The 115,343-nt window shown below is 50.5% G+C and carries 121 protein-coding genes and 5 pseudogenes (2 of these 126 cut by a window edge); 35 read left to right on the forward strand and 91 right to left on the reverse strand.

Features of this window, described 5'->3' with window-relative positions; genetic code table 11:
* Positions 1–110, forward strand: partial view of a copper amine oxidase N-terminal domain-containing protein gene (locus JSQ80_RS01070; RefSeq protein ID WP_206094014.1) — the 3' portion only. The gene continues 388 nt to the left of window position 1, outside the view; only the last 110 of its 498 coding nucleotides appear in the window; its start codon lies beyond the left edge, outside the window; its stop codon occupies positions 108–110.
* Between the two features lie 357 nt (positions 111–467).
* On the opposite strand, the gene JSQ80_RS01075 is transcribed toward JSQ80_RS01070, so the two are convergent.
* Positions 468–1,295, reverse strand: coding sequence for a hypothetical protein (locus JSQ80_RS01075; RefSeq protein WP_206094015.1), 828 nt, complete (start codon positions 1,293–1,295; stop codon positions 468–470).
* 361 nt (positions 1,296–1,656) lie between these two features.
* On the opposite strand from JSQ80_RS01075, the gene JSQ80_RS01080 reads away from it, so the two are divergent.
* A complete protein-coding gene (locus tag JSQ80_RS01080; RefSeq protein ID WP_206094016.1) occupies positions 1,657–2,034 on the forward strand; it encodes a FlxA-like family protein in 378 nt (125 codons plus the stop codon).
* Between the two features lie 68 nt (positions 2,035–2,102).
* On the opposite strand, the gene JSQ80_RS01085 is transcribed toward JSQ80_RS01080, so the two are convergent.
* The 4 genes from JSQ80_RS01085 to JSQ80_RS01100 form a co-directional block, all read right to left on the reverse strand.
* Positions 2,103–2,681, reverse strand: a complete 579-nt coding sequence (locus JSQ80_RS01085) for a GNAT family N-acetyltransferase (protein ID WP_240463444.1) — start codon at positions 2,679–2,681, stop codon at positions 2,103–2,105.
* A gap of 115 nt (positions 2,682–2,796) precedes the next feature.
* The gene (locus JSQ80_RS01090; RefSeq protein ID WP_087433627.1) at positions 2,797–3,240 is read right to left on the reverse strand and encodes a flavodoxin; all 444 of its coding nucleotides are present in this window, start codon (positions 3,238–3,240) and stop codon (positions 2,797–2,799) included.
* A 256-nt stretch (positions 3,241–3,496) separates the two neighbouring features.
* Positions 3,497–4,309: a GNAT family N-acetyltransferase gene (locus JSQ80_RS01095; RefSeq protein ID WP_206094017.1), complete on the reverse strand. Its 813-nt coding sequence runs from the start codon at positions 4,307–4,309 to the stop codon at positions 3,497–3,499.
* A 45-nt stretch (positions 4,310–4,354) separates the two neighbouring features.
* A complete protein-coding gene (locus JSQ80_RS01100) occupies positions 4,355–4,645 on the reverse strand; it encodes an NUDIX hydrolase (protein ID WP_206094018.1) in 291 nt (96 codons plus the stop codon).
* A 262-nt stretch (positions 4,646–4,907) separates the two neighbouring features.
* Between JSQ80_RS01100 and JSQ80_RS01105 the strand changes: the two genes are divergently transcribed.
* The 6 genes from JSQ80_RS01105 (at position 4,908) to JSQ80_RS01130 (ending at position 11,114) form a co-directional block, all read left to right on the forward strand.
* On the forward strand, positions 4,908–6,623 hold the full coding sequence (locus JSQ80_RS01105; RefSeq protein WP_206094019.1) for a peptide ABC transporter substrate-binding protein: 1,716 nt from the start codon (positions 4,908–4,910) through the stop codon (positions 6,621–6,623).
* Positions 6,624–6,738: 115 nt separating this feature from the next.
* A complete protein-coding gene (locus JSQ80_RS01110; RefSeq protein ID WP_206094020.1) occupies positions 6,739–7,677 on the forward strand; it encodes an ABC transporter permease subunit in 939 nt (312 codons plus the stop codon).
* Positions 7,674–8,624 (forward strand): ABC transporter permease, encoded by a 951-nt coding sequence (locus JSQ80_RS01115; protein WP_087433622.1) that lies wholly within the window; start codon positions 7,674–7,676, stop codon positions 8,622–8,624. Before JSQ80_RS01110 ends, JSQ80_RS01115 begins: the two co-directional genes overlap by 4 nt.
* Positions 8,625–8,645: 21 nt before the next feature.
* The gene (locus JSQ80_RS01120) at positions 8,646–9,638 is read left to right on the forward strand and encodes an ABC transporter ATP-binding protein (RefSeq protein WP_206094021.1); all 993 of its coding nucleotides are present in this window, start codon (positions 8,646–8,648) and stop codon (positions 9,636–9,638) included.
* Positions 9,635–10,594 (forward strand): ABC transporter ATP-binding protein, encoded by a 960-nt coding sequence (locus JSQ80_RS01125; RefSeq protein ID WP_206094022.1) that lies wholly within the window; start codon positions 9,635–9,637, stop codon positions 10,592–10,594. Before JSQ80_RS01120 ends, JSQ80_RS01125 begins: the two co-directional genes overlap by 4 nt.
* A 244-nt stretch (positions 10,595–10,838) precedes the next feature.
* Positions 10,839–11,114 carry a hypothetical protein gene (locus JSQ80_RS01130; RefSeq protein ID WP_206094023.1) on the forward strand — a complete coding sequence of 92 codons (276 nt, stop codon included), beginning with the start codon at positions 10,839–10,841 and terminating at the stop codon, positions 11,112–11,114.
* A 204-nt stretch (positions 11,115–11,318) separates the two neighbouring features.
* On the opposite strand, the gene JSQ80_RS01135 is transcribed toward JSQ80_RS01130, so the two are convergent.
* The 33 genes from JSQ80_RS01135 to JSQ80_RS01295 form a co-directional block, all read right to left on the reverse strand.
* Complete coding sequence (locus tag JSQ80_RS01135; protein WP_206094024.1) at positions 11,319–12,389, reverse strand: acyl-CoA dehydrogenase family protein; 1,071 nt, start codon at positions 12,387–12,389, stop codon at positions 11,319–11,321.
* Between the two features lie 110 nt (positions 12,390–12,499).
* Positions 12,500–13,093, reverse strand: a complete 594-nt coding sequence (locus JSQ80_RS01140) for a GNAT family N-acetyltransferase (RefSeq protein WP_418888859.1) — start codon at positions 13,091–13,093, stop codon at positions 12,500–12,502.
* Positions 13,065–13,352, reverse strand: coding sequence for a hypothetical protein (locus JSQ80_RS01145; protein WP_206094025.1), 288 nt, complete (start codon positions 13,350–13,352; stop codon positions 13,065–13,067). The genes JSQ80_RS01140 and JSQ80_RS01145 overlap by 29 nt, the downstream gene beginning before the upstream one ends.
* A gap of 48 nt (positions 13,353–13,400) precedes the next feature.
* On the reverse strand, positions 13,401–14,213 hold the full coding sequence (locus JSQ80_RS01150; RefSeq protein ID WP_206094026.1) for a class I SAM-dependent methyltransferase: 813 nt from the start codon (positions 14,211–14,213) through the stop codon (positions 13,401–13,403).
* 47 nt (positions 14,214–14,260) lie between these two features.
* Positions 14,261–15,115, reverse strand: a complete 855-nt coding sequence (locus JSQ80_RS01155; RefSeq protein ID WP_206094027.1) for a class I SAM-dependent methyltransferase — start codon at positions 15,113–15,115, stop codon at positions 14,261–14,263.
* A gap of 148 nt (positions 15,116–15,263) precedes the next feature.
* Positions 15,264–15,779 (reverse strand): GNAT family N-acetyltransferase, encoded by a 516-nt coding sequence (locus tag JSQ80_RS01160; protein WP_206094028.1) that lies wholly within the window; start codon positions 15,777–15,779, stop codon positions 15,264–15,266.
* Between the two features lie 49 nt (positions 15,780–15,828).
* The gene (locus JSQ80_RS01165; protein WP_206094029.1) at positions 15,829–16,083 is read right to left on the reverse strand and encodes a DUF2164 domain-containing protein; all 255 of its coding nucleotides are present in this window, start codon (positions 16,081–16,083) and stop codon (positions 15,829–15,831) included.
* A 177-nt stretch (positions 16,084–16,260) separates the two neighbouring features.
* On the reverse strand, positions 16,261–16,494 hold the full coding sequence (locus JSQ80_RS01170) for an N-acetyltransferase (protein WP_336245695.1): 234 nt from the start codon (positions 16,492–16,494) through the stop codon (positions 16,261–16,263).
* A 149-nt stretch (positions 16,495–16,643) separates the two neighbouring features.
* Positions 16,644–17,195 carry a hypothetical protein gene (locus JSQ80_RS01175; RefSeq protein WP_206094031.1) on the reverse strand — a complete coding sequence of 184 codons (552 nt, stop codon included), beginning with the start codon at positions 17,193–17,195 and terminating at the stop codon, positions 16,644–16,646.
* A gap of 145 nt (positions 17,196–17,340) precedes the next feature.
* The gene (locus JSQ80_RS01180; protein WP_206094032.1) at positions 17,341–17,892 is read right to left on the reverse strand and encodes a DUF402 domain-containing protein; all 552 of its coding nucleotides are present in this window, start codon (positions 17,890–17,892) and stop codon (positions 17,341–17,343) included.
* A 179-nt stretch (positions 17,893–18,071) separates the two neighbouring features.
* Positions 18,072–18,872 (reverse strand): hypothetical protein, encoded by an 801-nt coding sequence (locus JSQ80_RS01185; protein ID WP_206094033.1) that lies wholly within the window; start codon positions 18,870–18,872, stop codon positions 18,072–18,074.
* Between the two features lie 60 nt (positions 18,873–18,932).
* The gene (locus tag JSQ80_RS01190) at positions 18,933–19,685 is read right to left on the reverse strand and encodes a vWA domain-containing protein (protein WP_087433610.1); all 753 of its coding nucleotides are present in this window, start codon (positions 19,683–19,685) and stop codon (positions 18,933–18,935) included.
* Between the two features lie 37 nt (positions 19,686–19,722).
* Positions 19,723–21,651: a serine/threonine-protein kinase gene (locus JSQ80_RS01195; protein WP_206094034.1), complete on the reverse strand. Its 1,929-nt coding sequence runs from the start codon at positions 21,649–21,651 to the stop codon at positions 19,723–19,725.
* A 160-nt stretch (positions 21,652–21,811) separates the two neighbouring features.
* Positions 21,812–22,087, reverse strand: a complete 276-nt coding sequence (locus JSQ80_RS01200) for a WXG100 family type VII secretion target (protein WP_087433608.1) — start codon at positions 22,085–22,087, stop codon at positions 21,812–21,814.
* 95 nt (positions 22,088–22,182) lie between these two features.
* Positions 22,183–22,506 (reverse strand): DUF4176 domain-containing protein, encoded by a 324-nt coding sequence (locus JSQ80_RS01205; protein ID WP_087433607.1) that lies wholly within the window; start codon positions 22,504–22,506, stop codon positions 22,183–22,185.
* 146 nt (positions 22,507–22,652) lie between these two features.
* Positions 22,653–23,819, reverse strand: a complete 1,167-nt coding sequence (locus tag JSQ80_RS01210; protein WP_087433606.1) for a WXG100 family type VII secretion target — start codon at positions 23,817–23,819, stop codon at positions 22,653–22,655.
* Positions 23,820–23,824: 5 nt separating this feature from the next.
* Complete coding sequence (locus JSQ80_RS01215) at positions 23,825–24,655, reverse strand: hypothetical protein (protein ID WP_087433605.1); 831 nt, start codon at positions 24,653–24,655, stop codon at positions 23,825–23,827.
* 15 nt (positions 24,656–24,670) lie between these two features.
* Positions 24,671–28,672, reverse strand: coding sequence for a type VII secretion protein EssC (gene essC / locus JSQ80_RS01220; RefSeq protein ID WP_206094035.1), 4,002 nt, complete (start codon positions 28,670–28,672; stop codon positions 24,671–24,673).
* A 29-nt stretch (positions 28,673–28,701) separates the two neighbouring features.
* On the reverse strand, positions 28,702–29,031 hold the full coding sequence (locus JSQ80_RS01225) for a hypothetical protein (protein ID WP_206094036.1): 330 nt from the start codon (positions 29,029–29,031) through the stop codon (positions 28,702–28,704).
* 385 nt (positions 29,032–29,416) lie between these two features.
* Complete coding sequence (locus JSQ80_RS01230) at positions 29,417–30,160, reverse strand: CoA-transferase subunit beta (RefSeq protein WP_087433602.1); 744 nt, start codon at positions 30,158–30,160, stop codon at positions 29,417–29,419.
* Positions 30,154–30,990, reverse strand: a complete 837-nt coding sequence (locus JSQ80_RS01235) for a CoA transferase subunit A (protein ID WP_206094037.1) — start codon at positions 30,988–30,990, stop codon at positions 30,154–30,156. The genes JSQ80_RS01230 and JSQ80_RS01235 overlap by 7 nt, the downstream gene beginning before the upstream one ends.
* An 11-nt stretch (positions 30,991–31,001) precedes the next feature.
* The gene (locus JSQ80_RS01240) at positions 31,002–32,333 is read right to left on the reverse strand and encodes a CoA-disulfide reductase (protein ID WP_087433600.1); all 1,332 of its coding nucleotides are present in this window, start codon (positions 32,331–32,333) and stop codon (positions 31,002–31,004) included.
* Position 32,334: 1 nt separating this feature from the next.
* Positions 32,335–33,498 carry an extracellular solute-binding protein gene (locus JSQ80_RS01245; protein WP_206094038.1) on the reverse strand — a complete coding sequence of 388 codons (1,164 nt, stop codon included), beginning with the start codon at positions 33,496–33,498 and terminating at the stop codon, positions 32,335–32,337.
* 16 nt (positions 33,499–33,514) lie between these two features.
* Positions 33,515–33,790 carry a EutN/CcmL family microcompartment protein gene (locus tag JSQ80_RS01250; protein WP_206094039.1) on the reverse strand — a complete coding sequence of 92 codons (276 nt, stop codon included), beginning with the start codon at positions 33,788–33,790 and terminating at the stop codon, positions 33,515–33,517.
* 16 nt (positions 33,791–33,806) lie between these two features.
* Positions 33,807–34,490: a phosphate propanoyltransferase gene (gene pduL / locus JSQ80_RS01255; RefSeq protein ID WP_176392821.1), complete on the reverse strand. Its 684-nt coding sequence runs from the start codon at positions 34,488–34,490 to the stop codon at positions 33,807–33,809.
* Positions 34,487–34,762 (reverse strand): BMC domain-containing protein, encoded by a 276-nt coding sequence (locus JSQ80_RS01260; protein ID WP_087433597.1) that lies wholly within the window; start codon positions 34,760–34,762, stop codon positions 34,487–34,489. Before JSQ80_RS01260 ends, pduL begins: the two co-directional genes overlap by 4 nt.
* Positions 34,763–34,816: 54 nt before the next feature.
* Entirely contained in the window at positions 34,817–35,092 is a 276-nt protein-coding gene (locus tag JSQ80_RS01265) for a BMC domain-containing protein (protein WP_087433596.1), read from the reverse strand.
* Between the two features lie 38 nt (positions 35,093–35,130).
* Positions 35,131–35,406 (reverse strand): BMC domain-containing protein, encoded by a 276-nt coding sequence (locus tag JSQ80_RS01270; RefSeq protein ID WP_087433595.1) that lies wholly within the window; start codon positions 35,404–35,406, stop codon positions 35,131–35,133.
* A gap of 1 nt (position 35,407) precedes the next feature.
* Complete coding sequence (locus tag JSQ80_RS01275) at positions 35,408–35,890, reverse strand: BMC domain-containing protein (protein ID WP_206094040.1); 483 nt, start codon at positions 35,888–35,890, stop codon at positions 35,408–35,410.
* On the reverse strand, positions 35,890–36,180 hold the full coding sequence (locus JSQ80_RS01280; RefSeq protein WP_087433593.1) for a BMC domain-containing protein: 291 nt from the start codon (positions 36,178–36,180) through the stop codon (positions 35,890–35,892). The genes JSQ80_RS01275 and JSQ80_RS01280 overlap by 1 nt, the downstream gene beginning before the upstream one ends.
* Before the next feature lie 35 nt (positions 36,181–36,215).
* Positions 36,216–36,542, reverse strand: coding sequence for a BMC domain-containing protein (locus JSQ80_RS01285; RefSeq protein ID WP_206094041.1), 327 nt, complete (start codon positions 36,540–36,542; stop codon positions 36,216–36,218).
* Between the two features lie 24 nt (positions 36,543–36,566).
* Positions 36,567–38,075 (reverse strand): aldehyde dehydrogenase family protein, encoded by a 1,509-nt coding sequence (locus JSQ80_RS01290; protein ID WP_206094042.1) that lies wholly within the window; start codon positions 38,073–38,075, stop codon positions 36,567–36,569.
* A 6-nt stretch (positions 38,076–38,081) separates the two neighbouring features.
* Positions 38,082–38,855 carry a class II aldolase/adducin family protein gene (locus JSQ80_RS01295; RefSeq protein ID WP_240463839.1) on the reverse strand — a complete coding sequence of 258 codons (774 nt, stop codon included), beginning with the start codon at positions 38,853–38,855 and terminating at the stop codon, positions 38,082–38,084.
* A 331-nt stretch (positions 38,856–39,186) separates the two neighbouring features.
* On the opposite strand from JSQ80_RS01295, the gene JSQ80_RS01300 reads away from it, so the two are divergent.
* Positions 39,187–39,948 carry a DeoR/GlpR family DNA-binding transcription regulator gene (locus tag JSQ80_RS01300; RefSeq protein WP_206094044.1) on the forward strand — a complete coding sequence of 254 codons (762 nt, stop codon included), beginning with the start codon at positions 39,187–39,189 and terminating at the stop codon, positions 39,946–39,948.
* Positions 39,949–40,095: 147 nt separating this feature from the next.
* Here JSQ80_RS01300 and mtnA read toward each other — a convergent pair whose 3' ends face one another.
* From mtnA to JSQ80_RS01325, 5 genes are all read right to left on the reverse strand, one after another.
* Entirely contained in the window at positions 40,096–41,178 is a 1,083-nt protein-coding gene (mtnA, locus tag JSQ80_RS01305; protein WP_206094045.1) for an S-methyl-5-thioribose-1-phosphate isomerase, read from the reverse strand.
* A gap of 15 nt (positions 41,179–41,193) precedes the next feature.
* Entirely contained in the window at positions 41,194–42,423 is a 1,230-nt protein-coding gene (gene mtnK, locus JSQ80_RS01310; protein WP_206094046.1) for an S-methyl-5-thioribose kinase, read from the reverse strand.
* 21 nt (positions 42,424–42,444) lie between these two features.
* On the reverse strand, positions 42,445–43,440 hold the full coding sequence (locus tag JSQ80_RS01315) for an ABC transporter permease (protein ID WP_206094047.1): 996 nt from the start codon (positions 43,438–43,440) through the stop codon (positions 42,445–42,447).
* Between the two features lies 1 nt (position 43,441).
* On the reverse strand, positions 43,442–44,956 hold the full coding sequence (locus JSQ80_RS01320; RefSeq protein ID WP_206094048.1) for a sugar ABC transporter ATP-binding protein: 1,515 nt from the start codon (positions 44,954–44,956) through the stop codon (positions 43,442–43,444).
* A 94-nt stretch (positions 44,957–45,050) separates the two neighbouring features.
* Positions 45,051–46,169, reverse strand: coding sequence for a sugar ABC transporter substrate-binding protein (locus JSQ80_RS01325; RefSeq protein WP_087433584.1), 1,119 nt, complete (start codon positions 46,167–46,169; stop codon positions 45,051–45,053).
* Between the two features lie 361 nt (positions 46,170–46,530).
* Between JSQ80_RS01325 and JSQ80_RS01330 the strand changes: the two genes are divergently transcribed.
* Both JSQ80_RS01330 and JSQ80_RS01335 read left to right on the forward strand, forming a co-directional pair.
* On the forward strand, positions 46,531–47,130 hold the full coding sequence (locus JSQ80_RS01330; RefSeq protein WP_087433583.1) for a TetR/AcrR family transcriptional regulator: 600 nt from the start codon (positions 46,531–46,533) through the stop codon (positions 47,128–47,130).
* A 63-nt stretch (positions 47,131–47,193) separates the two neighbouring features.
* Positions 47,194–48,651: a serine hydrolase gene (locus JSQ80_RS01335; protein ID WP_206094049.1), complete on the forward strand. Its 1,458-nt coding sequence runs from the start codon at positions 47,194–47,196 to the stop codon at positions 48,649–48,651.
* A gap of 334 nt (positions 48,652–48,985) precedes the next feature.
* Here JSQ80_RS01335 and JSQ80_RS01340 read toward each other — a convergent pair whose 3' ends face one another.
* The 5 genes and pseudogenes from JSQ80_RS01340 to JSQ80_RS01355 all read right to left on the reverse strand — a co-directional run bounded on the left by JSQ80_RS01340 (position 48,986) and on the right by JSQ80_RS01355 (position 51,758).
* Positions 48,986–49,345 carry a DnaJ family domain-containing protein gene (locus JSQ80_RS01340; protein ID WP_087433581.1) on the reverse strand — a complete coding sequence of 120 codons (360 nt, stop codon included), beginning with the start codon at positions 49,343–49,345 and terminating at the stop codon, positions 48,986–48,988.
* 160 nt (positions 49,346–49,505) lie between these two features.
* Positions 49,506–49,757 carry a hypothetical protein gene (locus JSQ80_RS28845; RefSeq protein WP_240463446.1) on the reverse strand — a complete coding sequence of 84 codons (252 nt, stop codon included), beginning with the start codon at positions 49,755–49,757 and terminating at the stop codon, positions 49,506–49,508.
* Positions 49,758–49,813: 56 nt separating this feature from the next.
* Positions 49,814–50,050, reverse strand: a pseudogene (locus JSQ80_RS29900) (phosphotransferase); the annotation flags it as partial.
* A gap of 24 nt (positions 50,051–50,074) precedes the next feature.
* A complete protein-coding gene (locus JSQ80_RS01350) occupies positions 50,075–50,692 on the reverse strand; it encodes a class I SAM-dependent methyltransferase (protein ID WP_206094051.1) in 618 nt (205 codons plus the stop codon).
* A gap of 61 nt (positions 50,693–50,753) precedes the next feature.
* Positions 50,754–51,758 (reverse strand): BadF/BadG/BcrA/BcrD ATPase family protein, encoded by a 1,005-nt coding sequence (locus JSQ80_RS01355; RefSeq protein ID WP_206094052.1) that lies wholly within the window; start codon positions 51,756–51,758, stop codon positions 50,754–50,756.
* Between the two features lie 383 nt (positions 51,759–52,141).
* Between JSQ80_RS01355 and JSQ80_RS01360 the strand changes: the two are divergent.
* Positions 52,142–53,130 (forward strand): annotated as a pseudogene (locus tag JSQ80_RS01360) (aldo/keto reductase family protein).
* Between the two features lie 11 nt (positions 53,131–53,141).
* Here JSQ80_RS01360 and JSQ80_RS01365 read toward each other — a convergent pair.
* Complete coding sequence (locus JSQ80_RS01365) at positions 53,142–54,050, reverse strand: LysR substrate-binding domain-containing protein (protein WP_206094053.1); 909 nt, start codon at positions 54,048–54,050, stop codon at positions 53,142–53,144.
* 93 nt (positions 54,051–54,143) lie between these two features.
* The gene (locus JSQ80_RS01370) at positions 54,144–55,100 is read right to left on the reverse strand and encodes a helix-turn-helix transcriptional regulator (RefSeq protein WP_206094054.1); all 957 of its coding nucleotides are present in this window, start codon (positions 55,098–55,100) and stop codon (positions 54,144–54,146) included.
* Positions 55,101–55,246: 146 nt separating this feature from the next.
* On the opposite strand from JSQ80_RS01370, the gene JSQ80_RS01375 reads away from it, so the two are divergent.
* Together JSQ80_RS01375 and JSQ80_RS01380 are read left to right on the forward strand one after the other, a co-directional pair.
* A complete protein-coding gene (locus tag JSQ80_RS01375) occupies positions 55,247–55,612 on the forward strand; it encodes a VOC family protein (protein ID WP_206094055.1) in 366 nt (121 codons plus the stop codon).
* 20 nt (positions 55,613–55,632) lie between these two features.
* Positions 55,633–56,046: a GNAT family N-acetyltransferase gene (locus JSQ80_RS01380; protein ID WP_087433572.1), complete on the forward strand. Its 414-nt coding sequence runs from the start codon at positions 55,633–55,635 to the stop codon at positions 56,044–56,046.
* A 238-nt stretch (positions 56,047–56,284) separates the two neighbouring features.
* On the opposite strand, the gene JSQ80_RS01385 is transcribed toward JSQ80_RS01380, so the two are convergent.
* From JSQ80_RS01385 to JSQ80_RS01425, 9 genes and pseudogenes are all read right to left on the reverse strand, one after another.
* A complete protein-coding gene (locus tag JSQ80_RS01385; RefSeq protein WP_087433571.1) occupies positions 56,285–56,719 on the reverse strand; it encodes a GNAT family N-acetyltransferase in 435 nt (144 codons plus the stop codon).
* A 121-nt stretch (positions 56,720–56,840) separates the two neighbouring features.
* Positions 56,841–57,272, reverse strand: a complete 432-nt coding sequence (gene fosB / locus JSQ80_RS01390; protein ID WP_418888886.1) for a metallothiol transferase FosB — start codon at positions 57,270–57,272, stop codon at positions 56,841–56,843.
* A gap of 83 nt (positions 57,273–57,355) precedes the next feature.
* Positions 57,356–57,718 (reverse strand): hypothetical protein, encoded by a 363-nt coding sequence (locus tag JSQ80_RS01395; RefSeq protein ID WP_206094057.1) that lies wholly within the window; start codon positions 57,716–57,718, stop codon positions 57,356–57,358.
* Positions 57,699–57,977, reverse strand: coding sequence for a hypothetical protein (locus JSQ80_RS01400; RefSeq protein WP_206094058.1), 279 nt, complete (start codon positions 57,975–57,977; stop codon positions 57,699–57,701). The genes JSQ80_RS01395 and JSQ80_RS01400 overlap by 20 nt, the downstream gene beginning before the upstream one ends.
* A 39-nt stretch (positions 57,978–58,016) precedes the next feature.
* Entirely contained in the window at positions 58,017–58,949 is a 933-nt protein-coding gene (locus JSQ80_RS01405; RefSeq protein WP_206097434.1) for an IS3 family transposase, read from the reverse strand.
* Entirely contained in the window at positions 58,946–59,266 is a 321-nt protein-coding gene (locus tag JSQ80_RS01410) for a helix-turn-helix domain-containing protein (protein ID WP_206094059.1), read from the reverse strand. The genes JSQ80_RS01405 and JSQ80_RS01410 overlap by 4 nt, the downstream gene beginning before the upstream one ends.
* 244 nt (positions 59,267–59,510) lie before the next feature.
* Positions 59,511–60,872, reverse strand: a pseudogene (locus JSQ80_RS01415) (IS1182 family transposase); the annotation flags it as partial.
* 339 nt (positions 60,873–61,211) lie between these two features.
* Entirely contained in the window at positions 61,212–61,811 is a 600-nt protein-coding gene (locus tag JSQ80_RS01420) for an HD domain-containing protein (RefSeq protein WP_206094060.1), read from the reverse strand.
* Between the two features lie 208 nt (positions 61,812–62,019).
* The gene (locus tag JSQ80_RS01425) at positions 62,020–62,823 is read right to left on the reverse strand and encodes an inositol monophosphatase family protein (RefSeq protein WP_087433769.1); all 804 of its coding nucleotides are present in this window, start codon (positions 62,821–62,823) and stop codon (positions 62,020–62,022) included.
* Positions 62,824–62,965: 142 nt separating this feature from the next.
* Here JSQ80_RS01425 and JSQ80_RS01430 point away from each other — a divergent pair, with 142 nt between their 5' ends.
* A complete protein-coding gene (locus tag JSQ80_RS01430) occupies positions 62,966–63,682 on the forward strand; it encodes a copper amine oxidase N-terminal domain-containing protein (protein WP_206094061.1) in 717 nt (238 codons plus the stop codon).
* A 104-nt stretch (positions 63,683–63,786) separates the two neighbouring features.
* Here the strand turns inward: JSQ80_RS01430 and JSQ80_RS01435 are convergent, their stop codons facing one another.
* The gene (locus JSQ80_RS01435) at positions 63,787–64,416 is read right to left on the reverse strand and encodes an MSMEG_1061 family FMN-dependent PPOX-type flavoprotein (RefSeq protein WP_087433567.1); all 630 of its coding nucleotides are present in this window, start codon (positions 64,414–64,416) and stop codon (positions 63,787–63,789) included.
* 110 nt (positions 64,417–64,526) lie between these two features.
* Positions 64,527–65,096: a thioredoxin domain-containing protein gene (locus JSQ80_RS01440; protein WP_206094062.1), complete on the reverse strand. Its 570-nt coding sequence runs from the start codon at positions 65,094–65,096 to the stop codon at positions 64,527–64,529.
* A gap of 268 nt (positions 65,097–65,364) precedes the next feature.
* Here JSQ80_RS01440 and JSQ80_RS01445 point away from each other — a divergent pair, with 268 nt between their 5' ends.
* The 4 genes from JSQ80_RS01445 to JSQ80_RS01460 all read left to right on the forward strand — a co-directional run bounded on the left by JSQ80_RS01445 (position 65,365) and on the right by JSQ80_RS01460 (position 69,375).
* Positions 65,365–67,158, forward strand: coding sequence for an ABC transporter ATP-binding protein (locus JSQ80_RS01445; RefSeq protein ID WP_206094063.1), 1,794 nt, complete (start codon positions 65,365–65,367; stop codon positions 67,156–67,158).
* 1 nt (position 67,159) lies between these two features.
* A complete protein-coding gene (locus JSQ80_RS01450) occupies positions 67,160–67,702 on the forward strand; it encodes a MauE/DoxX family redox-associated membrane protein (protein WP_206094064.1) in 543 nt (180 codons plus the stop codon).
* A 36-nt stretch (positions 67,703–67,738) separates the two neighbouring features.
* Positions 67,739–68,296 (forward strand): TlpA family protein disulfide reductase, encoded by a 558-nt coding sequence (locus JSQ80_RS01455; protein WP_206094065.1) that lies wholly within the window; start codon positions 67,739–67,741, stop codon positions 68,294–68,296.
* A gap of 857 nt (positions 68,297–69,153) precedes the next feature.
* The gene (locus JSQ80_RS01460; protein ID WP_206094066.1) at positions 69,154–69,375 is read left to right on the forward strand and encodes a hypothetical protein; all 222 of its coding nucleotides are present in this window, start codon (positions 69,154–69,156) and stop codon (positions 69,373–69,375) included.
* On the opposite strand, the gene JSQ80_RS01465 is transcribed toward JSQ80_RS01460, so the two are convergent.
* The 8 genes from JSQ80_RS01465 to JSQ80_RS01495 all read right to left on the reverse strand — a co-directional run bounded on the left by JSQ80_RS01465 (position 69,372) and on the right by JSQ80_RS01495 (position 73,501).
* Positions 69,372–70,355 (reverse strand): S66 family peptidase, encoded by a 984-nt coding sequence (locus tag JSQ80_RS01465; RefSeq protein ID WP_206094067.1) that lies wholly within the window; start codon positions 70,353–70,355, stop codon positions 69,372–69,374. The genes JSQ80_RS01460 and JSQ80_RS01465 overlap by 4 nt on opposite strands.
* A gap of 3 nt (positions 70,356–70,358) precedes the next feature.
* Complete coding sequence (locus JSQ80_RS01470) at positions 70,359–71,285, reverse strand: ATP-grasp domain-containing protein (protein WP_206094068.1); 927 nt, start codon at positions 71,283–71,285, stop codon at positions 70,359–70,361.
* A 58-nt stretch (positions 71,286–71,343) separates the two neighbouring features.
* Positions 71,344–71,712, reverse strand: a complete 369-nt coding sequence (locus JSQ80_RS01475) for a VOC family protein (protein ID WP_087433559.1) — start codon at positions 71,710–71,712, stop codon at positions 71,344–71,346.
* 60 nt (positions 71,713–71,772) lie between these two features.
* A complete protein-coding gene (locus tag JSQ80_RS01480) occupies positions 71,773–72,105 on the reverse strand; it encodes a GNAT family N-acetyltransferase (RefSeq protein ID WP_240463448.1) in 333 nt (110 codons plus the stop codon).
* Positions 72,102–72,293, reverse strand: coding sequence for a hypothetical protein (locus tag JSQ80_RS28850; RefSeq protein WP_240463450.1), 192 nt, complete (start codon positions 72,291–72,293; stop codon positions 72,102–72,104). The genes JSQ80_RS01480 and JSQ80_RS28850 overlap by 4 nt, the downstream gene beginning before the upstream one ends.
* Before the next feature lie 113 nt (positions 72,294–72,406).
* A complete protein-coding gene (locus tag JSQ80_RS01485) occupies positions 72,407–72,664 on the reverse strand; it encodes a hypothetical protein (protein WP_206094069.1) in 258 nt (85 codons plus the stop codon).
* Between the two features lie 123 nt (positions 72,665–72,787).
* A complete protein-coding gene (locus JSQ80_RS01490) occupies positions 72,788–73,183 on the reverse strand; it encodes a hypothetical protein (protein WP_206094070.1) in 396 nt (131 codons plus the stop codon).
* Between the two features lie 48 nt (positions 73,184–73,231).
* A complete protein-coding gene (locus JSQ80_RS01495; RefSeq protein WP_206094071.1) occupies positions 73,232–73,501 on the reverse strand; it encodes a GNAT family N-acetyltransferase in 270 nt (89 codons plus the stop codon).
* Positions 73,502–73,718: 217 nt separating this feature from the next.
* On the opposite strand from JSQ80_RS01495, the gene JSQ80_RS01500 reads away from it, so the two are divergent.
* Positions 73,719–74,693, forward strand: a complete 975-nt coding sequence (locus JSQ80_RS01500) for an ABC transporter ATP-binding protein (protein ID WP_206094072.1) — start codon at positions 73,719–73,721, stop codon at positions 74,691–74,693.
* Positions 74,690–76,207, forward strand: coding sequence for an ABC transporter permease/substrate-binding protein (locus JSQ80_RS01505; RefSeq protein ID WP_206094073.1), 1,518 nt, complete (start codon positions 74,690–74,692; stop codon positions 76,205–76,207). Before JSQ80_RS01500 ends, JSQ80_RS01505 begins: the two co-directional genes overlap by 4 nt.
* 63 nt (positions 76,208–76,270) lie before the next feature.
* Here JSQ80_RS01505 and JSQ80_RS01510 read toward each other — a convergent pair whose 3' ends face one another.
* From JSQ80_RS01510 to JSQ80_RS01545, 8 genes are all read right to left on the reverse strand, one after another.
* Positions 76,271–76,750, reverse strand: a complete 480-nt coding sequence (locus JSQ80_RS01510; protein ID WP_206094074.1) for a GNAT family N-acetyltransferase — start codon at positions 76,748–76,750, stop codon at positions 76,271–76,273.
* 16 nt (positions 76,751–76,766) lie between these two features.
* Positions 76,767–77,699, reverse strand: coding sequence for an alpha/beta hydrolase (locus JSQ80_RS01515; protein WP_087433553.1), 933 nt, complete (start codon positions 77,697–77,699; stop codon positions 76,767–76,769).
* 569 nt (positions 77,700–78,268) lie between these two features.
* Positions 78,269–78,682, reverse strand: a complete 414-nt coding sequence (locus tag JSQ80_RS01520; RefSeq protein WP_206094075.1) for a DUF2500 domain-containing protein — start codon at positions 78,680–78,682, stop codon at positions 78,269–78,271.
* Positions 78,683–78,884: 202 nt separating this feature from the next.
* A complete protein-coding gene (locus JSQ80_RS01525) occupies positions 78,885–79,673 on the reverse strand; it encodes an APH(3') family aminoglycoside O-phosphotransferase (RefSeq protein ID WP_206094076.1) in 789 nt (262 codons plus the stop codon).
* A 1-nt stretch (position 79,674) separates the two neighbouring features.
* Positions 79,675–80,199 carry a GNAT family N-acetyltransferase gene (locus tag JSQ80_RS01530; RefSeq protein ID WP_206094077.1) on the reverse strand — a complete coding sequence of 175 codons (525 nt, stop codon included), beginning with the start codon at positions 80,197–80,199 and terminating at the stop codon, positions 79,675–79,677.
* Positions 80,200–80,315: 116 nt separating this feature from the next.
* Positions 80,316–80,783, reverse strand: coding sequence for a DinB family protein (locus JSQ80_RS01535; RefSeq protein WP_206094078.1), 468 nt, complete (start codon positions 80,781–80,783; stop codon positions 80,316–80,318).
* 39 nt (positions 80,784–80,822) lie between these two features.
* Positions 80,823–82,142, reverse strand: a complete 1,320-nt coding sequence (locus JSQ80_RS01540; RefSeq protein ID WP_206094079.1) for a purine/pyrimidine permease — start codon at positions 82,140–82,142, stop codon at positions 80,823–80,825.
* A 110-nt stretch (positions 82,143–82,252) separates the two neighbouring features.
* A complete protein-coding gene (locus tag JSQ80_RS01545; protein WP_206094080.1) occupies positions 82,253–83,548 on the reverse strand; it encodes a sigma 54-interacting transcriptional regulator in 1,296 nt (431 codons plus the stop codon).
* Between the two features lie 300 nt (positions 83,549–83,848).
* Between JSQ80_RS01545 and JSQ80_RS01550 the strand changes: the two genes are divergently transcribed.
* The 4 genes from JSQ80_RS01550 (at position 83,849) to JSQ80_RS01565 (ending at position 90,509) form a co-directional block, all read left to right on the forward strand.
* The gene (locus tag JSQ80_RS01550) at positions 83,849–84,769 is read left to right on the forward strand and encodes a proline dehydrogenase family protein (RefSeq protein WP_206094081.1); all 921 of its coding nucleotides are present in this window, start codon (positions 83,849–83,851) and stop codon (positions 84,767–84,769) included.
* 30 nt (positions 84,770–84,799) lie between these two features.
* Positions 84,800–86,347: an L-glutamate gamma-semialdehyde dehydrogenase gene (pruA, locus tag JSQ80_RS01555; RefSeq protein WP_206094082.1), complete on the forward strand. Its 1,548-nt coding sequence runs from the start codon at positions 84,800–84,802 to the stop codon at positions 86,345–86,347.
* 663 nt (positions 86,348–87,010) lie between these two features.
* Positions 87,011–89,350, forward strand: coding sequence for a glycosyl hydrolase (locus JSQ80_RS01560; RefSeq protein ID WP_206094083.1), 2,340 nt, complete (start codon positions 87,011–87,013; stop codon positions 89,348–89,350).
* Between the two features lie 175 nt (positions 89,351–89,525).
* Entirely contained in the window at positions 89,526–90,509 is a 984-nt protein-coding gene (locus JSQ80_RS01565) for a phosphotransferase (protein ID WP_206094084.1), read from the forward strand.
* Positions 90,510–90,672: 163 nt separating this feature from the next.
* On the opposite strand, the gene JSQ80_RS01570 is transcribed toward JSQ80_RS01565, so the two are convergent.
* From JSQ80_RS01570 to JSQ80_RS01580, 3 genes are read right to left on the reverse strand one after another with little or no spacing between them, the layout of a single operon-like run.
* Positions 90,673–92,049 carry an extracellular solute-binding protein gene (locus tag JSQ80_RS01570; RefSeq protein WP_206097436.1) on the reverse strand — a complete coding sequence of 459 codons (1,377 nt, stop codon included), beginning with the start codon at positions 92,047–92,049 and terminating at the stop codon, positions 90,673–90,675.
* A 42-nt stretch (positions 92,050–92,091) separates the two neighbouring features.
* Positions 92,092–92,997 carry a carbohydrate ABC transporter permease gene (locus tag JSQ80_RS01575; protein WP_240463452.1) on the reverse strand — a complete coding sequence of 302 codons (906 nt, stop codon included), beginning with the start codon at positions 92,995–92,997 and terminating at the stop codon, positions 92,092–92,094.
* 12 nt (positions 92,998–93,009) lie between these two features.
* Complete coding sequence (locus JSQ80_RS01580; RefSeq protein WP_240463844.1) at positions 93,010–93,843, reverse strand: carbohydrate ABC transporter permease; 834 nt, start codon at positions 93,841–93,843, stop codon at positions 93,010–93,012.
* Positions 93,844–94,074: 231 nt separating this feature from the next.
* Here JSQ80_RS01580 and JSQ80_RS01585 point away from each other — a divergent pair, with 231 nt between their 5' ends.
* Entirely contained in the window at positions 94,075–94,935 is an 861-nt protein-coding gene (locus tag JSQ80_RS01585; RefSeq protein ID WP_206094086.1) for an AraC family transcriptional regulator, read from the forward strand.
* Positions 94,936–95,000: 65 nt separating this feature from the next.
* On the opposite strand, the gene JSQ80_RS01590 is transcribed toward JSQ80_RS01585, so the two are convergent.
* On the reverse strand, positions 95,001–95,699 hold the full coding sequence (locus JSQ80_RS01590; RefSeq protein WP_206094087.1) for a hypothetical protein: 699 nt from the start codon (positions 95,697–95,699) through the stop codon (positions 95,001–95,003).
* 343 nt (positions 95,700–96,042) lie between these two features.
* Between JSQ80_RS01590 and JSQ80_RS01595 the strand changes: the two genes are divergently transcribed.
* Entirely contained in the window at positions 96,043–97,509 is a 1,467-nt protein-coding gene (locus tag JSQ80_RS01595) for an ABC transporter substrate-binding protein (RefSeq protein ID WP_206094088.1), read from the forward strand.
* Between the two features lie 83 nt (positions 97,510–97,592).
* Here JSQ80_RS01595 and JSQ80_RS01600 read toward each other — a convergent pair whose 3' ends face one another.
* Positions 97,593–97,865, reverse strand: coding sequence for a hypothetical protein (locus tag JSQ80_RS01600; RefSeq protein ID WP_206094089.1), 273 nt, complete (start codon positions 97,863–97,865; stop codon positions 97,593–97,595).
* A 170-nt stretch (positions 97,866–98,035) separates the two neighbouring features.
* Between JSQ80_RS01600 and JSQ80_RS01605 the strand changes: the two genes are divergently transcribed.
* Both JSQ80_RS01605 and JSQ80_RS01610 read left to right on the forward strand, forming a co-directional pair.
* Complete coding sequence (locus JSQ80_RS01605) at positions 98,036–99,508, forward strand: ABC transporter substrate-binding protein (protein ID WP_206094090.1); 1,473 nt, start codon at positions 98,036–98,038, stop codon at positions 99,506–99,508.
* Between the two features lie 196 nt (positions 99,509–99,704).
* The gene (locus tag JSQ80_RS01610; protein ID WP_206094091.1) at positions 99,705–100,742 is read left to right on the forward strand and encodes an AI-2E family transporter; all 1,038 of its coding nucleotides are present in this window, start codon (positions 99,705–99,707) and stop codon (positions 100,740–100,742) included.
* 120 nt (positions 100,743–100,862) lie between these two features.
* Here JSQ80_RS01610 and JSQ80_RS01615 read toward each other — a convergent pair whose 3' ends face one another.
* From JSQ80_RS01615 to JSQ80_RS01630, 4 genes are all read right to left on the reverse strand, one after another.
* Positions 100,863–101,363: an NUDIX domain-containing protein gene (locus JSQ80_RS01615; protein WP_206094092.1), complete on the reverse strand. Its 501-nt coding sequence runs from the start codon at positions 101,361–101,363 to the stop codon at positions 100,863–100,865.
* A gap of 595 nt (positions 101,364–101,958) precedes the next feature.
* Positions 101,959–103,926, reverse strand: a complete 1,968-nt coding sequence (gene abc-f / locus JSQ80_RS01620) for a ribosomal protection-like ABC-F family protein (RefSeq protein WP_206094093.1) — start codon at positions 103,924–103,926, stop codon at positions 101,959–101,961.
* Between the two features lie 122 nt (positions 103,927–104,048).
* On the reverse strand, positions 104,049–104,207 hold the full coding sequence (locus tag JSQ80_RS01625) for an RAxF-45 family protein (protein WP_176392808.1): 159 nt from the start codon (positions 104,205–104,207) through the stop codon (positions 104,049–104,051).
* Between the two features lie 33 nt (positions 104,208–104,240).
* The gene (locus JSQ80_RS01630; protein ID WP_206094094.1) at positions 104,241–104,798 is read right to left on the reverse strand and encodes a hypothetical protein; all 558 of its coding nucleotides are present in this window, start codon (positions 104,796–104,798) and stop codon (positions 104,241–104,243) included.
* A 357-nt stretch (positions 104,799–105,155) separates the two neighbouring features.
* On the opposite strand from JSQ80_RS01630, the pseudogene ant(6) reads away from it, so the two are divergent.
* From ant(6) to JSQ80_RS01655, 3 genes and pseudogenes are all read left to right on the forward strand, one after another.
* Positions 105,156–105,866: pseudogene (gene ant(6), locus JSQ80_RS01635) on the forward strand (aminoglycoside 6-adenylyltransferase); the annotation flags it as partial.
* A 65-nt stretch (positions 105,867–105,931) separates the two neighbouring features.
* A pseudogene (locus JSQ80_RS29905) lies at positions 105,932–107,477 on the forward strand (IS3 family transposase).
* A 3-nt stretch (positions 107,478–107,480) separates the two neighbouring features.
* Positions 107,481–107,666 carry an aminoglycoside 6-adenylyltransferase gene (locus JSQ80_RS01655; protein ID WP_336245829.1) on the forward strand — a complete coding sequence of 62 codons (186 nt, stop codon included), beginning with the start codon at positions 107,481–107,483 and terminating at the stop codon, positions 107,664–107,666.
* Between the two features lie 233 nt (positions 107,667–107,899).
* Here the strand turns inward: JSQ80_RS01655 and JSQ80_RS01660 are convergent, their stop codons facing one another.
* Complete coding sequence (locus JSQ80_RS01660; protein WP_206094100.1) at positions 107,900–108,862, reverse strand: copper amine oxidase N-terminal domain-containing protein; 963 nt, start codon at positions 108,860–108,862, stop codon at positions 107,900–107,902.
* Between the two features lie 278 nt (positions 108,863–109,140).
* Here JSQ80_RS01660 and JSQ80_RS01665 point away from each other — a divergent pair, with 278 nt between their 5' ends.
* Positions 109,141–110,373, forward strand: a complete 1,233-nt coding sequence (locus JSQ80_RS01665) for a PucR family transcriptional regulator (RefSeq protein WP_206094101.1) — start codon at positions 109,141–109,143, stop codon at positions 110,371–110,373.
* A gap of 129 nt (positions 110,374–110,502) precedes the next feature.
* Positions 110,503–111,636, forward strand: coding sequence for an alanine dehydrogenase (gene ald, locus JSQ80_RS01670; protein WP_087433528.1), 1,134 nt, complete (start codon positions 110,503–110,505; stop codon positions 111,634–111,636).
* A gap of 53 nt (positions 111,637–111,689) precedes the next feature.
* On the opposite strand, the gene JSQ80_RS01675 is transcribed toward ald, so the two are convergent.
* On the reverse strand, positions 111,690–111,872 hold the full coding sequence (locus JSQ80_RS01675) for a hypothetical protein (protein WP_206094102.1): 183 nt from the start codon (positions 111,870–111,872) through the stop codon (positions 111,690–111,692).
* A gap of 44 nt (positions 111,873–111,916) precedes the next feature.
* Complete coding sequence (locus JSQ80_RS01680) at positions 111,917–112,969, reverse strand: YeiH family protein (protein WP_206097438.1); 1,053 nt, start codon at positions 112,967–112,969, stop codon at positions 111,917–111,919.
* A gap of 417 nt (positions 112,970–113,386) precedes the next feature.
* On the opposite strand from JSQ80_RS01680, the gene JSQ80_RS01685 reads away from it, so the two are divergent.
* On the forward strand, positions 113,387–114,274 hold the full coding sequence (locus JSQ80_RS01685) for a LysR substrate-binding domain-containing protein (protein ID WP_206094103.1): 888 nt from the start codon (positions 113,387–113,389) through the stop codon (positions 114,272–114,274).
* A gap of 86 nt (positions 114,275–114,360) precedes the next feature.
* On the opposite strand, the gene JSQ80_RS01690 is transcribed toward JSQ80_RS01685, so the two are convergent.
* Together JSQ80_RS01690 and pdxR are read right to left on the reverse strand one after the other, a co-directional pair.
* Entirely contained in the window at positions 114,361–115,170 is an 810-nt protein-coding gene (locus JSQ80_RS01690; protein WP_206094104.1) for an HAD family hydrolase, read from the reverse strand.
* 80 nt (positions 115,171–115,250) lie between these two features.
* On the reverse strand, positions 115,251–115,343 hold the final stretch of the coding sequence (gene pdxR, locus JSQ80_RS01695; RefSeq protein ID WP_206094105.1) for a MocR-like pyridoxine biosynthesis transcription factor PdxR. Its footprint extends 1,332 nt past the window's final position; 93 of the gene's 1,425 nt are visible here — the last part of the coding sequence; its start codon lies beyond the right edge, outside the window; the stop codon is at positions 115,251–115,253.

Genomic DNA, 115,343 nt, shown 5'->3' on the forward strand with positions numbered 1-115,343 from the left:
CATACATTCCTCTTCAATTGTTGCGGGAAGTGTTCCAAGTCGACTACGATTGGGACGAAAAGACGAAGACGGTAACGTTACTCTATGAACCTGACAATGCGAATCTATAGTCCAATAACCGAGCAATGCTGGTCCTTCAACCAAGTACTGCTCTTTTTTTTGATGTTATAGCTTGTTTTAATTTTGCAACGCACTATGAATTTGATTCATAAAAAATAACCCACTAGATTAAAAGTGGGCTAGGGTATTAACTCACATTTAAGATTTAAGCAAAATAATAGAAAATAGTGAATAGATTAGGATGGAAAATGTGAGAGAACAAATGATTTTATAAACGGTTATGTTTTGATTATTCTTTAGTTTTTCCAAGAGAGATATAAAGGTTAGACAGAAAATAAAGGAAACTACAAAAGACATGCTGTGCAGAGTACCTAACATATTATCGTCTCCATATCATCTAGTGGGAACTACTCATCTTGTTGTTTCCAATACCAAAGTGCACCTTTGTCTGGACTTTCGTCATATGCATCACTTGGACTAATAGTTATTTCTGGTTTTGAGCCTTTGGAAAAAGAAAGACTTCCGCTAACGTTTTTCTCCTTATGAAAATACTTCGCGGAAGCCGAAGATGTTTCGCTCTTTCCTGAACCATCATGAGATTTGGTGACAATTACATAGCTCCCACCGGAGTGTTTGTTAGCAAAATAATTATTTTTTCCGTTACTAACTATGTTTTGGAGTTGAAATTCCCAACCTATTCCTGCGCCAGGTGTATACTTGTCATAAGTATATCTAGTGATATCATATCGAGTACCAGTGCCTTTATCTGTTGCAGTGTAACTATAGAATGCAGATTCAGGATCAGCATTAAAGTCACTACTCCAAGCAATTCCCGTTTTATCCTTAAGAACAAACCGAGGCGCATAATCCCACATCCAATTGTGCACGATAGAAAACCTAGCAGTTCCTGGCACTGTCGTTCCTATCCTACTTACTATTAGATACTGAGTAAAATTACTTAATGCCATCAACTCGTTCTCAGATAAATTGATCTTGTTGCTATCATCTGACAGATAAGCAGTTGCCTTTTCCAATGTTAGAAAAGTGGCACGATCTCTATATAGTGCTTCCTTGAAACTACCTTGGAGAACATTAATTACCTCCTGGGGGTATCCCGATTCTAGCAAGTATGAGTCGATTTTTGAATCATCGAATTTGTAGGTATCGGCCCCAGCAGCAATTGGTAATGAAAGCAACAAAATAAGTATTAACGAAACAGTGATAAATTTCCTCAAAACAAATACCTCCTTGTATAAAATTGGTTATGTTTCCAATCACAATCTATCACAAGATTTGATTTATTTCAACATATTTTACAAATAATGCCCTAAAATTCTAAGGGAAGGTGAAAAAAAGGACTTGACAGCGTATTATTATTGACTGGAGATGCGATCTGTCTCTAATTCACTTTATATAGCATTCGTTTATGTCAAACAAAATAAGCTAAGCTGTTTCCAGCAAATATTCAAAAATTGCTTCATTTAACCGATAATGTTTTACATAGGAGTTGTTCCTAAGTCACATTCGACTTATCGTTAAGGGTCAGAATTCCCCGCATTCATAATTAATTATCTGTATAGAAAGGAAGGATTGGATGTGAATATATCAACAGTATCTTCCTTAGGCGCCATAGGCTCAACCAGCGGTCAAGGTCAAGCCAGCAGCATCGATGCGCAAATTGAAAAGCTAAACAAAAGAAAAGCGGTCATTGCGCAAAAAATAGTTGCCGTGGCAACAGGAGATGACGAGCAAAAATTGAAAGAAGAGAAAATTAAAGCGCTCAATTTGGAAATCAACGCGATTGATCTGCAAATCAGCCAGCTAATCCAAAAGAAAATGGAGCTGGAGAAAAACAAAAACGATCCCTCGAAAGCCAAGGGCGCTACAGATGAGATTGGCCCCTCAGCAAGCGACCTGATCCATCCTGACGATAAGCAGCAAGGAAATCATATTTTCATCGATATAAAGCTCTAGTGTCCCTAGAAGCCCAGCGATAATGAAAGCAGCGAGGCCGGTAACGAATACCGGCCTCGCTGCTGTTGTCACATCTCATTTACCAGCGGCTCATTAATGATAGAATACTGCTTAACGTCCTCATATCGTCCTTTATTGAACAAATGTTTGCGTAAAACCCCTTCAAATTGCAGGCCGCATTTCTCGAGCACTTTCGTGGAACCCGCATTGTCTAGATGACAGCGGGCCTCAATACGCACCAGCTTCATGGTATGGAACCCGTATCGTATCACTTCATTGACAACTTCGGTCATGTAGCCTTGATTCCAGTAATCTCTGGCCAAGACATATCCGATCTCCGCCCGCGCATGACTCGGCTTCCAATTCACAAAGCCGCATGTGCCAATCAGTCTGTCACTTTCCAGATCAACAATCCCCCAGGGGGCAATCTCTCCTCTGTCATACCGTTTAATGACGAATTCCAAGAAATGATGCGTGTCCGCCATCGTTCGATGCATCGGCCAAGTCGTAAAACGCGACACCTCATCGTCTGCGCAATACAGGAACATATCCTCTGCATCATGCAGCGACATTTTGCGAAGCAGCGTCCTTGCTGTCTTCAATATAGGCAATTGAAAGAAGAACGGTTCCGAATTCCTCACTTGCATCCACACCCTCTTTATCGGTTACAACCATCCCATTTCCTTAAAATATTTTGCCACACATAGGGCAGGTGTGTCCATTCTATCTCTCAACGCATGCATGCCGCAAAAGCAGCATTCGCTAGGCCCGGATCTTCTCCACGAATCGGGCTCCGAATTCGCTGCATAGCTTAATGTCATCCGAATTGGGGGATAATTCCACCTTCAGTCCCTCCAATACGACTTCACATCCGCGCTCCTCCAGCTTTTTGATTAAAATATCCACTGCCGCGCCGTACTCAGGATAACAGGAATCACAGGAACCGAATACGGCCGCTTTTTTCCCCGTCAAGTCGATGTTATCCATTTCTTCATAGAAATCGAGAAATTCATCCGGGAGCTCTCCGTCGCCCCATGTATATGCTCCAAGCAATATTCCATCGTGCTCGGTCAGATCGGTTCCATACGCATCCATGACTTCCTTCATCTGAAGCTCCTCGCCCGCTGCCCGCACATTGGCTGCAATCGTTTCCGCCATCTCCTCGGTATTGCCGGTCATGCTTGCATAGATCATTATCGTGCTCATCTATGTATCCCCGCCTTTCGGATAATTGCTGTGTCTCTTCATTAACGAAAATGATACTGATAATCATTATCACTAATGTTGACATGCCCATTATACATGTGCGCGATATCCATTTACAAGCAAAACTTTGCTGAGAAAATATAGGAATTGTTTTTCATAAAAAAAGACGAGTTAGCTTGTAAACAGCCTTCTCGTCAACTATTATTGAGCATCCCGCAGCCAGGAGACAATGTAACAAGTGCGGGGACCCCCATCCTTATACAGGCAACGTCCATGTTGCGCGCACATAACCCAATTTCATTCCGGCGCGTTCCATATTGCGATGACTTTGCGACAGATAGCTTGCTTGGCTGACAACCACTCGGCACCCGCTCAAGGCCGCCTCATGAATTCGCCTCCGCAGCAAAGCCGCATGCATCCCGATATTGCGATATGAAGGCAGTGTCGCTGCAAACGTAAGCGAAGCGATCCCGTTCTGACGGTACATGACGCCTGCCGCAGCAGCCTTGTCCTCCTGATATGCGATAAAAAACGACCACCCCGGCCGTTTCAGCAGCACCTCATTATTTCGTGCCACATAAGGAATGCCGTCATCTCCGAGCCCCGTTCCCCGGCAATGTATCGCCGCATAAGTCAGCATCTCTTCTTCGGGACAAGGAAGAACGCGGATCTCTTCCGCCGGCTCCGGATCGCATGCGGTTTGCCGTTCCGGGGCGCCATACAGTGTCGCATGGAACCCGGATTGATAACAGCCGCTCTCGCTTAATTTCTTGAATAGTAATGGATGCGCATGCTTGGGAACGATCTCGAATTGGCATGTCCGATTCCGCGCACGAAAGAATGTAATCATGTCATCCACGTATTGAATATCCTCCACGCGGAGCCCTTTCACCGTATTGAATTGCGGCCACGGCATCGTCTCGCTATAGTACAGCCTCGCATTCCCGAATCGAGCCAGATGGATTCCTTCCGGATTGCCCTCGATATGCCGAATCGCCTTCATCCGATCCGTCATATAATCGATTTCAGACTCCTCCAATGCGTCGGCTACCGCGTCGGTCAAATACACGGCTACCCCTCCAATGGAATATTACACACTATACATTCATAAGTATTAATTCGTATCACCTAAATAGCAAGGAGCCTGCACCCGCTGCCGCAAAATGGGGACCAGCTTATGAGGGTAGACGCGAATCTGTTCCAGTTCCTGAAGCCGAATCCATTCGACGCCGACCTGATTCTCATCGGGGCCGCTTCCCTCGAATGAAGCCTGAATTTGCTCAAGCTCGCATTGAAAATAAAATTCCACCTGATGAATAGACATGTCCCATTCGGCAAATTGATGGTTTTTGCCTTTGTTATCTCGAATAATAACAGCTTTTGCTGAATTGCGTATCGGTTTCATTGCTGTGATGCTCCTTCATAATGGAGTGCTATAATGGATAGAAGTGGTTATTCCCACCTTACTATGAACGTGGAGCAGACGCAACACGTTTGACCGTTTGTAAATTTTTTATAAAGTTTGAAAAAAGGTAAAGACGGATCTTGATTGTTATGGTAGTATATGGTACAAACCAAATGTCAATTTTCTCCTCAGGCCCCTACAGCTTAGTTCAGTAGTTGGCGGTTGGTGACCGATTATTCCAAGAGAGGGGAACAGTACAAGCATGAAACGTAAATCCATGATGCTCGTCTTGACATTGCTTCTTGTATTCACCACGTTTGTAAGCGCTTGCTCAAGCAACACAGGCAATTCTTCATCTCCGAATCCTGATACGACGAAGGATTCACCTTCCACTACGGATAGTGGCGATAAGAAGAACGAACCGTCCAAGGGATCGGACAAAGAACAAGTACTCCGCTTCAATCTTCACTCCGATCCGCCTTCGCTCGATCCGGGCCTGTCACAGGACACCGTATCCTCCTCTATATTGAACGCCATGTACGAAGGTTTGGTTCGTGTAGACGAGAATGCGAAGCCAGTCCCTGGAGTTGCCGAGAAGTGGGAGGAATCGCCCGATCATAAGAAATTCACCTTCAACCTGCGCAAAGATGCCAAATGGTCCAACGGCGACCCGGTTACTGCTCACGATTTCGTATTTGCTTGGGAAAGAGTGCTGAATCCGAAGACCGAACCGGCTCCTCCTTATGCCTACCAGCTCTACTACTTCAAAAATGCGGAAGCCTATAATAAAGAGAAAATCAACGACTTTTCTCAAGTTGGCGTCAAAGCGCTTGATGAGCACACCCTTGAAATCGAGCTTGAAGCTCCAACTTCCTACTTCTTGAGTTTACTTTCCTTTACAACCTACTATCCCGTGCATAAGTCTGCAAAGGACAATCCGAAATGGGCCGCGGAAGCGAACACGATGATCTCCAACGGTCCTTTCAAAATAAGTGAGTGGAAGCACCAAAACTTGCTTGAACTGGCCAAAAACGAACATTATTATGCCGCCGATACCATTAAATTCACCAAAATAAAAGCGACAATGGTTCAGGACTCCGCGTCTGAATTGAATATGTATGAAGCCGGAGACATTGATTTTGCCGGGCATCCGACGGGTGAGCTGCCGACGGATCAGATTCCGGTTCTGAAAGAAACGAAGCCGGATGAGCTGAATATTAAAGGAATTGCATCCAGCTACTATTACTTGTTCAACAACAAACAGGCGCCATTCAACAACGCGAATATCCGTAAAGCGCTCTCGATGGCAGTCGATCGCAAGCTCATCACCGATAAAGTTGCGCTCGGCGGCGAACAGCCTGCATTCGGCATCGTTCCGCCCGGCATTACCGGCAACGCCGATCAGTACCGCAACGAAGTGAAGGATGAATACTTCAAGGAGGACGTGAATGAAGCGAAAGCGCTGCTGGCCAAAGGGCTGTCCGAGCTTGGCTTGAAGGAAATGCCTGAATTCACGCTCGGCTACAATACGAACGATAAACATAAGAAGATCGCCCAGGCCGTTGCCGACATGTGGAGCAAAAACCTTAACGTAAAAGTGAAAATCGAGAACCAAGAGTGGGGCGTCTACTTGAAGAGCCGGACCAGCTTGAATTATCAGGTCGCCCGCGCCGGATGGACTACCGACTATAACGATCCGATGTCGTTCATTGATCTATATATGACAGGCAGCGGCAACAACGATATTGGCTATAGCAATCCAGAGTTCGATGATCTCGTCAAAAAGGCCAAGACATCCGTGGATCAAAAAGAGCGGATGGATCTGATGGCGAAAGCGGAGAAAATTCTCATCCAAGACGATCAGGCGATTCTACCGCTGTTCTACTATACAAGCGTCCACATGTTAAAGCCGGGGGTCAAGAATGTATTCGTTGATTATAGAGGCATGCTCGACTTCACCCGTGGTTATTTAGAGTAACTAGGCCGTAACATCACTTCATCCAGAGAGTAGCCGATCGGGATACATATGGCGCACAGCATATGTGTCCCGATTTTTTCATTGGACCTATGGAAAGAAGGAGGATTGATGAAATGTGATTCGGTATACATTGGTTAAGCTGTTCTACCTTGTCGTGTCGCTGTGGATTCTAGCTTCGGTAACATTTCTATTAATGAAAGCCATTCCGGGCGATCCATTCATGTCGGAAAGAGCGGTCCCGCCAGAAATCAAAGCCCGCCTCATGGCTCAGTACGGGTTGGACAAGCCGTTGCACGAACAATATTTCATTTACTTGAACAAGCTGGTGCATGGGGATCTGGGCATCTCCATGAAAATGCAAGATCGCGAAGTCGTGCAGATGATCCGGGATTCCTTTCCGTACTCGCTGCGGCTCGGCATCGTGGCCATCATCGTCTCCGTTGTCGTCGGCGTGTCATTGGGGATGCTGGCCGCGCTGCGCCACCGCAAGCTTCTGGATACTTTTTCCATGGTGCTTGCCGTCATTGGCGTGTCTGTTCCGAGCTTTGTGCTCGCCTCCTTTTTTCAATACCTGTTCGGAGTCAAACTCAAATGGTTCGCGGTTGTCGGGCTGAACGCTCCGTTAGACTACGTCTTGCCGACGATAGCGCTGTCCGCCCTGCCGATTGCCTTCATCGCCCGCTTGACGCGTTCCAATATGCTTGAAGTGCTGCATTCCGACTACATTAAGACAGCCAGGTCCAAAGGACTTACCGCTGGAGTCATCGTCCGCAGACACGTCCTGCGCAACGGCATATTGCCGGTCGTCACCTATATTGGGCCATTAACCGCCAACGTGGTGACGGGTTCATTTATTATCGAACAAATCTTCGGCATCGGTGGATTGGGCAAAGTATTCGTCATCAGCATCAGCAACCGGGACTATTCCCTCATTATGGGGATTACGATTTTCTACGGATTAATATTGATGAGTGCTCGTTTCCTCACCGACCTGGCGTACGGGTTCATTGATCCCCGAATCAAGCTTGGCAATGGAAAGGAGAAAGCGGCATGATTAGCTTTAATAAACGGAATCCCTTGCAGAATCTCCCGGTAACGGCTGACCATTTCAAAAAGGCATCGATTGACGAACATGCGGCGGAGGCGATCGAACGCGAGAGCATATCCGCATGGCGCGACGCTTGGCTTCGTTTGCGCAGCAACTGGATTGCAATGACAGGACTCGTCTGCTTGATTCTGCTTATAATAATGGCAATTATCGGACCCTTAATCACGCCTTACGATTATTACACGAATAACTTGGAGCTTACGAACCTGCCTCCGTCTGCCGAACATTGGTTCGGCACGGACGATCTCGGCCGCGACATGTTCGCCCGCACATGGATGGGCGCCCGCATTTCCCTCATCGTCGGCTTCTCGGCTGCAGCCATCAACCTCCTTATCGGAGTCATATACGGCGGTATTATGGGATATGCAGGCGGTCGCCTCGATACTGTCATGAATAAAGTATCGGAGATCATTTACTCCGTTCCTGACTTGCTAGTTGCGATTTTGCTTGTCGTCGTATTCGAACCGAGTATAACGACAATTATTTTGGCGCTCTGCGTCACGGGTTGGATCAATATGGCATGGATCGTGCGCGGACAGATGATGCAGCTGAAAAATCAAGAGTTCGTGCTCGCTTCCCGTTCTCTCGGCGCTGCAGGGTCGAGAATTCTATTCCGCCACCTCATCCCGAACTCGCTTGGACCGATCATCGTGACATTGACGTTGGCCATCCCCAGCGCCATCTTCAGCGAAGCCGTGTTGAGCTTCCTCGGTCTGGGCGTCCAGCTGCCAGCCGCTTCGTGGGGAACGATGATTAATGATTCGTTGAAGGCAATGGTCATCTATCCTTGGCGCATCGCCTTCCCGGCGCTGTTCATCAGCTTGACAATGCTATCATTCAATATGTTCGGCGACGGTCTGCGCGATGCGCTTGACCCGAAGATGAAGAAATAGACGGCGAGGAGGAAGACAGGAATGCAACCGATATTGGAAGTAAACGACCTGCACGTCTCATTCCACGTTCGCGCAGGTGAGGTTCAGGCACTTCGAGGAGTCCAGTTCCATGTCAATGCAGGAGAAGCGGTAGCTATCGTAGGAGAGTCGGGCTGCGGCAAGAGCGTCACCGCCCAGTCGATTATGCGTCTGCTTCCGAGCCCGCCCAGCCGGGTAAAGCATGGCGAAATTCGTTTTAAAGGCAAAGACCTGCTCAAAATAAAAGAGCGCGAAATGCAATCCATTCGCGGTAAAGATATCGGCATGATCTTCCAAGATCCGATGACGTCGCTGAATCCGACGATGACCATCGGCCGGCAAATCACCGAAGTGTTAATCAAGCATCAGAAATTAAGCTCTGCTCAGGCAAAAAAACGGGCAGTCGAGATGCTCTCTTTGGTGGGCATCCCGAATCCCGCTTCAAGGTTCGCTCAATATCCGCATGAATTTTCCGGCGGAATGAGACAACGGGCCATGATTGCCATCGCGCTCGCCTGCAGGCCTTCGCTCCTCATTGCGGATGAGCCGACGACAGCGCTCGATGTGACGATCCAAGCGCAAATATTGCGTGTCATGAAAAATTTGCAACAAGAATTCGGCACCTCAATCATACTGATTACGCATGACCTTGGTATCGTTGCCGACCTATGCGACCGCGTTATCGTCATGTACGCGGGCAAAATAGTCGAGACCGGAACGAAATGGGAAATCTTCAAAAACCCGCAGCATCCTTATACGAAAGGGCTGCTTCGTTCGCTCCCGCGGCTCGATCAGAAGAAGAGCGAACCGCTCATCCCGATTTACGGAACGCCGCCCGATCTGTTGAAGCCGCCTGCAGGCTGCGGATTTTGCGCTCGTTGCGATGAAGCGATGCGCATTTGCATCACGCACGAACCCGATGCCACAAGCGTAAGCGCCACGCACCGGGCGAACTGCTGGCTTCTTCATCCGATGGCGAAGGAGGTGGCGCAATGAGCGGCGAAACGCTATTGGAAGTCAATTCGTTGCGCAAGTTTTTCAATCTTGGACACGGCAACATCTTAAAAGCGGTAAATGACGTCAGCTTTACGATTCGGCGCGGCGAAACGTTAGGCATGGTAGGTGAATCCGGTTGCGGCAAGTCAACCGCAGGCCGCACGATTTTGCGCCTGTATGAGCCGACGCAAGGACAAGTCAAGTATAACGGCACCAACATATATGGAATCAAGCGCGGGCGAATGAAGGCGTTGCGGCGCGAGATGCAAATGATCTTTCAAGACCCGTATGCCTCGTTGAATCCGCGCATGACGATAACCGATATTATCGGCGAGGCGCTGGATATTCATGGTCTTGCCGGCAGCCGTTCGGCCCGCAAGAAGCGGGTCGAGGATCTGCTCGATCTGGTCGGGCTCAACCCGGATCATGCCACGCGCTACCCGCACGAGTTCTCGGGCGGACAGCGCCAACGTATCGGAATTGCGCGCGCGCTTGCCGTCGACCCGAAATTCATCATTTGTGATGAGCCGATTTCAGCGCTTGACGTGTCCATCCAAGCGCAGATCGTCAACCTGCTCCAAGACTTGCAGAAGCGGTTCGGGCTTACCTACTTGTTCATCGCCCACGACCTGTCCATGGTGAAGCATATTAGTGATCGGGTGGCCGTCATGTATTTAGGGAAAATGGTTGAGCTGTCTGACAGCGAGAGCATTTATGCGGAGCCGCTTCACCCGTATACCCGCGCGCTCATGTCTGCCATTCCGGTGCCAGACCCGGAAATTGAAGCGCAGAAAGAACGAATCGTGCTTACCGGCGAGCTGCCCAGCCCAATTCACCCGCCAAGCGGCTGCTACTTCCGTACGCGCTGTCCGCTTGCTTCGGAACAATGCGCGCAATCAGAACCGCCGTTCCGCGAAGCGAAGCCGGGCCACTTCGTGGCTTGTCATCTCGTCTAGTTGCAAAGCCAAAGGCAGAGACACCTGCGCCCCTATGAGGGGCTGCAAAGTACTCTGCCTTCCGTATGCCTGATACATTTTTCACCTTATCGACCAGCTATTGCCCATTGTTTCACATTGAAATGCCCTTTTGCATTCCATCAGTTGCCGCTTTTGATAGATATTCGACAATTTCAATCTGTCGGACAAGCTGCCAAGTACTTCTCTCCATCCTCCCTTTTGTTCAGAAGAGGCATCCCTCTGTATGGATGAAGCTAACTTTGCTGCGCCTGTCTCAAGTAACATTGCTTCTCAGGCAATGCAGCAACCATCACCGTTAGATGGCACGGCCGAGTTCCTGAGACATACAGAAACATGCAGCCTGTTCGAAACCGTTCCTTCCCACTGGGTGCAGACAGGAGTGGAACCGGCGAAGTGTAAAAGCGCATTTGTTTTTGCGAAAGACCGCCCTTTTAGGTGCTTGAACTGCAAATATGCAGTACAAAACAAGAAAATTTCCATTATTTATGTGATTATATGAAAATGAACTGCACGTTTGCAGTCAGCGTGACGAAAAAAGCAAAAAGGGACTTCTAAAATGTATACTTGCAGTTGGAGCTGCACTCTCCCGCTATTTTATCAACCGTCCGAACAACTATTAGGATTTCAGGTAAATGATGTTCAATAATCATCAACCTTCTAATGGTTGTCCAAAGACCGCCATTCTACCATGCCCTTGCATGCGCTATTCAAATGCAACGAGCAGCGAATGATGACATACCGTATGCAGGTCCCTAAAAATTTGATTTAATGCCGTATCCTCCATCACCGCATGAATGCCCATATAAGGGAAGATGGAATCCGCGCATGATAGAGCTGCGCTGCCGGTCTGCTTGCACTGGCGCGATACCCGCATGCTCTCTTCTTCTGAGAGGGGTTGGCCGTTCACATGCCGTGCCCACGATTCCTCAATGACATCGTAGAATTGCTTCACCGAATGGGCAAGCAGCGCATCCATCTTATCGATTTTCCCTCGAACCGCTGCATAGCGATTTACAGTCGAGCTCTCCCATGCTTCCTTATTCCGTTCCAGAATGAGCCTTGCTTCATCCAAAAAGTGTCGGCTAACCCCGATGCTTACAGCCGCAAACGAAGCTTCGGCAAACGGCAGAAACGGATACGTATACACAGGATCGGCATAGACGTCTGCCGGTTGGCTAATATCGAAGGTCATCTCCTCGGGAACGAATAGCTCGTTCACGGCGATGGAATGGCTTTCCGTCGCCTTCAAGCCAAAGGCTTTCCAATCTTTTATAATCTCGATTTGATCCGGCCAAAAAATAAAGGAGCGAATTTGCGGTGTCGCGCTGCTGTCCCCCGTATCTACGATACAATTGGCCGTAAAGACCGTCGCATGCGTGGAGCCGCTGCAAAATTTCCATCGTCCGCTTACTGTATACCCGCCTTCCACTTGCTTCGCTGTTCCAGAAGGATGTCCCGAGCCAGCAACGACCGCTTGCGGACTGGCGAATACTGCCCGCGCTACCGAAGGCGCTACGAACGGCGCAAAAAATCCGCCGCCCGATCCGATTGTAATCAGCCAACCGAAGCTGCCATTAATCCAAGATGCATGTTCAAACCACTTCAGCGCCTCCGGCAAAGGCGTCATAAGTCCGTCAAGCTGCCGTGGAACAAACAGCTTGAATAAGCCCCGCTCGTAAATCCAATTCAAAAACTGCTGCGGCAGCTTGCCCTTCGTCTCCATCTCGAGGGCTTGACTGCGTATCTCCTCAATCTCTTCTGCAGTAAAAGTCATCTTCATCCATCTCCAATCTCTGCCACATGCGAAAAAGGATTGGTCTCTCCGCAATAACATAGAAAGAACGCAATCCAAATCTCCAAAACTACTATTTATTATAATATAAGTTATAGCTGAAGGCGCAATCGAATCATATCCCGGCACGGAATACCGTTTTCCTCAATCGGCTCCTCGTAATGAATCGTGAAGAAATCGGAATCTACGCCGCAAATGCGAAACCCGCACTTCTGATATAGGGCCAACTGGTCCAGACTGGAATTGCCCGTGCCCACTTCAAGCACGTCATATCCGAGCTCCTTCGCCGCATGTACCGCATGCATGACGAGCCGTTTGCCATAGCCACGGCCTTGCCACGCTTCGGCCACCGCCACGTTCACCAGCTCAAGCGTGTGCGGCCGCGTCGGCAGCAGCAGCATGGCTCCCATCGTTGTTCCTTCCTTTTCGATAATGAAGCCATGGCTTCGATCCAGATAGCTGTATACCGCTGCTTCTTCGGGATCTGCAAGCAGCAGAAGCTCCATCGGAATGTCGCGGTTGTTTTCGATTGCTGTAATTTGTACTGACATCATTTCATTTCTCCTCTCGAACGAAGCAGAGCGCCACGGCTCCCTCGTTCGGTTCATTTGAAGCGGTGTTGAACAACGGTCTGCTTGAACGCTTGCTTCATGGGATTCAAGCTGTCCGGATGCCTTCTTCGACATATGTGCCGTGCTCCAAATAATGCTTGTAAATATGAAAAAATACGCGCATGCCGGCAAAGAAGTTCTCATCGTGCGGACATTTTTGAATTAAATAAACGGCATCTTCTATCGCGGGGCTTTCCCCTCGTGCCAACATGGCATGGTGCTGCTCAAAGTCCACTTCGAACAAACCGCCCATGTCGCCGAGCGTCTGGCCGTAGGCATACAACGCGCTTGAACCGTCCATTTCTTGCAGTCTGTAGCATAATGCAGTTGCCATTTGAATCACCTGCTCGTTAGATTATCATGTCATCGTCATCATTTCGAGTCATGTCGCATGAAGCGGCGCTTCTTTGCTGGCAACAATATAGAAGCGGTGGCATGTCGCATCGAAAAATCCTTGACGAGTCACACGTTTATGCAATTGTCCCAACGGTTCCCTATAAGCCGTTACCGAAAAATCCGGGATTTGCCAAGGGATGGCCTTCAAATAAAATACGATCGCTCCCACATCAAAAAATCGGGTAAACGTCCGTTCTTCATCCTGCTTCAGCACCGCGAAGCCGGCTTCTTCAAGCTGACCGGCGGCAGCCGCACAATTCCAATCGGCGTATTCGAACGGGGGAACGCACATGGCCTCGTTCATTTCCTTATCGTTGTCCCCTCCGACTTGCTGCGTCAGAAAGATGCCGCCCGGCTTCAAGATCCGCCACAGTTCAAGCGCGGAAAAGGATTCGTGCCGGTTCACCACCAGATCGAACTGGGCATCGGCAAAGGGCAGCCGTTCATCGTCGTCATACGGCAACACCTGTACCCCAAGCGGCTCCAAACGTCTTTTCGCAACGGCTACATTAGGCGGATAGCCTTCGGTTGCGCACGTATGTACGGGCAGCGGCTGCATGGAGGCGAGGAATTCTCCGCCTCCCGTTCCCATGTCGAGCATCGCCTGGCTTCTGCGCATCAGCCTCTCGGCCATGCCGGCATAGTTCCACCGGACCGGACACTCTTGCATCCTTCCTTTTTGCGTCAAGCAGGAAAAATCCCAGCCGGAGAATGTCTGTTCCTCATTTTCAAGAATATGTTCAAAGGAAGGCTCGTTGAGCCACTGCACAACATCACGGCTTGCGGCTGCATATCCCATACTTATGCCTCCTTCTATTCATCGGAAATGAAATACAAATACGATATTTACCGTTTGACCCCTGCCGCAATCATATGCGGGCTCATCCCCATTATGCTGTTCTCTGCTTCAACCTGCCGGCTTAATTGGATTAACCGGTTGCGGCTGGATTCCTCAGACCACTTCTCCTCGAAGGTCGGAATAATCCAGACTGGGCCCTCCACTGCCAGCGTTCGCAAATGCTCCAGCCCCGCTGCTTCCATTTCTTCTTGCAATTCGTTCGGCAAATGAAAGTAGGATCGCCCAATCCCCCCCGGATACATGTCTGGACATACCTGCTGGCCTTCGCTTATTTCACGTTCGATCATGAACATGAACTCATCCTCGTTAATAAGCTGAGTATCTTCGCCATTATCTTTGCCGTACACAGACAAACCGTAGAGCATCGAACCATACCGTGACATGGCTGCTGCAATCAGGATGCCTCCGTCCTTGAGCAGGCGCTGCGCCTCCGCAAGCGCCGCGATGCGGTCCTCCCGTTCGGTCAAATGATACAGCGGCCCCATTAGAAGCACGACATCGGCAGACTTGTCCGCTCTCGCAATCTGGCGCGTATCGGTGGCTTCAATGCTGTAGATGGGATGAGCAAGCTGCTCATTAAGCTCGGCTGCCTTTGCTGTCGAGCTGGAAGCCGGCTTGAACATATGCACCTCGTGTCCTTGCTCAGCAAGCCAACCGGAATAGGCCCCGGCTTCACCCCCGATATTATAGATGACGAGTCCGCTTCCAGTGATGTAACGGGAAATAATTTCTTTGGAACGTTCAAACTCAAGCTTTGCAATACCGCGTGAGAACCTCTTCTTTTCCGGGTCTTGATTGTTGTATGACATAATGTGGTCCATCTCTTTTACACGGTTATCCATTAATGATCACCACCACGCAAGGAAGCTTCTCCATAATAACCCGTTCCTTCCGCGTATCCTTTCTTCACCGGATGATGTCCATTCCCTGGTGACGCTTACATGTGTGATAGGGCTTGAACGATGCTGCAAGTCCGGTTCGAGCCGCTTTTTATATTGTTTTCAAATCATTCCATTGCAAAACGATTTCCGTATGGCGCTCTCCGCCGATTGCAATCTCCGTATTACCGATGGCTTCCGCACCAATGCGGCGGTAGAAATGGAGTGCTCCGTTTCCTTCCAACACCCATACAAGCATGCTCGTGAACCCGCTCTCAAGCATGCGCCTGGCAAACGCCTGCACCAATTTTCTTCCAAAACCTTGCCCCTGCGCCTGCTCCAATAAATATAGGGCATACAGCTCCGCTCGGCCGGGATATTCCGCGCTGCGGCTTGGTCCGCCCATGGCAAACCCGACCACCTGCCCGTTCGGGTCTTCCAGGATCAAAAGACATTTGTCCGCAGTCAGTTGTTCCATGGTTTGCGTCCACATTTGCTTCCGTGATTCAATGGACAGGCCGCTTAAAAATTCATCGGACACAAGACCATGATAGGTCGTACGCCAGCTTTCCACATGCACACGGGCAATATTTGCGGCATCTTTCGCTTCGGCATCGCGAATCATCATCGCAGCCTCTCCTTCCGTTCCGTCCACACCGCACAGAGTGGATCTATCGTTATCCCCTGTCATGCAGCGGCCTATGCAGCGCATACAGGTCATCTTCCAAGTTCATCATCCGCTCGGTTATCAGCTTTCTTGCGTCTTCCAGCGCTTGGTTATACATGTATGGCCCTAACAGCGCCATCATATCATCGACAGTCTCTTCGGCCGCAATGTCGCCCATCGCTTCGCCGCGTTCATGTTCAAAATAACGCTTCATCTGCTCCGTCAGTTGTTTTTTTTGTTCTCTAGGCAGTTTAATCGGAATCAAGACAAGATTCCTCCTTCTCGGGGTGATGATTCCACTATAGTCTATCATATAGATGCGTATTTCTGTGAGAAAATAACCGTGCGTGCCAAACATAGCTATCAGGCTTTAATCTTTTTAGAGAGAGAACTGTGCATCGTACAGCTTGGACTCGGCCTGCTCTTTTCCAATCGTGTTTGCTCATTGCCCTACGGTCGTTAATTTCATATTTTCTTTCAAAATGAGACGATTAACAATCGCATCCATATCCGGTTCCGGTACCGATGCAACGTCCAATACCGATTCAAATAGATGACGGTCGGCAGCATAACCTAGTTTTTCGGCAAAACGAAGCGCATGCGGGTCGTTATCTCTGACTTCCACATTCAGCTTTGTTGCTCCAGCTTCTTCCGCCCAAGCTAGCAAGACGTTCATAGTCCTGCGGCAAATTCAGTCTGCGCAACGAAGTTAAGCATGCTGTTCCTCTTTTCTAAGTTAAGATGTTCACTTTGCCAGTTGCTTGGCCCGCCAACCGGCACATGAACCTTTCCCAAGTGTTCTGTGTCATGACCTTCCGTCTTGCGCTATTCCCCATTCCCGTTCTTCCTTCGTATCGCGGTCAGATAAATGATTCCAACAGCAACAGCCCCTATGAACAGGAGAGCGGAGTACGGGGAGTTGACATTCCTTCCCGTGCCGAGCAATCGAATATCTTCCGCTGCAGCTTCGAGCGGCGCGGTACGAGTGCATAGATGCGCTATGTATTTCCCATCGGAGTGATAATCATAGACCAGATACTGTTTTCCGGTTTCAAATTCGTATCCGCAGCTTGCGGAGGACAGCGCGGTGACGACCTTTGCATTGGATGCAACATTGCCTTTCCATACGCGTTTCACTTGAAAAGAAACTTTCACAGGATCCGCGGTAGAAAAAATCATTGTGGTCAAGCTTTGACTCACATCGGTAACCTTGCCAGCGAACACGGCCGCAGCCTCTCGCTTGGCATCCTCCACACTTGGGATCGCCGCGCATGAGCATGCGGAGACAGGAGCCGCCGACAGACACGAAATCCCGAACATGACGACGGTCATCATTATAATATAGGCGAACGGCAAGCTAGTCGGGGCACGCTTCAACGAATATCCCTCCCGGATTATTGCCTATGATAACCTGTACGTAGAATAGCAGGAAAATGTTTCATATCGTTCAATTGCCACAGATGAATATAGAAATGAAGCCGCATCAGCGACAAAAAACAGATGGAGAAAGCGGGGGCATTAGTTACCCTTCCTGGGGAGAACGAAGACGGGGCTTCATCATGCGGAAATAATCCATCCCGTTAAGGATGACTGGATGTTCCTTCACATGGGAAATGAAACGGCTGGCCTCGGATACGGACAGCTCATATTGCGATTTCGTAATTCGTCCCCATTCGAGAGCCTCTTCCAATTCATCCTCATCCAGCAAGAACACATGTCCGGACGGCAGCAGCACCACATCCAAATACAAGTCATCATAATACGGAATCCCGCGTTCATCCACATCGACCTGTTCGCATATATCGATATACCATTGCACGATTTCTTCCCGATCATTGATCATGGTCGTGACCGAATAATGGGCGTTCAGGGGAAAATGCTGCATCCAATAATATCCTGCGTTCACGAGATGTATCTTCGTTCCTTCCATTTCCTTCACAAGCGGCGCCCGCACGGAGTTGAATTTAATAAGAGAGACATAGCCGGTGAAATGGGTGTCCTCAATATAGGTCAATGCAAAGTCTTTAGACAATATACGTTTCCAGTCAGCGCGATCTGCATATTTTCTTTTCATACGGCCAGCCCTTCCTTACGCTCTATTCAGTCATTGCTGCGAGAATGTTGCAATCTCTGAAAATTGTTTCAAACCAATTAATTCCTTTCTATTATAGCGCTTTTTTCGGTAAAAATCCGCAAAAAAAGAACATCCTCACAGATGTTCCGAGCAATGGGGAGCCAAGCCCAGCCGAGCTGCTACCATTGTATCTCAATAAAGGAAGCATCGTCGGCTAGCACGCCTTCTTGCGGCTGATCCAGCATCCGCTGCAGTTGCTTGTCGGACAGCCGTTCGCCATAGGCATCCAGCTCACGAAGCCCGTCCGTATACGACAAGAGCCTGTAGCGATGGGAAGCCGAATGTTGGCAATTCATCTGAAACACATGAGGGCGGCCGCCGATGGGACCGTATAGAGTCGACCATCTCTCGCTGGTTCGGCACTTATCCGCGAACGGCTGACGATATTCCGATTCGTTGTGCCACAAGCGCAGACGACAGTCGCCCTGCCATGCCAGCCACAGCCGTCCTTTGCGGAACCGTCTGCTCCGGTCGATGCCGTCGATGCGACCGCACACGAACATCGCTTCGCTTCCCCTGCGTTTCTTATCCTCCAGCACCTCGCGCAGGAGCCGCGGCGCCCCTGCCGGAACGGCCAGTTGTTCAACCTCTTTCGTCGCTGGTCCCGTAAGCGCCCATACATATTCATGAAACAGCGGTTCTTTCAATACATCTTGATTGACAAGCCAATCCAGCAGCCGTTCGCCCAGAAAGCGCGCAGCGAAGTCCCCTTGATAACTCATGCTGACACCGTCACACAGGACAAAGCTGAGTGTGTCGCCCCGCACGTGCAAGGCAATGTAATCCTGGCTGTTGTCCTGCAGCCGCGCCGTCTCCTCCGCACGCGCGAAGGCATGCCGGCAGCGGAACGTCCTCTCGATTATCGTCACCGGCTGCTCCGCTTGCTGGGAGCAAACGTAGCGGTATTCCGTCTGCTTCACACAATGTCCCCCTGCCTTCCCCTGATGTTCGTAACGTAAATAAAGCGCGGCTCGCCTTCCTTATCGAACAGGCGTAGCGGCAGACATCTGGAACCCGATGGATACCAGCTCCGGGCAGCTTCCAGGGAGCATCATGCATGCCCCTGGCGCTAAATGATAGTCTGCTTCCACAAGCATCTCGCGATAGCTCTCCGGCAGGATGGATGACATGCTCCGCAATTTGATTGCATGCTCATCCTTGAGCGCAGTATGTGCCAATATTCCTTTCCAGCGGCGGGGTTCGGCAATGGGCGCCTCAAGTGTATGGTCTGAAATAAATATATTTTCCACCAGCACATTGCCGTCAGGAACGCTCATCTGCATAATCCGCTTCGCTACGGGCTCAGGATCGTCACCGGTTGCCACGCCATCGGTCATATGGCAGACGAGCGGCGCAGGGCAATCCTGCATATGCGGCAGCTCCGCCTCCAATATTTTCTCGGCTTGCTGGAACGCCTTGGCGGAATCCGAGAATCGGACCGGAGTCAAGTCCGGCAATGAGCCGAGACTTGCGATCTCGTCAATGCCCTTGATTCCGTTCAGCAGATCGTATACCTCGTCGCTGTACGCCAATATGGCAATGCGATAACGCGGCGTCAGGCGATTCCCCTTCGTAGAACGAAATACCATCTGACGAATGGCCAAGGAGAGCGCGTCGTACACGATATCGATACGGCGCCTGTTCTCCATCAACATATTCATGGAGGCGCTGATGTCAATTAAATAGATAATAAGCGCAGGCGTTCTCTGCGATGCTTGAATCGTGTAGTTCATCCGTCCGTTTCACCTCTGCTACTCATATCGTCAGCCGTCAAATGTCCGGCAACGCATGCTTCGTATTGCTTAAAAATTTATAAATATGATCTGCCCGCTGGCCTACCTTCCCGACTTTCTTGAAATAATCCGGATCCTTCTCATACCGTTTGACGAACTCAAGTGCATTCGTTTTTGCATTTTTCATATTTTCCTGTGCGATTGAATTGTACGTCTTGTTGTATGAAGCGATGAGCAAAACGACATCCTGGCTGCGAATCTTTCTCAGCTCGGCCGCTTCCTTCTGCTTCCTCTGGCGCTCCAGTTCCTGCTGACGGCGCAGCCGCTCATCCCGTTCCTTTTTCCACTGCAAATATTGCTCGTACTTTGCTTGCGCATCATACTTTTGCTGCAATTTCTTATGCTCGGCTTCCTTTTTCTTCTGCTCCTCTTGCTTCTGCTTTTCTGCCGCAAGACGCTGCTGCTCGGCTTCCTTCCGCTTGAGCTCCTCTTGCTTCTTCTCTTCTTCCTGCTTCAACCGTTCTTCTTCCGCCTTCTTCCTGGCAGCTTCCTCTTCACGCTGCTGCGCTTGCAGGCGCTCGGCTTCCTCCTGCTCCGCCGCAGGCTGCGAATCAGCCTGCAGCATGCTGACGATGAACGGGCTCGCCCCGAGCAGCAGCACGGCGAGGGCGCACGCAAGCAGAATGACGGCGCGCTTGCGGAGCTTCGGCTTGTTCGTATGCTCCGGATCTGCGGCAGCGGCCAGCTTCTGCTCCAATCCGCTGATTGCCGCGGCAAGCTCGACTTCAAGCGGACTGCCATGCGGAACAAAATGATGCGCGGAACGGTATACTTCTAACGCGCCTTGCAGTTGGTCCTTCCGTTCCAATTCCCGCGCTTGATTGAACAAGCGGTGGACCACGTTCGGGTCGGAGGCAGACGCCGCAGCGGCTGACGCGCCGCTGTCCTGTGCCGGGGATTGCTCCCCTGCCTCCGCTTGCATTGCTGCCTCCGCCCCGCCTGCATTTGCAGCTCCGACCGCAATCGGTTCCTCATCCTCCACCCCGGACAAGACGATGAGCCACTCTCCAAAAGTCGGGCAACTGCTCAAGTCGTGACTTTCCCAAGCGCGAACGAATAGTTCGGCCACTTTGGAACCCCAGCTTTCGTTGAGCGATCGCTTCATTACACCGTACCGTTCACATACCGTTTGCATTTCATGCTGATCAAAGTAGCTTTCGCCCCAAGCGCGCTGCACCAACTTCGGGTCGGACCAGCCGAGCATCTCCGCAAGGATAACCGCGCCTGCGAACCGATCCGCATAGGCGCTCCACAATCCGCTATGTATCGTGCGATGCGCCGCATATCCCGGAGAACCCGCAAGCAGAACGTCCGGGCGGTCCATTTTCGGACTGTACAGCTGTTCTACATCGACCAGTTCGATAGGTGAAGACTCTGACGTCCGTTTAACTTCCGAAAAAAACGGAAGCAGTAAATTCGGCGCGGACAAATCGCAATGTGCCAGACCCTTTTGCTCCATGCCCGAACAAATCCGAGCGAGGGATCTGGCAAGATGCAGACTGTCTTTGCGGGTTAGCACGCGTTGATCCGCAACGATATCCAGCCAAGTGGGACCGTGTACCCAAGGCATCAGCACCGCGTAAAGCAAATCCGTATGCGCTTGAATGATTCCTCCGTTTTTTTCGGGGGTCAATACGATGCGTTTACACACCTTAAGCCCTTGCAACCCGCTGTAGGCCTCCAATTGCTCCGACTGATACACCATTGCAGGAATCCGATACTTCGGAAAAAATACCTTAAGCGCCTTGGCATCAAGCACATCGCCGTGCTTCGGAAAGAGCTGATACACCATTCCTTGCCTTCCCGCCTGCGCATAAGCCAGACCAGGAGCGGCTGGATGCTCGCCGACTCGATATTCGGTTTCGTTAATGATGTATGTCTCTCCTGGATTCGGCTGAAACGCCATTTATTACATCCTCCCGTCTACAAGATGAGCCCTGTCGCTTAGCCGGCTGACGCGGTATTCAAACAAGACATTCCTTGGCGGTAAGAAAACCGGGAGTCATTCAACGCCCGGTTTCTCTTGTCTATTCAGCTCTCGGCTATACGTCGCCATGAGTCTATATTTAGCGCTGCTCATCCACCGTACGGAATTTCTGGGCAATGGCTTTCAGTTCCTCGCTGATCGTGTTCAACGTTTGTACGAATGATTGCATTTGCTTGCTCGCTTCTTGGAACTCTTGGAAAAAGCGCTGCTTCGTCATCCCTTCCCATTGACCCTCCATGCTTTGAATCGATTGTGTCAGACTGGATACAATCTGTTGGCTTTGATCTCCGCTTTGTCTGAATTGATTCGCTACCTGATCGATTTGTTCCGGCGTAATTAAAATGCGGCCTGCCATAATTAAGTCCTCCTTTTCCATATTTAATAATATGAAATATTTACTAGGAACTATTTTACATGATTGCTATTCCTATTTCGTAAGAGGCTGCGGTCCTAATTCTCTTCCACCTTCCCTGCCTGCAACGAAACATCTCTTAAAATGTTTTGAAACTCTTCTTCTTCATAGTTGGAAAATCCAACATGAGCGATTACGTCAATATCTTCGTGATTGAACAGAAACGAGAAATTCTCGTCAATATAGCCTTCCGGATACACGACGCCTAAATAATCAAACAGACGATTCGTGTTGATCTGCAACTGCTTGCGACCGTATATCATAAGCTTCTTGCTGCCGTCACGCAGCAAGACGATAGAGCCTAGAGGAAGCAATGACTTTTCATTATGTAATTGTTCATGTAGTTCTGCATGTTTCTCCATATCGCACCTTCCCTTTCCGCGTTCTGCCGCACCTCGTCACCAAGGTCGCATAGTCGTGCAAATTTATAAAAATAAGGTATGAATAGTGAGTCTTCAGACCCATCGGGTTAGCAAGAAAAATAATCGACCGCTGTATAATAGAGTTATCACCCCGGAAGCAGCTTGCCCATGCCGCCGAATGTTTCAGATACTTTTTTTGCAATCTTCTTCACTGTTTTCGTCGTGCCGCTCTTCACCGCTTTCACACTATCTTGAACGGTGTCAGAGACTGCTTTTGCTCTGTCGGACACTTTATCTGTCACCGTATCGATTACGGTATCCACCGCATCGACAGCATGCGTCTTCAATGATTTCCCGTTAATCGTCACCTCGGATACTAGCGAAATGACCGCCCCTGTAGCCAAGCCGACGCCAGCGCCTATAATCGTCCCGGCTCCCGGCACGACAGATCCGACCCAAGCACCCACTGCCGCACTTGCAGCCATCGTGCCTACTCCTACAGAGCCATTGACCACGGCGCTGGCTGCGGCACGGCTCGCTCCGCCCGTCTCATAATCGGTCATGACGGCCGTTCCGGTATCATATGCAAGGCCGGCATATCCCAGCTTGGCGGCCATTCCCTTGAGCGAGAATGCCTCTTTCGCCGCAATTTTCGGATCGACGAATTTCCATACACTCGCATGGTTGGCAGCGTTGCCGGCCGCATATCGCGTCCCGCGAATGCCTTCGGATAGAGCGAACTTGGAACGCGCGCCGGTAATGGTCGCGTAACCGTCGCCGCGCAGATTCACGTTGAAGTTGCTCCGGTACATATTCAACATCCGGTACCCGTCTTTTCCGTAGCCATACAGTTCTGCCGTCGTGGGCTTCCAATTCAAGCCGATGTCTGCGCCTCCGCGGCCGCCCATGGCCCGCACGGCAGAATTAGGGTTGGAGATGGCACCGATGCCTGCGCCGGCACCGGGCAGGATAAGGGAGGTTCCGGCCAATCCCATTCCTGCATATAAAGCGGTCGCGGATCCGATTCCATAGGCGCTGCCCAATATCGAATTGGTCTGCTGATCCGCTGTCTGAAATTGATCTGCTTTCGTCTGCACGTGTCTGCTCAGTTCAAACAGCATCGCATGGATCTGAGACGATAACCGGGCGGCTTGCTGCCATTGCTGCATGATGGCCTCTCTAACGGAAGTCTCCCACGCCAATGATTGTAATGCATGACTCAGTATGGATTGAATTTGATTTAGCTGCTCCGCTGCAATCAGCAACTGACGGCTTAAAGCGCGAAGAGCATCCGGTTGAACAATAATGCGCACGGTTGTCACCTTCCTTCATCTTTCGATAGCTGCCTGTCCCACTCCAAGAACATGTTCTGGAATTGTTCTTTCGTCGTAGGGGTCGCCGTCAACCAGTCCTCATCTCCTTTGGAGCTTTTGCGGATGAGCCAATTCGAAGATCCGCCTACGATAAAAGCTACCCCCTGAACTTCCCAATTCTTGTTATTCCATACCAAAAATAAAAATTCGCCCTCCGAGGATCGCTGCTTCAAAGAATGAGCCAGCGCACGTGCGCCCTCTTCTTCCCCGTCAAAGGTCATGAGCTGGCTTGTCATCTGTTCGACCGTTAAATTCGGCGCTTGCTCATACAATTTATGGAAGTGTCTTTTGGAAAGCATCACCGAAGTAATATGGCTTTCAGGCTGTTCGACCCACTGCATCCGCTCCATCAAGCTGCGGCACGCCTCTTCCACCGACTTAATCTCGTATAGAGTATACGTTGCCGGGTGTTCCTGCAGATGAACGCGTTCTATGACCACCTCATCGGTAAAATGAAAGTAACCTTCAAATGTCTCGCATTCATTCGCAAATTTTACCCAGCAGGAACGTTCCGCAAGCCCGGTCACGGCAATGCTTGAGAATACATGCGGCGGCATCGCGTACTCCACGCCATCCTGCTCTTCGATCAAGTACCCTTTTTGCAGCAATGCCGCCTTGGCTTTATCCCATTCGTCAGCTATCTCTTCTGATAAGTACCCGCGAAACGGATCTTCTACACCAAGCAATCGGTCCGAACCGATAATTCCCGTTAAAAAATATAACTCTTTGGAATCTAGCGTAATTCCTTCTCTATGCGCTTCGTCTGTTGTTATCAATCCATGCCCCCCCCATCAGACCCGTACATTCCATCGCGCGCAAATTCGTTCTGGCCATGTTGCTGGAGTCCACAACTCGTCATATGGAAAAGCGGCTTTTATTTTTGTGAATTTGCGTCGCATAAAGTATCCTTGACCCGGAGGCAGCATCTTCGTGCCTCCCGTACCTGCCGATTGCGATTCCGAGATCGGAATGCGCAGGAAAGACAAATCATTCGCATCTATCGTACCAAATAAAAATCCGGATTGCGCCGCCTTCACATCGTTGAACCAGTCGACACCGAAGGTCGGGAAGTCGGAGGGGACGCCGGCCAAGATGACATGCGCATTTTTATCGCGCCCCTGCCGAACGATGTCAGACAACTGGTCCTTGACTGCAAAATCCGTAATTTGCTTGCATAAATAATCAGCATCATCCATGACGAACAGCAGCGCAGGCTCTTGTCCGTCTTGAACTCGATTCTGCACCTGCTCGTGCACCTTTTGAATCAACAATGGGATCTCTTCTTCTCGAGTCGCACAACCTCTCATATGCGGCAAATCTTGAAGCGCGCGCAGCCCCTCGCTCCTATACCGCGTATCCACCGCATAAATGTGCACCTGTTCAGGTGAAGCGTGATAGGCGAGCGAGAGCATCCAACTTGCGAGAAAAGACGTCTTGCCGCTTTCCATCGGACTGGCCACTACAAAGTGCGGTCCTTCCTTCAGATCGATGCAAAAAGGCTCCAGATCGTCAGAACGTATTCCTACCGGGACGTTGAACGGTTCATCTTCCACAATAGCCCTTGGATTATCGGCTGCATGAACCAGATCAGACAGCTTCACGAGTTCTGGAAGCGGGCGAATCGGCGGCGCCTCTTTGCCATGCCACACCGCTCTCAAAGCCTTCATCTGATTGCGAAGCGCCATGATGCGCTCCGTCTCATCCAATCCGCCGGAAGGCAGCGCCGTCTGGAACTCAAGCGGCGGGATCGCCCCTTTGACAAGCCCCCTGCCGGGAGGCAGCTGCGACGGCGCCTTCATTGGCCGGCCGACGGCAAAATAATAATCGCTCGGATCGGCAAGCTCGAAGGACACGGCATTCGGAATGTTGCTGCGGACCTTCTCGAAAATGTCGGTAACCCGGTTGGCCGTAATGACGAACGTTATCGCCAGACTTCCGCCTTCGCGCAGCAGGTATTCCAATATATCATTTTCTTCCGGATACGTCGTGCGGAAGGTCAAGTATCCGTCAATAACGACGACGATATTCGGAATGGATTCCCTTGTCACTTTCCGGTAAGACGCAATCGTCTTGACGCCCGCTTCCGATATGAATTCCTTCCGTTCCTTCACTTGATTGACAAGGTAGCGGAACAGCCGCTTAATGCGATCATCCTCTTCCAACAACATCACCGAGCCGACATGGGGCAGCATGGCAATATCCTTCATCATTCTTCCCATGTCGACCACATAACCATGCCACTCATCGGGAGACAACTGCGATGCCAGCGACATCAACAGCGTCTGCGCGAAGGTGGTCTTGCCGGTGCCGGGCATACCGTATACAGCGATATGTCCTTGCTCTAAATTGATGGCTAACGCTTCTTGCTTCTGATTCATCACATCGTCTACCAAGCCGACGGCCGGACGCAGCTCCGCGTCCGGCATCCAGTCGGATTGATCATCCTTCTGCTTGGCAAGCACATCCGCCAGCTCAAGATGCTCCGGCAGCGGCGGCAGCCATGGTCCCTGCAAGCGCCGAATGCCGGCTCGCTGCGCCGCTGCGGCCACATGCTCGATAAATACTTGCAGCTGCTTAGGCGGCTCCTTCTCCATGAAGGCCGTCGCCATTGCATCTCCGGGAAGCAGCGGCTCTTGCTTTCCGTTTAGCCGTACTTCGTTCACCTGAATGCGAAGCGACTGCTCATCGTCTCGTTTGACCAAGTAGGGAGCCCCGCTCCAAGCAAACTGCATTTCTTCAAACACCTCATCGCTGCCGACTTGGAAATAACCTCTGCCTGGATGGGTAATCCAAGCGGCATTCGGTATTTTCAGCATGTCGCGGCTGTCGCCTTCGCTCTGCACGCGCAAGCAAATGCGGAAGCGGGTGTTGCTCCATATCTTCTCGTCAACGACACCGCCTGGCTTCTGGGTCGCCAAAATCAAGTGCACGCCCAACGTCCGCCCGATAGTCGCGATGCTTATCAATTCATCCATGAACTCGGGCTGATCCTTCTTCAATTGCGCGAACTCGTCAATAATGATAACGAGATGGGGCAGCGGATTAACCGTCTGGCAGTCCGTCTTGTAATACTCGTCGATATGCTGCAGATTGCCTGCATCGTTCAGGATGCGCTGCCTCCGGATAAGCTCGGCCCGCAGCGATACTTTGGCGCGCTCGATCAAGCTGCCTTCCAGGTTCGTTATCGTTCCCACGACATGCGGAAGATCGACGAACGTGTTCGACATGCCGCCGCCTTTATAGTCAATCAGCATGAACGCCAGCTCGTGCGGATGGAATTCGGCAGCAAGCGATGCTACAAGCGATTGGAGCACCTCGCTCTTCCCCGAACCGGTCGTGCCGGCAATCAATCCGTGCGGTCCATGTCCATTGCGTTCTATTTTATCATGCAAATTGAGCATAATCTTCTTCCCGCCGGCCCGGACGCCGACCGGAACCGGAAGCGTGTCGGGAAACCGGTTGAGGCGCCAGCGGCCTACAGCATCCAATTGATCGATCTCCTTGATGCCGATCATGTCGAACAGCGTCAGCACAGTCGGAATGTCCGATGCGGACGAGCGTTTCAACCGGATAGGCGCCATCAAGCGCGTAAACGCGTCGGCCTTGTCGCGGCTCAGATGATCGATCGCAAAGGATTGATGCTGAATCCCTTCTTCTTCCGTCTTATGGGTGGAGGCGCCTCGATCAGGCCCCACTTCTACGATAAGCTGACACTGCATCGGCAGACGCTCCTTGCAGTCCGACAGCACGATCGTGCAGCAGTCGACGCGGCCCGCTTCTTCCAATAACAACGGATATAAAGGCTCCTCTTCAATCAGCTGGGAGTCCGAGAGCAGCACGACGTAGCAAGGTATCTCCATCTTCTTCTGGCCGGATGTCTGGAAGCTCTTGCGCCGGTTGAGCAGACTGAACAGTAGATCGGCTAGTTGATGCGCCGTACTGCGGCGGTCAGCCATATACCGCTGCGTCCGCTCGTCATCCCACGTATGCGGCAGCCAGCGCATCCAGTTCCATTCTTCCTCTTCCCGCTCGTCATAAAATGCGGCAAGCTTCACTTCGTCCGGCGAATGCCGGGTCGTCAACTGAGCTACGATGACGCGAATCGCATTCAGAACGGATTCTCTGTCACCGACAACACCGATTACCTTGGACTGATATAACGGCAAGGCAATCGGCGCATTGGCTACCGTGTTGAATTCAGATTCAACCTCATGCGCAGCTTCAATAAGCGGATCCCGTTCGTAGCCGTCAATCCGCGGCACTTCGATTGCAATATGAAACGGCACATCTCCCGTGCCGATACGGACATGCATGAAATCATCGTCCAGCGGCCCGCGTTCCCACAGGCTGCTGTTGCGGTTTTTCACGATTTGATAACAGACATCCGGGTCTCCATGGACACCATGCATCGCTGTCAACTGCTCGTGCTGCTTCTCAGTCAATTCGGAACGATGCTTATCCAACTGCGCGCGGTACATCTGGCTCCGTTCGAACTTCTTGCGTTCATACCCCTTCTTATTGCTTAAATACGTAAAGAAGGGGAGAGTGTACGATGTTAACATCATGACAATCGTAATCATCTGGAACATCAAATAGTTGCTGTTGCCCAATTTGCCGGACATCGACATATATATGTAAAATCCGATGCTGACGAGCGTCATGACGATAGGGATAATCATTGTGATTATCGCAAACGTCGGGCGCGTCGGCTCGGCAGGAGGTCTTAATATTTCGAGCTTCTCTTTAGGCAGCGTCGGTTTAATTCTAGGTGACCTCTGGTACATCACGTTCACTAAGAACAACTCCTCGTCTCGATCGCTAATTATTCGCCTGCCAGCTCCTTCTCATCTTGGAACAGCAACCTCCGCCCATAGGCGGGCACAGATTGGGCCGTGGTCGAGAAAGCGCGCTGCACGCGGACAAATGCGCCTTCACGGACTCCCGCTTCCATAAGACGCTGTTGTTCTTGGACGACGAACCATAACCCTTCCGGTTGCTTCGCTTCCAATATGTATTGCACATGATTTTTAGGAGCTTCCCCATATAGCTTCAAGCCGAGGATTGCCTTCAATTGAAGTCCCGTGCTTTCGTCCGGCACCTCGATGTCAAACCAATCATGTCCCTGCCTTCCGGCGGCGACCGTCAGCATCATCGTCCCTTTCCATCCTTTCCATGTCTGACTTATGATGATGATCGCAGAGCGCGTGCGTTATTTTCTAGGAATACTTTAGCACTGATTGATTGCTTATATCAATACGAGACAGGCTTCCTGTCTTCTTACGATTGTAACAGAATTAATACGGCTGCACTCCTATATTGTATATATTGGAATTGCTTCTTTTCAATATGTCTTGAGGCGCGTTTGTGCCGCAAGTCACAAATTCCTCACAAACAGCAAAATACCACACCTTTGGATTTCCCGCTTCAGGATACCCAGAGGTGTGGTTGGACGAGTCGAAAGGATGCGTCTCTATACTAGCTCTTCTCTTGAATTGCAATGTTTGAAAAGGTTACTGAGAGTTTTTTGGAACAGTCTGTTAAAATTCGCTTGAACGGTAATCGAACGGATCGATCTGCTTCAATACGCTTAATTCCCGCGCAGTCGGCATCGGGGTAAAGCGAATGTCGTCGTACTTCACTTCAAAGCCGGTGTTCTGCACGACCTCCTCCAACGAGGAAGTCGGATGAATGCTTTCCAGCATCAACGTTCCGTCTTTCATCGCGAACACGCACAGAGGGGTGACGATTCTCCACACATTGCCCCGCGTCGTCACGAAATCAACCTTCTCCACAAAAGTGCGCCGGTCGTGCTTCGTCCGCCAAATAATCGCTTTCTTCGCGGTCGGTATGAGCACGGCGCTTCCGGCTCCGCCGGGCAATCTGACCTTCGGCTTATGGTAGTCTCCAATGACGGAGGCGTTCACATTGCCCCGCGCATCGAACTGCACGCCGCCCAGAAAGGCAACATCCAGCCCCCCGCGCATCGACAGGTCGAACACCTGCTCTAGAGGAAAATAAGCTTCCGCGCTGGCGAGCAAATCCGCTCCCGCAGAAGAATACGACGCTTTCTTAATCGAGGAAGGGTTGACGCCTCCCGGAATATTGAGATGGACGAGATTGGGCGCATGCAAATGCCGGGCCAGCATCATCGCCACCATCGGCATCTGGGAAGAAACGCCGTGAAACACTGTCTCTCCGTCTTGGAGCATGCGGGCAATCGCACATATCATCATGTCGCTCACTCTTGGTTGATTCGCCGCTAGATTCGCCGTGTTCACCATTTGCCACCTGCCCTTGTCCCGCTTCGGTCCTTGCTCTCGTAAGCTTGCACATACTGTTCAATTTCATCTGCCGTCTTCATGTTCACGAACCGTTCCAGCATCTTGAAATCCGCCTCGTAGCTCTTCTCGCAGGAGCACGGTGCGGCCCCCCGCGGAACCAAAACGACAGACTGCACGAGAAAATGGGGGAGGTCCACGTGGTCGGGACGCATTCTCATTTTGCTCTTGGGCACGATTTTCTCGGTCGTCACAATGACTTGCTTGGCTGCGCGGCTCATCAGCACGTCCTCGAATTTCGGGCCGGCAATGACGGCATTGCCATCCTCGTCGCATTCCTGCACATGCAGCACCGCCACGTCTGGAACAATGGAGCGTACTACCGTAACCGGCTCGCCGCCGAACGGATTCGCGATGACTTGGAAATATTCGTTAGCCTCGATTAAATCTCCCGCCTTCAGTCCTGCCACAGGCATAAAAGGCGCGCCTGAAGCCGCGCCCCGCAGCGCGCAGATAACCGTGTAGCAAGCATGCTCGTGGCCTTGCACCTCGCCTCGTTCCACCGCTTTGCGGTAATGCATGGCCAGGCCGAATTCGGTCTCATAGCTGACAAATCCCGCATCTACCGACTGCACGCAGCCTGCCGCGCACAGCAGATCGATGTCGTGCGCGCCCGCTGTCTTCACAAGCCTTAAGCCGCGTTTTTTCTGTCTGACCAATTCGCGCACCATCGCCATCGGCGCACGGTGAAGCACATTGCCGCCGAGAGCCACGGTGTCGCCGTCGCGCACAAGGGCGGAAGCTTCTTGCAGACTCATTAATTTCCGACTCATTCTGTCACCACCTATTTGATAGCGTTACACGCGATATGAACGGCATCCCATACTCCGGCGAACGGCGGCGCATAGCACAGATCGACCATTCCCATCTCAGCCGCCTTCATGCGGTTATGAATCGCGACGGCCAAAATATCGATGCGGAGCACGACCCCTTTCTCGCCGATGCCTTGCGCTCCGAGCAATACGCCCGTTTTTTTCTCATAGATGAGCTTCAAATGTATGGGCGTCGGGTCAGGATAATATTTCGGATGATCGGCTGCGCTTACCCATACCGTGCCATAGTCTGCTGCAAGCCGCTTCGCATCCTCTTCCGACATTCCGGTTCGCCCGAGCTCAAGGCCAAGCACTTTGATCGCGGCGCTGCCCAGCGTGCCGATGAACTTCTCGTGCTTGCCGAGCAGGTTCACTCCGGTTATGCGTCCGCATTTGTTCGCTGTCGTGCCGAGCGGGATATAAGTGTTCTCTTCCATAACGCGGCTGTATACTTCCGCGCAATCTCCCGCTGCATAAATATCCTCCACGCTCGTTCTCATCTCGCGATCGATGATGATGGCGCCGTTGCGGGCCAATCGTATATCGGTGCCTTTGACAAATCCGGTCGCAGGCTTGACGCCCACAGACAGAATGACCAAATCCGCTTTATACGTCCCTCTATCCGTTCGTATTCCCGAGACCCGATCGGACCCGGTAATTTCCTCTACTTTTTCCCCGGTATTCAAGCTGACGCCTTTTGCCAGCAATTCCCGGGATGCGATATCGGTCAGCTCTGGATCGAACGTTTTGAGTATGCGGTCGCCCAGCTCGACGACCCGAACCCGTTTGCCGAGCTCGACCATCGCCTCGGCCACTTCGATGCCGATATATCCGCCGCCAACGATGACCACATCATGAATGTCCGGCGAAGCCACCTTTTCCTTCAGCACGATGCCGTCTTCCAGTGTCTTCAGCATATGCACGCCCGGCAGCTCCTTGCCTGGCAGTGGCGGCACGACAGGGACCGTACCGGTCGCGATCATCAATTTGTCGTAATGGTCCAAAAACACTTTGTTCTTGTCTAAATCCTTCACCATAATCCGCTTGGACTCGGGGACGATCTTCATCACCTCATGCCGCAGGCGCGTATGAATCCCCGCTTGCTCGAACTGCTCGCGGGTGCGCGCAATCATTTTTCGGTAATCATCATTGGCGCCCGACACGTAATAAGGGAGACCGCAAGCGCCATAAGATAAAAAACGGCCTTTTTCATACACGATGACTTCAGCATCCGGATCGGTGCGTTTGATTTTGGATGCGGCCGACATGCCTGCGGCAACACCGCCGATAATGATGATTTTCATATCAGCCTCCTCCTTCCTGCACAGCGTTAATTCTCGCCTCGGCCCGCTGCAGAGCCGCTTCTGCGCTCCGCAGCCCTTGAAACGCTTCAAAGATCTCTTGATACAGCACGCCCATCACTTCGCCTGCCTGCACGAGCGAGGGCAGAGGCCGCGCGTGCTGCTCCAGCATACGGAGGTGAGCGCCATACCACGAATGCTCGTCCCCGTCACGTTCGTACGTGGATTGCCGCACCGGCGATCCGGCATGCGCTCCGATGATTCGATCCGCTTCCTTGGCGGAAAGATACCGCAGCAGCGCATTCGCTTCAGCCTGCTTGGCGGATCGGGCGCTAATTCCGAAGCTCCAGGTAACGTTCCACGCGGTCTGCAGCGCGGCTACTCCGACATCATCCAGCTCGAGGCACTCTTCGTTCAGCACCAGGCCGAGCTGACCGCCCCACGTAACGGCCGCCGCAACCCGGCGCTGCTGAAAAGCAAGCCGCACTTCATCATTCCCGGATCGGTACGCGTCATCCGGGGCGAAATTTTTCAAGCCGATATATTTGTTTAACGCCGCTGCGCCGCGCTCGTTATTGAAAGCGGGACGATGCGTAATCGGATCGAATATTTCGGTTCCTTCGCGGTAAAAGTACGGGAGCGCATCAAGAAATATTTCGCTCGGATGCGCTTTAAGCGCAATCCCCCGCATGCCGTGCCAGCCATCACACTGCCGGGCCATGCGAATGACGTCTTCCGTGGAGACGGCCGTTCCCGGCAGGGAGCCAGTACGCTCCAAGACGGCCGATTTGCGGTACAGCACCATATGTCCGTCACAGAAGGAAGGGTAGAGGTATGTCGTTCCATCGCAATCCATTTCCTGCCGCACGGCGGGTAAGATGTCTCCGCCGTCCCATTCTTCGTCCGCCGGATAGAATACAGGAGCAAGAAAACCGCTCGCCGCATAATTCTTCAGCCATAGATGGCCTGCGATCATGACGATGTCATACTCCTCGTCTCCGCGAAATACGGCGAACAACCGATCGCAATACGATTCCCACGGAATGATGTCGAATTGTACGCGAACCGCGTTCCGCTCTTCATACCGGGACAGGAAGCGGTGTCTGGAATCGACGTAAGCATAGACGGCCGGATCTCCTACGGCCAACACTTTCAAAGATTCGCTCATCTTTCCCCTCCGTTCTTCATTGCGATTGCCGCGCGGCGGAAAATACAGGCTCGTTGTCGATGATGCCGACGACAAGCGCATCAATCGGCGCAGGCTTCGCAAGCGCTTGCTGGATATTGGCGCCCTCGGCTACGAGCACCAATTGATCCGTGCCCGCCCCGATCGTATCGGCAGCGACGATATACGTTTTCTGATCGGTGTAACACAGTTCAATGATAAGAAGCTTGTATCCTTGAAGCCCATCATATTTGCGCGTGGATATCATGTTCCCAACCACTTTGCCAATCTTCATCCCACAAGCCCCGCTTTCACCGCAAAATTTCGAGCGTATCCCCCTGTTTGATGCCGAAAGCGTTGGAATCATCCGTATCGATGTGCATTTCCAGCGCATAGTCAGCGCGCACTTTAATCGATACGCAGTCCATAATTCCGCCTTTCGCGCCGGTTACCTTCACTTGTACCTTCTGGCCATGCTGAACACCGTATGCCCTGGCATCGGCAGGCGTCATATGAATATGGCGTTCGGCTATGATGCAGCCTTGTTCCAAGGTGATGGAGCCGTGCGGACCGGCAAGCTGCAGGCCGGGCGAGCCTGCGATACGCCCCGATTCCCTGACGGGCGGATGAACGCCCAGTCTGCGCGCCTCGCTGGCCGCGATTTCGATTTGCGTATTATTCCGGAACGGACCCAGAATGCGCACGTTCTCAATCACGCCTTTTGGACCGATGAGCGCAACCTTCTCGTTCGCTGCAAATTGCCCCGGCTGGGATATCTCCTTAAATTTGGTTAACGTCTTGCCTCTGCCGAACAGCAGCTCCATATGCTCTGCCGAGACGTGCACATGCCTCGCGGACACGCCGACCGGCACGAACCTCAGAGGCTCCCGGGCGGGAGCCAAGTCGTACCGTTCCAATTCTTCCATGATTAACTGGGTAATGTAGTCCGTTAGTTCCTTATTGACCTGTTCCGTCATTTTCATCACCGCTGTCATTTCATTAATGGCAGAATCTTGACAATATCTCCATGCGGCCGCGGGATGACGTGTACGGCCACCAATTCTCCCACTCTTTGCACCGCTTCCGCTCCTACCTCTATCGCCGCTTTGACGGCGCCGACTTCCCCTTTGACCATGACGGTTACCAGCCCGGAGCCGATTTTCTCCGTCCCGACGATTTCCACGTTGGCCGCCTTCAGCATCGCGTCCGCCGCTTCAATCGCTGCCGTCAATCCCCTTGTTTCAATCATGCCCAGTGATTCATTCATACGCGGCTTCCTCCTCTATGAGATAGGTCAGGATGAACCCGAACGGTTCATTCCTTATTTCAAGCAAGGCAGTATTTTGGCAACATCGCTGTGCGGTCTTGGAATGACATGCGCCGCCACCAGCTCCCCTAACCGCTGTACGGCATCCGCGCCCACTTCCGTTGCGGCCTTGACCGCGCCCACATCGCCGCGGACAATAATCGTTACGAGCCCAGAACCGATTTTTTCCGTGCCCACGATTTCCACATTGGCTGCCTTCAGCATCGCATCCGCCGCTTCAATCGCTGCCGTCAACCCTCTCGTCTCAATGATTCCCAGTGATTCGTTCATCTGAAAAGCCCCCTTCGGAAATTAAGTTGCCGTTTGTCTTACTTCACTGCAGAAAGAAGCTTGGCCACATCGCTGTGCGGGCGCGGGATGACATGAACAGCCACCAATTCACCTACGCGCTGCGCCGCCTCGGCTCCGACTTCAGCCGCCGCCTTGACCGCGCCCACATCGCCTTGCACCATGACGGATACGAGTCCGGAGCCGATTTTCTCCGTCCCGACGATTTCCACGTTCGCCGCTTTCAGCATCGCATCCGCCGCTTCAATCGCCGCCGTCAACCCTCTCGTTTCAACAATAGCCAAAGATTGGTTCATTTTAGCTTTCCTCCTTCATGTTCTTCTTCTCCGCCGCAGACGGCCGGGAAGCTTTTGGTTTCGTCTTCGTTTTTGCATCCGTTTTTGCATCTGCTTCTGCAATCGCGCTCGCATCAACCTTCTTTTCCGCCGGAGCCAAGTCTGCCGCCGGTGGCAATGTCTCCGCCGCCGCTTCGGCTTGGCCGTCCATATCCAGCTTCGATGAAGGCAGGATGAACTTCATGATTTCAGCGTGGGGCTTCAATATGACAGCCGCATTGGCAAGCGGATTGGCCGCTTTCCCGGCGCATACCGCCGCGGCCGCTTCCACCGCCGCTTTCACATTGGCTATATCGCCCCCTATTACGACCGTCACTAGCCTCCCGCCCAAATAGTTCTCGCTTGCCAACCACTCCACTTGGGCCGCTTTGCTCATCGCATCGGTCATTTCCAGCGCGGTAGCAAAATAACGGGCTTCGATCACGCCGATCGCATCGTAAGACATTATGATGTTCCCTCCGTTCCATCACGCGGCAACAGCTGCCCGATCCCGTCGTCAGGATTGTTTATGAGGTGGACGGCAGCAAGCTCCCCCGTATTTTGAGCTTCCAGCGCTCCTATCTCCAGTGCGGCTTGAACGGAATCCAGCTTGCCTTGAATGAGCACCGTCACGATGCCCGATCCTGACTTCTCAAAGCCTAATACGGTCACATAAGCGCATTTCACCATCATATCCGCAGCGCGGATAGCCGCTGTGATGCCAATTGTTTCTATCATGCCAAGGGATTCTTTCATGCCGTCCCCCCATTTTTGAACACGCATTTGATCATCTATTTCACGGATACCTTGCCCAGCGCCATTAAAGAGGCAATACCCGCGCTGCCAGACGTTATGCATTTCGTAATTACTTGGTCATCGCGCAAATACCTCAATGCCTCTTCCCGCGCCACGGCGAGCGCCGTCTGTACGTGACTGACGGTTCCGCTGAATTTCACTTGAATCATAACCGGGATGGAAGCCTCCATGTCCTCGGGCGGATTGTTCGCATCGATTCCGTGAATATGCACGTCAGCGGCCTTGCAAGCCTTGTCCATGACCGCCAAGGCTACGCTGTACCCTTGAACCTCCACAAATCCCAATGCTTTGCCGTCTGTCATCGTCATCTACCTTTCTTGCCGAAGTCAACGTTCCGCAAGAACGCACCGCTTCTTTCTTGTGAACGTCCGGGCCGATGTCAGGCCTTCGCCCGTCGGACCCGCGATCGTCATCGTCGTGCAGCCTTCTCCGCCAGCGCCTACACCAGCCAATGAGGAAGCGTTCTTCACGAAGATCGTCGTGCCGATCGCACGCTCGAAGGCAGCGAAGTTGGCTACGTTGGTGGAATGCATCAGCGCCGTATGCCGGTTGCCATGCTCCGCTTGTACGGCCAAGCGAATCGCTTCATCGAGATTGCTCACCCGGACGATTGGCAATATCGGCATCATCTGCTCCAGCTGCACGAACGGATGATCGAAGTCGACTTCGCAAATCAGAAGCTTGACTTCTTTTTCAGGCTTAACGCCGATGTTCTCCAAAAATAAAGCCGCATCCTTGCCGATCCACTCCTTCACGGTGTGGTATTCGCGCTTCGCATCCAGTGAACAGCCTCCTGCCGTCTCGTTCACGTTCGCTTCGAGCGCGAAGCTCATCACCTGTTCGAGCTCGCGGTCGTCCAACCGGTATGCGCCATGATTCAACATATGGAACAGAAGATCGTCGGCAACCTTGTCAACGACGAACACTTCCTTCTCCGCAATGCATAAAATGTTGTTCTCGAAGGACGCCCCCGCAATAATCTCTTGCGCCGCCCGCTCCATGTTAGCGGTTTCATCAACGATAACGGGAGGATTGCCCGCCCCTGCGCCAATTGCCTTCTTGCCGGAACGAAGCAGCGCTCTCACCAACCCGGGACCTCCCGTGCCGACGAGCAGCTGTACCTTCGGCGATTGCGTAATCACATCCAACGTATCTTTGGTCGGTTCCTTCACCATCGTCACCAGATGCTCAGGTCCGCCAGCCTCCTGAACCGCGCGGTTTATCATTTTTACCGCATGGGCGCAGCAACCTTTGGAAGACGGGTGGACATTGAATACGACCGCATTGCCCGCGGCAAGCATCCCGATTGCGTTGTTGATCACCGTCTCCACTGGATTCGTCACTGGAGTTACGGCCCCGATGACGCCAAACGGCCCTTCCTTCACCAACGTGAGCCCATCGCCTCCGGAAAAGGCTTTTGTTTCCAAATCCTCCGTGCCCGGCGTTTTTAAAGCGGTTAGCTCCAGCTTTGCGATTTTATCCTCATAGCGACCAAGCTTCGTTTCTTGCAATATCATGCTCGCCAATGTTTCCTTGTGTTCGAGCGTCGCGGTGCGAATGGCCGCGATAAATCGCTCCCGATCCTGTATGCCGAATCGCTGGGCGTATTCTCTTTGTGCCTGATAAGCAGCATCTATCGCCGCTTCCGCCTCATCGAATACCCCGGAATCGCCGCTGCTCCGCACAGGCGAAGCAGCCGCAGGCGCTGATTCAGGCTTGGCCTGGCCGGCTGCCGCATGATGCCCAGCTTGCGCACCGGGCAGGTTTTGCTCGATATTTTTCAGCACGCCCTGAATAATGTTCTGAATGTCCGCTTCCGTCAACTTGATGGTCAACTTCGTTCACCCCTTCAATTGCAGCTTCTGCAACACTTGTTCCGTCACTTTGGCGACAATTTGATTGACGAGATCCGCTTTCTCCGTTTCGCTCGGAAATTGTGCTTCCTTGCGGCTCCTCACATCGGTTTGAACCGGTTTGCAGCTTGGCGTTCCTCCGCTATGAATTCCCATCCTCTTGCGAATTTCGATTAAGTCGGATACTTGATTGCAATTCAATTCATTCGCTTGCTCAATGATTTTGCCGGAATACATCAGCATGAGCGCGTAATGTTCCAACGATTCGAGGCGGTAATAAGCTTCCACGATGTCCTTGCCCCAAGTCAGCGCGCCGTGATTCGCCAACAACACCGCGTTGTAGTCCTTGCAGAACGGAGCAATCGAGTCCGGCACCTCCTGCGTTCCTGGCGTCGCATAGGCAGCGACCGGAACTTTTCCCAATATAACGACTGCCTCTGGCGAAACGGCCTGATCCAAATCGATGCCCGCAATCGCAAATGATGTCGCCACTGGCGGATGCGCATGAGTGACCGCCCGAACGTCAGGATTTTCCGCATATACCCGCAGATGCATCTTAATCTCGGAAGATGGCTTCCGGTTCCCTGCCAGCACCTTGCCGTTCAAGTCCATTTTGACGAGCATGTCTGGCGTCATGAATCCTTTGCTTACCCCTGTCGGCGTGGCCCATATCGTGTTGGGACCGGTCTTTATGGTAATGTTCCCGTCGTTGGCGGCCACGAAATTTTTGAGGTACATTCTCCTGCCCATTTCACATATCATCTTTTTCGCTTCAAAATCGGAATAGTAGGTTGTCTTTGTAAGCACGATGTCACCTCCTGCATGATGCCCTTTATGTGTGTCTTTATGACCCCTATTTTCCTACTTTGTTCGTTGTTTGTCAATGATTTGTTTTGACTTTTATTGTTTTATGTTTGATTTGTGGATTATTATCTTAAAAACTATCTCTGTTTTGTTATTTTACGATTAAATGTTATACTATTGGTTCATAAACAATACCCAAACCAAAAAAACCATATCCATTTTTGGCAGCGAAGTGTGATATACTAATTGAAATCAATAAAATGTATGTTTTTAGGAGCGAATTCATGCAATGTTACCAATAGCGAGAAAAGCCAAAATCAAAGAAATTATTTTGGAAGAGAAAAGCGTGACCGTTGCCGCGCTTACTTCCTTGTTCAACGTGACGGAGGAAACCATCCGCCGTGACCTGAAGCAGCTGGAGGATGAAGGTGTGCTTACGCGAACTTATGGCGGAGCCTATGTTCCTGACGGGGTGCAAAATGACGTGAACGTTAATTTGCGGGAGCACATCCATGTGGACGGCAAGAAGCGCATCGCCGCGAAATGCGCGGAATTCATCGGCAACGGCGATTCTATTTTCTTGGATGCATCCACGACGTCGTTGTATATTGCTCAGCAATTGGAGGATAAGCGGATTACTGTCGTCACCAATTCAATCAAGATAGTCAATGCTCTCATGGACAACAAAAATGTCCACTTGGTCATTATCGGCGGAGGCATTTCCTCCAGCTCCATGTCTGCGCTCGGGCGGAATGCCGAGTTGAACATGAACAGCTATTTTTTCGATCTGGCCTTTATCTCATGCCGTTCCGTCAGCATGCAGCATGGCATTACCGATTCGAACGAGCAGCAGGCGGAGGTGCGCCGGCTGGCCGTTGAGCGCGCCAACAAAGTCCATCTCGTAGCGGATTTTACGAAATTCGACCGCACTTCCTTTGCCAGCATTTGCGACCTCGAAAATATTCATACGATCGTTACCGACAAAAAGCTGGGGGAAGCGTGGCATGAATTTGTGAACACGCACAGCATCGCCTTGCATGAGTGCATCTGATGCTTGGGCGGCAATTAAGGAGCACGCCGTTTCAATCGTTCTTTTCGTTGCGCAAAATCCAATGGATGCGGTGGAGGGGATGACAAGTTTGGTCCTGCAACAGTCAAAGAAGCCCGGCTCATGACAGTGAGCCGGGCTTTGTTTTATTTATTCCTTTTTGTCCGCGAACATTGCCGGAAGACTATCCGCAAACGGCGGATAAGCGATGCCGTTCTGCGTAATAATCGCCGTAATATGCTCGTGATCCGTCACATCGAAGCACGGATTATATACCTTGACGCCCTTCGGCGCCATCGGCTGTTCATACCACTTGCTCGTAATTTCTTCATCCGGTCTTAATTCGATATGGATATCGCCGCCTGTCGCGCACTGCAAATCAACCGTAGACAACGGCGCGCAGACGTAGAACGGAATGCCATAATGCTTCGCCAGTATCGCCACCGCCGACGTGCCGATCTTATTGGCGGTGTCCCCGTTCGCCGCTACCCGGTCACAGCCGACCAGCACGGCTTGAATCTTGCCTTCCTTCATGACGATGGAAGACATATTGTCGCAGATGAGCGTCACATCGATGCCCGCTTCCTGCAGCTCCCACGCCGTCAAGCGCGCTCCTTGCAGCAGAGGTCTCGTCTCATCGGCATACACTTTGAAACGGTAGCCTTGCTCTTCGCCCAAATAGATGGGCGCGAGTGCGGTCCCGTATTTTGCCGTGGCGATCGCTCCTGCGTTGCAGTGGGTCAGAATGCCCCAGCCCGGCTGCAGCAGCGACAAGGCGTATTTGCCAATTTGCTCGCATACCTGCTCATCCTCGGCCCGGATCGCATCCGATTCTTGCCGCAGCGCTTCTTTAATCTCGCTCACGCTTTTGTCTTGCTCTTGCTTGAAGCGCTCTTCCATCCGATCCAGCGCCCAGAATAAATTCACGGCTGTCGGACGGGACGATGCCAAATATTCTTTCACCCGTTGAAAGTCCTTGGCCAGCTCTTCATAAGTCTCTGCGGCCGAAGCCTTAATCCCCAAATACATGCCGTATCCGGCCGCGATCCCGATAGCCGGAGCGCCGCGCACTTTCAAATGATAGATTGCGTCCCAAATATCCTTCAATTCCTTTACTTGCAGAAAGACCTTTTCATTGGGCAGCAGGGTCTGGTCCAAGATAACCAGCGTATCGTTCGCATCATCCAATGTTACCGATTGAATCATCGTGGCAGTCATGTTGTTGTCTCCCATCGTCTCATAACCTCCTTATCTGCTGTATGCCTCGTCAGCTGTTGCAACAATCACGCGAACAAAGTCTGCTCCGCTCTTCATGTCGGTGCGCTCCATAATGAACCGTTTGCCCATGACGATGGACATCTTCTCCGCCCGCGCTCTCGCAGCAGGGTCGGCAATGGACGTGATGTCCTTCACGTGTGCGAGACCGAGCGTTCTGCGGCACAGCTCCAGCCCTGCAACGCCTGCCGTGTCACGCAAAATCAGATCGAGATAATATCGGTCGAAGCCTTTGTAAGAAGCGCACTTGTCTGTCGCGGAAGCTGCCCACGTTACTAAAAACTTCTCTTTGAATAAATCAATGATATCTTGAATCGTCGACAGGAGCCAGTCTTTTTGCCGCTCCTTCTCCGTCCCTTCCTCCATCACACTGTCCGCATTGACATAAGCAAAAATAAGGTTGGCAATGACGTTGCCTACATCATAGCCGGCAGGCCCGTAGAAAGCGAATTCAGGATCGATGACTTTCGTCGAATCCGGCTTCACAAAGATGGAACCCGTATGCAAATCGCCGTGAATGAGCGACTGGGCATTGCTCATGAATTCGAACTTAAGCTTCGCCGTTTCCAGGAGCAGCGCTTCATCCTCCCATAAGTATTCCTTTGCAAACGGAAGCAGCGGCGCATACACATCATTGCGCGGACAATCGTAGAACGGCTCTGTATATACTAAATCTTCGGTAATTTCACACAAATCCGGGTTGATGAAATCCTTGACCTGCCGCTTCTTCTCTTTATGGTTCATGACAACGTCCGTCGTCAGGAGCAGTGTATTGACCATAAAGGTCGAGATGTGCTCGGCAAACAGCGGGAACTGCTTGTGCTTCAGCAAAGCGGTGCGCAAGATTTCATGGTCGGACAAGTCCTCCATGACGCAGCAGTTCATGATGGCATCATATTTGTATATTTGCGGCACAAGCCCTGGAGCCAGATCATATTCGATTTTCAAAATCTCGCTTTCGATTCGGTTGCGGTCTGGCGATACTTTGAACTCATCCGAAATGCGGGCAACCGGACCGGCCTGCTTAATGATAAGGGACTGCCGCGTATTTTCATCGACGACCCGAAATACGTAATTCAGGTTGCCGTCTCCGATTTCCTCGCAGGACAGCACGGCCCCGTGGGCAAAGAAATCGAGCTGGCTTATCGCATAGTTAATGACGTCGCTTTCTTTCATCGTGAAATAATTGTTGAAATCGTTCATCCCTATCTCCTCCTACAACCGTTATTTCTGCTTGTAATAGGTTAAAGCCAACGCAAATGCAAGCACCGTGCCTTTCACAATATCCATCGCATAATAAGGGACCGACATCATGACGAGACCGTTCTGCAAAATACCGATAAGAACCGCGCCGACGAATGTTCCGAACGCATTCGGCCTGCCTGCGCCGGCTACGGAAAAGCCGATGTATGCCGCCGCTACCGCATCCATTAAATACGGCGCGCCCGCATTGACTTCAGCCGTCATGACACGGGACGCCAGTATGATGCCGCCGACCGCCGCAAATCCGGCCGACAATACATAGGCAAGCACGCGATATTTGTTGACGGGAATCCCCGACAGCTTGGCAGCCTCCATATTTCCTCCGATAACATACATGTAACGGCCGTGCTTCGTGTAATTCAAGAAAATATGAACGACGACGACAACGACAAGCATAATAATGATAATCCACGGCACTTGGCCAATTTTCGAAAAGAACGCGCTGATCTGCCCCGAAGCGAAGGTGCCGTCCGGCATGACCATGTTCTGTGATACCGTCGCCCCTCGCGTGTAAGTGAGCGCCACCCCTTGAATGATGAACATCGTCGCCAAAGTCATGAGCATATCCGGAATTTTCATTTTGACAATCATGAATGAGTTCAGCACGCCGGCAAGCAGACACACCGCAACGGCAACGATAATGCCAACGAACGGATGCTGTGAATGCCAGACAAACATGGAGATAACGACTGCGTTAGCCAATGAAGCTACGGAGCCGACCGACAAGTCGAAGCCGCCCACCGACAATGAAATCGTAATCCCGATGGAAATGATGGTGACAATCGATATTGAACGTAAAATGTTAATGATGTTAGAAGGCATAAGAAAGCTGCTGGACATCGTGCCGAATAAGGCAATTAGAATTAAAATCGTTACGATCGTTCCGTATTTATATAAAAAATCAAAGAAATCGAAAGACTTGGCCGCCTTCGCTTGCCGCTGTTGACCTGTGCTCATGCTACTTTCCTCCCGTCGAGTAGAACAATAATTCTTCTTCGTTGGTAGCGCTCGTCTGAAGCTCCTTCACGATTTCGCCGTCATACAGCACGTATACGCGATCCGTTATGCCGACGATTTCCGACAGCTCGCAGGAGGCGTAAATGACGCTTTTCCCCTGCTGCGCCAATTGTGAAATGAGTTTAAATATGTCTTTTTTCGCTCCGACGTCTACACCTTTGGTCGGTTCATCGAAAATGTAAACTTCCGCTTCGGTAGTCAGCCATTTTCCGATTGCCACTTTTTGTTGATTTCCGCCTGACAAGTTTTTTACTTTTGCCTGCTCGTTCGGCGTCTTGATGCCGAGATCTTGAATCAACTGCTGAGCCTCTCTTTTTTCTTTGCCGAACTGCAGAAATGTCCGGTAAGCGCAAAACTTCGACAGGCTGGCAACCGTCAAATTGTTGACAACCGATTCCAGCACAAGTATGCCTTCTTTGCGCCGTTCCTCCGGCACAAGGGCCATACCTTGCTTCACGGCCTCGTTACAGTTTCGAATGGAAAGCTTCCGCTTCTGAAGCACGCGCTCGCCTGACACGACGCGCGATGCGCCAAAGAGCGCTTTGCACAGCTCGGTCTTGCCGGCCCCTACAAGTCCGGCGAGGCCGATGATTTCGCCTTTCCGCACATAAAAATCAATATTTTTAAGCTTGTCGCTATCCGACAAGCCCTTCACTTCAAAGTTCGTGTCTCCGATTTCAATAGTCGCCTTCGGAAATTGATCATCTAATTTTTTGCCAAGCATGTGCTCCACAATGTCGTTTTGATTGGTATCCGCAATCCGTTTTTTAATGACGAATTCTCCGTCCCGCATAACCGTGATGTCATCGCATATTTCAAATAACTCGGGCAGACGGTGCGAAATGAAAATGACGCCGACATTGTTTGCCTTCAAATCTTTCACGATGCGGAATAGCTCTTCCGTTTCTGCATGGCTGAGCGGCGCGGTTGGCTCATCCAGAATGAGAAAGCGGCACTCTTTCGTTATCGCTCGCGCGATCAAAATCATTTGCTTCTCGGCCAGCGTCAGCTCGCTGACCAGCTTTTTCGTCGATACGTTTACATTCATTCGTTCGAGTGTCGCTTTGGCATTGCTGTGTATGCGTTTCCAGTTCATCCATTGCTTTTTTCCCATATCATTGACCGTATCATCCAGCATAATGTTCTCGCCGACCGTCAAATAAGGAATCAGCGCCGTATCCACTTCCTGGTATACGATTTGGATTCCCAAGTCTTTGGCATCTTTCGGCGAACGGATGTGCACCGCTTTGCCGCCAATCCATATATCTCCCGTGTAATGGTTATAAGCTCCAGACAACACCTTCATCAACGTCGACTTGCCCGCCCCGTTCGCACCGATGAGAGCATGGGAAGTTCCGGTCTCCGTTGTAAAATCTACGTTGTTTAGCGCTTTCACACCCGGGAACTCGATAGAAATCTGCTTCATGTCCAGGCGTATCGCTTGCTGCTCAATCATCTCTCCACCTCCTATACGGATTCGGGAGGGCAAGCATTGTCAATCAAGTGTCCAAAAGCCCGGGAACACTTGAACGCTTCCCTCCGTCACCTTTCTATTTGGATGAATACGCTTCCTTAAGCGCTTGCATCCAGCTTTCGTCGAAGTCTTTGCTTACTCCCCAGCCAGGGATGAGCGTGTTGAGGCTTTCCATGTTCACTTTGTCCCCTGCGGAATTCAATTGCACCTGCGTAATCATCGTCGGCTTCAAGTCGAATTTTTGCGGCGTCTCCTCGCCTGCGATTTTCTTTGCGACTAGACGCATGTTAACGGCGCCAATGACCTTCGGATCCACGGCAGCGGTCGCCACCCACGGACTTTGCTCTTCCTGCATCAGCTGCAAATCGGCGTTTGACACGTCAATGCCGTATATTTTGATTTCGTCCCGGCCAGCTTCCTTCACGGCTCGTGCCGCTCCGATGGCAAATGCGTCCCATGTCGCGAAGATCGCGTCTATTTCACCTTTCCCATGCTTGGTCAGCATCGCGGATACTGCGTTCTGCGTCTGCACAGATGTGTCGGAAGCCGCCACGCCGAAGCGTTCGACTTCCTTGATGCCCGTGTTCGTTTTCAAAAAGTCTTGGTATACTCCATTGCGGCTTACCATTGGCGGGAACCCATCCACCCATAAATACACAATGTTACCGCTTCCATTTAACTGCTGATTCATGCTCTCCAACGCTAATTGGGCCAGCTGCGCATCGTCTTGCGACGTCAACGTCACGCCACTTATCGAGGCCAAATCCGGATTAGAGTCAAACGTGACGACAGGAATCCCCTTATCTGTCAGCTTCTTGACATCATCCAGCGTTGCAGCGTCATCCCCGTGGGAAATAATGACTCCGTCATAGTTTTTCTCCAATGCTTGGGCGATCGCATCATGGAATTTGGCTGTGTCGCCGTTGGCAGAGAACGTATCCACCGTAAATCCCATCGCTTCCCCCTCTTGTTTTGCGCCGGCCAAATATTGCGCCGTATGATCGTCACCCCCGATTTTGCGAATGACCATTACTTTCACATCTTTGCTGGCGATAGGCTGAGGAAGATTTTCAATTTTGCTTTTGTCCACGTTCGGTTTGCTTTGCGAAGATTCTCCCCCGGTTGAACAACCGGCAGCGATAAGCATTACGGCCATCAATGTTACGACAAACCTGGTAAAAACTTTGAATTTCATCTCCTGCACCCCTTATAACGTAGTGGATAAATCCGCAGGTCCTATGTAAGAAGTCATAAAACCTGTTGTTGAATAAATACTACCACCTTCATACCTAGATCGCAATGAAAATTTATTGTTTTATATTGTTTTATGTTGATTAATACATTATTTTTTTGTTTATTATTTGTTGCTTGTAAAAATCGCGATAACAATCATGTTTAACTTATTTTGAAAACAACATTTTGGATGAGAACTTCCTTTGAATATGGAAAAGTTTTAACGCAAAACGATTTGCGTTAATTAGAAAAAGATGCTATCTTCTAATTAGACCGAACGTTCTGTTTGTTCGAATAGATGAAAAAGGAGTCAGCTTATCGAGATGAAAGGGAGTCAGCGAAGAACATCGGAGACCAAGAAACGGATAGCGGCGGTTTCAAAGGAATTATTTTCGCAGAAAGGCTATTTGGCAACATCCATCGAAGATATTATCGCCGCATCCGGAAGCAGCAAGGGCAACTTATATCATCATTTTAAAAGCAAAGAAGGCTTGTTTCTGTATTTAATTGAAGAGCAGGTGGATGAATGGATTGAGAATTGGGCCAACAAAGAACATCGATACGCAACAGCAGCGGAAAAATTGCGTGGTTTGGCCGATCATAGTGTAGATGATTTTCAAAATCCGCTTATTCAAGCGGCGGAAGAATTTAGCGGCAGCCAAACAGCAGATCCCGTTATTATAGAACAGATCGTAGCCGCCACGAACAAACAGCGCGATGTGTTCCAAAACGTCATCCAGGAAGGAATCGCCAACGGGGAATTCGAGGAATGTGACGGAAGACAAATCACTTATATTTTATTCGCACTCGTTGCCGGTCTGGGCGCGGCACGCTACGAGTTGGCGCTCAATGAGCTTCGCGCGTTGCATCATACGGCGATTTCCGTTTTTTTACACGGTATCGCAAAAAAAGAAAAACAATAAATTTTTTTCACACATAAACAGACCGGTCGTTCGGTTTGTAAACTATGAAATGGAGTGATTAACATGGAGAAATCGGTTTACTTAGAACGAATGTCTGGAATCACGGCCCGCATTGAAGAAGCGATGCGGGAATTCGAAGTCCCCGGACTTGCCGTCGCCGTTGTACACAAGCAGGATGTATTGTTTCGTTCCGGATTCGGCTTGAGGGATGTTGCCCGGCAGTTGCCGGTTAACACGGAAACGGTATTTGGGATCGGCTCTTCAACCAAATCGTTTACCGCAATGGTGTTGGCGCTGCTTGTGCAAGAAGGAGGGCTTGAGTGGGATGCGCCGGTGAAGCAGTATTGGCCGGATTTCCGCATGCACGACGCGGTTGCGACAGAGCTTCTTACATTCCGGGACATTGCTTGCCACCGTTCGGGGATGCCTAACCACCAATTTTTGTTTTATAAGCCCGTGTTGACAGACAGGGAATTGCTCGACCAGCTTCGCTATTTGGAACCTAGTCTGCCGTTTCGTCAAGAATGGCAATATTCCAACGTCATGTTTTTTATTGCGGGCTGTTTGATCGGGTCCATAACAGGAACGCCTTGGGAACAATGGGTGGAGAGCAAAATTTTTGCGCCGCTTGGCATGAAAAACAGCAATTTTTCTGTTACGCATACAACGGCAGGAGACAACTTTTCATTGCCTTATGATATTACGAAGGCGGGTGTTGCGGAAATTCCGTTTACGGAAGACCGGGCAGGAGCTGCGGGAGACATCAATGCATGCGTGTCGGATTTGGCAGCTTGGGTTTCTATGCAGCTTAATCAAGGAGAGTCGCAAGGCCATCGACTTTTGTCAGAGGAACTGATGCAGGAAATGCAGCGTCCGCAGACTGTTATAGGACCGGGTCATCTTCTTCATTTTCCGGAGATGCCCTATTCCGCCTATGGGCTTGGATGGATAATTGACATTTACCGCGGGCATAAGCTTGTCCACCATGGCGGAAAAAACAATGGCTTTACCGCTCATGTATCGTTTATGCCCGCAGATGAGATCGGGATCGTTATACTGGCTAACCGGGATAGTTCCTATTTGCCGGATTGCCTCGCGTATACGCTTTATGATCAATTACTGGCCAAGGAGCCTATTGATTGGATGGGAAGATTTAAGCAGGAGGAAGCGAAATTGAGAAAAATGATAGACGACATGAACGATCCTTCAGAACCTGCAGAGCCCAAGCCCAGTTATGATCCGCGTTTCCCATTCGACGATTACACAGGTCATTACTATCATCCTGCCTATGGCGGCATAACCATTCACCGATTGGAGCAGGAACTGTCGATGGAATATCGTACAATTATGTCGGGATTGATCCCGCTTGATCAGACTAAGTTCCGCACCGAAGATGGAGCCATGGATGTGACATTCGCGCGGAATGAGGAGGGAGGCATTCAGAGCCTTCAACTGCCCTTGGAACCGACCGTCAGCGAGATTGTATTCGTCAAACAACAGAATGAAAGAGACGATGCCTGATTGCAAAATTAGCGCCTTTTGGGCACACAATATGCGTTGATAATCTTGTTGAGCTCCGGATTCCGTTTCCAGACACGTTTTGGACTATCTATTATTATCCTGTTAACGCAAGCGCCACCGGCTTATCTGTATCTCATCAAGCTTGGGAACGCTAGAGGATGTGTTTTGGGAAAATGAGGGGCTCAGTGTCATTTAAGACTACAGGCCCCTCTATTATCAAGTTGGGTGTCAATTCCTTTTTTTCTGCCAGTTGAGTCCCCTAACTTCGAGCAGGCGCACTATTTCAACTACCAGTGACCAAAAAACTACCGCCAAAAAAGCGGTAGTCGTTCAACTATTCCCATTTCGCCAATTGCTCCTTGATATGTGCTTTGCTAACAAATCCTTTTTGCAGCAGAGAGTTAGGCACCAATTGATTGTATTTCCGGATAATACGGTTGATTTGCTCGAACTGTTCTTCTCCGATCTCTTGCTTGCCTTGATCCATCTGCTGAACAAGCGCCCGGATTTGATTCCGGATCGTATGCTGCAGCTCCAGCCAAGCCGGCAAATAGTTCGCTTCTTTCAGCACCCCGCTCAACGCATCGCCGCTTGATACATCGAGGGGCTTGCCCTTACCGGGAAGATCCTTCAGGCCGCCTTGCTTTTCATAGTTGGCAAAAGCCTCATCCATCCAATCTCTGGAGTTCATCATCACCAGCCATCACTCCTTTTTGCTTTCTTCCGTTACAGTTAAGAAAATCAAGAAATTGCCCTTTTATATTATGTTATTACGTTCATGCTTCTTGCGTCCTATCAGAGAAGCCGGACCACCGGCACCTCATGTATAATCCGTTCCCGAATCAGATTAAAAATTACGGTTTCCCGTTCTGTCCGCTGATGAGGGGGCTTGTGTATATGATGATACAGATACGAGTACAGTTGACGGTACCATAAGAAGAAAGGGATGTGCTCGCCTCATCGGACCAGTCAGGCAATTCCTTGTCCTGCAAAGACTGATAATCCTTCCCCGCAGCGTGAATCCGGCCCATCGTCGCGCCCCAACGATGGAAAAAGCTATCGTTCCAGACCGATTCGTCCTTGGGATCGATCGCTTTTCCCTCCAACTTCTCCGTAAGTATTCCTCATTAAGCCGAGCTGTCCAGTCCCCATTCCTCGCGGCAATGGGGGAGGCAACCGGCACGCCGTGTTCACGCAAGTGCCTCATCCAATGCAACTCGGATAGAACACGGCGCGGATCGTCACGTTCGAAGCGGAAGAACTTGACGACATACGCCCCGTCCGCCGTCTCATAGACGTGATTGTAGTAGCCTCCGAGCAACTTCAATCCCCTTACACTAAAACGATAATTTTGCTCCAACAAAGGAAGAAATTGCTTGACCATGTCGCCCTCCTCCATTCACGCCAATGCAAATGGTGTGCTTCAGTCCATCTTCTTCCGCAGAAGAAACGAATGATGCTCAAATTCCTTTTCTATGACGATCCGCTCACCCTCGATCACTTCGAAATGTTCTAGCAGCAGTTTCTGATAGGCTTCAAACCGATGAAACGAAAAGAAACGCTTCTCTATAAAGTTGTCGCGTTCGTTGATGCCCTCGAATTCGTAACCGCCATACACACCTAAGTAGAACAGGCCGTTCGGCGCAAGCACACGCTTGAGCTCCATAAGCACCGCATTCAGGTCGGCCTTGGGCACATGGAGCAGACAGTTCAACGAATACAGGCTGCCAAAGCTGTTATCCGGAAAATCCAATTGATATAAGTCCATGACAAGGGCCCGGATTCCGCGCTTGCTGCAATATGACACATGTTCTTCCGACAGGTCAATGGCCGTCACATCGAGGCCGTGGTCCATGAAATACAAGCTATCCTGTCCGGTACCCGCTCCAATGTCCAAAAGAGTGCGGGTATGATTCACCTCCAACTGTTCGAGAAATCGGGCCCGGCTCTGAATCTTCCAATCCTGCTTCGAAGAAGCATTGCGATCATGGGCGTGTTCGTTATAGATCTTCTTCAGTTCTTGTTTAATGTGCATGGTCATGCTGCTGCAGCTCCTTCATGCAATTCATGTCGATTCGATCGTTATGTAATGTATACCTTGCTTACTCCATCGCGAGACGTGCCAAAACCTGTTCATCGGCAGGCGCTCCGCATTCCCGCAGCGCCAGCAACACAGCGCCCGCTGGCGGAGAGAGCCGGGGCTCGATAATGCGGTAACGTTTGGCCCCGCCCCCATTTCTTTGCAATAACTCTGTCAGCAAATGGCTCACGAACGGGTCGCGAATGACGCTGCCCATAAAGGCGACCTGCACATTGTCGGCTTCGAATCCAGCTCCGATAAGACGGACTCCCAGATCAAGAGCTTGCACAAGCTGCATGCATACGCCAGCGGCCAATGGACTGCCTTCGGCCGCCGCACGCGTCACCATCGGAGCCATCTGCCCGAACAAGCGCATCTGTTCATGCACGCTCTTCGCGAATCCACCGGCTCCCAGCTCGTGCAGCTGCCCAACGCTGCTTACTCCCCAGAAAGCAAGCACCTCTTCTAACAGGCTCCCGTCACCTCGCTCCGCACAGCCTGCAATGATGCGATGCACGCACTCATACGACAAATGGCGCGCCGCCCCGGCATAGTGGTTATAATCCTGATTGCGCAGCAGCCGGCCGTATTCATTGATCCCGAATACGACGGATCCGGTTCCGGATATCGCGATTATTCCCGGCTCTCCTATGAACGCTCCCGCATGGGCGACAGTGGAATCGTTGACATGCCGCTTCGGGCAGGATATTCCCGGAACATCCGTGAATTCGGCAGCCCACGTCAAATCCTGTTCCGACTCCAGGCCAGACAATCCCGCACATAAGCCGACAACCTCATCCGGCCGCGCTCCCGCTGCTTCCAGCACCTTCTCCATAACTTCTCTCACATTCTCTCGCGCGCGTTCGTCTTTGTTCGGGTTGCTGCAGCCAGTCTCCGCATAGCCAATGATGCTGCCATTTAGCCGCGCCGCCATTGCGCGTGTCTTTGTACCGCCGCCTTCAATGCCAATGACGATGTTCTTCTCCTTATTGCCCACATCGATTATGATGCCGTCTTCACGTTTCACCCTGCCGCCCCCATTGTCGATGATGCACTGCATCAGATGTACGTTTCCTATTACACGGATGCCTATATTTGAGTTACAACGTCGATCCTCACTTTTTCACAAAAACTTTGAATGCGCTTTCTGCTTTTTCGCCACTCTATCTCGCAATCTTATTTTACTTAGTATAATTGACCAGTTGAGCTGCTTCAACTCCCCCTTTGCTCCATTCTCCCCTTCCTTCAGAAAAACATCATCCCAATCGCTAATTTTGCTACATCGCCATTATACCGCTCGCTGTGGTCAGAATTAATACATATTTCAAATTAATAATGAGTGTATTATATATTTCTAATATTAAAAAACACTTGTTATAATCAGACTTATCTTGAAAGGAGGAATTAAGAATGAAATATCGGAAACTTGGCAAAAGCGGCTTGTTGGTAAGCGAAATGGCATTGGGAAACTGGATAACACACGGTGCACAAGTGGACGACACCACAGCGCAAGCTTGCGTAAATGCTGCACTAGACTCCGGGATTACTACTTTCGATACAGCTGATGTGTATTCGGAGACGAGAGCGGAATCTATTTTAGGCGAGTCTTTAAAGGGGATACGTCGTGAAAGTATTGAGTTGTGCACGAAGGTCTTTCATCCAACGGGTACCGGACATAACGATAAAGGGCTATCCCGCAAACATATCATGGAAGCCTGCCATGCTTCGCTTCGAAGATTGCAAACGGATTATATCGATGTCTATTATGCACACAGGTTTGATTCGACCGTATCGCTTGAAGAAACATTTTTGGCATTTTCCGATTTGGTGCGGCAGGGAAAAGTTCTGTATGTAGGGGTAAGCGAGTGGACAGCAGAACAGATAAAGCTTGGAGCGGCTTTGGCAAGGGAACTGAGAGTTCCCTTCGTGGCAAGCCAACCCCAATATTCCATGCTGTGGCGTGTTATTGAAGCCGAAGTTATTCCCGCTTGTGAGCGTGAAGGAATTGGGCAGGTTGTCTGGTCACCACTGGCGCAGGGCATTCTTTCCGGTAAATATGCACCAGACAAGCCGATACCGAAGGGCTCCCGCGCTTCTACGACAGCTGGTTCACCATTTTTCGAACGTTGGCCGGACAGTGGTTGCGTAAAGAAGTCCTTCAGGCAGTAGAGAGAATCCGTCCGATCGCACAGGAATCCGGTTTGACGCTGCCACAGCTTGCGATAGCGTGGGTTCTGCAAAACCCGCAAGTGTCCTCAGCAATTATTGGCGCCTCGAAGCCCGAGCAGGTAAAGGAAAACGTAAAAGCTGCAGGTGTCTGTCTGGATAGTGAGGTCATGAGGCAAATAAATAGCATTTTAAATGGCGTTGTTGAGTTTGATCCAAGTAAAACCGGTTAAGATGATAAGGTTTACACAAGTTTGCTTGTCTGAGTCTGACGATTGGCTGTTTCCTCCACCACTTCTAGAAAATTAGTCAGAACAGTTTCGCTTATATCTGTTTTCCAAGCTGCATAGAGAGGGACTGACGGTGTATCTTGGTTAAAAGATCGGAATACGACATCACTGCGTTGGAACACAGAAACCGAAGAGGGCACAATTGAAATGCCTATACCGGCAGCTACCAGATTAACAATGGTATACATTTGAACAGCTTCCTGCACGATGTGGGGCTGAAATCCATGCTGCCTGCAAAAGTCTATAATGAGGTCGTGAAAAGAAGCCCCCATATGATGCGGAAACAAGATAAAAGGTTCGTCCGCCAAGGAATGTAGAGACAGGGTTGGATGTATGGCTAGCGGATGCATTTCGGGTAATACGGCAACGAGTGATTCCTTGGTGTAGAGTCGAGAGGTGATATGTTTTGACGGATCTACCGAACGAAGGAAGCCAACATGAATTTTTCCATCGTGTAAAGCTTTCAGTTGTTGGGCGGATGTCATTTCAGATAGAGTAAGCTGCACATCGGGAAAACGCTCCCGAAATCCCTTTAATACGTTGACCATCATTCCGCCAACTGCCGAATCTACAAATGCGATCGATAAATGTCCAATTTTCCCTTGACTTGCAAGTTGTGTCACCTTAATAGATCGCTCCAATTGAGAAACAATGTTTCTGGACTCCTCCAAAAATATCGTTCCTGCTGACGTAAGTTGAACCTGTCTCTTGGTTCGCTCCAAAAGCTTCACGCCGAGTTCTTCCTCAAGACTTTGGATTTGTTGGCTCAAGGGAGGTTGGGTTATATTCAGTTTTTTCGCAGCACGGTTGAAATGTAGTTCTTCCGCCACTGCGATAAAGTAACGCAGTTTTTTCAAGTCCATAAACGATCTTCCTTCCTGTTTTTGTAGTGGTCTCGTCGATTCATTCGACCCGTTTTACAACCATATCCTTCTCTTGTTCGTCCCACGGTTATTCTATAATTGATAGCGACTTTGAAGCCGCTCCAGCTTATCAACGATTAGATCGGCCATCTCCGAAGGCTCCTCCACGAAAGCGTCCGTACCCAATCCAAACATCAACTCTGCGTAATATGCGATCTCCCGCTTTTCTATTTTGCTGTCAATAAAGCCTGATCCGTCTTCACGCAATGTAATGGCTTTATCCAGCCAAGGATCGGCCTGACACTTCCTTACTCCCAATCGGGTTAATTCAACGCGCAGCGGCACGGTATGCTGAGGCGCGGGCGGCAGGAACCATTCCTCGAGCGTCATCGAATTGCCGATTTTCTCCTTCATCGCTGGCTCCAGCTGCTCCCGCAGCATAATCGAGCGAATATAGTCCGCGCGGAATAGCCGATAAGCCTGTTTATTGAAGCAATAGGCGGGACAGTACCAATATCCGTTGTGCGAATATAAGCCAATCGGCAAAATGTCTCTATCTCCCTCCCCCTTCACCGAATCATAGCGAATCGTGGTAACCTTCCGTTCCACGGCAGCCTCCAATATAAGCTGTAAAAAAGGAACGTCCTGCTCTCTCATCGGAACCCAGAACAGAATGCGATGCTTCAATTCATCAATCTTCTGCTTCGTGTTCGGAGGCAGTACGTTATAGAACTTGGTTAACGCTGAGGTCGCCTCTTTCCCGAACGGAACGGACGTATAGTTCTGCAGCGATTGATAAGCAAAAAACATCGCTATCGCCTCATTCTCCGTAAATGTAAGCGGAGGCAGAAGCTTCTCCTTCAGCAGCCGATATCCGCCTTTGGGACCGAATTCCGTATATAACGGCACACCCAATTCCTCCAGATCGCTCAGGTCCCTTTGGATCGTGCGCAGCGAAACGCCGCATTCTTCAGCTAGTTCACGCGCCGTGAAATGCTGCTTTTGGTTGATTAGCATCATTAATTCAATCAGTCTTTTTGATTTCTGCATCCTTTGTCCCTCTTTTATTTCCCGTGCAATAATCCGTCAGGTTTTTGTAATCTATTATACAGCTTATCCACTATCTACGACAAATATTGACGTATATAGATGATACAGTATATATAGACTTGAAAATCACTTTAGGAGGAATTAATATGCTTAAAAGACTGGAATGTGTAGCACTGTATACCCAAAACATGGAGGCATCCGTAGAATTCTATACAACGCTTGGGTTGACGGAGAATTGGCGCATCGAACGAAACATCGGAGACGGCAAAACATGGACCCTAGTCGGGTTGAAATTCCCGGAGGAGAAGAGCTCTGAGCTCGTGCTGCAGAACAATCCGGATCTCAATGTAACCGATATTGAATTGTACGTAGAGGACGTGCGTGACGTATACAAAGCGTTAGCCGACAGAGCCGATATCCAGTGGATACGGGAGCCCTTTGCGACTGAATCGGGCCATGTCGCGGTCATGGAGGCGCCTGACAATAACGTGTTTGTGCTTGTCGGCAAATAGATGAGCAGGAAGGAGACATCATGGAAATACGATTGGCACACCCAGCCGAAGCTCCCGCAATCGTAGCGTTTTTCGAGGCCTACATCACTCGGGGACACAACGGGATTCCGAACGAGGAGTTTTTTTGTCCGGACGGAGCGCGTGCTGCTGCGAAGCGGAATCAAATACTGGTAGCTGTTGAGCATCATCGAATTGCCGGCGCGCTGCGCTTCTATCCCAAAAAAGAGAGCGAACGCATCTCTCTCTATCAATTCGCCGTAGCAGAGAATTACCGCGGACAACGCCTGCTGAACCGCATGCTGCACACGGCTTTCCCGATTCCAGTAGATGTGACTTGTCCGCTTGATTCCAGCTTCAATGGTTATTATGACAAGAGCGGCTGGACCCTGGCGGGCCAGACAGCAAGGTTTAATCGCTGGGTGCTGAATCCATGACAACGCTTCTGCCCCTGATTGGCGTCAAGTGATGTCGCTAGCTGCAGTATGAACCCGGCTGTTCTTTCACAACGTTACGACAACAAACTCCGAACAATCCGGCAGCCGGAATGTTCGGAGTTTGGCCGTTACTGGTGTCGTAAAATAGAATCATCTTCTTTTACGGCTTCCTGCCCATCATGAAGCAACCGTGACATCATCCGGTCGGATCGGCCTGATCTTCATCCCGCAACCTCCGTTACAAATCTTTCACAAACCCGTACCCAACTTCCCTGCTGAAACCCAGACGCTCATAGAACCGGTGCGCGCCCTCGCGTTTTACATTAGACATCAGCATCATGACATGGCAGTCCCGCTCACGGGCGAACTCTTCCAACCGATTCATCAGCTTCATCCCGATGCCTTGGCCATGTGCCTCCGCCGCGACAATTACATTTTCAACTACCATAAAAGGCTGGCAATCCCCCGTCAAATCTTCGCAGATGATACCCATGACCGAACCGAGCAGCTTGCCATTCTCGTCCGCCGTGCCCAAAAATAAATAATCCGGATCATCGTTCAACCGAGCCAGCCGCGCCGCCATCTTCTCCACATTAGTGGGGCGATCATCCAGCTCCGCGTAAAGCCCGGCCAATTGCGTCACATCTTCCACATTCAGCTTGCGTATTAACATATCTCCTGTTACCCCCTATCTAACATTGTCTTTAACCTGTTCCATAACCGAACTCCTTAGACATCTTCATATATGTTCCAGTTCGCACTTTTTGCATAGCAAAAAACGAAAGCGCACAAAGTCAGTCAAGTCTCTCTGCCTCGTCGAAAAATTGAATATGCGGCTTAGATGAACGGTAATATTGCAGACGATCCTCCAGGCTTCCCGTATGAAATTCGAAGCAATGCCGATCCGGATCCAAAAAATAAATAGACTGTTTATCTTCTTGCGCCCGTTCCCTTCCCTCCATCACGGTCACCCCATAATCCAGGAGCTTCTGCATGACGGCGTCATAGTCCCCTTCATCTATGCTGAACGCGATGTGGGTATAAGTCACGTCCCGATTAGAGCGATCGACATCCTCTTGATTAAGCGCAACCCATAGTCCCTGACAATCGAAATATGCCAGCTTCCTGCCGACTGCAAGAAGCCGCCCTTCCAGAATGTCGCGGTAAAAGGCGATGGAGGCATCCAAGTCAGAGACGGAGAAGCACAAATGGTTTAATCCTTTTATGTATGCCACGACACTCCTCCTCTCGTCGAAATAAAGTTCATAGCCAAGCGTGAACAACTTGACGAAACACCGCACCGTTTATATCACGCTTTCTGGCACACGATAACCATCGTTCCGCACTCACGCAGGAGCGGCGACTCGGTCCAGCCTTCGTAACGATGCAGCAGCCGAAAGGCGTTCGCCTCTAACGTCCGCTGCAGTTCCTGCGGATAGGTATACCGCAATTCAATAGACGTCCGGCGTTCGTCCACAGTCTGTTCACCTTCCCGAAACCGCCGGATCGTCGTATAGTACTGTACCTGAGCGGCTTGATCATACTCCATGCTCGTATATACGTCGCACCGCCGCCGCGCCGAAATATCGAGGGTTCTCCAGTATTCCTCTATCGACGGTTGCAACAGCTCCTCGGCAGCCGGAAATCGCGTATCAAATGAACACGCCGTCATGCTCCAGCACATTGTGAATCGACCGCAGCAGGCGGTCCTGGTCCTCATTCGTCAGAAAATGCTGGAACGAATTGCCGACCATGAATGCGAACCGGTCCAATTGCAGCTGCGTCAAATCCTGCCGCGCCCAAATCCAACATTCATTGTCCCAACGTGAAGTCAGGCGGTTGATGTAAAAGCGGGTAACTATTGGATGAAAGAGGGCAACTCCAACTGCAATAACGGCTAGGCCCCTTAAATCCGGAGTCTGATCCCCCAAAAAGCCTTCTCTCGTAGGATTGCTCGGAATGCCGAGCAATTACATAGCTTTATGAAACATGGATTGATCCTCCAGCGTCATTACCCATTCGGAGAATTTCGCTGGAGGCATCCGTTTTAAGCTCCCATGCATTTTACGGTTATTATAGAAATCCATGTAGCGATCAAGCGCTTCATAGGCCTCCTCAAAGGTCATGAAGTCAACTTTGCTGAATAGGTCGCGTTCCAGCAGACTATGAAATGACTCTATGTACGCATTCATATTGGGAGTTCGTGGCGGGATGCGCTCATGAACCATCCCGAGGCTATCACACGTATCACCAAAAAGCGCACTGACAAACTGTGGCCCGTTATCCGTACGAATCGTAGGGAGCGCTTCATCTGCCTTTATTCGTTTTTCCAATGCACGACATAATGTTTGTACGGCATGCTTGGCCTCGCATTTCGGCCCTCTGTATTGTTCGACGATAACACGATCAAATACGTCAATAATGCTGAGAACGAAAAAGAAACGCCCGCGTCCTGTGACATAACCGTATTTAATGTCCATCTGCCACAATTGGTTTGATCCTGTCACCACTCGATTCTTCGGCAATCTACGTGGATGCTTGGATTTCCTCTCACGCTGTTTTTGGAGAATACCTAGTTCTTTACAAAGTCGATACGATTTCTTTTTGTCTAGTACGAGCTCACGTTCGTTACGGAGACATTGGGCAAGGAGTCTGTAACCGTACACATGCTCTTCTCCTTCAACGAGCTCTAGTAGCCATTCTTTGATCTGTCCGTCACTTACTTTCTCCCCCGTTTTCGTACGAGAAAATCCGGGCTGAGGACGACCTCTCTGTCCGCTTGCGGCGCGTTCTTCGGAGTTGGCCGATCGCTTTCTCCGGTCGTAATACGTTGATTCTGAAAGCCCTATGATTCGCAGAACCCTTGCTGCTGCTTCTCCCCGCTTAATAAACTGGTCTGCTATTTCATATTTTTCGGATAAGCGGGGTTCTTTTTTTTTAGCAACTCTCGCAGAATCTCAATCTCCAGCTCTTTTTCGCCGATAATCTTAACGGCTTTTTCATAATTCACTTCAACTTCCTGGAGTCGTTGAAGTTCCTGTAAATGCTCATCCGTCGTTGGAATTTCATCCGGTCCAATGTCGTCACGATGCTCTCTAATCCACCCCCGAATCGTTTCAGGGTGTATGTTGTACATGCGGGATAATACCCCAACTTTAATGCCAGCTAACGCCTCACGAACTATTTTTAATCGTGTTTCCTCATTCAATCTTTTCCCCATTCCAGATCATCCCCTTTACAAATAGTTTAATTTATTTGAGGGGGAAGACTCCAGTTTAATTAAGGGGCTTTGAAGATAATGCAGTTAAAATTACTTTTTTCGCATCTTTCGTGACGCACGACTGCAATTGTCAGACTGTTGAAAAATCGGTTTAAGCGGCAGAATTTAGAGCTAAAGGTTTCGATAAGTTCCTTAATTTGGTTAAAAGAACAGGTGGAGTCTTTTGCTTCTGCCCACCTCCGACCTTTTGGGCCAGGTACCTGGCAATCTTTTTTACATTCTGGGCTATTGCGGTCATGAAAGCTTGTTCCTGCGTTTTAGCTCTCCCGCGGAACTTGCAGCGACGATATCCATGAAGCTCTTTTGCATCTGCAAAGCTTCGTTCTATCGTTTGAGGACGCAACTTATAGGCCGCCTCTCCGGAATGGGTTTTCCGGTACTGAGCGACCTTCTCTTTACTCTCTTCCCATATATGTCGTTCGATCTTACGTTGGTGGTTGGCCGATTTCGTACACTGATTGAGCAAGGGGCAGTTTGCACACTCCTCGGCATTTGACGTGTATTCCCGATACCCTTGTCGATTGGTAGTCGTATACATTAGCATTTTTCCTGCGGGACACAGGTAGCCATTTTCTTCTGCATGGTAGATAAACTGTTTCTTCGGAAAAATGTCAGGGGGCGTTGGAGCATTGCGTTCCGCGATAGCCGCAGCGATCTCTAGCTTTAGCGTCTGATCGCATATGTAAGGCGTCATGTACCCCGAATCCAGCGCCACGGCTTCCAGCGTTGATTGAAATGCAAAGGTTTGGATTTGTCGTTTGAGGCGTTCCACGTAGACGGCAGCGTCATTAACATGGCCAGGTGTCACATGGACATCGGTGATAATGTTATATTTATGGTCGACGGTGCGATGGTCGAGATAACAGAATGCCTCCGGTTTACCGCTTCGTTTCATCAGTCCGCACTCGGGATCGGTTTGACTTACTTTACGTGGTTTTTCCTCCCCGGAAGGCTTCCGGGGAGGAAGGGGCTTTTTTCCGTGGCTCTCTCGATCCTCGTTGATGGCCTTCTCTAATTCTTTTAGATAGTCATGAGGGGTCTCTTCGAGAACCTGCATCGTGTAGCGATTATTGTTAGCGTTGGCTCGAATATGAGTCGAATCGGTCACCAAGAGACGACCATCCACCATCTTATGGTTGATCGCTAGATGTACCATTTCATCAAAAATCTCTTGAAAGAGATTCGTATCTTTAAACCGATTATTCCGGTTCCAACTGATCGTCGAGTGATCGGGGACGCGATCGGAGAAACGCAGGCCAAGGAACCAGCGATAAGCAGCATTCGGAATGATTTCTTGCTCCAATTGACGTTCAGAGCGTATGCCGTACAAATATCCGATGAGCATCATTTTAAATAATACAACGGGGTCTAAGGCCGGTCGTCCCTTGGTTTCGCTATAGTAAGGCCGAACTTTCTCCCTGATAAAAGAGAAATCCACATGTTTGTCGATAAGGCGTAGCAGGTGATCTTGAGGTACCAATAAATCCATGCAAATAAGTTCCATTTCATTATGAGCTTTGTTTTCGGACTGCTTGCTATTCAACAAGATCACCACACGCCTCTCATCAGATTAATTACTGATATTGTATCATACTAATGCGTTAATGCACCGGAAAACACGGCTTTTTTCAACAGTCTGAATTGTGCAGTTCATTTTCTCACAATCGCTTAAAATGCAATATTCCCTCGCTTTGAGCTGCACATTTGCAGTTCAAACGCCGAAAAAGGCAGTATTACGCAAAAACAAATGCACAAATACAGTTCGCCGTCCCCTCTCTGCCTTACCCCAGTCAAAAAATGCAATTTTCGAATGAGTGGTAGAGAGTAGATAAGAAATTGGCAGACGTATCGCGATCGGCTGGAAAGCGATCTTGCTTTCGTTCATCTACTTAGCAAGATAGCCCTTCTCCACGGCGCTGCGCACGAGCGTTTCCGCCAGCTTGCCGAGCTCTGCAGAACCTTCCCGGATGCCGCGGATGCGGGCCAGCACCTTATCGCTCGTAATGCCGTTCTCCTGCCACGACTTCCCTTCCGTCACATAATTGTGAAGCAAAGGCTGCAGCCGATCCAAGGCCGATGCGAACTGGGCCTCCGGCGTCTGCCGCTGCTCGTATTCCAGCCAGAGCTGATTCATCTCATGCTGCTGGTCTTCCGGCAGCAGTCCGAAGATGCGCTTGGCCGCTTGCGATTCCCGTTCGAACTTATCCTCGTTCCCTTTCGCGTCATAGGCGAACGTATCCCCTGCGTCGATCTCGACGATGTCGTGAATGATGAGCATTTTAAGAACGCGCAGCAGATTCAAATTCCGTTCATTCGCATACTCTTGAAGCAGGATGGCCATGACTGTCAAATGCCAAGTGTGCTCGGCATCATTCTCATACCGGCTGCGATCAAGCAGATATGACTTGCGGAAAATAGATTTCAGCTTATCTATCTCTTTAATGAATTCGATTTGCTTCAATAGTCTTTCGTTCATGTGTGTCATGTTACGCATAATCTCCTTCGCATTACCCTTCTCACTTCAAGAGCGATGCACTAATTCTTCATTCATCAGCCTTGCAGCGATATCTCTTCATAACCGATTCCACTTTTTACTATTGTCTCACAAAGCGTCCGACTTTCCTAGTTCCTGATTATTCGTTTGCAAATGAGTTGTCCTGTTCCGCTGTGTTGCAATGTTGATTGTGCCGTGCCTACAGACCTTGCTGAACGAGCAGCAGCCACTCATCTTTATAGTCGGGGTGGCATGCAATCAAATACGGCTCATCACACATGCCTTGAAACGGCCTGCCTTGAAAATCCATCACATGCCCGCCTGCTTCTTGCACCATAAGCACACCCGAATATAAATCCTCACCTTCTGAATTGTAGAGCACGATTGCCTCTGCATCACCCTTAGCGAGCATGCACCAAACTAGAGTCGGGGCCCATACTCTTAGCATACGCTTGCATTTCAAGTCCAAATGCTGACGCAATCGAACGGCCCGCTCATCATGCTGAACGGGATGCCCCTGAATCCAGCCCAAGGTCGACCGCTGCGGTTGCAGCTGTGGCTTCTTCTTCATCTGCATCTGGATCCCGTTGCAATAGAATCCTTCGTCTTTAATAGAGACGTATAAGCGGTCAGTCATAGGTTCATAGATAACGCCTAGAAGAGGTTGTTTCATATAGAGCAAAGTAACCGACACCGCAAATACCGGCAGACCGATTACATAATTGTTCGTGCCGTCAAGCGGATCCACGAGCCACAGCCAGTCGCTGTCCTTCCCTAACTGCCCGGCTTCCTCGCTACGGATGCGGTGTTCAGGGAACGCATGTCCGATGGCCTCCACAATGACCTGTTCGGCAAGATGATCGACTTCGGTTACCACATCTCCGAAGGCTCCCTTTTCTTCACATTGATGATAGGAATCGAACCGCTGCTTTATTATATCGCCTGCGGCTTTCACGGCGGAGACTGCCACATCTTTGGCCGTGCGCAGAATCGTTTTTTCCATACTGCACCTCGCATTGATCGCAACATTCAATTGCATTTTTTGAAAATCCCCCTTAAATCAGTGAGAGATGCCCTATACTTGCAGGAATATTTTAACTATAATACATAGGAACCAACGTGTATAGACCAAGGAGGAACCGAAAATGAAGCAATGGTTGAAAACATGGCTCGTCTCCGGCGTGGCTGTCGTCATGGGCACATCGGCATTCGCTCCCGCTGTTGATGCACACCCGGGAAGAACCGACAAAAATGGGGGACATTACTGCCGCACCAATTGCGAGAAGTGGGGGCTCGAATACGGAGAATACCACTACCACAACGGCAAGTCTAGCAGTGCAAAGGGGAGCAGTTCGTCAAAAGGCGCGAACAAAGCATCCTCAGGCTCAAATACGAAGTCAAAATCGAGCAAGAGCAAATCAGCGAACAAAGCGAAGTCACAGGCCAAGTCTGGCGCCAAGTCCAAGGCTGCAACTAAAAAGCCCGCTCCACAGCAGCTGAGTATTACAATATTGCTCAACAATGAATCGGTTCAGCTTCCATCGAAGCCAGTACGCCATGAGGGGCAAGTGCTGCTTCCGCTCATAGATACGCTGAACGTTTTCGATATCCCTTTCTCGATAAGCGATAAAAGTGTTCATATTAAGTTGGACGACCGAACGGTTATCATACCCATCCGACATAACGAATCGAACATACAAGTGGATGGACAAACCGTGAATCTGTCCACCCCAATGATCGTTTCTGGAGGGAGATTGATGGTGCCGCTGCAGCTCTTCCGCGATGCGCTGCCGTGCACGTTAGAGTGGGACGAGACATTGAAGCAATTGAGTGTAACGTTAAGCGGCGTAGAATCGTCATAACTGGATGTTTGAGGTAATGCATGGAGAAGCGCCCCGCATGGATAATACCATGACGGGGCGTTTTTTTTGAGCTGTGGTGCCGATTGTGGACGCAGCCGGCTCGGCTAGTACAGTCGCTTCGTATAGCTTTCCTGCAGGCTGCGAGCGATGTCTTCCGCATTGCCCTTGGCGTGGGCGGCCAGCATCTGCGCTGCGGACGGCAGCTCTTCCTCCGCTGGCCAAGAAGCCGGCTGCCACAATGCGGAGCGCTTGAACGCCTTGGCGCAGTGGATGAAGCATTCTTCCACTGTGATGCCGATACCGAGAACGGGAATTTTTCCGTTCGCCTCCATCGGCTCGAGCAGCGCGCGATCCTTGACGATGCAGGCCTTCCCGTTCACGCGCAGCGTTTCCTCCAGCCCGGGAATGATGAAGATGGCTCCGGCATGGCCGTTTGCCAGTATGTTGCGCAGCGAATCGATACGGCGGTTTCCCGGACGCTCCGGGATAATGAAGCTGCGATCATCGAGCACACGCACGAAGCCGGGAGCATCTCCCCGTGGCGATACATCGCAATGTCCCGTCCCGTCGGATGTCGCGAGGAACAACAGCGGCGATAGTGACAGGAAGCGAATGCAATTGTCATCAAGCCTGGCGATGACCTTGCGCTTGACCAATTCGCTTGGATTTCCAAGCAGCGTGCGGATTTCTTCCTCCGATGAGATAATGTTCCCAAACTTTGAATCGTGTTCCATAAGCCGAATCCCCTCCGATTGATCTCTCTTGCGCTTATACCATACTATTCCTGCGCCCCAATGTTAAGGTGTTTAGCTCAAACCATCTTCCTATACCGGACACGATGGCTCTAGGGATGAATAAGCGGCACGGAAGACTGCATCGTATCGGCTTCGTTCAAGATGAATCGGATCGCACCCTCTGAATCAGGGGAGGCATAAACAATCTGTTGTCTGAAATTCACATATATAAAGTATGGGTATTCATGAATTTCATATTGCTTGAACAACGTTTCATCAGCTTGAAGCAACCGGATTCCTTGAGCATTGTTATACAAATCCCTGTAATAACTGATTCCAGATTCTTTGATTATGACTGCGCAGTTTATGAAAGACGCCTTTTCTTGGCTGATAAACATGAATTTCTCTAATGAAGGCATGCAGTAGGGGCAATGTGAATCGATAAAAATGAGCAACACTCCATTATTTTCAATTGAGCTTCTTAGATCAAACATTAGATTTTCGGCATCCGGCAAAGTAAACGAGGGGGCTTGTTGATTCAGTAGTTTATAGCTACGGTATCTATCCATATCCCCTTCCATTTTTCGTGTTCGATCAAGCAAAGAGGACATGAAATGATAAAGCGCGATGGAAGATACTATTACTAATACAATCAAAACCAGTTGGAAATAGGTAGCCATGTTCAATCCCCCACTGTACATATATTTGTCATCCTCTACAGAAATGGATCCGTAGATTGATTATTGCCTTATATGGATCTTGCTCCTTTACCAACTTATGTATATACTTGAATCAAGTTCGGTAAATTAATGTAATTAATACAATATAATGAATCATTGGTATAGTTCCTCCTGTTCCGAACTTGAAAGCTTTAGTTCTACGCTATATTATGTCTATCTTTTCCTTAAAAGGCAAATTATTTATAAGGGAACTGAAAGGTGGAACGTAATGTATTCCGTGAGAAATATCTTAACCGGGGCGATTTTTGTTACCAAATATATTTGGAAATTCAACAAACCATATTTTTACTACTCTATTGCCATTCATGTTATTTTGGGTGTTTTACCTTTGCTTAGCGTCTGGACGATGCAAGAATTAGTGAATGAAATCATTTTGATTACCCAATCTCAAAAGGGTTTTTCCCATGCTTTAACGATTCTGAGTCTTCAAATGCTTGTCATTATTTCAGCCTATATTCTTCAATTGTTGTCGCAAATGAATGATCAAAAACTTGAAAATGTGCTAGGACTTGCACTAAAAAAACAGATATTTTCCAAAATCATCAATCTGCCATACTCAACCTTTGAGGATCCGTCATTTTATGATCAGAATCAACGCATCATCAATAGCCATTTACAACTTGTATCAATGGTGAAGACCATATTAACTTTAGTGACTTCGGTAATTACAGTCGTTTCTTTGGTCGGTTACATTGCCAATGTCCATTGGGGATTACTTGTGATTGTGTTTCTGTTCTCCATTCCGATACTGTTGATTAATATTCATTTTGGCAATAAAAGATATATCCTCGCAAGATTTTTGACTCCATACCAGAGAAGAGAAATGTATATTTCCGATCTTTTAAGCCAGCGGGATTCGCTAAAGGAAATTCGCCTTTTTGGATTGGGTCCGCATCTGATTGAACAATGGTCTGCCTTTTATAGATTGAGCGCACAAGAAAAATATAACTTATTGAAAAGGCAGGGCAAGTGGGAACTGAAAGGAAGCTTTTTACTAACGATTACTTACATCGTCTCAGGTATTTTCATTATCATTTTGATATCAAAAAACAGAATAGAAGTCGGTGCGTTTGTAGCAGCATTGCAATCGATTCAAAGCATCCAATCAGGATTGAACGAAATTACCAGTTCGATTTCCAATGTGTACGAAATCAGTTTATACATCGATGATCTGAGAAACTTCCAACAAAAAGAAGAAATTATAAAATCTCCGTCACAAATCAAATGCGGAGAAATAAACCAAATCAAAGTGCAGAATTTAACATTTACATATCCCAACCAAAAGCATCCATCGCTAAAAAATGTAAATTTATGTATTGAAAGAGGCAAAAATATCGTTATTGTGGGAGAGAACGGTTCCGGTAAAACTTCATTAATCAAGTGTATTTTAGGGTTATATGAAACCGGTGGCGACATGATTTGCATAAATCAAAATCCCATTAACAGTATTGACATTGAATCCTATCAGCAGCGCATCTCTGCTTTGTTCCAGGATTTCATAGCATATGAGTTCAGCGCGCAGGACAATATCGGATTCGGAAATATCGAAAATTCAAACCTGTCCGAAATTATGAATGCCGCCGAAAAAACGAAAATTCACGATTATATATTGAAATTGCCTCAGCAATACAAATCTATGCTAGGACGATTTTTTGATGGAGGGAATGAGTTGTCTGGGGGACAATGGCAAAGGATCGCCTTATCAAGGGCATTATTCAAGAACAGTGACGTAATCATTCTTGATGAGCCGACTTCAGCATTGGACCCTAGATCTGAACTTGACATCATTAATCATTTATTTCAAATGAATGATGACAAAGCAGTGTTAATCATTACTCATCGTCTTGGCGTCGCCTCTCAGGCCGATCATATCTTGGTCATGAAGGATGGCCGAATCGTGGAGGAAGGATCGCATGAGCAACTCCTTCGTCATGAAGGAGAGTACCGCCGTTTATATTACGCTCAAGCCAGATTCTATCAGGAAAGTGAGGTTGTCATCTAGCATGCTGGGACTGATCATAATTGTTGAAAATTTGATTGCGTTATTATTTTTCACAACATCCTTGCATAAAATATTCAATTCTTCTAAACAGCTGCGCACAATGAATGCTTATCACATTGTTCCAGACCAATTCTTATATCCGTCTTTTATTTGTTTTGTGCTGGCTGAAATCACAATAAGCCTGACCATTCCTGTAACGGGTATAACGATCTATCATGCCATCAGTATATCTGGTCTTTTAAGCATCTATACATTTGCAATCGGTTACAACTTGCTTCGCGGACATAAAGACATATCTTGCGGCTGTGGAGGAGTATTGGAAAATGAGCGTTTGCGATGGGGACTAGTACTGCGGAACCTCTTCATGATAATGGTTGTTATCGCGGTATGGAAAGTTCAATTCTTATCCAAAGAAGAAGTAAGTTTGGTGAACCAAATAGAATTGGCTTTTGCCTCGATAATCATTTTTTTATTGATGTATCTATTCAAACAATTGCACGACATCAAGAAAAAGCTATTTTCTGTAATGGAGAGGTTGAATTGAGCAAAACGACAAAGACGATAGGAGATTGATAAACACATGACAGATTTAATCCTTATCACTACTTTGATTTTAGTTTTAGCGCAGTTGTGGCTCGTCTTTATGCTGGCACGGCTAATCGGCCAATTTCTCGCAAAAATAAGGAGCATTGGCGGAATTACGTTGACTGGACTTCAAATTGGAGAACAGGTGCCGTTATTTCGCGAATGGAACTCAAAAAGAGAAAAGGTTATCCTCAAAGAATTACTCAGCCAAAACAAAGTATTGCTTTTATTTATAAGCACAACGTGTCAAACCTGCAAAAGTATTTTACCTGAGTTGAAAAAGGTAGTAGCGAACTTGGACCTGAAAATAGTAGTCATCAATACGGACAAACATTCAAATGATGACAACATTCTGGAGGTTCTGCCATCCGGCATCGAATATATTCGCTCCCCGGAAGTTATGGAAGCCTACGATGTTTCGCGTGTTCCCTATGCATTTATGGTCAATCAAGAAGGAATTCTCGAGTACCATAGTCCATTGTCGAGTTTTAACGCGCTTTGGGGTTTGCTGGCCAATGAAAATAGATCCAATAATAACAAAATCATAAGTTGAGGATGACCCAAGCCTCCTCTCCCCGGTTGATTCAAGTAATAAGTGCTTATGAAGCGCAGAGAAGCATGCTTCTAAAAAAACAGCAGCGATATTGCACGCAGTAAGGCGCAAATATCGCTGCCGCGCTTTTCTTATAACTCTATTAAATCCATGCCATTGTTAGCAACCGCATCTGACCTTCATTGGCGTCGTACATTGTTCTCCAGTATCCCGGTCAACATAATATTCCCATGATGAAACCTTTTGCATTACGCAGAGAGCGTCAGATCTGCACGAGACAACTCTCCGGGTTAAAATGCAGCGGGCGGCGGCAGGTTGAAATCCAGTTAATTTGCTCAAAAAATTTTTCACTTTCATCACCTCCATTTATAAATTATACTTACAATGTAATTATATAATATTAATGGAATAAAATCCATATATAGGTGTTTTATCTTATTGCAAGAATTCGTAATTGCGGAGTAATATATATCTATAGCAAAAAAGGAACGTCTGTTCGCTTTTATATCCAATTGGCCGGCAACAGAACTGAGCGGCTGCGGATGAATTGCAGAAGATTATAAGGCCAAGGAGTTAGATGTTGATATCGGTGATCACGTTATTGGAATAAGGGAGCTCAACGGTTGGATTTGGTGTGAAAAGATGAGCGGCAGTGAGCCAGAGGCAGGTTGGTTGGATACCGAGGGAGAATCTGAAGACCCATTTTTGTGAATAACGGGGACGCCGGGCAATCGAAGTGCAAAAGTGCAGCTATTTCAGCGGCTTTTCCTGGATTTTGGACCCCGGACTGCAAAAATACAGTTATTTCGGCTCATCTTCGCTCAAATCACGAAAAATCAGGTCAATGAGATGTATTTTTGCTGTTAGAATGCCAAATCTCGGCGGGAATCGCGATTTTAGATGCGCTTTTGCAGTTGCCGCATCCGTTTGTCCCTAACCTTGGCCCGGCTGGCGCTGAAAAAGACCGTGCCGCAAGCTTCTTTACGAGCCTGCAACACGGCCTTCTATTAATGCGCATTCCATTACCGGTTCTTCATCCAGCCGCCCGCAATTACATTTTCCAATCTGACCGCTCCTAGAACGGCTCCTCACGGAACTGCAGCAGCGGAACCTCACGATTCGCATCCAGCTTGGCGTATCCACCGATCGGGAACGTGAATTGCGGCGACGTATGACCAAAATCTACGTTGGCAATGACCGGGATACCCTGCAGCTCTTGCTTGGCGGCGATAATTTTCTTCAACAAATCAAGCGTCATACGCGATGATTTCTGGAAACGGCCGATGACCAAGCCGCGCGCCTCCTCAGCGCCAGGCTGGTGGAGCAAGGACTGCAAGTCTCTATCGAATGTTTCCGGACTGGACAGCTCGTCATCCTCCAGAAATAATACGGCCCCGCGCAGCTCTGGCATGTACTCCGTGCCTTGCAACAAGTTCAACGTGCATAAATTGCCGCCGATTATCGTTCCTTCACAAGCGCCTGCCTGAATGATCGTCCATCCTTCGTTCGAGATGAATTCCCGCCGTTCCTGGTCTAGATACCAAGCATCGTCGCTCCATTGTTCCGATGGGATGATCGTCATAATCTCATTCGTCGTCATGATTTTGAGAAAATGTTCCGCTGTGTATTCGATGCCCAGTTCCATGCCAAAGGTCGAGAAATGAGCGCCGGAGTAGGTGACAAGCCCAGCCTTGGCATACATGGCGTTGCTTAACGCGGTGATGTCCGAATATCCACAGAACAATTTCGGATTGCGCCCTATCAGCTCATAATCCAAATAACGAAGCAACTGATTGCTGTTATACCCGCCAATTACCGTCAAGATCGCTTTGACGTTCGGGTTGCGGAATGCTTCATGCAAATCCTCCACTCTGGATTCAATCGCTGAAGAGCAGAAATCATCCGTCTCTTCCGCATGAGCGGCATACGTCACAGTAAACCCCATCTGCTCCAAGCGGCTCTTCGCCAGCTCTCGCTGCGGCACGGAAATGATAGACAAGCTTCTGGAAGGAGCGATAACCCGAATTTCGTCTCCACGTTTCAACTTGCGTATACTCATTGTTCAATCCATCTCCTTTCCAAGCATTGTATCATTAGGATGGGCGAACGATCGATAAAATCCTTCGATATCCGCCAGATCAGGCAAGCCCGATACTTGTCCGTCGCCTAGCTCCACGATGATCCAATCCCCTGACTCCAGCTTCGCGATATCCATTGTGAAAAACCGGCTCTTCACCCGCCGCGCAATATCCATGAAATGCTCCATATTCGGCCGTTCCTCGTCATACTCCGCTTCATCCCAATAATGAAGCATCATGAGAGGCTGCTGATCGAGAAAAAACACCCGATATTCTTTCGACAGCGGCATATCGCTCCTCGGGTGACGGTTCAAAAATTCAAGCCGCACAAATTCCCGGAGCACGATGCCTTCATTCAGGTCATCTCCCTGCCTGGCCACGAAATTGCTGATAACTTGCCGAGCATGCTCCTTGTCAGCCGCATCGGGGATATAACAGGCGTCCTCCCATTCGTGCTTGCGCGACTTGACATAGTCCTTGACAATGACAGGACGTTCGCCGAACACCTGCAGCCCTTCAAGCACGCTGTCGAAGTTATCCCGCACCTGCTCCTCCGAAAACCAGATGCTTGCTGGAGTGTTTTCCCTGATGATGTCATAGGAACAAGGAAAGTGGTGGCAATGCCTGTATTGCTCCGGCGTGTTAATCAAGGTAATGCCTTTACTCTTCAGTGCATCGTACAACATTGCATAATAATGAGGCTTGATCATCCATCCCCGGTAAATGGCGGCTTCCGCCTCAGAAGCGGATTGCACTTTTCGAATGGCCTGTTCTGGTTCATCGGCGAACAAATGCTCCAATGAAATGAGCCCGGCAGATAAGCCGAGCTTGCGCGCCGCCTCGTATTCTGTTTTGTAGTCTGCATCCACTCGATTGCTATCCAGCGGATCGCTGCAATATATAATTCTCATGTCTTATCCCTTCTACAATGCTTTCCGTGATGTGAGCCATCCCCATGCTTCTATCGAATTACGCTTTTTCGATAAATTCCAACCGATTGCCGAACGGATCGAACAAATAGAAGCGATCATATCCTTCCAGAGGCTCATCTTCTACAACGCCTATAGTATTCGCAAGCACATGCGCCCGCAGCGCCTTCAACCCCTTCACTTCAAAGGCAGGATGTGCCTTCTTGGCAGACGCGAACGGCACCTGCACACCGATATGGAGCTGCTGGCTGCCGCAGGCGAACCAGACGCCGCCCCGTTTTTTCAAATTACCAGGCTTCTCGATCTCCGTCATGCGCAGCACGTGCCCGTAGAAATGCCGAGCTTCCTCTTCGCAATTCGCAGGCGCCGCCAATTGAACATGATGGATGCCTGAATAGGAAAAAGACATACTCCCCCTCCTTCGTTACTTATCGTGCAGTTCGCCGGCTTAACTCCCCTCTTCTCGAAGTCATTCTTTATTCAATTCCTTCACTAAATAAAGAACCAAATCATCATCCACCCGCACCATTTCGCCCGGCTCGACCCGAATGTTGTCATAATAGACGCCGTTGCCATCCAATGCATATCCCCGCTTGCCGTACATGATCTGCGCTTTCCCGTAATCCTGGAACAATCCGACGCCAACGCCGATGCGACCCGCACGGGAAGCGGCAATCGTTTCGAATTCATCGAAGAGCCTGCTTGCTATGCCCCTCCTCTGAAATTCAGGGAACACGTTCAAATCGTTGATTTCAGGAATTCCCCGCTCCTGAAAAGGCGGATAATCGGACTGGGTCTTCAAGTGCGCACACCCCCCACCTGCCCGTCAACATAGCCTATGAAGGTGAAGCGTGTTCCGTTCTGATTTTCGCGGAAGCACTTCTCGAAATATCCTTCCGGATGGGTTATGCCTCTGCCCGCAAACGCAGCGTGAAGCTGCTGAATCTGCATTTTCTCTTGGAAAGGAACAACCGCAATGACACCGTTCATGCCTTCTCCCCCTATATGTTGAAGCTTTCAAGGCTTCCGGCTGCCATAAGTTGATGTGCCAGGTCATCGTAAGCAGCTTCAAGCCATGGATGAACAACCTTTAACCGTTCTCGCTACCGCCATAAATAATGAATATATGCGAAAGCCGCTTCATCCAATGATACCTCAAGCCGGCTGATCATTTCCTCCCGGTACGGCGGAACTCCAGGTTGATCCCAAGCCAGCTTATCCGCAATGAACAAGACTTTATCCATTAAGGAGGCGCCCGGCTTCAACGTCGTATGACATTCGACGGCACTTAACACGTTCTGGTCACGAATGCCGAATAGCTCCTCCGCCATGACCCGCGACAGCTTCTGATGAATGGTCATCGGGAACGCCTCTTCCTCCGGCAGCACTTCAATGCCAAGGCTGCTGTAAATTCCATGTTCTTTGCCAATGCTTCCAATATGAATTGCATCTTTGCAGACCTCCGATGATTTTGCTAATCATTATCATTTGCGTGCAACATATCCGACGACCTCCCCGCTGCCCGGATGAATCACGACCGTAATCGGCCCAAGCAGCTTGCCGCGCGTGGTGCGAAAGCTAACCGTAATCCAATGCTCGACCTTGTCTTTTATTTTTTCAAAAATATGTGCCTGTGCTTTGCCTGCCGGAAAAATCTCGAGATGTTCATTTTTGCGGAACGAGACGTCCGCCTCTTTCCAATGATTGATAGCATTGACTTGTTCCGCTTCATCCAAGCTGTGCCACGCCACGGAGCGATACGTGTCCTTCATGGATTCGGAGAGCTGCAGCGAAGCGGATGGGTCTGATGTGTTATAAATGATCGTCCCGGTAAACATAAACAACGCGAGCAACACAAAACCTAGTTGAACCATTTTCATAGGATCCCTCAGTTAACGCTGGTTCATCGTTACTATGATGACTACAGCTTATTGTTGGCTCCCGGTCCATTCTCTTCTTAGCAGCGAATAGCAATCGTGATCATAGAATTGGCCCCGGTATAAATGCTTGTCACGGATAACGCCTTCCCTTACAAAATAAAATTTTTGCAGCAATCCTGCTGAGCACTCACCTGTATCCTTATTCAGAATCACCCAGCGATTATGCCCCTTGCTGTCTGGATCGGCGTACCACTCAATCAATTCGTGCGCATGATCGATATGCGTGTGCCGTTCCTCTAAATAAACCGAGTCTTCCATATCTTTCAATTCTCTTTGAACCACTATAATTCCTAGCTCACATTCGATAAAATGTTTTTTTCAACTTTTTGCGGCAGCGAGACATGAATTCGATTTTTTCGTAGCGTGTATTTTTCCACCTTCAAGCCACTATATTTAATTTGATGCACACCTTTGCCCGCCTTACCTGTCACAAGTGAACGAACTGCCGCCGGCGGCACCATAAGGAGAGTGAACCATGATTGAATTCAACCATGTATCCAAGACGTATCCGGACGGCACCAAGGCCGTAGACGACTTGAATTTGCATATTGAGCAAGGAGAATTTTTCGTGCTAATCGGTCCGAGCGGCTGCGGCAAAACGACCACGATGAAATTGATTAACGGGCTTATCGACACGACGGACGGCGATATTCTCATCCATCGCAGGAACATCCGCGATTACAACCCGTACGAATTGCGCTGGAATATTGGCTATGTGCTGCAGCAGATCGCGCTGTTCCCTCATATGACGATTGAGGAAAATATTGCCGTCGTGCCCGAGCTGCGAAAATGGAGTAAAAACGATATCCGCACACGCGTCGACGAACTGCTGGATATGGTTGGCCTCGATCCCGACACCTACCGCAACCGTAAACCGCATGAATTGTCGGGCGGACAGCAACAACGCGTGGGAGTCGTTCGCGCGCTCGCAGCCAATCCGGACATTATCCTCATGGATGAACCGTTCAGCGCGCTCGACCCGATGAGCCGCGACCAGCTGCAGCGGGATATCGCCGCTCTGCAGAAGCGCATTCGTAAGACGATTGTCTTCGTGACGCACGATATGCAGGAGGCGCTTGCGCTGGGAGACCGCATCTGCCTCATGCGGGATGGCAAGGTGCTGCAGTGCGGCACGCCGCAGGAGGTGCTGCAGCATCCGGCTGACGACTTCGTCAGAGACTTCATAAGCGCCCGCGCCGCTAGGCCGATCTCAACAATAACAGACGGCATATGGCTGTTGGAGCAACTATTGCAGCCAACGGAATTACAATGCTTATCGAATGAAGCGGCTCCGCTCTCCTTCCAAGCCTCGCTGTCCGAGATGCTGTCGCGGCTCGCTCAAGAAGATGTCATTCCCATTGAGCAGGACGGAGAGCTGGTCGGAACCGTCAATCGGCAAGCGGTGGTCCAATTTCTGGCTGAGCGAATGGAAGCGAGGGGAATCGGATGAATCAATTATGGAACACTTACATCGAACGCCAGGATCAGCTCTTGAACGCCTTGATCGAGCATATCCAGATCTCCTTTATCGCTTTGCTTTTTGCCATTCTCGTCGCGATTCCGTTGGCCATCTTTTTGACAAGGCATCCGAAATGGGCGGAACCGATTATTGGCACGTCCGCCGTGCTGCAGACGATACCTTCACTCGCGCTGCTTGGATTGCTCATTCCGCTCGTCGGCATCGGCAAGGTTCCGGCTATCATCGCGCTTGTGCTGTATGCGCTGCTTCCCATACTGCGCAACACCTATACAGGCATTAAAGAAATCGATCCGGCGCTAATCGAAGCCGCCCGCGCCATGGGCATGAACCTTCGCAAGCGTCTGCTCCGCGTAGAGTTTCCGCTCGCTCTGCCCGTCATGATGGCGGGAATACGGACCACCATGGTATTAATCGTGGGTACAGCTACCTTGGCCGCGTTAATCGGAGCAGGCGGACTAGGGAAGCTGATACTGCTTGGCATCGATCGCAACGACAACATGCTTATCGTGCTTGGCGCAATCCCCACCGCACTCTTGGCGCTGCTGTTCGATGTCATGCTGCGGGTCGCAGAGCGGGTGTCACAGAAAGGATCGCTGAAATCCGCCGGCATTGCCATGCTGGCCGCCATCATGTTCATTGGGATTCCGATGACATGGGGAACTGGCCAGAAAGACTTGGTCATCGCCGGCAAACTCGGCTCTGAGCCGGAAATTCTGATCCAAATGTATAAGCAGCTAATCGAACAGGACACCAACCTGAAGGTGGAAGTGAAGCCTGGCTTCGGCAAGACATCCTTCGTATTCCATGCGCTGGAAGCCGGTGAAATCGACATGTATCCGGAGTTCACCGGTACAGCGATCACGACATTCCTGAAACAGGAAGCAATCAGCACGGAGCGCGGCAAGGTATACGAGCAGGCAAAGCAGGGCATGGCGGATCAGTTCGGCATGGTTCTGCTGCAGCCGATGGACTATAACAATACGTATGCGCTGGCAGTGCCAAGCGCTATTGCCGAACAGTATCAGTTGAATGCCATCTCTGATTTGAAGCAGACGGCCCCGCTCTTGAAGGCGGGATTCACGCTTGAATTTTCCGATCGGGAAGATGGTTATAAAGGGATTCAACAGCTGTATGGCATCCAGTTTCCGAATCTGGTGACGATGGAACCGATGCTGCGATACAGCGCCGTCGAGACCGGAGACATTACGCTCATCGATGCCTATTCTACCGATAGCGAGCTGCGGCAGTACGGGCTCAAGGTGCTGGAAGACGACAAATCATTGTTCCCTCCCTACCAAGGCGCTCCCCTCATGCGTAGAGAGACGCTTGCGAAATATCCCGAGCTGGAGAATACGTTGAATAAGCTCTCTGGAAAAATTACGGACGAGGACATGCGGACAATGAATTATAAAGTGAATGTGGAAAGCATTCCTGCCGAAAAGGTCGCGCGCGACTTCCTGCAGCAGGCGGGGATATTGAGTTAATCCAGATGTAAGGGCAGAGCTGGCCGTTCCAGCCCTGCCTTTTCTTCATACTGAAAGTTCGCGTCAAAGCGTTAATCGGAACACGATTTCTCGCGCTTCCTCCCGCACAATGCCAGTATCAAGAAATCCGCGTTTCCGGTAGAAGCGCTGCGCAACCTTATTGTCCTCGTGAACGGTCAAATGAATGACGCCGCATTCGGGAAATTGCGCTCTCAGTTCATCTATGCATGCCGCAAATACTTTCGTTCCATATCCCTGTCTTTGATACAGCTTGTCTATGAAAAAGCCGCAGATCCAATAATTATCGCAGCTGCCCGGCGTATACGAATAATAAAAAAATCCGACCATGACGCCGTTGATATATACCGCATACGGATCGATCTGTTCGTCATCCGGACGGATGTAGGCGGAAGCCAACGATTCCGCTACCGTTGGCACCCACTCCCTTTGGGAAGGGTGAACCTCCAAATCGAGCGCCGTCTCCCAATTCCCCTTATGTACCGGTTCTATGGTTAGCTGCAGCACCTGCTCTTGTTGCTTCATCTTGTTGACTCCTTTATCAACTGGTTACTTCTTTTTCAAACACCTGTTGCAAAAATTGATGCACCTTGTCCCGATAACGTTCCTTATCCGTCGGGTAGGCATTGGCATGAATCGCGCCATCGATAATTAATAGCTCGCTTATCCCTTTGCGCTTCCGGTTATGGATATCGATGCTCATCTGCGTCGGCACGAACGTATCCTTGTCCCCGTGTATAAGGAGCAGCGGGATCTCCTTATCCTTCACCTCATCAATTGGCTTTACCTGTCTCATGGAGAACTTTACTTTCTTTTTCAGGCTTCTGTCCAGCAGGCGCATAAACGGGAATAACGGAACACGGTTCAACTGCTTCAATTGATATTTCATCAATGCTTCCATATCGGAATAAGGGCAGTCCGCTATAATGAACTTCACATGTTGGTTAATGCCGGCATACATTAGCACCGTGCCGCCGCCCATCGATTGCCCATGCAAACCGATGAAGGCGTCTGTGCCCGCCCGTTGTCTTGCAAATTCCACCCACGCATCCAAATCGCCGCGTTCATGGAAGCCATAGCTCGCATACGATCCTTCGCTGCGGCCATGGCCTCGCTGATCGATAAGCAGAACATTGAAACCTTCATCTGCGAACAGGCTGATGAACTGTGCCGCAATAATATGATTTGCGGTATACCCGTGTACAAGAATAATGACTTTATTGCCGTCCGGATAGCGCTCGATATAATAACCTCTTAACCTGTGTCCATCCTTGGACATGATGCTGACATCTTCCTTTTTCATGCTCTCGAATTCCGCTCTTGTCAGCAGCCCGAATCCTTCCACCGCCGCAAAAGCGCTGTCCAAGGAGCTTCTTTCCCACAACGTCACCTGCCTGAACGCATAGCGGCTAATAACCGCAATCCCCATCAACAAGAGAACAATAACGACAACCGCAACTGCAATTAGCCACACGCTACATCACCCTTTGTGTCAGTCAATCTCATTAGTGCGCAATGCTGCATTCACAGCAAATACTAGTTTAAAGCATATCGCCTTCAGGATGAAATGGCTATATCTTTATTCACTTTCATTCTTTCGGGTTAATCCACAACGTCCATCGTTCCTGCTCGCGCCAACCCCCAAATGCTTCAAATAAAATAGGATGCCCGCTCTGTCCACGCTCGAAAATAGCAGCCGACCGATTCGAATGGTCCGCAGATCCTCTGATATGCGGCAAACGGCCGCATGCATTCCACTTCGAACTCCGACTCGATGCCCACTGTATCCACCCTCGTCTCATATCCCTCAATTGCGACGATATCCAGACCGGTCTCTTCCCTTCACTTCGCGGCGGAGCGCTTCTGTCAACGATTCGCAGGGCTCAACTCTGCCGCCAGGGAGCTCGATGGTGGTCGGTTGATCCGCTTTGAGCGGTTCTGGACGACAATTTCCACACCGTGCCGATTGTTGCGTTCAATGATTGCCCTTGAATTGACGCACCACACCTTCTTGGTTCCTCCTCTTCATCCGTGACATCGACATTATGGCTCAGCTCTATTCTGACTTCTTAAAATATCATTTCTCTCGAAGCTTACAAACCGTGTGCCTTGAAAAGTCAATCTGCCGCGATCGCCTTCCGCCATCATGCCGAAATCCCGCTCCTTGATCTGAAACTCCATCCGGTCCCCGCTCTCCACTTCAAAGGTCGTGTAGTAGGTCGTAACGGTATGATGATGAAAATCACCATCATGGGCGTGATGATCCCTAATCTTTGTCCGCTTGCCCACGACGATCGCTTCCACCGTCAAGAGCGGCTGTTTATTGTTATAACTCCATTGGGAGATGCCTTTAATCAAGCTGAAAAGAATGATTCCAAATACGATGATGAAACCCAGCGGGATAATCGTGGTTATAAAGCTTTCCATAGGACTGGGGGCAAAAGGCGAGAAGTTCATGTTGACCTCCTTAGGAAGAATGAGCTCGTACGCTCATGCTGGAGATGGGTTCATACAAATTGGGCGTGCACGTTCATTATATACGATGCAAAGGAAAAGATTAACAACATTTTCAACACAACACAACCCCATTCCTAACGGAACAGGGCTGTGCGGACTGATATTTCTGCGCTCAGTGTTACTCTTTTCTTTTCAACCCGGTTCAAAACATTTCATCCAGTAAAATATAGTAATTCACCTTATCCTCATCTACCGATCCGATTCCGTATCCTTCCAGAAACGGCTGCCTGTACTTATGCGTTCCGAAGTTATGCATCATGCTGCGTATCCCAATGCCGATATCTTGATAACGATCCGCCAATCCGCAGCGGCCCAGATCAATGAAACCGCCAATCTTGCCATGTCGCACCAAAATATTCGGCAAACAGTAGTCACCATGCGTGAACACGATATCCTCCGCCTGCGGACGTTCTCGCACGAGCTGTTGATACAATTGTGCCGCCGACTTGCCCAGATTGTCCTCATTAAAATCCGCTTCATCGACGAGTCCCGCCAGAAGACGTTTCTCAGCCTCCACCAGCTTGCGCTCCAACCGATTATCTATCGGGCAATCCCGCGTATCGACCTGATGGAAGAGCGCCAATCCAGCTCCTAGCAAGCGCGCCGTTTTTTCTGGTCGGGACAGAAGAGCCGGAGAGCAGCACATGTCTCCTTCAACCGCAGACATGAGCAAGAAGTCATAGCCGTTCGTTTCCTCGTAATAGAGCAGATCCGGCACCGGCAGCTTGCCGCGCAGCCATTCCAGCGCCCGCTTCTCCCCGGCGAGCGTTGTCTCCCAACCGCTGGGGGACACTTTCAAATAGGCCGCTTCACCAGCGGTCGTCTGCACTTGAAACACGTGCGCGCCCGACATGCCTATCGTGTCTTGCACCCAATCATTCTCTCTTATATGCTCCAGCAACGCATCGGGAAACGCGATTTTTTTCATCATATTAAGGCCTCTCCACTTTCTGCAATTTACGAATCCAGTACTTGCAAATTCCATCCTTCAGTTCGGTCAACTGGCCGCCGTTCGCCTCTGCTACCTTTCTCGAACGCGCATTATCCTCGTCAACGGTAATTAAAACTTCAAGGAGCCCCTTCTCTCCGGCTTTGCCCAGAAGCTCTCTAAGCAGCAAGGTGCCATATCCTTTGCCGCGTTCAGAAGGCCGGATAACATATCCGATATGGCCTCCCCTTTCCCGCAATGCATCGTTCAAGTATTTGCGCAGCTTGCCGTAACCGACGGGCCTGCCGTTCACAAATAGCCAATATATTGTTTGCGGCACATATTGGGGCGGAAGATTAATCCCGTGGGACATACGCCAATATTTTTTCAAATACGCCTTGAAACGCTCGGCAGGCACACCATAGCCGCTATTGGCAAATCCGCTCTCCCCCGGGCCAATCTCCTGCAGCATGTCGTAGATGTCCGTGCCGTCTTGAATCGTCAGTTCCTTCAATTCCACTACAGTCATGACATCATCTCATTTCACTAAGAATGGTTAGCAGCAGAAAATCCCATCGGTTCAAAGGGACGCAGAGCAATCCGGTCATGTCATTGCAAGACACAAGCGGGTTCTGCCTGCCGCGCTTACTCGAACAATACAACCTTAGGCGTCTTCACGTGCTCGCACAGCAACGTATAAAGCTGCCCCCGATGATGGACGACATGGCACAGCACTTCGAGCAGCCATTCATATCGAGTATAGGTTACGCCCCAATAGGACGTCTTCGTTTCCAACAATTGTTCCAGCGTAAAGCCGGAAAATGCTTGAATCAACGCTGCGTGATGAGCGGTCAGCGCCTGCTTCATTTCCTCCAATGTATTAGGGGTATGAAGGCGGTAGAACTCATCCATTTGCACCTGCGTCGCTTCGTTCATTATAAGCCAATCGGCTTTGCAAATTAGAGCCAAATGAGAAAGCATCTCTTGAATGGAACGTTTATCCGGGATCGGCTGCTTCGCAAGATCCTCCTCCGGCAACTGGTCCATCATGTGATGGACCGAGCGAATGGCAATATCCAGTTGATGAAACACGGTATCTACAAGTTGTCGCAACTAACATACTCCTCCTAAAAGTCATAAGAAAATGAAACATTAAACCGTTTTCGATGCTTTATCCGTACTTTTTCCCTTTCTCTTATCGAGAAAAAGACTGCCTTGCTCCATGACGATGCACAGCACCATGCCCAATATTATGCCGTTGTTCGCGAGCGTCTTGAGCAGGCCGGGCAGCTCGCCTGCCGCCGAGGCAGGTATGAACATACACCCGATGCCGATCATGAGCGATACGCCGAGAATGAACCGGTTCCGGTCATTCATCGGGACCGCCCGGAATTCCTGCAAGCCGATCCCTATCATCGAGGCGAACGGGATGAAAATCGTCGCATACCCGACAGGCATCGGTATCGAGGAGAAGAAGGCCGTCAGCGCGGGAAAAAAGCTGATTGCTATCATAAAAACACTCGCGATGATAAACGGAAGCCGTTGATAGATTCGCGTAGCCATCACGAATCCGGCCGTACCTGAAATCGGCACGCAGCCCATGGCGGAAAAGATTCCGCAAAGCGTTGTATTGGCGCCCATAATAAGCATGGTGCGATTATAAGCGATCGGCTGCGGCTGCTTCCCGGCGTCCTTCATGACACCTTCCATGACCCGGATGCTCGTCATCATATTCGTGATGAGCAGCAAGCTGATAAAGACTGCCGTCACCCCGATTCCGACGTCGAATTCGGGCATGCCCCAAGCGAATGGCTGCGGAGCGGCGAACCATGTCCCCGAAGATGCGGGCGGCTCGGTCACTCCAAGCGCGAGAAACAGCAGCCAGCCGGTACACAGGCTGATGAGAACCGAGTAGTTGCGGAGAAACGGCCGTGAGCTGCGCGGCAAGAGCATCGATATGACAAGAGTAATAAGCGCGGGCACCGCCACCCGGAGATTAATGCTCTCGGACGACAAATAGCCGATTCCAAGCATCCCTTTCATGAATGAACCGCTCAGTTGCGCGACGAGCAGCAGCAAATAGGTTCCGACGACGAGCGGAGTGAACAGCTTCGTAATGGCCTCCGTGCAGCGGAGCAAGGCAATGACGGCAAAAATGACGCCCGCGAGAAACATCCCCATCTCCAGCTGCATCAATCCGGCATCGAGTCCCAAGGTACCGGAAGCGACTAGTCCCGCATACACGGAAAATACGCCCCACCATAAGCCTGCCGGATTCTCCATAATCGGGAGCCTGTGGCCGAACAAGGTCTGCAGCATGCCAGACACTCCTATCAACAAAAAGGTGCGCTGCATGAAGCTTGAAATCTCCTCTGGGGCAAAGCCGAATGCATGCCCTACCGCCAGCGGAGCCACCAAGCTTCCCGCCAAAATAAAAATGACCCACTGAAACGACGAAAAAAATAATTTCATGATGTTCTATCACCCGTGTCCTACATAGAATTGTGCGAAGCCATGAGTGCGTGTTCAAAAGGACACTTTTGCGATCAAAAGAAGACTTATTGAACAACCTCTATAAGCCTCTATGAATCTAGCCCATACTGCTTCATCTTATAGTATAACGCGCCGCGGGAAATGCCGAGCTGGCGGGCGGCCTTCGCCTTGTTGCCCTTCGTTCGCTGCAGCGTCTCGCAGATTAGCGCACGCTCCATCTCTTCGGAATGGGCGCTTAGCGGCAGCTCGGGCTGCGTCAAATCCGTCAACGTCATGAGACGCGCATAATCGGGAAGCTCCCGCGCCGTAATCTCGCCCTTATCCTGCGCTGCAATGACGGCATATGCCAGCGCATTGCTGAGCTGGGGCAGGTTGCCGGGCCAATCGAATGCCGTCAAGGCGGCCAGCGCATCAGAGCCCAGAACGGGAACTGGGATTCCCGCCTTCTCAGACGCCGCAGCCAAAAACAGGCGGCACAGCTCGGGAATATCCTGCTTCCGTTCCCGCAGCGGGAAGAGATGCTGAATCTGGAACGAATAATACAGCTCCTGAGCGAGCCCCGCATGCTGCTCCCCTGCAGCCTCCTCCGCTACGGAAGCTACGAACCGGCATTGGAGCGGAACCGGCGCCGAGCCGCCTGAGCGATAGTAGCGACCCTCATGCATCGCAGTCGCCAGCTTCTCCTGCAGCCGCTTCGGCAGCACGTGAATATCCTTCAAATAAATGCTTCCCTGCTGAGCCAAGTCCAGCTTCCCGGCTCGCTCCCCATCCCCGTTGTAGCCGAACAATTCCGCTTCAAGCAGGCCGTTCGGAACGGCGCTGCAGCTGACCGACACGAAATTCCCCTCGCACTCGTTGTGCCGATGAAGCCATTCGGCGAGCGATTTCTTGCCTACGCCCGGCTCTCCCATAAGGAGCAGCGGGGTCGCCATCCGGCCTGCCGCCGTAAGATGCTTCCAATCTTCCGGCTTGAACGAGAATACCTCGGGAGACAGATCCTGCTCCCCCGGGTTGCTGTACATCTCGGCGCTCAGCTTCACGTATTGCGTCACGTCGCGCTCAATCGATATGGCGCCGATGAGCGTATGATCCGCACTCAGCACCGGCGCCGCATTGATCATGACGTGCATGCCCGGACGCGGCTCATGGTACACTTGGCGGACCGGCCGGCCGCCTTCCATGACTTGAAAGAGCATGATGGATTCCCTCTGGAAAAAGTCGCCAATTTTTTTGCCAATAATCTCTTTGCTGTCAATTCCGTATGTTTTCTCTGCTGCTGAATTCCAATAGATAACGTTCCCCTCTTTATCAATAATAGAGACCGCATCGTTCGTCGTCTGCAGCAAACATTCGAGAAATGCTTGCATCTCTTGTAGTAGAATCATTCGAACCACCGATTTTTCTAGAGGTTGTTCTAATAGCGCCCTCTCGCTCACTACGTTTCCCCTATGGGGAAAAAGGTCGCTTTTTGAACATACACTTCTAATATTTTCTTAAATTATGGCAAACCGTTCCTGAAAATGCAACGAAAAAGACAGTTTTGCCGATTGGATGGCGGCGCCTTATTTCCATATCATTCTAAAAAATGTGTTTACAATTCCAAATCAATATGATTATAATTAATCACAAATAGAATATGTGTATATTTTTTGAACACTTTTATTCCCGGGAGGAGCATTTCGGACATGGAAAGTCTGATGAGAAATGCATTTCTATTTCTTTCGAAGAATAGGACGGCCAATCGCACCGCCAAGAAATACGGGCTGCGCTTCGGCGCGAAGCGGTTCGTTGCCGGAGAGCAAATTTCGGAAGCGATTACAGCCGTGCGCGAACTGAACGATAGAGGCATTGTCGTGACCCTCGATCATTTGGGTGAATTCATTTCCACGACCGACGAAGCGGTAGAATCCATGAAATACTGTATTCGAACTCTAGACGAGATTGCCTCGAGTGGAGTCAAGGCGAATCTCTCGCTTAAGCTGACGCAGCTCGGCCTGGATATTTCGCGTGATCTGTGCCTGAGCAACATGCGCTCCATTCTGGAGGCCGCATCGCGCTACGATAACTTCGTGCGCATCGATATGGAGGATTATGCGCACAATGAAGCCTCCATCGATCTGTTCTGCCAGCTGCGCGAAGAGTTCGGCAGCACGATTGGGCTGGTCATTCAAGCGTATTTGTACAAGAGCGAGGAAGACATCGCCATGCTGCATCGGTACCGGCCGAATTTGAGGCTGGTGAAGGGGGCGTACAAAGAGCCGCCCGAAGTCGCCTTCCCGAAGAAGGAAGACGTCGACACCAATTACATCCGCATCATCGAACAGCATCTCACGAACGGAGATTATGCAGCCATTGCCACCCACGACGACAACATCATCAACTCCGTCAAAACCTTTGTAAAAAAGAACAACATTCCTCTCTCTCAATTTGAATTCCAAATGCTTTACGGCATTCGCACCCAGGCGCAGCAGCAACTGGCAGATGAAGGCTACACGATGCGCGTGTATGTCCCATATGGCGATGACTGGTATGGATATTTCATGCGCAGACTGGCAGAACGTCCGGCCAATGTCGGATTTGTCTTGAAGTCCATGTTCAAATCATAAATCATCCAATCAATTGAAGGAGGCGCAATTATGACTATGGTAGAATACCGCAATGAGCCGTTTATTGATTTCTCGCAGGAGGCAAACCGGAAAGCGATGCAAGAAGCATTGGCGCGGGTCGGAGGACAACTCGGCCGCACTTATCCGCTTACGATTAACGGTGAGAAAATAACGACGGATAAGCTCGGCACTTCAATTAACCCCGGCAATACCGATCAGGTCGTAGGGTTGATGGCTCAGGCCGATTCGACGCTGGCCGCGCAAGCGATTGCCGCGGCAGACACCGCCTTCCAAGAGTGGCAATACGTACACCCTGATGAACGCGCCGGCTACCTGTTCAAAGCATCCGCCACCATGCGCCGCCGTAAATTCGATTACGCGGCATGGCTCGTATACGAAGCGGGCAAGAACTGGGCCGAAGCGGATGCCGACGTAGCAGAAGCGATCGATTTCCTTGAATTTTATGCCCGTGAAATGATTCGTCTGGGCGGTCCGCAGCCGTTGACGCCGCTGCCAGGGGAAGATAACCGGCTCACTTATATTCCGCTCGGTGTCGGCGTCGTTATCCCGCCATGGAACTTCCCGCTGGCCATCATGGCCGGCATGACATGCGCAGCCATCGTCTCGGGCAATACAGTCGTGCTGAAGCCGGCCTCCACCGCTCCGGTCATCGCGGCGAAATTCGTCGAGCTGATGGAGGAAGTCGGACTGCCTGCGGGCGTGCTCAACTTCGTGCCAGGATCCGGCAGTGCAATCGGCGACTTCATCGTCGACCACCCGCGGACACGGTTCGTATCCTTCACCGGTTCACGCGATGTCGGACTGCGCATCAATGAGCGCATCGCAAAGCCAGCGGAGGGGCAAATCTGGATGAAACGCCTCATTGCGGAAATGGGCGGCAAGGACGGAATCGTCGTCGACCAGTCAGCGAACCTGGAGGAAGCCGCAACCGCAATCGTCCAGTCCGCCTTCGGCTTCCAAGGACAGAAGTGCAGCGCCGGATCGCGCGCAATCGTGCATCAAGCAGTATACGACGAGGTGCTGGAGCTCATCATCACGAAGACGAAGCAGCTTGCCGTAGGTCCAGCCGATGAAAACTTCGCCATCGGTCCGGTAATCGATGCGAATGCGTATGGCAAGATACGCGAATATCTCGAAGTCGGCAAAGCGGAAGGCCGTCTGGTCACCGGCGGAGATATAGCGGAAGGCAATGGCTATTATATTCAGCCGACCGTCTTCGCCGATGTCGAACCGACTTCGCGCGTCATGCTGGAAGAAATCTTCGGTCCGGTGCTTGCCGTATGCAAGGCTGACGATTTCAAGCAGGCTATCGATATATTCAACAATACGGAATACGGCTTGACCGGGGCAGTGTTCAGCCACAACCGCGAGCATCTGGAGTACGCCAGACAGCGCATGCATTGCGGCAACCTATATTTCAACCGTAAATGTACGGGCGCATTGGTTGGCGTCCATCCGTTCGGCGGCTTTAATATGTCGGGCACGGACTCGAAGGCGGGCGGACGCGATTATTTGCTTCTGTTCACGCAAGCGAAGCTCGTATCGGAGAAGTGGTAACGGACTCTTTCTATTTCATAAGCACGATACTCTCACCTGCATGGCAGCTTCTATGCCATGCAGGTTTTTATTGTCCGGCTATTGTCGAATAGCTTCGGGTGCCGCAGATGTTTGCCCGCTCTTCCCTCCCGGGCAGGTCTGAATAAGGTTGAAGAAAGCATATACTATATAAGCCGAATGGATAAGAATGTATTATGTCCATTTCCATGTTGAACACATTTTCCAGCCGGCCTTATGGATAGGCGCAACCTATTCGCGACTGTGCCTTTCGACTGGGACAAGGCAGAGGAGCCGAAACTGTATTTGTACAGTTGTTTTTGCTAAATATCGCCCTTTTCGGCGGTTGAACTGCAAATGTGCAGTTCAAAAGCAGATAATTACCATCATTTGTGCGATTACATGAAAATAAACTGCACTTTTGCATTCCAATGTGGCGAAAGAAGTGAAAAGGAAATTCTCAGATGTAGAATTGCAGTTGGAGACGCCCCTTCCCGCTATTACATCACCCATTCGACCATCCCAAAACACCATCCAGCAGCCGAAATCGTTGATACTGACCGCAGGAGAGAGTTACCGGAGACGCCGAACGAGTGCCCAACTAAACTCATGGAAGCTTTCGCTGTCGGATAATTGCATGTTACCGCCAAACAAAGGAGGGAACTTATGAAGAGAAAAGGCTTCGCTCTTATCCTTGCCGCCTGTCTTGTTTTGTTGACGTCTGTGCCCGCATCCGCGTTCCTGGGAGAACAGCGGCTCGGCGCCGGCTCCTATTCCACACTGCCGCCTGACGGAGCCAAGAATGCGCAGACCGACATATACCGGACCGAGCGGATGACCGGTCCCATGCCGACGAACCGCTGGTGGAGCAGCTTGGCGTGGAAGGCATACTCGGAAGCCCAATATCCCCATCCGCTTGCAGTGAAGAACGAAGCGAACGGACTCAGCATTTATGCTCCCGGCCCGCGCATACAGGCAAATGCCTCCTGCGTGTGCGGCACGATGAGCGACACACCCGACTTCAGCGTTGGCCATACAGGCGCCTCTCCATTCACCGCAGCCTCCGCAGACGGTTACAGCGATTGGTTCATCAATGCGCGCTATGAAGCCGGAAGCGGTTCAATGAATGCCTCATATGGACTTGGCTCTCCCTATGTATACTTCACGTTCCATGGCGGAAACCCCCGGATCTCCTTTCCCGCCTCCCCGGCTATTTGGTCTGGAGATGAACGTGATCCCGTGCTCGGCATTACGGCTCACGGCGCGCACTACGGGCTGTTCGGGCCTTCCGGCAGCACATGGGACGGCATCGGAACCAGCACGCTGACGAATCATCTAAACGGGAAATCCTATTTTGCCATCGCCGCGCTGCCGGACAATCGCCCGGAGACGCTGCAGCAGTTCCGCCGCTATGCCTATGCCCATGTCACGGATACGAAGGTGTCATGGTCATATCATGCGGACCAGAGCGAAGTCGAAACGATCTATACATGGACGACGTCTGTTAAGGAAGGGACCGAACAGGGGACTATCTTCGCTATGTACCCGCATCAATGGAAGCACACCGATGCCGCCCTGCTGCCTTACGAATACGACAGCGTCCGCGGCGTCATGAAGACCGGGGCCGGGAACAGTCTGCGCACCGTAATGAAGTTCACGGGCGTGCTCCCTTCGCTTCCATTCAAGCTTAGTGCAGACGAGCGCGCTGTACTCCAAGGATATGTGAATGAGGCGCAAGCCGAAGCCTATTCGGGCCCGGCTGGCACGCATCAGGCGGGCAAACGGTTGGGCAAGCTGGCGACCCTCGCGCAGATTGCCGAACAAGCCGGCGATGCCGCAGCCGCCCGGCAGTTCCGCTCCGGCATGAAGGAAATGCTGCAGGATTGGCTGAAGGCAAGCGACGACACGGGGCGGCTTAAGCGTTCCAAGCTATTCTATTACAATGATCGATGGGGCGCCCTCATCGGATATCCAGCGGAGAACGGCTCCGGCACGGAGCTGAACGATCATCATGCGCAATACGGCTACTTCATTCGGGCTGCGGCCGAAATCGCGCGCATCGATTCAGATTGGGCCAGCGACGGCCAATGGGGCAAGATGGTCAAGCTTCTCATTCAGGATATCGCCAATGCGGACCGCAGCGACACGCGCTTTCCATTCCTGCGCGGCTTCGATCCGTATGCTGGACACTCGTGGCAATCGGGCCACGACCAGTTCGCCGACGGCAATTACAGCGGGTCTCCTTCAGAAGCGATGAACGCATGGTCGGGGCTTATTTTGTGGGGAGAAGCGGCAGGCGATACGCTGATACGCGAATTGGGCATTTATATGTACACGACCGAGATGAACGCGATTAATGAGTATTGGTTCGATGCCTACGAGACAAAGCAGCGGCAAGATTTCTCGCGTGCCAGCGCCAGTATGGTGTGGGGCGGCAAGACAGCTGGCAGCGGGTGGTCGAACCGTCTGGAGCAATCGTACGGCACGAGCTGGCTGCCTATCACCGCGGCTTCTCTCTATCTGGCGCACCATCCGGATTACGCCGACAGGAACTATGCGGCGCTTCTAGCGGAGAACGGAAGCACAAGCTTCAATCTATGGGCAGACCTCGTCTATATGTACCGTGCAGCCTCCGATCCGGAGGAAGCCGCATCGTTATTTGATGCCCATGCGGAAACCATGACACCGGAGGCAGGCAACTCCAAGGCGAACGCCTATTATTGGATTCACAGCTTGAAAGCTCTGGGGCACGCCGTTCCGGCGGTGACCGCCGACTCTCCGCTCTACGCCGTATTTAATAAAGACGGATCAAGGGCGTATGCCGTCTACAATATGACAAATCGGCCCAAAACCGTCACATTTTCTGACGGAACCAAGGTAAAGGCCGAGCCTCTGGGCTTCGGCATCGCCTTCGTCGGACATGGAGATAGAGGCAACGAAAAAGTCCGCCCAGACCCGGATGACGGCAAGTTTCACATTCTCCCCGTTCCCCCTCATATGGAATAAGACAGTATCACGCTGCATAAGACAGCTTCTGGACGCAAGGCACGCACGTGTTCACACACAAGCACCCCCATGCACGACTGCATCGGGGGTGCTTCTTTTTTTGCAGGGAAGTATATTCCATATGTCGAAAATAAGAAAGCTAAACCGATAGCATCCAAATAAAGGAGGAGAAGCCATGGAGCAACGAGAGCAAATCGATCCTCTGTTCATCGAATTAGCAGACATCTCTAAACCGTTATTCGGCTTTCAAATCGAGTCTTGGCAGCCAATCGCCCGCGGCTGGCTCAATAGAAAATGGAAAATCGCAACGGAGCAAGGGGAGTTCGTGTTAAAGAAATACCATTCGAACCGATTCAAAAATGTCGAGGTGCTTACCCGCGCATTGCAGCAGCAGCAAAGACTGCATGAAGCAGACATTCCATGTCCCAAATTGATGGCCGTCAAAGGACGGCTTCTTCACGCTTCCTCTGCGAACGAACCTTTCATCATCATGGATTACTGCGCCGGAGAAATCGTTAAACCAGGTCGTGTCAACCGGCAGCAAATGGTTGATCTCGGCACTGTCACTGGTAAAATCCATCGGGTCTTGAACGATGGGACGCTAGGCAAAGAAAGCGAACCGCAATTTGTTCCGCCTGAACGGGAAGAAAGAATTTCGCATTGGCGGAATATGCTTGCCGGGGCTCAGCACAGTAATAACGGGCCACTGGCAGCCATCATCGAGTTACAAATGAAAGTGACAGAAACGTTGGACCTTGACGCTTTTTCCGAGTGTAAAACGGGCTGGGCCCATCGTGATCTATGGGTGGATAACATGTTGTTTCACAAAGATCGTTTGTCGGCGGTTCTTGATTTTGACCGGCTCCACTTTGAATATCCTGAGCTCGATGTGGCGCGGGCCATACTGTCATGCGCATTGCATCATGGAGATTTTCACCAAGAGCTTGCCTCGGCATTTCTTGAAGGTTATCGGACGGAAACCGATTTTCCTCCCGGAACGTTAGTCCGCGCATTGCGCCTGCTTTGGTATTTGGAGAGTAAATGGTGGATCAGCGCCAATATGGAGGAGCACAACGCCGTTCAGACCCGATTTGCGGAGGAAATGATATGGTTAGCCCATAACAACGAGCGGCTTCCGTTCATTCTTGGGGATATGTAGCTGCGTAATGTTTCCGTACAGCCTAACGCCTCCACCACACCTGGAACAGAAAAAGGCGCACGATCCCGTCGTCAGAGATCGTGCACCGCAGCACACCTCATTGAACTAGAAGTTCATCGCATAAACAGGTAACGTTTCCAAGTCAACAGGTCAGGATTTGGCCTTATTGCTCCACCGACCATTTCACCGCTTCGCTCTGCAGATCGGACAATGTTTTGCCGATATCGGTCGGGTTGCCGTTCGCCGCTTGGCTGATAAACCCATTGATGACCGGCACCATGCGCGTATTGTAGAACGGATTCGCCTCGTCGAGCAAATTTTTGCGCGCGATATCCGCCAGCTCCATCGCCTTGGCCGTATAGATATCCTTTTCATCCACGAAATCGGCCTTCTTCAGCGTTGGCGTAGCCAAGGAATTTTCGTAAAAATACTTTTGCGTCTCGTAGCTCGTCAAAAACTTCATCACTTCCCATGCCGCCTTCTCATCCTTCACCTCCTTCGCCATGACAATCGGGTCGACGGCAACCCAGCCTTCCCCATTCGGCCCCATATTCAATACCGGCACGAAGCGTTCGACCAGGCCGGAGCTGCCGGAGCTGCGGAATTCGTTGAATGCCGCCCCGCCGCTCGAATCTATGGCAATCGCGATGTTATTCTCCTCCATGCCGAAGTTCTCCGCCCCTTGCCCGTTGATGAAAGCTTTCGGGGCCAGCGGCGCGGCTTCCTTGAACCATTCGAGCACCTTCTTCATCTCTGGCGTATCCAGATTCCATTTCAAATGTTTCAAATCATCGAGGCTGCCTTCGACGCCGTTGACGTCATAAGCGTATGACAATGACACGAAGGTGGATTGATTCAAGCTGTTGCCGCTGAACCAGAGGCCGTAATTTTGCTTCCCCGTCTTCGGATTTTTGCCCGTCATCTTCTTGGCTTTCTCCAATATTTCTTCTGGAGCCGGATTCGCGGACAACGGCTCGACGCCCCATTCTTCGAACATCTGCTTGTCATAGACGATCATCCGTTTACCAAGAATGATTGGAATGCCGAATTGCTTCGTTCCATCCAAGGAACGCACGCTGAAGGAGTTTTTGAAGACGCCTTCCAAATAAATGCGCGGATCGAACGATTTGTCGTTCGCAATAAGGTCGTCAATATCCCGAATCAACCCCTGCTGGTAAAATTGATTCGCATAAGCTCCACCCGTATATATCAGATCGGCGTCCTTCGAGAGCAGCATCGCTTTCTGCTTCGCCATCGCATTCTCCCATGGAATCTGCGTCACCTTCAGCTCGATGTTCGGATACATCTTCTTGAATGTGTCCTGGACATATGGATTGAAGCCGATCGTCTTTCGTCCGGTCAACGTATCGACTCCATTTTCCATCGCCCAGCCCGCAACCGCAATACGAACCGTGCCCGTGATGTCCGATACCTTCTCGATTTTCCGCTCCCCGCCGCCCCCGGAAGAGGCCCCGCTTGAACATGCGCCGGCGAGCACTGCCAATGACATGAAAAGACAAAGCCATACCGATTTTTTCATCATGTTCCCCTCCGTTCATCACTGTAAGACCGATGTCACCCATTATTGCTTGATGCCCGACAAAGCGATGCTTTCTACGATATACCGCTGCAGGAACAAATAAAGCACAAGCACCGGAAGCAAGCTTACCGTCGTCGCGGCCATGATAATAGCCGGCATCCGGTTCAGACCTTGGTTGTATGTGAACATCGCCAGCCCGAGCTGAATCGTGTACTTTCCCGCATCGCTCAAGACGAGCAAGGGCCATAACAGATCATTCCATACTCCGAGAAACTGCAAAATGATGATCGTTGCCACGATCGGCGTGCATAGCGGGAAATAAACCCGCCAGAACACCGTTCCTTCCCTTGCTCCATCGATAATGGCCGCTTCGCGCAGCGTATTGGGCAGCTGATCGATGAACTGCTTCGCGAGAAACGTTCCGAATGCATAGTTCAACGCCGGCAAATAGAACGCCCAATAGGAATCGAGCAGGCGCAGCTTGTCGAACAATAAATATTGCGGAATCATCGTCATTTCGAACGGTACCATCATCGTGCTGAGCGCCACGACCAATACAATGCCGGCACCTCTGAACCGGATCTTGGACAACGCATAACCGGACAAAAACGCGGACAATAAGCTGACGATGATTACGCCGGCGGCGACGATGATGGAATTGAAAATGTATTTCAGCATATCGATATTAAGAAACGCGACTTCGTACGTGCGCATGGAAAATTGTCTCGGGAACAGCCGCGGCGGGAATGGAATATTCAGCCGGGCGCCCCAATCGAAGCTGGTGATGAGCATCCATAAAAAAGGAACGATCATGACGAGCGATCCCAATGAAAGGACGGTTACAAGGAGAATACGGCCCATGCGCTGGTTCCGCCGCTTGGAAGGAAGATTCGAGGACCGCCCCGGCCGGACAGGCTCATTCATGTTCCAGGAATTATATTCTGCCATCCGTTGCCTCCTCTAATCGATGTCATGACGGCGGTTCGTCCGCAGAATAAGCACCGTCAAGATCAGGATTACGATAAACAGCAGGTACGATGCGGCTGTCGCCAGTCCCATCTGATGTCCGACGAAAGCCGTTCGATAAATGTACAGCACCGATGTAAGCAGCGTGCCATCGGGATTGCCGGCCGTCCCGCCGATGAGCCATACATCGGTGAAACGCTTCATGCCGCCAATCGTGCCCATGACTGCCATGAACAAAAATACCGGGCGCAGATATGGAATGGTAATATAACGCCACTTGCGAATCCCGTTAGCCCCGTCCACCTCCGCCGCCTCATACAAATCCCGCGGCACGCTCTGCAAGGCGGCCAGAAAAATGATCGTATTGTAGCCAAGCGCTCCCCACATGCTCATAAGCACGATGCTCACACGTGAAAATGTCGGATCGGTGAACCAGCCGACCGGTCCGAGCCCGATTTGTCCGAGCAGAAAGTTAAGCAAACCTTCTTCTCCCGGGTAGAACAGGAAGGAGAACAGAATGCTGGTCGCTACGGCGGAGACAACATTCGGGAGAAAGTAGACGCTTTTGAAAAAGTTCTTCCCGAACGTCCAAGGCAAGCTGTTAATCAGACTCGCCAACACGAAGGAGACGACGATGCCCGATGCGACGGACAAAACCCCCATGAACATCGTGTTGTACAGGGACCGCCAAAACACAAAATCGGACAAAACGATGCTGTAATTGTGCAGACCGACCCAATGGCCCGTAATTCCGTTCGTCTGCTGGAAGCTCATGAACAAAGCCGCGGCAATCGGGTAGATCGAGAAGCTGATGATTCCAAGCAGCATCGGTGCGGCGAACAGGTAGCCGATGCGATCGTTGCGTGTCCATCTCCTCTTCCGGACCTGCTTGCGTCCGGAGATAGCGTTCACATTGGCTGACAAATCATCACCACCTTAAGTTCAATTCAACGGCTGGGTGTCGCCTCTCTTGTTACGCGGAGAGGTAAGGTCCTTCACCATCCATGTAAGCGGATACAAAAATTATAGATTGTTCTCGGGCGAGGTGAAATGACCATTATGTTCAATTTCATGGATTATATAATCCGGGAGGCTTATTCACGTGTTCCCGCTTGCGCCGATGGCTCCTCCCGCCGAATTCGCTCTTTGTGCCTGCAGGAATACGGACAGATCCGGCATGGGGATGGAAAGTATGAAAAATTAGCGAGCGGTACTTGGATATTTTTGACGATAGAGCGTGGAACGGGCATGTTTCGGTGCGGGTGTGGCACGGATCGGCCGGTGCGTCCGGGCTCATGCTTTCTAATCCCTCCGGGCGAACTATTCGACCTCAATCCTTCCAAGGGGACAGGGTGGGAGCTTGCGTATGTGCTATTCACAGGGGAAAGAGGGATGGAGATTTGCGGTTATTTCGGTGATACGTCAGATCTCGTCTGGCATGCGGAACCGGGAGGAGCTTGGCGGCGTCAGCTTGAACAAATTGCAAGCATGCTGGAATACGCATCCCCCGCCCTCGCCGATCGGGCAGCGCTGTTGTTCGAATGCATGCTGTTCGACATGGCGCTTGGCGGCGGCAACGGATCAGGCCTTCCCCTTCCTTCATCCGACAAAGCGGCCGTCCTAAATGCGATGAGCCAAGCCATCTATATGCCGATTGACGACCGGACGCTTGCCGATAACTTGAATATGTCCGTTCCGTCGCTGCGGCGCAAGGTGCGGCAGTATACCGGATGCGCTCTCCATGATTACTGGCACCGCCTGAAAATGGAAGAAGCCAAGCTGCTTCTGACGAACAGCCCGGCTCCGGTGAAACAAATCGCAGCACGATTGTGCTACGAGGATACGTATTATTTTTCAAGACTGTTCAAAAAAATCGTCGGGCTGTCCCCGCTGCACTACCGCGAGAAGGACAAGCCGTAATGGACGGGATTTACGGTCTTTTTCGCATTGAATTCGGCATGTCCCTAAGCAATGGTCTCCTCTGCTTACAGCATCCTGTTTCTTTTGATCAAATACGTTAGCGCGATTACGGCTGCCAGCAATACCGCCAGGATCCAAGTCACTTTGTACAACGTATCCGGGTCGCCCTTCGATTCGAGCGGCATGATATGGTCATCTTTCAATTCAGGCCGAATTAATTGCTGTACTCCGTCCCGGCTATGCCGCAGCGCGGCTTCATCCATCTCCGGCGCGATGCGAACGGTTGCTCCATTGTCATATTTCCCGGTAATGACGCCGCTTTCGAAATAGAAGGCTAACGGAGCCCCGCCGCTATTTATGTAATATTCAAGGGCCTTATAATCTGAGTTGGCCTCCGATCCATATATTTTGACTTGATCATTTTTGATTCGCAATGGAAACAGGCCCCACTTCGTATCGTACAAGTTCTGCGGCTCATTCGCTTCATCCAGTGACAGCAGCACTGTATCATGTATGGCCAACCGCTTCCATTGTTCTTTACAACACGCTTGATTGACAGTAATGATATGATTCGTCCGGATACCCGCTACGATATACATGACATGAACCTGCATGGAGGCGTCTTCCACTGAGCTGATTCGGCCAATAACGAGCGTATCCTGATCCTGATGGGTCAAGCGGTGCAGAAGGTCGGCTCCTTGTGCCGGCGGCATGAAAGCTATGCTTAGCATGAGAAAGATGCAGAGCGAGACGATCTTTTTCACGGGATACCTCCTCCTGTAAGATGAAAGTGCGAATTCCAGTTATATCGATAACTGCGCCCAACCGACATGTTTTTCCGTATTATACCATATAAAAAATAGAAAATGCTGTCAATAAGAAGAGCTAAAGATAGGACCGTTGTCCCCCCCCTTTTATCCACGATCCCGTCATCCTTACAATCGTGCTTTTAATGAGAATAACCAAAACGGAAAAGAAAAAAACCGTAAAACCAAAAGAGCCGCTCATTCATCTAATCAATGTAAGATTCTCCCTCTGCAAATCGTAACAAGGAGGGGAACATGAACGAATGATTAGAAAGAGACAGATTGGAGAGGTTGAAAAAGAATGAAGAAACGAAACAAACTGCTGCTGTGGACTCTATCTTTCATGCTGCTCGTTCCGCTGGTGGCCGGGTGCAGCGGAGAATCCAAGCAGAACGAACAGGAGCGCGTGCTCCGCATTGGAGTATTGTATGGCGGCGGAGACGAGCAGTACATACGCCAGCAATATACCGATATCTTCGAATATGCGAATGGCGGCATCTCTATCGACATCGTTCCCGCCATCGATACGAGCGGATATCGCTATTTAGATCGGTCAGAGAGAGACAAAGACTCCGATCCGATAGAGGAAATGCGGAAGCTTATGACCGGAGCCAATCCGGTAGATGTCGTCATTCTCGACACGGACGCATTTCAAGAAATCGTCCGCGACGGGCATTTGAAACCATTGGATCCGCTCATCCAAAAGGACAGCTTCGATACCTCGGATATCATTCCTGCCGTCCTGGACACGATTAAGACGATGGGGGACGGAAACATCTACGGACTGGCGCCAACCTTTTCATCAAATGCATTATTTTACAACAAAACGTTGTTCAAAGAAGCCGGTGTCGAGCCGCCGCATGACAACATGACTTGGAATGAAGTATTCGAGCTGGCGCGCCTGGTCGCAAGTGGCGAAGGGAAAGACCGCACATTTGGCTTCGGCTTCAACAGATATCCGGGCGACAACGCATTCTGGAGCGTATCGGACTACGTAAAGCCGCTGCAGCTGCGGCTATATGACGACAAGGCCGAACAGATGACGATCAATACGCCGCAGTGGGAAAATGTATACGGCACGCTCGCAAATCTGTCTCAAGACCGAGTGCTGCCGGGCCAAGATGACAATATCGAAAGCAGCGGCGACTACAGCCCGCTGAACCACGATCTGTTCTTGTCCGGGAGAGTGGCCATGACGCTTGCTTACTACAGTTATACTTCGGAGCTGCTAGATGTGAGCAAGCATGCCGGCAACATCAAAAATCTCAACATGCCGGAATGGGACGTGGTCACAGCTCCGCATCATCCGGAAGCGCCAGGAATTAGCAGCGGCATGAACCTTCACACCATAACTGCCATCAATGCGAAGGCGCAGAACCCGGAGGATGCCTGGAAGTTCGTTCAGTTCATCAATAGCGAAGATTGGGCCAAAATCAGATCCCGCGCTTCCAATGAGATGGTATCCCGCAAATCGTATATCAAACCGAAGGAAGGGCTGAATTTCAACATCGAGTCATTCTATGCAATGAAGCCGGCTCCCAATAATACAGCCGAAATGAACCTGCGTCGCCAGGCCAAAAATTTGTATACCGTTGAAAACGCCGGTTATGAGCTGTTCGAGAAAGTGGTCAAGGGAAAAATGACGACAGCCGAAATGCTGAAGGAGTGGGAAACGAAAGGAAATGCTTTGCTGTTAGCCATCAAGAAAAATCCGAACGGCCCTTTAGACAAGGACGATGACATCATGAAAGGGGTATACGGGCAATAAATGACCGCATTCCACATAAAAAAGACATCGAGCGGTATCGCTCCATGTCTTTTTCCCCATTCCGCCCGTGATGATAAAGCGGTCTATGCATCGTGGTTCATCTGCTGCTTGGCCGCCGCCAGCAGCTGCTCGAACAGATCATCATCCTCTTCGAGGAGTTCATCCATCGCAAGCATTTCTTCTTCGCTGCCGGATTGTTCCGTGAAGTTCAAGCTGTAGTCCCACTCTTTCCCCTTCTTGCTGAAAAACGTTATTTCGTATGTAGATGAAAAACGCTCAAGCGTAAAGACGACTTGTCCTGCATAGGTGCCGTCTTCGCGCTGACTCATACTCGCCTTCACAATATTAAGCTGCATACCTCATCCCTCACTCGTTATAGTCATATTTCCATTATAAAAGAAAAAAGGCAAAACCAAAAGCGCCGCTCATTTATCTAATAAGTGTAACATTATGCCTCTGAGAAACGTAACAAGGAGGAGGCCAGGGAATCATTGCCAGAACAAAAGAATGGAGAGGTAGAAAAAGAATGATGAAACGAAACAAACTGATGCTGCTGACATTATCCATGATGCTGCTCATCCCGCTCTTGGCGGCATGCGGCGGTGAAGCGAAGCAAAACGAGCAGGAGCGCACGCTCCGGATCGGTGTATTGTACGGGGGCGGAGACGAGGAGCACATACGCCAACAGTATACGGACATCTTCGAATATATGAACGGCAACATTTCGATCGAAATCGTTCCTGCCGTCGATACAAGCGAGTACAGGTATTCCGGTTCGAGCGGGAATCGTCCCGATCCGACAGAGAAAATGCGAAAGCTGCTGACCGGCGCCAATCCGATCGATGTTGCCATTGTGGACAGTGATTCATTCCAGCAATTTGTCCGGGATGGACAGTTCAAGCAGTTGGATCCGCTCATCCAAAAGGATGGCTTCGATACGAGCGACATCATTGCTCCCGTTATGGACACCATCAAAATGATGGGAGACGGCAATATTTACGGATTGGCACCAACCTTTTCCTCGAGAGCATTATACTATAACAAAACGTTGTTCAAGGAAGCCGGAGTCGCGCTGCCGACCGATAACATGACCTGGGATGAATTATTCGAATTGGCCCGCAGAGTCGCCAGTGGCGAGGGTAAAGACCGGATATTCGGCTTCAGCTTCAACAAGTTTCGAGGGGATAATCCTTTTTCCGGCGTTGCCGACTATGCTGCGCCGCTGCAGCTGCGCAAATATGATGACAAGGCTGAAAAAATGACGATCAACACCCCGCAGTGGGAGAAGGTATACGACACCATTGCGAAGCTGTCCCAAGATAACATAATGCCTGGCCGTAAAGATAAAGACAACGACGGTGGCTACAGCGAGGGGCGTTACAATCCGCTGGACCACGATCTGTTTTTGTCGGGAAAAGTCGCAATGATGCTCAGCTACTACAGCTACACTTCGGATTTGTTCGACGTAAGCAAAAATGCCGGAAAAATCAAAAACTTTGAGATGCCTGAATGGGATGTCGTTACGATTCCCCATCATCCGGAAGCGCCGGGAATAAGCAGCGGCATGCAACTCGACTCCATTATGGCCATCAATTCGCAAGCTCAGAATCCGGATGGCGCTTGGCAATTCGTACAGTTTATCAACGGAGAGGATTGGGCAAAAATCAAATCCCGCTCCACCTATGAATTGGTGACTCGCAAATCGTTCATTAAACCGAAAGAAGGAATGAATTATAACATCCAGTCCTTTTACGCAATGAAGCCGGCTCCGGGCAATCCCGCCGAGGACAAGCTTCAACTCAAGTATAGAAATTTGTGGACGATTGATAATTCGGGCTATGATCTGTTCCAAAAAAGGATAGATGGCAAATTAACGACGGCCGACATGCTGAAGCAATGGGAGACGAAAGGAAACAACTTGCTGCAGCTTTTTAAAAAGAATCCGAACGGATCGCCTTATGATGATGAAGCAATAATGAAGGAAGTATATGGGGATTAATTATAGACGCAAAAGATGCTTCGCGCCGCATTCCGGCCGGAGCATTTTTTATTGAAATGAAGTCATGAAACGGATCCGTTTGCTTTGACGTATGTAATAGCATATCCTTGAATAAGGTGATTATAGGGGCGTTCTCTTCTATCCATGATAAGGATCGACCACTCACAAGTAACAGTCAAAGGAGTCCACGATTTAAATGCAAATTACGAAAGAGTTTTTCAAAGGCCCGGGAATCAAGCGAATCCTTATCCTGCTCTTCTTCATCGCACTGCTATTTGCCTTAAGGAGCATTTTACATCTGATTCTTATCACCTTCATCTTGACTTACCTGGTTGACAGGCTGCATATGTTCATTCACAAGGGCGTCAACAAGTATGTCAAGATCAATTACAAGGTTACCGTGTTGTGCTTATACGCGGCCCTGCTCCTGCTGTTGGCTTGGGGAACCTACAACTATTTACCGAAAATCGTAACCCAGATTAATCAGTTGGTCAGTGTTGTGGTTCATTTTTATAATGAAGCTTCTCTTAACTATGATAATGAGATCATGAATTACATTATGGATTCGTTGCAGAAGATAGACCTGGCCAGCTATTTGAACAAAGGCTTTGATTTCTTGGTTAAATCGATCACCGATCTGAGCCAATGGGGCACCCGCTTCATCATCGCCTTCATCCTTAGCCTGTTCTTCGTACTGGAGAAGAAGAGAGTGAAGGAATTTACGATGAATTTCAAGACGAGCAAGATTGCGCCAATCTATTCGGAGCTCGAATACTTCGGCAACAAGTTCCTGTATTCGTTCGGCAAGGTCATTGAAGTGCAGTTCCTGATTGCGCTGATCAACTGCATCTTGAGCACGCTGTTCCTCTGGATGATGGGCTTCCCGCAGTTGTTCGGACTGGCGATTATGATCTTCCTGCTCGGGTTGATTCCGGTGATGGGCGTCATCATTTCCCTCATCCCGCTCTGTGCGATTGCATTCAGCATCGGCGGCGTGATGAAAGTGATATACGTCATCGTCATGATTTGTGTCGTACATGCTATCGAGGCTTATATTTTGAATCCGAAGCTGATGTCTTCCAAGATTCATTTGCCTATCTTCTATACCTTTGCGATTCTAATCGTCTCCCAGCATTTCTTGGGCGTATGGGGATTGATACTCGGCGTGCCAATCTTCATGTTCTTGCTCGATCTGCTTGAGGTCGATGTGAAGTCAGGGCATACAATCAAATGAACAAGCCAGCCCTGGGCCGAACGCTTTGTCGGTCCAGGGCTTTATTTATGGCTCTTACCGGCGGCTTTCAGCGGGACGAGACCGCTGTGAACGGCGATCTGCTGAATTGTCGTTCGATGTCTAGAACAATCCGGGATCTTTTAGAACGCTCCACTGGACAATTGGTTTTCCGACGGGGGTGACTGACATCGTACCCACATAAATATCCGGCTCGGCGGTATGCAGCGCGTAGTGCTCCAGCATCTTGGCGATAATGGCTGACATGCGCAATTGCGAAAGCGCTTGCGGATAAATCCAGTACAAATCGCCTTCTGCAGACGACACAACGTTCGGATGGTCAGCGGAGGCAAAGTAAACATATTGCTGGCGAATCTCCGTCTCTGTCTGGCGCAGCAAAATATACCGCAGACGGATGTCACGTAACTCCTTCGCTTGCAAGCCTGTCTCCTCTTCTATTTCCCTGAGACACGCCTTCAACGGATGATTGAGCTCACCAGGTTCCAAATGTCCTCCGACCCCGCTCCAAAATTCAGTTGGGCAAATCCGGCTCTCTGGCTTTTTCATCATTAAGATCCGATCCTGATGAAACAGGAACGCGGTTGCCATCTCCCTAATTCGCATTGCCTCACCTCCAATATCTATCCTTATGTATATAAGTTGAATGATTGAACTTCGAAAATGTCACTTCCTCTCTACCAAAGTGATTATTTGCTGCTTCGCATGTAGAAGCTATATCCCTATATTGTTATTCGCTGCCACAGCAGCCCCATTGGAAAATATACAGTAGACAGTAGGGCTTAAGCGGCTAAACGGTATGTAGACTGGATTCTATCCAATAGATTTGGCTATTTTCAGCAAAAACTACGGTATTAATGGAAAAGCAATGGATCACATTGGATACATTCCAATGGAGCTTAACGAAAAGAGGTTTACGTGCTGTTTTCATTGCACAAAATCCAATGGATGAGACAAAGGGGAATACGACGGTTGAACATTCAACCCTATTTTTCTCTTAGAAAAGGAGAAGAGTCGAACCGGATGAGTATCTCCAACACGATTCATTAACGAAGAATTTAGTTCAACTTATATATTATAGAAACGAGAGCAGAAATCCTTCCATCTTCAGGAATGAATCTTAAAAAAGCAGGCCGCTTCCCACAAACCGCCGTTCATGGGTTAGACCTGCTCTCACTTACTTACCTTTGTCCGCAATTATTCATTGCGCCGCGGCATCCAGCCATGCCTCGTACATCGCTTCCAGCTTGGCCTGCAGCGCTTCTCGCTCCGCATGCAGGACGGCCAGCTTCTCCGCATCGGCGGCGAGCGCAGGCGCCATCATCGCTGCGTCCAAGCTGCGCAGCTCCTGCTCCAGCCCGGCGATGTCCCGTTCCAGCCGTACCGGATCTGCAGCGCGATCGTGCGAGCCTCCTGAGCCATTGGAGCGCGTCCGCTCTGCATCTGTATGCGGTGCCGGCCCCTTGCTGGCCGTCCCGCAGCTCCGCTTGGCCCCGTCCCGCTCACGGCCTTCCGAAGAGGCGCCGCCTCCCCTGGCGCTCTCCGCCTTCGCCTTGTAATGCTCGAAGTTGCCGTGCACCGTCACCAGCCGGCCCTGCTCCAATGACCAGATCTTCTCGGCCAGCCGGTTGATTAAGTAGCGATCGTGCGACACGGCAAGCACCGTGCCGGGGAAATCCTCCAGCGCCTCCTCCAATGCCTCGCGTGAATCGATATCGAGATGATTCGTCGGCTCGTCAAGCACGAGCAAATTCGGCTGCCGATGCATAAGCAATGCGAAGCGCAGCCGGCTCCACTCGCCGCCGGAGAGCGAGCGCACGCTCTTAAAAACGTCGGCGCCGCAGAACAGGAAGCGCGCAAGCCGTCCCCGAGCTTCGCCCTCCTCCATTCCGACCGCTTCACGGAAGTGCTGCAGCACCGTAGCGGTCTCGTTCACAGGGGCGGGCTCCTGAGCCAAATAGCCGACATCCACCCGCGAACCAAGCCGAATCTCCCCTTCGTCTGGTGCTTCAATGCCTAAAATGCACTTCAACAGCGTGCTCTTGCCCGAACCGTTCTCACCGATGAGCGCTACCCGTTCCCCGTAACGCAGCAGTTCGCGCACGCCACTGAACAGCAACCGTTCGCCGAACGCTTTAGCCACGTCTTCCAACGTCAACACTTGGTTGCCGGAGCGGTCACCCTGCTGCAGCTCAAGCTCCATGGCCTTGCGGTCCATCACCGGGCGCTTCAGCTTCACCATGCGGTCGAGCGCCTTCTGCATGGAGGCGGCGCGCCGATGAAAGCCCGGGTTCGGCGGATTCGCCCTGTTGCCCCACTCGATGAGCTGTTTAATCGTCTCTTGCATTTTCTTCATCTTTTTCTGCTGCTCTTGGTAGTCGGCGAACTGCTGGAGCAGTCTGGCTTGCTTCTCCTGCTGGAATCCCGTGTAATTCGTATGGTATGTTGCCGCCTCGCCATCCTCAAGCTCAATGATCTTGGTCACGACCCGGTCAAGAAAGTAGCGGTCGTGCGAAATGACGACGACAGTCCCCGTGTACGTCTGCAAAAACCGTTCCAGCCAGTCGATCGCCTGCATGTCAAGATGGTTCGTCGGTTCATCAAGCAGCAGCACGTCCGGCTCTTCGATTAACATGGCGGCCAAGCCAACCTTCGTCTTTTCTCCCCCAGACAAGGACGTGAACAACCGCCCGTGCTGCGAATCCGGAATGCCGAGCCCGCCCGCCACTCTCCCGACACGGGCGTCGATGTCATAGCCGCCGGCCCGTTCGAACTTCTCTTGCAGCTCGCCATAGCGATGCAGCAGCCCTTCAAAAGCAGCTTCACCGCCCGCTTCCTCCGGAGCAGCCATCAGACGTTCCAGCTCCCGCATCTCAGCCAGCCATCGCTTCGGTTCGCGAAAAGCTCTATCCAGCACGTCTCGCACCGTCTCATCGTCTCCACAGCGGGGCACCTGGTCCAGATAGCCGATGCGGGCGCCTTTCCGAATCGAAATCTGACCGCCATCCGGCTTTTCGTTCCCGTTCAGCAATTGCAGCAAAGTCGTCTTGCCCGTACCGTTGCGGCCAATGAGGCCCACACGCTCACCCTCGCCGATGTCGCATGTCACTTCCAATAGGACCGACTCGGCCCCGTATCCTTTTTGCACCTGTTGGCATTGAATCATCATCGTTATCTCCCTCTCTGATGACCCTCCTCCTCGCGCTGTCGGTATACCGACCGGCCTGCAGACAACAAAAAAAGGCCACGGGGAAATGTCCCCGCAGCCCTCCGGTCGAACCGGATGTTCCGTTAAGGCAGAGGCAGGATGGTCATTTCGCTTACATGTTGAATTCGATTGGAATTGCTGAAAAAAGACACACGTATCCCGTTATCAACGGAATCATGGAAAATTCCGAGCAATTGCGTACGAAGCACATTCAAGCGTTCCGACATGACGTTGCGTTGCATCCTGCCACCCCTCCTTGTTTTACATAATTGATTCTACAATACCATATGATGGATAGCGGAATCAAGAGTCGGCTTTAAGGCAATATTGGACTGACTGTGATTGTCGGGGCGGGAACGCCAAAGATGTAGATGCCGGGAGAGACGTCTCCGAAATGTATGATCATGCTGATGAGTTTCGAGCGGGATGTAAATGCAGTGGTATTCGTAAGTATCGCCGTTGCGGCTAAATTCGTAGACGATGTCCCTTTTTCCGAATGTGAACGGTCTCCAAGGTGTCGGCGAGTGTTGAAGGAACGGGCCTGATTCGATGTCCATCGGCAGAGTAACGCGGTATGAGCCTCCTAAAATAACCCGTCTGGAGAAACCTTGAGGCATGTCGTTCCAGAGGCTTGTCAAACCCTGAACTTTAATTCCTGCAAAATATATTCCGTTTCTTCCTGTGCCAAAGCTAAAGTCGTTATCCGTGTCGACCGACCTATTTCCCAACAAAAAAGGCAGTGTGCCGCATGTGCGCTCCATATCTGAAATAGAATCGCAATACTTCCCTACCATAGTAAATGGCGGCAGTTGAATCGTCCGCTGAAGCTTCATTCAAAACTCCTCCCTTGGAACACGAGTTTCATCCCACTCTTGTTTATGTTAGTGTTTTAGAACTATTTACCAAGACCCGATTTTCCTGTAATAGCACCTCCCTTTTTACTTTTATCGTCATATAGTCCTAATACTTTAAGATTATTCCAAAATTTTGCGAATTCGCACGTCTAATTTGGATGAGGTTATCGTGCAACATATTTAGCTTAGTTCCGTTACTTAGACAGCAAGGAGTATGAAAACACAACGTCGAATAAGAAAAATAGGCTCGTGACTTCATGTCTTTTTAACGATAAAAGTGACAAATGACAGTCTTCGTCAAAGTGATGTGGCAATATAGATTGGAGGGCTGCTACATTGAGAAGTGAACAAGAAATGATGAATGTGCTTTTAGATTTTGCTATGAATGATAATAGAATCCGATTGGTAACTTTGGAAGGGTCACGTACTAACAAAAATATTCCCCCTGATACATTCCAAGATTTTGATATTTCTTATTTTGTGACAGATATGGATTCTTTCAAGGAAAATGATCAGTGGCTCAACATTTTCGGGAATCGTACTATGATGCAAAAACCCGAGGATATGGAGCTTTTTCCGTCAGAATTAGGGAATTGGTTTTCATATATAATTCTTTTTGAAGATGGAAATAAATTAGACCTGACACTTATTCCAATTAACGAGGTGGAGGATTATTTTACCAATTGCGACGGTTTAGTTGAAGTCCTGCTTGATAAGGATACTCTTATCAAAAATGAAGTGCTCGCAGACGACCGTCAATATTGGATTAAAAAGCCAACTACAAGAGAATTTGATGATTGTTGCAATGAATTCTGGATGGTTTCAACTTACGTAGTAAAAGGATTAGCGAGAAAAGAAATCCTGTTTGCTATTGACCATTTAAACGAGATTGCCCGACCTAATTTGCTCCGAATGATGGCTTGGCAAATCGGATCAGAGCAAGGTTATTCCTTTAGTGTGGGGAAAAACTACAAATTTATAAATCGTTACCTTCCAAATGAAGATTGGGAAGCATTACTATCAACTTATTCCGAGAATGGCTACCAGAACTGATATGCTCCCCTTACGGTAGACAGGTGAAATAATAAAGCCTGTGTAAGGGGAGCTTTTTTATGCCTAATAAAAAATATGATGCGTCAGAGAAACTCGTTATCATTGGTGAAATCGAAAGTGGCGAAATTGGTGTTAAGGCTGCAGTTAAGAAATACGGTATCAGCAAAACGACTTTGGTGAAATGGCGTCGTCGTTACAAGGTGTATGGTTATGAGGGGTTAGAAAAACAAAACCATAATCGAAGTTATAGTGCTGAGCTTAAGCTCCAAGCGGTGAAGGATTACATAGAGGGAGGATTGTCCCAATATCAGATCATCGATAAATACAAGATTGCAAGTAGAACGCAGCTTTCCAACTGGATTAAGGAGTATAATCGTCATAGCAGCTTAAAAGCTTATTCAGGAGGAGCGAAAGCAATGACGAAGGGGCGTTCAACGACTTGGCAGGAACGGATCGATATTGTGCAATACTGTCTTGCTCATCAGCATGACTACCGTAAGACAGCGGACCATTTTCAGGTCTCCTACCAGCAAGTCTACCAATGGGTGAAGAAGTTTGAAGAGGGCGGTCATGATGCGTTAAAGGATGGTCGGGGAAGAAAGAAAGCGCCGGAGGAATTAACAGAGGCCGATCGTCAAAAACTCGAGATGAAAAAGATGGAATATGAAATCGAGTGGCTTCGGGCGGAGAATGCATTTCTAAAAAAGTTACGGGAATTCCAAAGGAGGCGAAGCTAAGCCAATACCGTCAAGAGAACGTCTATCTTGCTATTCAAGCGCTTCAGGAAGAAGCGTTGTTCAGCGTTCAGCTTCTGTGTGAAATTGCAGGCATTTCACGTTCAAGCTATTACAAGTGGCTAAATCGCAAGCCCAGTTCGCATGAGCAGGAAAATGCAGAACTGACGCATGTCATGATGTCCATTTATGAGAAAGCCGAGCGTACCTTTGGATACCGTCAATTGACGTTGCACATGCGCCGCCAAACGGGAAAAACGATTAACCAAAAGCGCGTGTACCGGCTGATGAAGATACAAGGAATTCAATCCGTCATCCGGAGGAAGAAAAAGAGATATGCGAGATCCACTCCACAGCAGGTGGCGGAGAACGTGCTGAACCGCAAATTCACGGCAGATGCGCCAAATGAAAAGTGGGTTACGGATGTGACGGAATTCAAGTACGGCAATGGCCAAAAAGCGTATCTAAGCGCTATTCTCGACCTTCATGATAAATCCATCGTCTCCTATGTATTCGGGCGTTCCAATAACAATCCTCTTGTATTTCAGACGTTGAAACGGGCCTTGCAAGAAGCAAGCCCATGCTTCATAGCGACCGGGGTTTCCAATATACCTCTCTGGACTTCAAGAAGCTCTTGGACGACAACAAAATGACTCAGAGTATGTCCCGTGTTGGACGATGTATCGATAACGGTCCAATGGAATCTTTCTGGGGAACTCTAAAATGTGAGAAGTATTATTTACACACCTATCATACCTTTGAGGAGCTTGAGAGGGACATCCAGGCCTACATCCACTTTTACAATTACGAACGATTACAAGCAAAACTAAACGGCCTCAGTCCGATGGAATTCAGGACCAAAGCCGCTTAATTAATTTTTATTTTTTGTACTGTCTACTTGACGGGGTGCAGTTCAAACATGTGGCAGTCTTTATTTACTTGTTATGAGTTATTTAGAAAAAACTCTAAAGCAGTGGCAGAAAGTCTCGGATATAAGTATCCAGATTACGATAAAGTCATCACCAAGTATACTGAACATATTTATAATTCATTGACGTGAACTATGTAAATTTACCGTCTTTTTATAGGGCCTCGCCGCATCTTCTTTCTGAGTGTATGGGAGAATGATGAAAAGGCTGGGTAAAGGCTTGCCTCTTCTCGAAAAGATGACGACTCCAAGGCAAAAGAACGCAAAAAACGGCAAAAGACATGCCTGAAGTTTCCCCATTGTCCGGGATGCCTTCCGAAGCACGTCTTTTCCTTTTTCACACATGTATATCTCTATTCTTTACCTTACTTCTCTTCCTGAATTCCAATCACGCCAGTCGGGTCGATGCCCGTCTTCGCGCCGAATACATCCGCCAGCGAGTCGAACGGAACGTACAGTGTGCCCTCCTTGACGACTGGGGCCGTCTTCAGTTCGACGTTCATTTTGCCGACAGCAGCGTTCTTCTCGCCTTCCTTCAGCGCGATCCACTTCGCCCCGCGCACGAATTCATATGCGCCCGTGTCCGCATTCTTCCCGACCGCATAACCAAGCGCCTTCCCGATGGCTTCCACTGGCACCATTACATCATCCTCAGTTGTGTATACCTCATCAGGCTTCACGCCAATTCCCTCGCCATTAACGACGATGACCCAATGCATGCCGCCGAAGGAATCTTGCGGAATCTGCTCCGGTTCGCTCTGAATCGTAATATTGCCTTGCTCATCCAAGGTTACGCCTGCTTTGAGCACCTCGGATACGAATTGCAGCGGCACATACATCATATTGTCCTTCATCACCGGCGCTTTGCCTAGCTGAATCGGCATTTTGGCGAAATTGTATTGGTCCTTGTTCTGCTGCACGCTCGTCCACTGGGCGCCTTTCGCCGCTTCAATCGATTTGTGCTCGGCATTCCACGTCAATTTGTATCCCAAGCTGTCCATGATCGGCCGCAGCGGAACGAGAAGGTACTGCCCGTCTACAGCAATGTTGACTGCAACGTTCTGGCCGTCAATGACCAGGCTTTTACGCTCTGAAACTTTATGTAACCACTCCTTGTTGAGGCTCGCCTCGCGGGTGGTGCCGATTATCTCTCCGCTCTCGTTATGGACAAACTGCTTCACATATTTATCATAGAAATTGCGTTCTTGTTCCATTGGTACAGTTACTGCCCCTTGAGCGTTCATTGCGTTCACCGGAGCAGCAAACGCTTGAGCGCTCATCAAGCCAATCGCCAAAGCTATGGAAGCCGCTATTGTTTTATTCATCATTCGTCATCCTCTCTGGAGTGCAAGTTCTGTCGTGACTCCAATTGCGCAATTGGTTGCCAGCTTATTCACACTCTCAGACGGAGATGCCGCGCGTAAGGTTGCACACCCTATTTCATCCATTATGTTCCAGGTCGGGCGAGCAGTTCTACGGAACATGAACCGCCCTGAGCAGAATTGCACCGCTCTCATTTTCAGATGATAGTTACGGCCCGAAAATCATGTTAGAATGTACGTGTCAGAAATAATGAGAGCCATTTTCATTTAAAGGAGCCACGAGGATGAATATGGAGCCCAATCTATTCGATCGGCACTTCGACAGCCTGGAGGACATTGCGGATACGGTTAACGAGCTGTTGCAATGCCCTGTGACGATTGAGGACGCCAGTCACAACCTCCTTGCTTACAGCTCGCATCACGCCGAAACCGATTCGGTCCGGATCGCGACGATTATCGGACGCAGGGTTCCGGAGCAAGTCATCAGCACGCTGTGGCGCGAAGGCTTTATGCAGCAGCTCATGGCGAGCAGCGAACCCGTCCGCATTGGAGAAATTCGTGAAGTCGGGCTCGGCAACCGGATTGCCATCGCCATACGTCACCACGGCGAGGTTCTGGGCTACATATGGGTGCTGGAGTATCATGAGCCGCTTGGAGATACGGCACTGCTGCAGCTTAAGCAAGCGGCAGGCGCCGCCAAGATGAAGCTTATGCAATTGCAGACGCAGCGGCGCAGACAGGAGCAGCACAGCCATGACTTCTTCTGGCAGCTGCTCACCGGCCACCATGCCTCCGAGACGGTCATTCGCGAGAAAGCCGCCCAGATCGGCATCATGCTTCCGCCATCCTATCAAATCCTCATCTTGCAATTTGAAACGGCCATAGATGATAGGCTGTACCGGCAGATTCACTATATGATGAAAACGGCGCAGCGGATGCGCATCGTGCTTCACGTCGCGCATAACGACCGCTTCATCATACTTTCCTCCCCTCTTCAAGGCAACGGCGGCATCCTGCAGTACAGGGAGGAATGCGTCCAGCTCGCCCAACTGCTCAAGCAGCGCTTCGATGCGGAACCGGCGCTAAGCGGCGCGAGCGCTTTTCGCGAGACATACGGAGCGGTTGAGGACGCGTACCGCGAGGCGCTTGCGGTGCTGCATTTGAAGCAGCGCTTTCCGTCAGAACTGCAGGATGCCGCAGAGTATGGCGATCTAGGATATTACCGTTTTCTTCCACTTCTGGCAGATGAGCGCCGCCGGCACCCGATAGCGCATCCGGGCTTGAGGAAGCTGCGGCAATACGATCTCGAACATCAGAGCGGACTGCTGCATACGCTTGAAATGATGCTGAAGCACGACGGCAACGTGAAGAAAGCGGCGGAGGCCTTGCATATTCACGGCAATACACTCATGTATCGAATGAAGCGCATCGCTGACATCGGGAACATCGATCTGAACAGCATGGATGAGAAGGTGACCTTGTACCTCGAATATAAGCTGAATCAGCTGGAAGCTTGATCCTGTCATTTGTGATTTTTCACAAGTGCAGGGTCTTTTTTTCAGAAATTGAAATAAAGCGGTTTCATTATACTAGCATTATACTTTATATGGATAAAATATCAGTTTCAGGTGCAAGGGGGAGTTGCAATGATTATCGGTGTGCCTAAAGAAATCAAAAACAATGAGAATCGCGTCGCGCTGACGCCAGCCGGTGTGGCCGCATTCACGCAAGCGGGCCATCAAGTCATGCTGGAGCGCAATGCAGGGCTTGGCAGCGGATTTGCGGACGAGGATTTCACACAAGCGGGGGCAACCATATCTGAGCGGGCAGCCGACGTCTGGACGAAGGCCGATATGGTCATGAAAGTAAAGGAGCCGCTCCCTTCGGAATATGGACACTTCCGCGAAGGTTTGTTATTGTTCACCTATTTGCATCTGGCGGCGGAGCCGGACCTGGCGCGGGCGCTGACGGAGAAAGGCGTAACGGCCATCGCCTACGAGACGGTGCAGGTGAACCGCACGCTCCCGCTCCTGACGCCGATGAGCGAAGTAGCTGGCCGGATGGCGGCCCAGATCGGCGCACAATTTTTGGAAAAGCCGCATGGCGGCGCGGGCATCCTGCTCGGCGGCGTGCCTGGCGTAAAGCGCGGCAAAGTGACCGTCATCGGCGGCGGAGTCGTTGGAACGAATGCGGCGAAAATCGCAGTCGGTCTCGGAGCGGACGTCACGATTATCGATATGAGCGCTGATCGTTTGCGCCAATTGGATGATATCTTCGGTTCCAGCGTGAACACGCTTATGTCCAACCCGCTTAATATTGCGGAAGCGGTGGCCGAGTCCGATCTCGTCATCGGCGCTGTCCTCATTCCCGGCGCGAAGGCGCCGAAGCTGGTGACGGAAGCGATGATCAAATCGATGCGGACAGGCTCGGTCGTCGTCGATGTCGCGATCGACCAAGGCGGCATCATCGCCACGGCTGATCGCATCACGACGCATGACAAGCCGACGTACGTGAAGCACGGCGTCGTCCACTATGCGGTGGCGAACATGCCCGGCGCCGTTCCCCGCACGTCCACGATGGCGCTGACGAACGCGACGGTTCCGTACGCGCTGCAGATCGCGGACAAAGGGCTGCAGCAGGCGCTGCGCGACAGCAAGCCATTGCTGCTCGGCGTCAATGCGGCCGGCGGCTCCATCACGTATTCCGCAGTGGCGCGCGACCTCGGCATGCCTTATGTCCCGGTCGAGGAAGCCCTCAAGAAAGCCGCCGTCATTCTGTAATAGACAATAAGCCGGTACCGACGAAGTTCCCGCTTCATCGATATCGGCTTAATTTATGTCTGACAGAACATTTTCCGCACACCCTCCGCCGACTTCACCAGGCCTCGATGCTCCGCCGGCAGCAGAAGTCCTTCGTACGGCACCACATCGCCCAGCTGCTTCAATGCGGTAAGATGCGCTACGGCAGCCCCAACATTTCCGCAGCCTACAATCGTTATTTTCGGTCTCTTCATCATGGCTCCATCCTCCCGAAATTACGGTACAGTTTTTCACGACTCCATCAAGCCAGTCCTAGCAGATTAACTAATGCGAAGCCAAGGAACGACAACAAAACGGAACCGACAAGCCCTGCGGCGAATGATTTCATTCCGAGACGTCTGAACGTAACCAGATCCACATTCAAGCCGAGGCCTGCCATAGCCATTGCAATGAGCATATAGGCAATCGTCACGATGACATTCGCGATGCCCGCCGACACGATGCCAAGCGAGTTGAACCCGCTCACGAGCAGGAAGCCGAGAATGAACCACGGAATCGGAATCGACTTCCACGAAGTCTTTGCGCTTCCGCCCTGTTCCTTCTGCTCCGCACGGCTCGCCCAGATGCCAATCAGGATGGCAACCGGCACAAGCAGCGCCACGCGTGTCAGCTTGATGATGACCGCCATATCGACGGCGCCGCTTCCCCCTGGAGCCGCCGCCGCAATGACGTGCGCGATTTCGTGCAGGGTCGCTCCCGAGAATACGCCATACCCATTCGGCGAAAATCCGAGCACTGGATACAGGAACGTGTATACTAATGTGAATATCGTTCCAAGGATGGCCACCATCGCCGCCCCGATCGCGGTTTCTTCATCCTTCGCCTTAATTTGCGGCGCGATCGCCACCACGGCAGCAGCTCCGCATATCGCCGTACCGCAGGCCGTAAGAATGCCGAGCCGTTTCTCTACCTTGAACAGCCGCGCAAGTCCGTAGACGACCGATAACGTGAAGGCGATGACGATAACGGCGATGAGGAACACTTTGGGACCCGCATGAACGATATCCATCAAGTTCAGCCGCATCCCGAGCAAGATAATCCCAAGCCGCAGCAGCTTCTTGCTGGAAAAGTTCGTTCCGGCAACCAACCGCTCCGGCAACCCGATCGTCGCCCGCCAAGCAATACCGATTAAGATTGCTATGACGAGCTGGCCCATAATGCTCAAGAACGGAAATCCAGCTAAATATTTCGCAACCAACGCGATGATGAGCGTCAGTCCGATTCCGAGCGCAAAGCCTGAATATTGCTTCTGTCTCTTCGGCTTCGTCGCTGCAAGCACTTCCCCGTGACTCATGTTCAACCCCAACTCCTTGTCTTCCATCGGATTGCAGCATCTCATTGCAGCATTAAAGTATTCTCGGCATGCCGAATAAGCACCGGTCCGCGATTGCTCGTCATTCCGTGCCGATCCGTACAGTCGATTGTGCATCCTGCCAAGTCCCTCACGATTAACGCTTGTTATTGCGCCGCTGTAATCCAATGAACCTTATGTTCATAATTCCACTATATAGAGGATTCCGGGGGAAGGGAAATACCGAAATGCTATCGCAACGATTAGGAATACTTATGCTTGGGCGGCCGGCGTGCGCCAAGATATGCCATTACGGGATTGTTCCGGGCATCTGGAAGGGATAGAATGGATGGTGGACATTCTAGATGGACGAACGCCTGCCAAACGGCGCAGCTTGCAAGTAGCGGAGGAACAACAAAAATGATGGTAGATACATTGAAAGTGTATGTAACGGTAGTGGAGCAAAGCAATTTCTCGCGTGCGGCCAAGGTGCTCAATCTGTCCCAGCCAGGCGTCAGCCTGCATGTTCGCAATTTGGAAAATGAATTTGGCGTCAAGCTGATTCACCGTTCCTCGAAGTTCGTCAAGATGACCGAAGCGGGGGAAATCCTGTACGAACGAGCCAAGCAGATGCTCTCGCTCTTCGATGCGGCCAAAGAAGAAATTCATCTGCTGCGGGATGAAGTGACGGGCTCTTTGAAAATTGGCGCAAGCTATACGATTGGCGAATATATTTTGCCGCGGCTCATCGCGGAATTCGCCCAACAATATCCGCAAGTCGATGTCCATGCGACGATTGCCAATACGGAGGACATCGCTCAGGCTGTCCGATCCAATGAGCTCGACATCGGGCTCGTGGAGGGCAAGGTGGACTATGCGGACATTCAAGTGAAGCATCCGTTCATGGAGGATGAAATGGTGCTGGTCGTGCCGCCGGATCACCCCTTGTGCTCTACCCGCGGGGCCGATGCGGCCATGCTGCAGCATCAAGTGTGGATATTGCGGGAGAGCGGATCCGGCACGAGGTCTTATTGCGATCAGTTCATTAAGGAGCTTGGACTTGCAGTGAAACGCACCTTCGTCTTCAATAGCAATCAAGGCGTGAAGGAAGCGGTTATGGCAGGTCTCGGCGCTGCGCTCCTGTCCCGCTGGGTCATCCGCAAAGAGCTGGAAGCGGGCGAATTGTGCAGCATCCAAGTGAAGGGAGCGCGCATTACGCGGCAGTTTTTTATTTTGCAGGATACGAAGACCTCCTCCACTATGGCGATGAAAATGTTCGTGCAGAAGCTAAGGCAGCTTAACATTTAGGAGCGAGGCGAGGCAGCAAATAGAACCAGCCTACCGATATTGCCGGATCGGCTGGTTGTCATTGCGGCAGCAATAGCGTGCCCCGATCAATCGGCAGCAGTCGCGCTGCCTGACCGTAAGGACAGTTCATCGATGCAGGCCAGCAGCTCATCTATCTGGCAGATGGCATAAGCAGGCCGATATGCCTCAGGCTCCAATGTCGCGTGCAGCTCCGGATTTTCCTTGCGCAGCTGCTCCTCGCAATGCTGCAGGAACGGCGCCTGTGCCGTCCGTTCTGCCGGGGACAGCAATTCCAATCCGGCAGGCAAATCCCGAGCAACCAACACGGAAGGAATGCCGGATTGATTCGCCATGTGTATATCGTGATCGAGACGGTCTCCGACGTGGGCCATGATGATTCCATCCTGCCGCAGCTCCCGCAATATACCGGAGTCAGGCTTCCCGCACCCCATCCGCTCCGGGGTGACGATATCATCGAACAAGCTTCCGATGCCGAGCTTCTCCATTACGGGATATTGGTACTTGCGAAATCCGTTCGTTACGGCCGCAAGTGAATAACCTTTCTTCTTCAGCTCCTCCAGCGTCGGAAGCACTGTATCGTCCAGCAAATATATTTTGGGCGCGGCAGCGTGCTTCAACAGCAGCTGCTCGATATCGATGGACAGGCTGAGTCCCCACTCCTGCGAGAGCTGACGCACGATATCATCCCAATCGTAGGCCGCGACCGTTTCCCGCCGCTCCATCCGGAGCTTATGCTCTTGGAACAGCGCCTTGCCAACTTCAATATTTCGATTCAGTTCGCCGCAAATCAGTTGTTCCACCTCGGGAAAAATCCATGCGGAAAACGGATTCTGCATCAATGTTCCATCCAAATCAAACGTAATCCATTTGTTCAATGCTCATCCCTGCCTTTTCAACGAGTTCGGCCGTCTGGCCGTCATCATGCTGCACCAGCAGCGATTTCCATGTGTGCACGTTACTCATGGAACCAAGCGTCATGAAGCCGGGCGATGCCGTCTTCGATATCGTGATCGCTCAATCCTCCGAACCCGAGGAGCAAGGCGGCAAC

This window comes from Paenibacillus apiarius (assembly GCF_017052585.1).
GTDB classification, from domain to species: domain Bacteria; phylum Bacillota; class Bacilli; order Paenibacillales; family Paenibacillaceae; genus Paenibacillus_B; species Paenibacillus_B apiarius.

Coding starts and splice junctions, on each gene's coding strand:
- JSQ80_RS01085 (WP_240463444.1), bottom strand. CDS start 2,681: ATGCAAGTGAGGAATTCGGAACCGTTCTTCTTTCAATTGCCTATATTG.
- JSQ80_RS01090 (WP_087433627.1), bottom strand. CDS start 3,240: ATGAGCACGATAATGATCTATGCAAGCATGACCGGCAATACCGAGGAG.
- JSQ80_RS01100 (WP_206094018.1), bottom strand. CDS start 4,645: ATGAAACCGATACGCAATTCAGCAAAAGCTGTTATTATTCGAGATAAC.
- JSQ80_RS01105 (WP_206094019.1), top strand. CDS start 4,908: ATGAAACGTAAATCCATGATGCTCGTCTTGACATTGCTTCTTGTATTC.
- JSQ80_RS01115 (WP_087433622.1), top strand. CDS start 7,674: ATGATTAGCTTTAATAAACGGAATCCCTTGCAGAATCTCCCGGTAACG.
- JSQ80_RS01120 (WP_206094021.1), top strand. CDS start 8,646: ATGCAACCGATATTGGAAGTAAACGACCTGCACGTCTCATTCCACGTT.
- JSQ80_RS01125 (WP_206094022.1), top strand. CDS start 9,635: ATGAGCGGCGAAACGCTATTGGAAGTCAATTCGTTGCGCAAGTTTTTC.
- JSQ80_RS01130 (WP_206094023.1), top strand. CDS start 10,839: ATGGATGAAGCTAACTTTGCTGCGCCTGTCTCAAGTAACATTGCTTCT.
- JSQ80_RS01135 (WP_206094024.1), bottom strand. CDS start 12,389: ATGACTTTTACTGCAGAAGAGATTGAGGAGATACGCAGTCAAGCCCTC.
- JSQ80_RS01140 (WP_418888859.1), bottom strand. CDS start 13,093: ATGTCGAAGAAGGCATCCGGACAGCTTGAATCCCATGAAGCAAGCGTT.
- JSQ80_RS01145 (WP_206094025.1), bottom strand. CDS start 13,352: ATGGCAACTGCATTATGCTACAGACTGCAAGAAATGGACGGTTCAAGC.
- JSQ80_RS01150 (WP_206094026.1), bottom strand. CDS start 14,213: ATGGGATATGCAGCCGCAAGCCGTGATGTTGTGCAGTGGCTCAACGAG.
- JSQ80_RS01155 (WP_206094027.1), bottom strand. CDS start 15,115: ATGGATAACCGTGTAAAAGAGATGGACCACATTATGTCATACAACAAT.
- JSQ80_RS01160 (WP_206094028.1), bottom strand. CDS start 15,779: ATGATGATTCGCGATGCCGAAGCGAAAGATGCCGCAAATATTGCCCGT.
- JSQ80_RS01170 (WP_336245695.1), bottom strand. CDS start 16,494: ATGAACGTCTTGCTAGCTTGGGCGGAAGAAGCTGGAGCAACAAAGCTG.
- JSQ80_RS01180 (WP_206094032.1), bottom strand. CDS start 17,892: ATGAAAAGAAAATATGCAGATCGCGCTGACTGGAAACGTATATTGTCT.
- JSQ80_RS01190 (WP_087433610.1), bottom strand. CDS start 19,685: ATGAACTACACGATTCAAGCATCGCAGAGAACGCCTGCGCTTATTATC.
- JSQ80_RS01195 (WP_206094034.1), bottom strand. CDS start 21,651: ATGGCGTTTCAGCCGAATCCAGGAGAGACATACATCATTAACGAAACC.
- JSQ80_RS01200 (WP_087433608.1), bottom strand. CDS start 22,087: ATGGCAGGCCGCATTTTAATTACGCCGGAACAAATCGATCAGGTAGCG.
- JSQ80_RS01205 (WP_087433607.1), bottom strand. CDS start 22,506: ATGGAGAAACATGCAGAACTACATGAACAATTACATAATGAAAAGTCA.
- JSQ80_RS01225 (WP_206094036.1), bottom strand. CDS start 29,031: ATGATGCTGACGGTCGCCGCCGGAAGGCAGGGACATGATTGGTTTGAC.
- JSQ80_RS01230 (WP_087433602.1), bottom strand. CDS start 30,160: ATGGTGAACACGGCGAATCTAGCGGCGAATCAACCAAGAGTGAGCGAC.
- JSQ80_RS01235 (WP_206094037.1), bottom strand. CDS start 30,990: ATGAGTCGGAAATTAATGAGTCTGCAAGAAGCTTCCGCCCTTGTGCGC.
- JSQ80_RS01240 (WP_087433600.1), bottom strand. CDS start 32,333: ATGAAAATCATCATTATCGGCGGTGTTGCCGCAGGCATGTCGGCCGCA.
- JSQ80_RS01245 (WP_206094038.1), bottom strand. CDS start 33,498: ATGAGCGAATCTTTGAAAGTGTTGGCCGTAGGAGATCCGGCCGTCTAT.
- JSQ80_RS01250 (WP_206094039.1), bottom strand. CDS start 33,790: ATGAAGATTGGCAAAGTGGTTGGGAACATGATATCCACGCGCAAATAT.
- pduL (WP_176392821.1), bottom strand. CDS start 34,490: ATGACAGCGGTGATGAAAATGACGGAACAGGTCAATAAGGAACTAACG.
- JSQ80_RS01260 (WP_087433597.1), bottom strand. CDS start 34,762: ATGAATGAATCACTGGGCATGATTGAAACAAGGGGATTGACGGCAGCG.
- JSQ80_RS01265 (WP_087433596.1), bottom strand. CDS start 35,092: ATGAACGAATCACTGGGAATCATTGAGACGAGAGGGTTGACGGCAGCG.
- JSQ80_RS01270 (WP_087433595.1), bottom strand. CDS start 35,406: ATGAACCAATCTTTGGCTATTGTTGAAACGAGAGGGTTGACGGCGGCG.
- JSQ80_RS01275 (WP_206094040.1), bottom strand. CDS start 35,890: ATGTCTTACGATGCGATCGGCGTGATCGAAGCCCGTTATTTTGCTACC.
- JSQ80_RS01280 (WP_087433593.1), bottom strand. CDS start 36,180: ATGAAAGAATCCCTTGGCATGATAGAAACAATTGGCATCACAGCGGCT.
- JSQ80_RS01285 (WP_206094041.1), bottom strand. CDS start 36,542: ATGACAGACGGCAAAGCATTGGGATTTGTGGAGGTTCAAGGGTACAGC.
- JSQ80_RS01295 (WP_240463839.1), bottom strand. CDS start 38,855: ATGATATGTGAAATGGGCAGGAGAATGTACCTCAAAAATTTCGTGGCC.
- JSQ80_RS01300 (WP_206094044.1), top strand. CDS start 39,187: ATGTTACCAATAGCGAGAAAAGCCAAAATCAAAGAAATTATTTTGGAA.
- mtnA (WP_206094045.1), bottom strand. CDS start 41,178: ATGGGAGACAACAACATGACTGCCACGATGATTCAATCGGTAACATTG.
- mtnK (WP_206094046.1), bottom strand. CDS start 42,423: ATGAACGATTTCAACAATTATTTCACGATGAAAGAAAGCGACGTCATT.
- JSQ80_RS01315 (WP_206094047.1), bottom strand. CDS start 43,440: ATGAGCACAGGTCAACAGCGGCAAGCGAAGGCGGCCAAGTCTTTCGAT.
- JSQ80_RS01320 (WP_206094048.1), bottom strand. CDS start 44,956: ATGATTGAGCAGCAAGCGATACGCCTGGACATGAAGCAGATTTCTATC.
- JSQ80_RS01325 (WP_087433584.1), bottom strand. CDS start 46,169: ATGAAATTCAAAGTTTTTACCAGGTTTGTCGTAACATTGATGGCCGTA.
- JSQ80_RS01330 (WP_087433583.1), top strand. CDS start 46,531: ATGAAAGGGAGTCAGCGAAGAACATCGGAGACCAAGAAACGGATAGCG.
- JSQ80_RS01335 (WP_206094049.1), top strand. CDS start 47,194: ATGGAGAAATCGGTTTACTTAGAACGAATGTCTGGAATCACGGCCCGC.
- JSQ80_RS01340 (WP_087433581.1), bottom strand. CDS start 49,345: ATGATGAACTCCAGAGATTGGATGGATGAGGCTTTTGCCAACTATGAA.
- JSQ80_RS01350 (WP_206094051.1), bottom strand. CDS start 50,692: ATGACCATGCACATTAAACAAGAACTGAAGAAGATCTATAACGAACAC.
- JSQ80_RS01365 (WP_206094053.1), bottom strand. CDS start 54,050: ATGGACTTGAAAAAACTGCGTTACTTTATCGCAGTGGCGGAAGAACTA.
- JSQ80_RS01370 (WP_206094054.1), bottom strand. CDS start 55,100: ATGCAGAAATCAAAAAGACTGATTGAATTAATGATGCTAATCAACCAA.
- JSQ80_RS01375 (WP_206094055.1), top strand. CDS start 55,247: ATGCTTAAAAGACTGGAATGTGTAGCACTGTATACCCAAAACATGGAG.
- JSQ80_RS01380 (WP_087433572.1), top strand. CDS start 55,633: ATGGAAATACGATTGGCACACCCAGCCGAAGCTCCCGCAATCGTAGCG.
- JSQ80_RS01385 (WP_087433571.1), bottom strand. CDS start 56,719: ATGTTAATACGCAAGCTGAATGTGGAAGATGTGACGCAATTGGCCGGG.
- JSQ80_RS01395 (WP_206094057.1), bottom strand. CDS start 57,718: ATGACGGCGTGTTCATTTGATACGCGATTTCCGGCTGCCGAGGAGCTG.
- JSQ80_RS01410 (WP_206094059.1), bottom strand. CDS start 59,266: ATGGGGAAAAGATTGAATGAGGAAACACGATTAAAAATAGTTCGTGAG.
- JSQ80_RS01420 (WP_206094060.1), bottom strand. CDS start 61,811: ATGACACACATGAACGAAAGACTATTGAAGCAAATCGAATTCATTAAA.
- JSQ80_RS01425 (WP_087433769.1), bottom strand. CDS start 62,823: ATGGAAAAAACGATTCTGCGCACGGCCAAAGATGTGGCAGTCTCCGCC.
- JSQ80_RS01430 (WP_206094061.1), top strand. CDS start 62,966: ATGAAGCAATGGTTGAAAACATGGCTCGTCTCCGGCGTGGCTGTCGTC.
- JSQ80_RS01435 (WP_087433567.1), bottom strand. CDS start 64,416: ATGGAACACGATTCAAAGTTTGGGAACATTATCTCATCGGAGGAAGAA.
- JSQ80_RS01440 (WP_206094062.1), bottom strand. CDS start 65,096: ATGGCTACCTATTTCCAACTGGTTTTGATTGTATTAGTAATAGTATCT.
- JSQ80_RS01445 (WP_206094063.1), top strand. CDS start 65,365: ATGTATTCCGTGAGAAATATCTTAACCGGGGCGATTTTTGTTACCAAA.
- JSQ80_RS01450 (WP_206094064.1), top strand. CDS start 67,160: ATGCTGGGACTGATCATAATTGTTGAAAATTTGATTGCGTTATTATTT.
- JSQ80_RS01455 (WP_206094065.1), top strand. CDS start 67,739: ATGACAGATTTAATCCTTATCACTACTTTGATTTTAGTTTTAGCGCAG.
- JSQ80_RS01465 (WP_206094067.1), bottom strand. CDS start 70,355: ATGAGTATACGCAAGTTGAAACGTGGAGACGAAATTCGGGTTATCGCT.
- JSQ80_RS01470 (WP_206094068.1), bottom strand. CDS start 71,285: ATGAGAATTATATATTGCAGCGATCCGCTGGATAGCAATCGAGTGGAT.
- JSQ80_RS01475 (WP_087433559.1), bottom strand. CDS start 71,712: ATGTCTTTTTCCTATTCAGGCATCCATCATGTTCAATTGGCGGCGCCT.
- JSQ80_RS28850 (WP_240463450.1), bottom strand. CDS start 72,293: ATGAACGGTGTCATTGCGGTTGTTCCTTTCCAAGAGAAAATGCAGATT.
- JSQ80_RS01485 (WP_206094069.1), bottom strand. CDS start 72,664: ATGACCATTCATCAGAAGCTGTCGCGGGTCATGGCGGAGGAGCTATTC.
- JSQ80_RS01490 (WP_206094070.1), bottom strand. CDS start 73,183: ATGAAAATGGTTCAACTAGGTTTTGTGTTGCTCGCGTTGTTTATGTTT.
- JSQ80_RS01495 (WP_206094071.1), bottom strand. CDS start 73,501: ATGGAAGACTCGGTTTATTTAGAGGAACGGCACACGCATATCGATCAT.
- JSQ80_RS01500 (WP_206094072.1), top strand. CDS start 73,719: ATGATTGAATTCAACCATGTATCCAAGACGTATCCGGACGGCACCAAG.
- JSQ80_RS01505 (WP_206094073.1), top strand. CDS start 74,690: ATGAATCAATTATGGAACACTTACATCGAACGCCAGGATCAGCTCTTG.
- JSQ80_RS01510 (WP_206094074.1), bottom strand. CDS start 76,750: ATGAAGCAACAAGAGCAGGTGCTGCAGCTAACCATAGAACCGGTACAT.
- JSQ80_RS01520 (WP_206094075.1), bottom strand. CDS start 78,682: ATGAACTTCTCGCCTTTTGCCCCCAGTCCTATGGAAAGCTTTATAACC.
- JSQ80_RS01525 (WP_206094076.1), bottom strand. CDS start 79,673: ATGATGAAAAAAATCGCGTTTCCCGATGCGTTGCTGGAGCATATAAGA.
- JSQ80_RS01530 (WP_206094077.1), bottom strand. CDS start 80,199: ATGACTGTAGTGGAATTGAAGGAACTGACGATTCAAGACGGCACGGAC.
- JSQ80_RS01540 (WP_206094079.1), bottom strand. CDS start 82,142: ATGAAATTATTTTTTTCGTCGTTTCAGTGGGTCATTTTTATTTTGGCG.
- JSQ80_RS01545 (WP_206094080.1), bottom strand. CDS start 83,548: ATGATTCTACTACAAGAGATGCAAGCATTTCTCGAATGTTTGCTGCAG.
- JSQ80_RS01550 (WP_206094081.1), top strand. CDS start 83,849: ATGGAAAGTCTGATGAGAAATGCATTTCTATTTCTTTCGAAGAATAGG.
- pruA (WP_206094082.1), top strand. CDS start 84,800: ATGACTATGGTAGAATACCGCAATGAGCCGTTTATTGATTTCTCGCAG.
- JSQ80_RS01560 (WP_206094083.1), top strand. CDS start 87,011: ATGAAGAGAAAAGGCTTCGCTCTTATCCTTGCCGCCTGTCTTGTTTTG.
- JSQ80_RS01565 (WP_206094084.1), top strand. CDS start 89,526: ATGGAGCAACGAGAGCAAATCGATCCTCTGTTCATCGAATTAGCAGAC.
- JSQ80_RS01570 (WP_206097436.1), bottom strand. CDS start 92,049: ATGAAAAAATCGGTATGGCTTTGTCTTTTCATGTCATTGGCAGTGCTC.
- JSQ80_RS01575 (WP_240463452.1), bottom strand. CDS start 92,997: ATGGCAGAATATAATTCCTGGAACATGAATGAGCCTGTCCGGCCGGGG.
- JSQ80_RS01580 (WP_240463844.1), bottom strand. CDS start 93,843: ATGCTGCTTGGAATCATCAGCTTCTCGATCTACCCGATTGCCGCGGCT.
- JSQ80_RS01585 (WP_206094086.1), top strand. CDS start 94,075: ATGTTCAATTTCATGGATTATATAATCCGGGAGGCTTATTCACGTGTT.
- JSQ80_RS01595 (WP_206094088.1), top strand. CDS start 96,043: ATGAAGAAACGAAACAAACTGCTGCTGTGGACTCTATCTTTCATGCTG.
- JSQ80_RS01600 (WP_206094089.1), bottom strand. CDS start 97,865: ATGCAGCTTAATATTGTGAAGGCGAGTATGAGTCAGCGCGAAGACGGC.
- JSQ80_RS01605 (WP_206094090.1), top strand. CDS start 98,036: ATGATGAAACGAAACAAACTGATGCTGCTGACATTATCCATGATGCTG.
- JSQ80_RS01610 (WP_206094091.1), top strand. CDS start 99,705: ATGCAAATTACGAAAGAGTTTTTCAAAGGCCCGGGAATCAAGCGAATC.
- JSQ80_RS01615 (WP_206094092.1), bottom strand. CDS start 101,363: ATGCGAATTAGGGAGATGGCAACCGCGTTCCTGTTTCATCAGGATCGG.
- abc-f (WP_206094093.1), bottom strand. CDS start 103,926: ATGATGATTCAATGCCAACAGGTGCAAAAAGGATACGGGGCCGAGTCG.
- JSQ80_RS01625 (WP_176392808.1), bottom strand. CDS start 104,207: ATGCAACGCAACGTCATGTCGGAACGCTTGAATGTGCTTCGTACGCAA.
- JSQ80_RS01630 (WP_206094094.1), bottom strand. CDS start 104,798: ATGAAGCTTCAGCGGACGATTCAACTGCCGCCATTTACTATGGTAGGG.
- JSQ80_RS01660 (WP_206094100.1), bottom strand. CDS start 108,862: ATGATGAATAAAACAATAGCGGCTTCCATAGCTTTGGCGATTGGCTTG.
- JSQ80_RS01665 (WP_206094101.1), top strand. CDS start 109,141: ATGAATATGGAGCCCAATCTATTCGATCGGCACTTCGACAGCCTGGAG.
- ald (WP_087433528.1), top strand. CDS start 110,503: ATGATTATCGGTGTGCCTAAAGAAATCAAAAACAATGAGAATCGCGTC.
- JSQ80_RS01675 (WP_206094102.1), bottom strand. CDS start 111,872: ATGATGAAGAGACCGAAAATAACGATTGTAGGCTGCGGAAATGTTGGG.
- JSQ80_RS01680 (WP_206097438.1), bottom strand. CDS start 112,969: ATGAGTCACGGGGAAGTGCTTGCAGCGACGAAGCCGAAGAGACAGAAG.
- JSQ80_RS01685 (WP_206094103.1), top strand. CDS start 113,387: ATGATGGTAGATACATTGAAAGTGTATGTAACGGTAGTGGAGCAAAGC.